This is a genomic window from Pseudoalteromonas translucida KMM 520, from assembly GCF_001465295.1.
Lineage (GTDB): Bacteria > Pseudomonadota > Gammaproteobacteria > Enterobacterales > Alteromonadaceae > Pseudoalteromonas > Pseudoalteromonas translucida.
In genome coordinates this window covers 1,038,086-1,153,428 of sequence record NZ_CP011034.1, presented here as the reverse complement: position 1 = coordinate 1,153,428, position 115,343 = coordinate 1,038,086, and the positions used below count along the sequence as shown (strand labels likewise).

The 115,343-nt window shown below is 40.3% G+C and carries 108 protein-coding genes and 11 tRNA genes (2 of these 119 running past the window's edge); 57 read left to right on the top strand and 62 right to left on the bottom strand.

Features of this window, described 5'->3' with window-relative positions; genetic code table 11:
• Positions 1 to 460: the 5' portion of a dipeptidase gene (locus PTRA_RS05435; RefSeq protein WP_058372968.1), read on the bottom strand. Its footprint begins 533 nt before the window's first position; 460 of the gene's 993 nt are visible here — the first part of the coding sequence; its start codon is at positions 458 to 460; its stop codon lies off the left edge, out of view.
• A gap of 14 nt (positions 461 to 474) precedes the next feature.
• Positions 475 to 1,920, bottom strand: coding sequence for an aldehyde dehydrogenase family protein (locus PTRA_RS05430; protein WP_058374533.1), 1,446 nt, complete (start codon positions 1,918 to 1,920; stop codon positions 475 to 477).
• 93 nt (positions 1,921 to 2,013) lie between these two features.
• Here PTRA_RS05430 and PTRA_RS05425 point away from each other — a divergent pair, with 93 nt between their 5' ends.
• From PTRA_RS05425 to PTRA_RS05415, 3 genes are all read left to right on the top strand, one after another.
• On the top strand, positions 2,014 to 2,913 hold the full coding sequence (locus PTRA_RS05425) for a LysR family transcriptional regulator (protein WP_058372967.1): 900 nt from the start codon (positions 2,014 to 2,016) through the stop codon (positions 2,911 to 2,913).
• A gap of 395 nt (positions 2,914 to 3,308) precedes the next feature.
• On the top strand, positions 3,309 to 5,018 hold the full coding sequence (locus tag PTRA_RS05420) for a hypothetical protein (protein WP_058372966.1): 1,710 nt from the start codon (positions 3,309 to 3,311) through the stop codon (positions 5,016 to 5,018).
• Positions 5,019 to 5,029: 11 nt separating this feature from the next.
• On the top strand, positions 5,030 to 5,767 hold the full coding sequence (locus tag PTRA_RS05415) for a DUF3726 domain-containing protein (RefSeq protein ID WP_058372965.1): 738 nt from the start codon (positions 5,030 to 5,032) through the stop codon (positions 5,765 to 5,767).
• 67 nt (positions 5,768 to 5,834) lie between these two features.
• Here PTRA_RS05415 and PTRA_RS05410 read toward each other — a convergent pair whose 3' ends face one another.
• Together PTRA_RS05410 and PTRA_RS05405 are read right to left on the bottom strand one after the other, a co-directional pair.
• Positions 5,835 to 7,394 (bottom strand): BCCT family transporter, encoded by a 1,560-nt coding sequence (locus PTRA_RS05410; protein WP_058372964.1) that lies wholly within the window; start codon positions 7,392 to 7,394, stop codon positions 5,835 to 5,837.
• Positions 7,395 to 7,965: 571 nt separating this feature from the next.
• Positions 7,966 to 8,319 carry a YkgJ family cysteine cluster protein gene (locus tag PTRA_RS05405; RefSeq protein ID WP_058372963.1) on the bottom strand — a complete coding sequence of 118 codons (354 nt, stop codon included), beginning with the start codon at positions 8,317 to 8,319 and terminating at the stop codon, positions 7,966 to 7,968.
• A gap of 351 nt (positions 8,320 to 8,670) precedes the next feature.
• Here PTRA_RS05405 and cysZ point away from each other — a divergent pair, with 351 nt between their 5' ends.
• Entirely contained in the window at positions 8,671 to 9,384 is a 714-nt protein-coding gene (gene cysZ, locus PTRA_RS05400) for a sulfate transporter CysZ (RefSeq protein ID WP_208855529.1), read from the top strand.
• A 72-nt stretch (positions 9,385 to 9,456) separates the two neighbouring features.
• Here cysZ and rlmM read toward each other — a convergent pair whose 3' ends face one another.
• The 11 genes from rlmM to hemA all read right to left on the bottom strand — a co-directional run bounded on the left by rlmM (position 9,457) and on the right by hemA (position 19,327).
• Positions 9,457 to 10,542 carry a 23S rRNA (cytidine(2498)-2'-O)-methyltransferase RlmM gene (rlmM, locus tag PTRA_RS05395; protein WP_011327753.1) on the bottom strand — a complete coding sequence of 362 codons (1,086 nt, stop codon included), beginning with the start codon at positions 10,540 to 10,542 and terminating at the stop codon, positions 9,457 to 9,459.
• A 9-nt stretch (positions 10,543 to 10,551) separates the two neighbouring features.
• Positions 10,552 to 10,920, bottom strand: a complete 369-nt coding sequence (locus PTRA_RS05390; RefSeq protein WP_041454382.1) for a DUF423 domain-containing protein — start codon at positions 10,918 to 10,920, stop codon at positions 10,552 to 10,554.
• 3 nt (positions 10,921 to 10,923) lie between these two features.
• Positions 10,924 to 11,556 (bottom strand): alpha/beta family hydrolase, encoded by a 633-nt coding sequence (locus PTRA_RS05385; RefSeq protein ID WP_058372961.1) that lies wholly within the window; start codon positions 11,554 to 11,556, stop codon positions 10,924 to 10,926.
• A gap of 1 nt (position 11,557) precedes the next feature.
• On the bottom strand, positions 11,558 to 12,454 hold the full coding sequence (locus PTRA_RS05380; RefSeq protein WP_058372960.1) for a transcriptional regulator GcvA: 897 nt from the start codon (positions 12,452 to 12,454) through the stop codon (positions 11,558 to 11,560).
• A 108-nt stretch (positions 12,455 to 12,562) separates the two neighbouring features.
• Positions 12,563 to 13,417 carry a 3-deoxy-8-phosphooctulonate synthase gene (gene kdsA, locus PTRA_RS05375; RefSeq protein WP_011327749.1) on the bottom strand — a complete coding sequence of 285 codons (855 nt, stop codon included), beginning with the start codon at positions 13,415 to 13,417 and terminating at the stop codon, positions 12,563 to 12,565.
• A gap of 9 nt (positions 13,418 to 13,426) precedes the next feature.
• Entirely contained in the window at positions 13,427 to 14,680 is a 1,254-nt protein-coding gene (locus PTRA_RS05370) for a DUF819 family protein (RefSeq protein ID WP_011327748.1), read from the bottom strand.
• 15 nt (positions 14,681 to 14,695) lie between these two features.
• Positions 14,696 to 15,526: a tetratricopeptide repeat protein gene (locus PTRA_RS05365; protein ID WP_011327747.1), complete on the bottom strand. Its 831-nt coding sequence runs from the start codon at positions 15,524 to 15,526 to the stop codon at positions 14,696 to 14,698.
• Between the two features lie 149 nt (positions 15,527 to 15,675).
• On the bottom strand, positions 15,676 to 16,050 hold the full coding sequence (locus tag PTRA_RS05360) for a SirB2 family protein (protein ID WP_058372959.1): 375 nt from the start codon (positions 16,048 to 16,050) through the stop codon (positions 15,676 to 15,678).
• A gap of 83 nt (positions 16,051 to 16,133) precedes the next feature.
• Positions 16,134 to 16,973 (bottom strand): peptide chain release factor N(5)-glutamine methyltransferase, encoded by an 840-nt coding sequence (prmC, locus tag PTRA_RS05355; RefSeq protein WP_058372958.1) that lies wholly within the window; start codon positions 16,971 to 16,973, stop codon positions 16,134 to 16,136.
• A gap of 5 nt (positions 16,974 to 16,978) precedes the next feature.
• Positions 16,979 to 18,064 (bottom strand): peptide chain release factor 1, encoded by a 1,086-nt coding sequence (prfA, locus tag PTRA_RS05350; protein ID WP_058372957.1) that lies wholly within the window; start codon positions 18,062 to 18,064, stop codon positions 16,979 to 16,981.
• A gap of 6 nt (positions 18,065 to 18,070) precedes the next feature.
• Positions 18,071 to 19,327 (bottom strand): glutamyl-tRNA reductase, encoded by a 1,257-nt coding sequence (gene hemA, locus PTRA_RS05345; protein WP_058372956.1) that lies wholly within the window; start codon positions 19,325 to 19,327, stop codon positions 18,071 to 18,073.
• A gap of 83 nt (positions 19,328 to 19,410) precedes the next feature.
• Between hemA and lolB the strand changes: the two genes are divergently transcribed.
• The 16 genes from lolB to PTRA_RS05265 all read left to right on the top strand — a co-directional run bounded on the left by lolB (position 19,411) and on the right by PTRA_RS05265 (position 26,002).
• Positions 19,411 to 19,998 (top strand): lipoprotein insertase outer membrane protein LolB, encoded by a 588-nt coding sequence (lolB, locus tag PTRA_RS05340; RefSeq protein WP_058374532.1) that lies wholly within the window; start codon positions 19,411 to 19,413, stop codon positions 19,996 to 19,998.
• Positions 19,999 to 20,000: 2 nt separating this feature from the next.
• Positions 20,001 to 20,855 carry a 4-(cytidine 5'-diphospho)-2-C-methyl-D-erythritol kinase gene (gene ispE, locus PTRA_RS05335; RefSeq protein ID WP_058372955.1) on the top strand — a complete coding sequence of 285 codons (855 nt, stop codon included), beginning with the start codon at positions 20,001 to 20,003 and terminating at the stop codon, positions 20,853 to 20,855.
• Between the two features lie 87 nt (positions 20,856 to 20,942).
• Positions 20,943 to 21,890, top strand: coding sequence for a ribose-phosphate pyrophosphokinase (locus PTRA_RS05330; RefSeq protein WP_058372954.1), 948 nt, complete (start codon positions 20,943 to 20,945; stop codon positions 21,888 to 21,890).
• A gap of 170 nt (positions 21,891 to 22,060) precedes the next feature.
• Positions 22,061 to 22,675: a 50S ribosomal protein L25/general stress protein Ctc gene (locus PTRA_RS05325; RefSeq protein WP_058372953.1), complete on the top strand. Its 615-nt coding sequence runs from the start codon at positions 22,061 to 22,063 to the stop codon at positions 22,673 to 22,675.
• A gap of 18 nt (positions 22,676 to 22,693) precedes the next feature.
• The gene (gene pth, locus PTRA_RS05320; RefSeq protein ID WP_058372952.1) at positions 22,694 to 23,278 is read left to right on the top strand and encodes an aminoacyl-tRNA hydrolase; all 585 of its coding nucleotides are present in this window, start codon (positions 22,694 to 22,696) and stop codon (positions 23,276 to 23,278) included.
• 52 nt (positions 23,279 to 23,330) lie between these two features.
• A complete protein-coding gene (gene ychF / locus PTRA_RS05315) occupies positions 23,331 to 24,422 on the top strand; it encodes a redox-regulated ATPase YchF (protein ID WP_058372951.1) in 1,092 nt (363 codons plus the stop codon).
• 319 nt (positions 24,423 to 24,741) lie between these two features.
• A tRNA-Met gene (locus tag PTRA_RS05310) sits at positions 24,742 to 24,818 on the top strand.
• A gap of 65 nt (positions 24,819 to 24,883) precedes the next feature.
• A tRNA-Leu gene (locus PTRA_RS05305) sits at positions 24,884 to 24,968 on the top strand.
• 36 nt (positions 24,969 to 25,004) lie between these two features.
• Positions 25,005 to 25,079 (top strand) — tRNA-Gln (locus PTRA_RS05300).
• A gap of 5 nt (positions 25,080 to 25,084) precedes the next feature.
• Positions 25,085 to 25,161: transfer RNA gene (locus PTRA_RS05295), tRNA-Met, on the top strand.
• A gap of 92 nt (positions 25,162 to 25,253) precedes the next feature.
• Positions 25,254 to 25,338, top strand: a tRNA-Leu gene (locus PTRA_RS05290).
• A gap of 38 nt (positions 25,339 to 25,376) precedes the next feature.
• A tRNA-Gln gene (locus PTRA_RS05285) sits at positions 25,377 to 25,451 on the top strand.
• 84 nt (positions 25,452 to 25,535) lie between these two features.
• Positions 25,536 to 25,620 (top strand) — tRNA-Leu (locus PTRA_RS05280).
• Positions 25,621 to 25,658: 38 nt separating this feature from the next.
• Positions 25,659 to 25,733 (top strand) — tRNA-Gln (locus tag PTRA_RS05275).
• 70 nt (positions 25,734 to 25,803) lie between these two features.
• Positions 25,804 to 25,888 (top strand) — tRNA-Leu (locus tag PTRA_RS05270).
• A gap of 39 nt (positions 25,889 to 25,927) precedes the next feature.
• Positions 25,928 to 26,002, top strand: a tRNA-Gln gene (locus tag PTRA_RS05265).
• 262 nt (positions 26,003 to 26,264) lie between these two features.
• On the opposite strand, the gene PTRA_RS05260 is transcribed toward PTRA_RS05265, so the two are convergent.
• Positions 26,265 to 27,434: an FAD-dependent monooxygenase gene (locus PTRA_RS05260; protein WP_058372950.1), complete on the bottom strand. Its 1,170-nt coding sequence runs from the start codon at positions 27,432 to 27,434 to the stop codon at positions 26,265 to 26,267.
• Positions 27,435 to 27,698: 264 nt separating this feature from the next.
• Between PTRA_RS05260 and miaB the strand changes: the two genes are divergently transcribed.
• The 7 genes from miaB to PTRA_RS05225 are packed head-to-tail and all read left to right on the top strand — an operon-like array spanning position 27,699 to position 35,180.
• Positions 27,699 to 29,147, top strand: a complete 1,449-nt coding sequence (miaB, locus tag PTRA_RS05255) for a tRNA (N6-isopentenyl adenosine(37)-C2)-methylthiotransferase MiaB (RefSeq protein WP_058372949.1) — start codon at positions 27,699 to 27,701, stop codon at positions 29,145 to 29,147.
• Between the two features lie 50 nt (positions 29,148 to 29,197).
• Positions 29,198 to 30,256: a PhoH family protein gene (locus PTRA_RS05250; protein ID WP_011327734.1), complete on the top strand. Its 1,059-nt coding sequence runs from the start codon at positions 29,198 to 29,200 to the stop codon at positions 30,254 to 30,256.
• Positions 30,257 to 30,260: 4 nt separating this feature from the next.
• Entirely contained in the window at positions 30,261 to 30,719 is a 459-nt protein-coding gene (gene ybeY / locus PTRA_RS05245; protein ID WP_011327733.1) for an rRNA maturation RNase YbeY, read from the top strand.
• 22 nt (positions 30,720 to 30,741) lie between these two features.
• Entirely contained in the window at positions 30,742 to 31,626 is an 885-nt protein-coding gene (gene corC / locus PTRA_RS05240) for a CNNM family magnesium/cobalt transport protein CorC (RefSeq protein WP_011327732.1), read from the top strand.
• Positions 31,607 to 33,172: an apolipoprotein N-acyltransferase gene (lnt, locus tag PTRA_RS05235; RefSeq protein WP_208855518.1), complete on the top strand. Its 1,566-nt coding sequence runs from the start codon at positions 31,607 to 31,609 to the stop codon at positions 33,170 to 33,172. The genes corC and lnt overlap by 20 nt, the downstream gene beginning before the upstream one ends.
• A gap of 30 nt (positions 33,173 to 33,202) precedes the next feature.
• Entirely contained in the window at positions 33,203 to 34,609 is a 1,407-nt protein-coding gene (locus tag PTRA_RS05230; protein WP_157756040.1) for an ATP-binding protein, read from the top strand.
• On the top strand, positions 34,602 to 35,180 hold the full coding sequence (locus tag PTRA_RS05225) for an HNH endonuclease (protein WP_058372946.1): 579 nt from the start codon (positions 34,602 to 34,604) through the stop codon (positions 35,178 to 35,180). The genes PTRA_RS05230 and PTRA_RS05225 overlap by 8 nt, the downstream gene beginning before the upstream one ends.
• 296 nt (positions 35,181 to 35,476) lie before the next feature.
• Here PTRA_RS05225 and PTRA_RS05220 read toward each other — a convergent pair whose 3' ends face one another.
• Together PTRA_RS05220 and PTRA_RS05215 are read right to left on the bottom strand one after the other, a co-directional pair.
• Positions 35,477 to 35,788, bottom strand: a complete 312-nt coding sequence (locus PTRA_RS05220; RefSeq protein ID WP_058372945.1) for a monooxygenase — start codon at positions 35,786 to 35,788, stop codon at positions 35,477 to 35,479.
• Between the two features lie 126 nt (positions 35,789 to 35,914).
• On the bottom strand, positions 35,915 to 39,097 hold the full coding sequence (locus PTRA_RS05215; protein ID WP_058374531.1) for a S41 family peptidase: 3,183 nt from the start codon (positions 39,095 to 39,097) through the stop codon (positions 35,915 to 35,917).
• A gap of 398 nt (positions 39,098 to 39,495) precedes the next feature.
• Here PTRA_RS05215 and PTRA_RS05210 point away from each other — a divergent pair, with 398 nt between their 5' ends.
• Complete coding sequence (locus PTRA_RS05210) at positions 39,496 to 40,092, top strand: hypothetical protein (RefSeq protein ID WP_011327726.1); 597 nt, start codon at positions 39,496 to 39,498, stop codon at positions 40,090 to 40,092.
• Between the two features lie 112 nt (positions 40,093 to 40,204).
• Here PTRA_RS05210 and PTRA_RS05205 read toward each other — a convergent pair whose 3' ends face one another.
• The 5 genes from PTRA_RS05205 to PTRA_RS05185 all read right to left on the bottom strand — a co-directional run bounded on the left by PTRA_RS05205 (position 40,205) and on the right by PTRA_RS05185 (position 45,244).
• On the bottom strand, positions 40,205 to 40,993 hold the full coding sequence (locus PTRA_RS05205) for a bestrophin-like domain (protein WP_058372944.1): 789 nt from the start codon (positions 40,991 to 40,993) through the stop codon (positions 40,205 to 40,207).
• 141 nt (positions 40,994 to 41,134) lie between these two features.
• Positions 41,135 to 41,656 carry a hypothetical protein gene (locus PTRA_RS19360; RefSeq protein WP_058372943.1) on the bottom strand — a complete coding sequence of 174 codons (522 nt, stop codon included), beginning with the start codon at positions 41,654 to 41,656 and terminating at the stop codon, positions 41,135 to 41,137.
• A 150-nt stretch (positions 41,657 to 41,806) separates the two neighbouring features.
• The gene (locus tag PTRA_RS05195; protein WP_011327723.1) at positions 41,807 to 42,283 is read right to left on the bottom strand and encodes an FKBP-type peptidyl-prolyl cis-trans isomerase; all 477 of its coding nucleotides are present in this window, start codon (positions 42,281 to 42,283) and stop codon (positions 41,807 to 41,809) included.
• A 2-nt stretch (positions 42,284 to 42,285) separates the two neighbouring features.
• Positions 42,286 to 44,709: a Lon protease family protein gene (locus tag PTRA_RS05190; RefSeq protein WP_058374530.1), complete on the bottom strand. Its 2,424-nt coding sequence runs from the start codon at positions 44,707 to 44,709 to the stop codon at positions 42,286 to 42,288.
• A 76-nt stretch (positions 44,710 to 44,785) separates the two neighbouring features.
• The gene (locus PTRA_RS05185; protein ID WP_011327721.1) at positions 44,786 to 45,244 is read right to left on the bottom strand and encodes a zinc ribbon-containing protein; all 459 of its coding nucleotides are present in this window, start codon (positions 45,242 to 45,244) and stop codon (positions 44,786 to 44,788) included.
• 232 nt (positions 45,245 to 45,476) lie between these two features.
• Here PTRA_RS05185 and leuS point away from each other — a divergent pair, with 232 nt between their 5' ends.
• From leuS to lipA, 13 genes are all read left to right on the top strand, one after another.
• The gene (leuS, locus tag PTRA_RS05180; RefSeq protein ID WP_058372942.1) at positions 45,477 to 48,065 is read left to right on the top strand and encodes a leucine--tRNA ligase; all 2,589 of its coding nucleotides are present in this window, start codon (positions 45,477 to 45,479) and stop codon (positions 48,063 to 48,065) included.
• A 1-nt stretch (position 48,066) separates the two neighbouring features.
• Positions 48,067 to 48,558, top strand: coding sequence for an LPS-assembly lipoprotein LptE (locus tag PTRA_RS05175; protein ID WP_058372941.1), 492 nt, complete (start codon positions 48,067 to 48,069; stop codon positions 48,556 to 48,558).
• A complete protein-coding gene (gene holA / locus PTRA_RS05170) occupies positions 48,558 to 49,595 on the top strand; it encodes a DNA polymerase III subunit delta (RefSeq protein ID WP_058372940.1) in 1,038 nt (345 codons plus the stop codon). The genes PTRA_RS05175 and holA overlap by 1 nt, the downstream gene beginning before the upstream one ends.
• Before the next feature lie 15 nt (positions 49,596 to 49,610).
• The gene (gene nadD / locus PTRA_RS05165) at positions 49,611 to 50,255 is read left to right on the top strand and encodes a nicotinate-nucleotide adenylyltransferase (protein WP_058372939.1); all 645 of its coding nucleotides are present in this window, start codon (positions 49,611 to 49,613) and stop codon (positions 50,253 to 50,255) included.
• Positions 50,256 to 50,347: 92 nt separating this feature from the next.
• Positions 50,348 to 50,665 (top strand): ribosome silencing factor, encoded by a 318-nt coding sequence (rsfS, locus tag PTRA_RS05160; protein ID WP_011327716.1) that lies wholly within the window; start codon positions 50,348 to 50,350, stop codon positions 50,663 to 50,665.
• Positions 50,666 to 50,707: 42 nt separating this feature from the next.
• Positions 50,708 to 51,178 (top strand): 23S rRNA (pseudouridine(1915)-N(3))-methyltransferase RlmH, encoded by a 471-nt coding sequence (rlmH, locus tag PTRA_RS05155; RefSeq protein WP_058372938.1) that lies wholly within the window; start codon positions 50,708 to 50,710, stop codon positions 51,176 to 51,178.
• An 8-nt stretch (positions 51,179 to 51,186) separates the two neighbouring features.
• Positions 51,187 to 53,055 (top strand): penicillin-binding protein 2, encoded by a 1,869-nt coding sequence (gene mrdA / locus PTRA_RS05150; RefSeq protein ID WP_058372937.1) that lies wholly within the window; start codon positions 51,187 to 51,189, stop codon positions 53,053 to 53,055.
• A complete protein-coding gene (gene rodA / locus PTRA_RS05145) occupies positions 53,052 to 54,158 on the top strand; it encodes a rod shape-determining protein RodA (protein WP_058372936.1) in 1,107 nt (368 codons plus the stop codon). Before mrdA ends, rodA begins: the two co-directional genes overlap by 4 nt.
• Positions 54,158 to 54,931: a septal ring lytic transglycosylase RlpA family protein gene (locus tag PTRA_RS05140; protein ID WP_058372935.1), complete on the top strand. Its 774-nt coding sequence runs from the start codon at positions 54,158 to 54,160 to the stop codon at positions 54,929 to 54,931. The genes rodA and PTRA_RS05140 overlap by 1 nt, the downstream gene beginning before the upstream one ends.
• A gap of 53 nt (positions 54,932 to 54,984) precedes the next feature.
• Positions 54,985 to 56,148 (top strand): serine hydrolase, encoded by a 1,164-nt coding sequence (locus PTRA_RS05135; RefSeq protein WP_058374529.1) that lies wholly within the window; start codon positions 54,985 to 54,987, stop codon positions 56,146 to 56,148.
• A gap of 217 nt (positions 56,149 to 56,365) precedes the next feature.
• Positions 56,366 to 56,644: a DUF493 family protein YbeD gene (gene ybeD, locus PTRA_RS05130; protein WP_011327710.1), complete on the top strand. Its 279-nt coding sequence runs from the start codon at positions 56,366 to 56,368 to the stop codon at positions 56,642 to 56,644.
• A 19-nt stretch (positions 56,645 to 56,663) separates the two neighbouring features.
• Positions 56,664 to 57,317 (top strand): lipoyl(octanoyl) transferase LipB, encoded by a 654-nt coding sequence (gene lipB, locus PTRA_RS05125; RefSeq protein WP_058372934.1) that lies wholly within the window; start codon positions 56,664 to 56,666, stop codon positions 57,315 to 57,317.
• Positions 57,314 to 58,279, top strand: a complete 966-nt coding sequence (gene lipA / locus PTRA_RS05120) for a lipoyl synthase (RefSeq protein WP_011327708.1) — start codon at positions 57,314 to 57,316, stop codon at positions 58,277 to 58,279. The genes lipB and lipA overlap by 4 nt, the downstream gene beginning before the upstream one ends.
• A gap of 101 nt (positions 58,280 to 58,380) precedes the next feature.
• Here lipA and PTRA_RS05115 read toward each other — a convergent pair whose 3' ends face one another.
• Together PTRA_RS05115 and PTRA_RS05110 are read right to left on the bottom strand one after the other, a co-directional pair.
• Positions 58,381 to 59,100, bottom strand: coding sequence for a hypothetical protein (locus PTRA_RS05115; RefSeq protein ID WP_058372933.1), 720 nt, complete (start codon positions 59,098 to 59,100; stop codon positions 58,381 to 58,383).
• Between the two features lie 138 nt (positions 59,101 to 59,238).
• On the bottom strand, positions 59,239 to 59,550 hold the full coding sequence (locus tag PTRA_RS05110; protein ID WP_069188183.1) for a YdcF family protein: 312 nt from the start codon (positions 59,548 to 59,550) through the stop codon (positions 59,239 to 59,241).
• 267 nt (positions 59,551 to 59,817) lie between these two features.
• On the opposite strand from PTRA_RS05110, the gene PTRA_RS05105 reads away from it, so the two are divergent.
• Together PTRA_RS05105 and PTRA_RS05100 are read left to right on the top strand one after the other, a co-directional pair.
• Positions 59,818 to 60,057, top strand: coding sequence for an RNA recognition motif domain-containing protein (locus PTRA_RS05105; RefSeq protein ID WP_011327707.1), 240 nt, complete (start codon positions 59,818 to 59,820; stop codon positions 60,055 to 60,057).
• Positions 60,058 to 60,314: 257 nt separating this feature from the next.
• Positions 60,315 to 61,928 carry a M28 family metallopeptidase gene (locus PTRA_RS05100; RefSeq protein ID WP_058372932.1) on the top strand — a complete coding sequence of 538 codons (1,614 nt, stop codon included), beginning with the start codon at positions 60,315 to 60,317 and terminating at the stop codon, positions 61,926 to 61,928.
• A gap of 87 nt (positions 61,929 to 62,015) precedes the next feature.
• Here PTRA_RS05100 and PTRA_RS05095 read toward each other — a convergent pair whose 3' ends face one another.
• The 23 genes from PTRA_RS05095 to PTRA_RS04985 form a co-directional block, all read right to left on the bottom strand.
• Positions 62,016 to 62,231 (bottom strand): EF-hand domain-containing protein, encoded by a 216-nt coding sequence (locus PTRA_RS05095; RefSeq protein WP_011327705.1) that lies wholly within the window; start codon positions 62,229 to 62,231, stop codon positions 62,016 to 62,018.
• Positions 62,232 to 62,325: 94 nt separating this feature from the next.
• Positions 62,326 to 62,538 (bottom strand): EF-hand domain-containing protein, encoded by a 213-nt coding sequence (locus PTRA_RS05090; RefSeq protein WP_011327704.1) that lies wholly within the window; start codon positions 62,536 to 62,538, stop codon positions 62,326 to 62,328.
• Between the two features lie 143 nt (positions 62,539 to 62,681).
• Positions 62,682 to 62,894, bottom strand: coding sequence for an EF-hand domain-containing protein (locus PTRA_RS05085; protein ID WP_011327703.1), 213 nt, complete (start codon positions 62,892 to 62,894; stop codon positions 62,682 to 62,684).
• Positions 62,895 to 63,448: 554 nt separating this feature from the next.
• Positions 63,449 to 63,664, bottom strand: coding sequence for a TIGR02450 family Trp-rich protein (locus PTRA_RS05080; protein WP_011327702.1), 216 nt, complete (start codon positions 63,662 to 63,664; stop codon positions 63,449 to 63,451).
• Positions 63,665 to 63,734: 70 nt separating this feature from the next.
• Positions 63,735 to 64,088 (bottom strand): cupredoxin domain-containing protein, encoded by a 354-nt coding sequence (locus PTRA_RS05075; protein WP_058372931.1) that lies wholly within the window; start codon positions 64,086 to 64,088, stop codon positions 63,735 to 63,737.
• A 30-nt stretch (positions 64,089 to 64,118) separates the two neighbouring features.
• A complete protein-coding gene (locus PTRA_RS05070; RefSeq protein WP_058372930.1) occupies positions 64,119 to 66,365 on the bottom strand; it encodes a heavy metal translocating P-type ATPase in 2,247 nt (748 codons plus the stop codon).
• Positions 66,365 to 66,799: a MerR family transcriptional regulator gene (locus PTRA_RS05065; RefSeq protein ID WP_058374528.1), complete on the bottom strand. Its 435-nt coding sequence runs from the start codon at positions 66,797 to 66,799 to the stop codon at positions 66,365 to 66,367. The genes PTRA_RS05070 and PTRA_RS05065 overlap by 1 nt, the downstream gene beginning before the upstream one ends.
• A gap of 183 nt (positions 66,800 to 66,982) precedes the next feature.
• Positions 66,983 to 67,312, bottom strand: a complete 330-nt coding sequence (locus PTRA_RS05060; protein WP_011327698.1) for a Na+/H+ antiporter subunit G — start codon at positions 67,310 to 67,312, stop codon at positions 66,983 to 66,985.
• Positions 67,313 to 67,321: 9 nt separating this feature from the next.
• Complete coding sequence (locus tag PTRA_RS05055; RefSeq protein WP_011327697.1) at positions 67,322 to 67,591, bottom strand: K+/H+ antiporter subunit F; 270 nt, start codon at positions 67,589 to 67,591, stop codon at positions 67,322 to 67,324.
• Positions 67,585 to 68,121 carry a Na+/H+ antiporter subunit E gene (locus PTRA_RS05050; protein WP_058372929.1) on the bottom strand — a complete coding sequence of 179 codons (537 nt, stop codon included), beginning with the start codon at positions 68,119 to 68,121 and terminating at the stop codon, positions 67,585 to 67,587. The genes PTRA_RS05055 and PTRA_RS05050 overlap by 7 nt, the downstream gene beginning before the upstream one ends.
• Positions 68,121 to 69,638 carry a monovalent cation/H+ antiporter subunit D gene (locus PTRA_RS05045; protein ID WP_058372928.1) on the bottom strand — a complete coding sequence of 506 codons (1,518 nt, stop codon included), beginning with the start codon at positions 69,636 to 69,638 and terminating at the stop codon, positions 68,121 to 68,123. The genes PTRA_RS05050 and PTRA_RS05045 overlap by 1 nt, the downstream gene beginning before the upstream one ends.
• Entirely contained in the window at positions 69,635 to 69,982 is a 348-nt protein-coding gene (locus tag PTRA_RS05040) for a Na+/H+ antiporter subunit C (RefSeq protein WP_058372927.1), read from the bottom strand. The genes PTRA_RS05045 and PTRA_RS05040 overlap by 4 nt, the downstream gene beginning before the upstream one ends.
• On the bottom strand, positions 69,982 to 72,774 hold the full coding sequence (locus tag PTRA_RS05035; RefSeq protein ID WP_058372926.1) for a monovalent cation/H+ antiporter subunit A: 2,793 nt from the start codon (positions 72,772 to 72,774) through the stop codon (positions 69,982 to 69,984). The genes PTRA_RS05040 and PTRA_RS05035 overlap by 1 nt, the downstream gene beginning before the upstream one ends.
• Positions 72,775 to 73,030: 256 nt before the next feature.
• Positions 73,031 to 74,206 (bottom strand): hypothetical protein, encoded by a 1,176-nt coding sequence (locus PTRA_RS05030; RefSeq protein ID WP_099046587.1) that lies wholly within the window; start codon positions 74,204 to 74,206, stop codon positions 73,031 to 73,033.
• Positions 74,190 to 75,068 carry a lipoprotein NlpI gene (nlpI, locus tag PTRA_RS05025; protein ID WP_058372925.1) on the bottom strand — a complete coding sequence of 293 codons (879 nt, stop codon included), beginning with the start codon at positions 75,066 to 75,068 and terminating at the stop codon, positions 74,190 to 74,192. The genes PTRA_RS05030 and nlpI overlap by 17 nt, the downstream gene beginning before the upstream one ends.
• 254 nt (positions 75,069 to 75,322) lie before the next feature.
• Positions 75,323 to 77,449, bottom strand: coding sequence for a polyribonucleotide nucleotidyltransferase (gene pnp, locus PTRA_RS05020; RefSeq protein WP_058372924.1), 2,127 nt, complete (start codon positions 77,447 to 77,449; stop codon positions 75,323 to 75,325).
• A gap of 350 nt (positions 77,450 to 77,799) precedes the next feature.
• Complete coding sequence (gene rpsO, locus PTRA_RS05015; RefSeq protein ID WP_011327689.1) at positions 77,800 to 78,069, bottom strand: 30S ribosomal protein S15; 270 nt, start codon at positions 78,067 to 78,069, stop codon at positions 77,800 to 77,802.
• Between the two features lie 154 nt (positions 78,070 to 78,223).
• On the bottom strand, positions 78,224 to 79,183 hold the full coding sequence (gene truB / locus PTRA_RS05010; protein ID WP_058372923.1) for a tRNA pseudouridine(55) synthase TruB: 960 nt from the start codon (positions 79,181 to 79,183) through the stop codon (positions 78,224 to 78,226).
• Entirely contained in the window at positions 79,167 to 79,661 is a 495-nt protein-coding gene (gene rbfA, locus PTRA_RS05005) for a 30S ribosome-binding factor RbfA (RefSeq protein ID WP_058372922.1), read from the bottom strand. Before rbfA ends, truB begins: the two co-directional genes overlap by 17 nt.
• Before the next feature lie 109 nt (positions 79,662 to 79,770).
• Positions 79,771 to 82,431, bottom strand: coding sequence for a translation initiation factor IF-2 (gene infB / locus PTRA_RS05000; protein ID WP_058372921.1), 2,661 nt, complete (start codon positions 82,429 to 82,431; stop codon positions 79,771 to 79,773).
• A gap of 25 nt (positions 82,432 to 82,456) precedes the next feature.
• Entirely contained in the window at positions 82,457 to 83,956 is a 1,500-nt protein-coding gene (gene nusA, locus PTRA_RS04995; RefSeq protein WP_058372920.1) for a transcription termination factor NusA, read from the bottom strand.
• A 38-nt stretch (positions 83,957 to 83,994) separates the two neighbouring features.
• The gene (rimP, locus tag PTRA_RS04990; protein WP_041454374.1) at positions 83,995 to 84,450 is read right to left on the bottom strand and encodes a ribosome maturation factor RimP; all 456 of its coding nucleotides are present in this window, start codon (positions 84,448 to 84,450) and stop codon (positions 83,995 to 83,997) included.
• Positions 84,451 to 84,729: 279 nt separating this feature from the next.
• Positions 84,730 to 84,806: transfer RNA gene (locus PTRA_RS04985), tRNA-Met, on the bottom strand.
• A gap of 290 nt (positions 84,807 to 85,096) precedes the next feature.
• Here PTRA_RS04985 and PTRA_RS04980 point away from each other — a divergent pair.
• Entirely contained in the window at positions 85,097 to 86,650 is a 1,554-nt protein-coding gene (locus PTRA_RS04980; protein ID WP_058372919.1) for a cryptochrome/photolyase family protein, read from the top strand.
• Between the two features lie 79 nt (positions 86,651 to 86,729).
• On the opposite strand, the gene PTRA_RS04975 is transcribed toward PTRA_RS04980, so the two are convergent.
• Positions 86,730 to 87,176, bottom strand: a complete 447-nt coding sequence (locus PTRA_RS04975) for an Hsp20 family protein (RefSeq protein ID WP_011327682.1) — start codon at positions 87,174 to 87,176, stop codon at positions 86,730 to 86,732.
• 290 nt (positions 87,177 to 87,466) lie between these two features.
• A complete protein-coding gene (locus PTRA_RS04970; protein WP_011327681.1) occupies positions 87,467 to 87,913 on the bottom strand; it encodes an Hsp20 family protein in 447 nt (148 codons plus the stop codon).
• 349 nt (positions 87,914 to 88,262) lie between these two features.
• Here PTRA_RS04970 and PTRA_RS04965 point away from each other — a divergent pair, with 349 nt between their 5' ends.
• Both PTRA_RS04965 and PTRA_RS04960 read left to right on the top strand, forming a co-directional pair.
• The gene (locus PTRA_RS04965; protein ID WP_058372918.1) at positions 88,263 to 88,526 is read left to right on the top strand and encodes a GrxA family glutaredoxin; all 264 of its coding nucleotides are present in this window, start codon (positions 88,263 to 88,265) and stop codon (positions 88,524 to 88,526) included.
• Positions 88,527 to 88,686: 160 nt separating this feature from the next.
• Positions 88,687 to 90,549 (top strand): DEAD/DEAH box helicase, encoded by a 1,863-nt coding sequence (locus PTRA_RS04960; protein WP_058372917.1) that lies wholly within the window; start codon positions 88,687 to 88,689, stop codon positions 90,547 to 90,549.
• Positions 90,550 to 91,006: 457 nt separating this feature from the next.
• Here PTRA_RS04960 and PTRA_RS04955 read toward each other — a convergent pair whose 3' ends face one another.
• The 4 genes from PTRA_RS04955 to PTRA_RS04940 form a co-directional block, all read right to left on the bottom strand.
• A complete protein-coding gene (locus PTRA_RS04955; RefSeq protein ID WP_058372916.1) occupies positions 91,007 to 92,563 on the bottom strand; it encodes an AbgT family transporter in 1,557 nt (518 codons plus the stop codon).
• Between the two features lie 160 nt (positions 92,564 to 92,723).
• The gene (locus PTRA_RS04950) at positions 92,724 to 92,999 is read right to left on the bottom strand and encodes a YfcL family protein (RefSeq protein ID WP_058372915.1); all 276 of its coding nucleotides are present in this window, start codon (positions 92,997 to 92,999) and stop codon (positions 92,724 to 92,726) included.
• A 30-nt stretch (positions 93,000 to 93,029) separates the two neighbouring features.
• Positions 93,030 to 94,145, bottom strand: a complete 1,116-nt coding sequence (locus PTRA_RS04945; RefSeq protein ID WP_058372914.1) for an ATP-NAD kinase family protein — start codon at positions 94,143 to 94,145, stop codon at positions 93,030 to 93,032.
• On the bottom strand, positions 94,135 to 94,689 hold the full coding sequence (locus PTRA_RS04940) for an elongation factor P hydroxylase (protein WP_058372913.1): 555 nt from the start codon (positions 94,687 to 94,689) through the stop codon (positions 94,135 to 94,137). The genes PTRA_RS04945 and PTRA_RS04940 overlap by 11 nt, the downstream gene beginning before the upstream one ends.
• A 315-nt stretch (positions 94,690 to 95,004) precedes the next feature.
• Between PTRA_RS04940 and PTRA_RS04935 the strand changes: the two genes are divergently transcribed.
• On the top strand, positions 95,005 to 95,685 hold the full coding sequence (locus PTRA_RS04935) for a 2'-5' RNA ligase family protein (RefSeq protein WP_237113475.1): 681 nt from the start codon (positions 95,005 to 95,007) through the stop codon (positions 95,683 to 95,685).
• Between the two features lie 9 nt (positions 95,686 to 95,694).
• On the opposite strand, the gene PTRA_RS04930 is transcribed toward PTRA_RS04935, so the two are convergent.
• The 3 genes from PTRA_RS04930 to prmB all read right to left on the bottom strand — a co-directional run bounded on the left by PTRA_RS04930 (position 95,695) and on the right by prmB (position 98,318).
• The gene (locus PTRA_RS04930) at positions 95,695 to 96,054 is read right to left on the bottom strand and encodes a DUF4112 domain-containing protein (RefSeq protein WP_041454373.1); all 360 of its coding nucleotides are present in this window, start codon (positions 96,052 to 96,054) and stop codon (positions 95,695 to 95,697) included.
• Between the two features lie 125 nt (positions 96,055 to 96,179).
• A complete protein-coding gene (gene aroC / locus PTRA_RS04925) occupies positions 96,180 to 97,277 on the bottom strand; it encodes a chorismate synthase (protein ID WP_011327672.1) in 1,098 nt (365 codons plus the stop codon).
• 105 nt (positions 97,278 to 97,382) lie between these two features.
• A complete protein-coding gene (prmB, locus tag PTRA_RS04920; RefSeq protein WP_011327671.1) occupies positions 97,383 to 98,318 on the bottom strand; it encodes a 50S ribosomal protein L3 N(5)-glutamine methyltransferase in 936 nt (311 codons plus the stop codon).
• Positions 98,319 to 98,441: 123 nt separating this feature from the next.
• On the opposite strand from prmB, the gene smrB reads away from it, so the two are divergent.
• Both smrB and PTRA_RS04910 read left to right on the top strand, forming a co-directional pair.
• Positions 98,442 to 98,999, top strand: coding sequence for an endonuclease SmrB (gene smrB / locus PTRA_RS04915; RefSeq protein WP_058372911.1), 558 nt, complete (start codon positions 98,442 to 98,444; stop codon positions 98,997 to 98,999).
• Positions 99,000 to 99,040: 41 nt separating this feature from the next.
• A complete protein-coding gene (locus PTRA_RS04910; protein WP_058372910.1) occupies positions 99,041 to 99,964 on the top strand; it encodes an AEC family transporter in 924 nt (307 codons plus the stop codon).
• A gap of 28 nt (positions 99,965 to 99,992) precedes the next feature.
• Here the strand turns inward: PTRA_RS04910 and sixA are convergent, their stop codons facing one another.
• Positions 99,993 to 100,463, bottom strand: coding sequence for a phosphohistidine phosphatase SixA (gene sixA, locus PTRA_RS04905; RefSeq protein ID WP_058372909.1), 471 nt, complete (start codon positions 100,461 to 100,463; stop codon positions 99,993 to 99,995).
• Positions 100,464 to 100,655: 192 nt separating this feature from the next.
• Here sixA and PTRA_RS04900 point away from each other — a divergent pair, with 192 nt between their 5' ends.
• Positions 100,656 to 103,379, top strand: coding sequence for an insulinase family protein (locus PTRA_RS04900; RefSeq protein WP_058372908.1), 2,724 nt, complete (start codon positions 100,656 to 100,658; stop codon positions 103,377 to 103,379).
• A gap of 64 nt (positions 103,380 to 103,443) precedes the next feature.
• Positions 103,444 to 105,699, top strand: a complete 2,256-nt coding sequence (locus PTRA_RS04895; RefSeq protein WP_058372907.1) for a sensor domain-containing protein — start codon at positions 103,444 to 103,446, stop codon at positions 105,697 to 105,699.
• 42 nt (positions 105,700 to 105,741) lie between these two features.
• Here PTRA_RS04895 and PTRA_RS04890 read toward each other — a convergent pair whose 3' ends face one another.
• Together PTRA_RS04890 and efpL are read right to left on the bottom strand one after the other, a co-directional pair.
• Complete coding sequence (locus PTRA_RS04890) at positions 105,742 to 105,981, bottom strand: hypothetical protein (protein ID WP_058372906.1); 240 nt, start codon at positions 105,979 to 105,981, stop codon at positions 105,742 to 105,744.
• Positions 105,982 to 106,076: 95 nt separating this feature from the next.
• Positions 106,077 to 106,649 (bottom strand): elongation factor P-like protein EfpL, encoded by a 573-nt coding sequence (gene efpL / locus PTRA_RS04885; RefSeq protein WP_058372905.1) that lies wholly within the window; start codon positions 106,647 to 106,649, stop codon positions 106,077 to 106,079.
• 192 nt (positions 106,650 to 106,841) lie between these two features.
• On the opposite strand from efpL, the gene PTRA_RS04880 reads away from it, so the two are divergent.
• On the top strand, positions 106,842 to 107,228 hold the full coding sequence (locus PTRA_RS04880; RefSeq protein WP_011327657.1) for an MmcQ/YjbR family DNA-binding protein: 387 nt from the start codon (positions 106,842 to 106,844) through the stop codon (positions 107,226 to 107,228).
• A 329-nt stretch (positions 107,229 to 107,557) separates the two neighbouring features.
• Here PTRA_RS04880 and fadJ read toward each other — a convergent pair whose 3' ends face one another.
• Complete coding sequence (fadJ, locus tag PTRA_RS04875) at positions 107,558 to 109,747, bottom strand: fatty acid oxidation complex subunit alpha FadJ (RefSeq protein ID WP_058372904.1); 2,190 nt, start codon at positions 109,745 to 109,747, stop codon at positions 107,558 to 107,560.
• Positions 109,747 to 111,057, bottom strand: coding sequence for an acetyl-CoA C-acyltransferase FadI (gene fadI, locus PTRA_RS04870; RefSeq protein WP_058372903.1), 1,311 nt, complete (start codon positions 111,055 to 111,057; stop codon positions 109,747 to 109,749). Before fadI ends, fadJ begins: the two co-directional genes overlap by 1 nt.
• Before the next feature lie 328 nt (positions 111,058 to 111,385).
• Here fadI and PTRA_RS04865 point away from each other — a divergent pair, with 328 nt between their 5' ends.
• The 5 genes in view from PTRA_RS04865 to PTRA_RS04845 are tightly spaced (at most 3 nt apart) and all read left to right on the top strand, a layout consistent with a single transcriptional unit that may run on beyond the window.
• On the top strand, positions 111,386 to 112,342 hold the full coding sequence (locus PTRA_RS04865) for an AAA family ATPase (RefSeq protein WP_058372902.1): 957 nt from the start codon (positions 111,386 to 111,388) through the stop codon (positions 112,340 to 112,342).
• Between the two features lie 3 nt (positions 112,343 to 112,345).
• Positions 112,346 to 113,290 carry a DUF58 domain-containing protein gene (locus tag PTRA_RS04860; RefSeq protein WP_058372901.1) on the top strand — a complete coding sequence of 315 codons (945 nt, stop codon included), beginning with the start codon at positions 112,346 to 112,348 and terminating at the stop codon, positions 113,288 to 113,290.
• 2 nt (positions 113,291 to 113,292) lie between these two features.
• Positions 113,293 to 113,727, top strand: a complete 435-nt coding sequence (locus PTRA_RS04855; RefSeq protein WP_058372900.1) for a DUF4381 domain-containing protein — start codon at positions 113,293 to 113,295, stop codon at positions 113,725 to 113,727.
• Positions 113,720 to 114,706 carry a vWA domain-containing protein gene (locus PTRA_RS04850; RefSeq protein WP_058372899.1) on the top strand — a complete coding sequence of 329 codons (987 nt, stop codon included), beginning with the start codon at positions 113,720 to 113,722 and terminating at the stop codon, positions 114,704 to 114,706. Before PTRA_RS04855 ends, PTRA_RS04850 begins: the two co-directional genes overlap by 8 nt.
• Positions 114,706 to 115,343 carry the 5' end (the start) of a vWA domain-containing protein gene (locus tag PTRA_RS04845; protein WP_058372898.1) on the top strand. It continues 1,240 nt past the right edge of the window, so only the first 638 of its 1,878 coding nucleotides appear in the window; it begins with the start codon at positions 114,706 to 114,708; its stop codon lies off the right edge, out of view. Before PTRA_RS04850 ends, PTRA_RS04845 begins: the two co-directional genes overlap by 1 nt.

Genomic DNA, 115,343 nt, shown 5'->3' with positions numbered 1-115,343 from the left:
TCATATCAACAATCATGCCTACGCGGTTCATTTCTTTAATAACTTGGCGGCCAAAACGGGTAACACCGCTATCTTCAGCCTCATAACAACCACAAGCTAACAAGCTTTGGTTGTTATAAGTGAGCTGCATAATCATTAAATTTAACTCGCGCATGATTTCCACCATACCAATGTCATCTTCAATGGTTGAACAGTTTTGTGCACCAAACATAATCCCCACTTTGCCTAACTTTTTGGCAAGGTGAATATCATCTGTACTTTTTACTGGCATAATCAGATCATTATGCATCTCGAACAGGCGATTCCACTGTGCGATACGTAATAATGTTTCACGAATTTGTTCGTGGTAAACAATGGTCACATGCACCATTGTTACGCCACCACTTTTAAGTTGTTCAAAAATAGTTCTATTCCAATTGGAATACTGCAATCCATCAATGACAATTAGATCGTTATGCATAATGATTCCTTAGATTATGAGCGGATGTAAGTTGTTTTAACTATGGTGTAAAACTCTTTCGCGTAAGTACCTTGCTCACGTGCACCAAAGCTAGACTCTTTACGACCACCAAATGGTACATGGTAGTCAGTACCCGCTGTTGGCAAGTTAACCATGACACAGCCTGTTTGTGCGCGGCGTTTAAAGTCACTCGCATATTTAAGTGATTGCGTACAAATTCCGCCTGTAAGACCATAGTTTGTATCGTTTAATGTGGCTAAGGCTGTTTCATAATCTTTAACTTTGATAACACAAGCAATTGGCGCAAACGCTTCTTCACGGTTAATGGTCATATCGTTAGTAGTATTAATAAACAGAGCAGGCTTTAAGTAATAACCTTCGGTTTCCTCAGTGATCACTTCACCACCGATGGCAAGCGTAGCGCCTTCGTCTTTAGCTATTTGTAGATACTTTAAGTTTTGTGCCATTTGACGTGCATCGGCGACAGCACCAATATGCACACCATCTCTAAGTGGGTGACCCACTACTAGCTGTTCCATTCTTTTAATTACAGCAGCAACAAAACGGTCATGGATACCTTCGGTAACAATTAAGCGCGATGATGCAGTACATTTTTGACCAGTACCAAAAAATGCACCACCCACAGCGCATTCCACTGCATTATCTAAATCGGCATCGTCTAGTACGATTAAGGCATTTTTACTGCCCATTTCAAGCTGACATTTAACTAGGTTTGTTGCTGTAGCTATAGCCACTTTACGGCCTGTTTCCAGTGAACCTGTAAATGTTAACGCATTAATTTTTTTAGAATTAATAAGTAAATCACCTACTTCAGCGCCAGGCCCCATAACTAAGTTAAACGTACCTGCTGGTAAACCTTGACGTGAGATGATTTCGGTTAATGCCCATGCACTTGCTGGTACTTGGTTAGCGGGTTTAAATACAATGGCATTACCAAAGGCCAGTGCCGGAGCAATTTTCCATGCGCCAGTAGCCGTAGGAAAATTCCATGGAGTAATAATACCCACAACACCAACAGGTTCTCTGCGGGTTTCAATTTCAACTCCTGGACGTACTGAATCGGCCGTTTCGCCCATTTGGCGTAACACTTCTGCAGCGTAGTAATGAAAAAATTGACCTGAACGATAAGTTTCGCCCACGCCTTCTGCTAATGTTTTGCCTTCTTCACGTGCTAGTAGTTTGCCAAGCTCATCTTTACGGGCAATTAACTCATCACCAATGGCCATTAAAACGCGATAGCGCTCTTCAAGACCACTTTTTTGCCATTCGAGTTGACCTACAATCGCAGCATCAATTGCTGCTTCTGTTTGTGCTTTATCTGCTTGGGCGTAATGTCCTATCGTATCGCTTAAGTCTGCTGGGCTAATATTCTCAATTGAACTTTTACCTTCAACCCACTGACCTGCGATGTAATTTTGAAACACTGAATTTGATGACATAAATACCTCCATTAAATAATTGGATTCAGTATAAGAACCATGCTCTAATAACTAAAATTAATAATTAATATATTTTGATAAGGAAAACTTATCGTGCTACCTGAATTTAAAATTACCCAGCTACGACATTTCGTCTGGGTTGCTGAATTAAAAGGATTTCATTACGCTGCGCAAAAGGCATGTCGTACACAGCCGGCAATCTCTTTATCGATTCGTGACCTTGAAAATAAATTAGGTGCCGATGTTTTTGAAAAGCGAAGTACGAAAAGTACTATGACTGAGCTTACACCATTTGGTAGAAACTTTTTGCCCAAAGCAAAAGAGCTGATTGCCCATCACGACAGTATTTCTCAAGATATGGTATTAATGCGCCAAAATAAAACGGGCCATTTACGCCTTGCATCTGTGCCCTCCATCGGCTGTAGATTACTGCCTAACTTATTATCTAAATTTGTGGCAGATCTTCCTGAGTTACACATTAGTCTTTATGATGATAATTCTGAAACAGTATTAAAAAAAGTCGAAAAACAACAAGTTGATTTAGGAATTGCCAGTCTTACACCTGGTCATGAACACGATAATGTACTGTTTACCCCTATATGGCAGGATGAAATAGGTGTTGTTTGTCATAAAGATAACCCTCTTACACACGTGCAAGAACTACACTGGCAGGATCTACAACAACAGCGATTTATAAGTAATGGCACTTCGCGCTTACTTAAAAAAACAGCTGCTGAGCCGCTACTCGAAAACTCGCAGTTTTATATTTCAAATATGCTATCGCTTATAGCCATGCTAGAAACTGGAATGGGTATAACCACATTACCGCGTTTTGCTTTTCCGCAACACAACAACACCTTGTGTTTTATTCCATTAAAAACCCCGCATGTGGTGCGCGAAATAGGCATAGTACAACTTAAAAACAAGTCACTTGCCCCAGCGGCACAAGCGTTAACTGACTTTATTTTAAAGCACGGGGCTGAGCAACAATAGTGCCCCAGAGCACGTATAATGAGTTACAAACCTAATATGCTTTGCGATAGTGATTAACTTTTTAACTAGATGATCACTAAATTCAACTTAACAAAACAAACAACAAGAAACACGCTAACTAACGTTATTAAGTTACATTTAAAACAATTTTAATATATAAATACTTCAATAGAATCAAAAAACAGTCCGCAACAATAAGTTTTACTTATCGATAGATAGACTTTTTTGACTTGTGCTAATTCCAGCTATTGGTCAAAAATGGCGCCACCAGTAAAATAGCACCACTTTGAGTACACATTATTTATACCATTTAAATTGGTTAACACTTAATCCCAGTTACGCGCAACGTGTGATCAATCAAACGTACTCAAACGGTATAATATGAGATCATTAACATGACTAAACATGCCGATATTCACGCTTCACTTTGGGGCGACAACGCACTGCCACTGCGCCCTGCCAGTCAAGTTATGAAACTAGAAAGGTTAGGCTCTTTACATCAAAGCCGCCTAAGCTTTATGCGCACTTTGGTACGTCGAATTTTTCGCGAGCGTTGGAAAATTGAACTTGCCACTTTAGATCTAAATGAACAAGGATTTGGTACGGTTGTTTATGAAGTACAAGCACCCGATGGATTCTTTAGTTTTGTACTTTTTTCTGAACAGCTACTGTCAGAAGAGCGTAATGATCGCGTAATTGCTACAAAGTGGGATTTAACTATGGCGTTAGTTGAAGGCCAAGTGACCCCAGAATATGTTGTCCAGTTAAAGCAAAATGTACCAAAACAAGAAGCCGGACGCGTTGACTCGCGGGTTTTTGTGTTATCGCGTGCTAACCGCAGTGCCCGTAACTTTGATTATGTGGTTGAGCAACTAGCCAGCGGTAAGCAACCCGAAGTAGCAAAAATAGCAGAAGTAGGCTATTTGTATCGCACTACTGCTGTTTATGGCAGTGGTAAATTGGGTATGGCTGATTGGGAAAAAGTTCAACAAAAATTTCCTGACTTTGCACGCCCATTTGCCAGTGAGATGTTTGTTTGTTTTATGCTACGTAACTTTAGTTTACTGCAAGTAGAGCATATTGCCCGCCACCGTAATGCTGCCACATTTACCCCTATGCGCCATGATATTAAACGTTATTTTGGCATTGGTAATTCTACCGGGCTAGGCATGGCACCCTATTTAGTAAATCATCCACTACTCATAAACCAGTGGATATCTATGCGAGAACTCGCACTAGCTCGTATCAGAGCACTGGGTGCAATTACTGCTTATACTCAACAATTAACGGTTGAGTTAATAACCCGTGCCGTTCAGTACACACATGAAACCATTACTGAAGATGCATCGCAAACAGCTCTAAACAAAATTGTCGTCCAAGACATGCAAAAACTTAAAGCACTGGTTACTGGCGGCTTTAATAGTTGGGATGAGTTAATTGCTTATAGTGAACAACACTGCTCTTTACAAGGTCAGGAAATGTTAGTTTCTATTATGTTAGAAATTTATCCGGATTTAGTTGATGAGCTTGAAGACTTTCACTGTTCCGATGAGTTTTTAGATTTAGATCCACTTATGCCATTACAGCAGTTAAAAGCAGTTATTGAACAACGTTATGATTGGGCGCTGGCTATAGACTTTGACGCTGAGGGCGCTAAAGAAACTTATTGGTATCGCTCAGAAGAGAAAATGGAACCTCGCCTCGGTAGTATTGCCGACGTAGAAGGTAAAAAGAAAGCGATGGCGCTTGCCGTAGGTTACGCGGTGCGCAAATGCTATAACATGCTGGTTGAATATATAGTAAACAACCCGGAGCACATTACTGCGCGCTTTATGGTAGCTCACCCTAAGTTACGCGGTATTGTAAGGCGTATTCAAAGCATGAACCGCAGTGTATATGGTGATATCCAGGCCAACTTACTCGATCGCGATGTGTTACCTATACATTTACTGCGCTGTAAACTTGCTTTTTTTGGCGTGAGTAAATTTGATCCTCGATCTCGATTATGGGTAAGAAATACCATGTTTCAAGGCGCACCATTACTTGAAGACATTGGTAAACCATTTATTGATGACTGGTTTATGCCATTAACACCAAAACAATAAGGAGATTCTTTGTGAATATTTCTATGAATGAACTTAAAGCCTCGCTACGTAGGTGTTTTGAAGCTAGTGGCTATTTTGTTGGTAACTATGAAGATGCTGCAAACATGGTGTTGTGGTTAGAAAAACATGGTTTAAATGGCTTAAAAGAATTACGCCAGGCGCTGCCATACCTTTGTGATGATGCTGACAAGCCGCTAAGTAATGTAATTTATGAAGATAGCACTTCTGCAATTATTGATGCGCACAATCGTAGTGCACTAAATTGTATTGCTGCAGCAGTAGATCTGGCCCATGCAAAAGCACTCGAAACAGGTATTGCAACCGTAACTGTGCATAACTGTCATAACAGAATGTTTGTACTAAAAGCATTGACCGACCGAGGTCGCAGAGGGATCAGTACTGCGGCTTATTGGAAAAATGGCAGCGATATAATTACCGAACATACTGCAGCTATTCTTTCGGGTAGACGTTATCCTAGCTATAGCAGCGGTGTAACCAACTTAATAACCACTGATGATGACAAGCAAGCGTTAACCATTATTTGTAGTTCAAGGGTCGATTTAACTACTTCACTTCAAAGTGATGACAGTCATATGATTAGCGCTGAAAAAATTGAAAAAAACAAAAATCACTCAGTTAATCATGGGATCGAAATTGACGAAGATATTTGGCTAAAAATAAATTATCTCGGTGCGGGAGTCTTGGTAGAAAACACCGATCGCTCTAGACTCGATGCAGGGGGGCGCTAACCTGTAAATAAGATTGATTGCCTCTCGTTGGGCAATCAATCCTTTATTTAGCTTTAACGTCTATTGCTTATAAACCTTGCTCAGTAGCCATTTTTTTCGCAATTTGTGGGGCCGTCCAAAGTGATGGTAACAACACAAAAGATACAGGTACGGCAGTTACTACAATAAACGACTGCAGTGCAGAAATACCACCTGAACCTATCGAAATTAATATTGCTGCCATAACCCCCATCATAATGCCCCAAAACACTCTAATGGATGTTTGCGGATGATCGTTACCCGTCATTACCATAGACACCGAGTAGGTCATAGAGTCACCTGTGGTTGCTACAAATATTGTGGTTAAAATTAAAAACAATACCGATATAACAAAGCCCATAGGCAGCTGCTCAGTAATGGCCAACAGTGCAGCAGGTAAATTTAAGCCCGCAAAGGGTTCTGAAATAACACCCGGGTTTGCTAACTCAAAAAATATTCCTGAACCACCTACTATCGTAAACCAAAAACAAGTAATAACAGGGGCAATTATTGAAATAAGCGTGATCATTTCACGAATAGTACGGCCGCGCGAAATTCGTGCAACAAACATAGCCATTAAAGGTCCATAACCTAAAAACCAGCCCCAAAAAAATACTGTCCACCAGTCTAACCAAGCGGTATCGGCACGAAAAGTGGCCATAGGAATAAAGTTATTAATATAAAGCCCAAACGAATGAATATAGCTATCAAAAATAAAGGCTGTAGGCCCCATCAGCAAAATAAACAGCATTAACGCCACGGCTAAAATTACATTAAAGCGACTGAGTAATTGAATCCCTTTAGTAACACCACTTACGGCAGATAGAGTATAAATTGCAATTAAACTAAATAAAATGGCCACTTGAGTGGTATAAGTATCTGGAATACCAAATAGTTTTTCTAAACCAAAACTTACTTGCAAGCCTAAAAAGCCAATAGGGCCTACCGTGCCTGCTACTACAGCTATAACACAACACGAATCGACAATAGCACCAAATGTGCCTTTCATTACGCGATCGCCAAATACCGGATACAACAAAGTACGCGGCTTAAGTGGTAAACCTTTTTCGTAATGTAAATGCATATACACTATGCCAGTCAGGCTGCCTAAAATAGCCCAGGCTAAAAATCCCCAATGCATAAAGCTTTGCGCTAAAGCATTAAATGCAGCCTCTTTAGTGCCTGACTCACCACCAAAAATTGGCGGCGGCGAAATAAAATGTGCCATTGGCTCAGCAGCAGCCCAAAACACCCCGCCACCAGCAAGGAGTGTACACATAATAATGCTGATCCACTTAAAGGTAGTAATTTCTGGCTTTTTTAAGCCACCTAATACCACTTTCCCAGTACGTCCAAAGGCTAAAAACAACCCAATTATAAAGGTCGAAAGCAATAATATTTGCCAAAAGGCACCAAACGTTTTAGTAGAAAAAGCAAAAGCGGTATTGATCCAACCCGACATCAAATCAATATCATAAAGTGCTAGCACAGCAAATAGCACAAGAATGCCACCACTGATTAAAAATACCGGTATATCAACCCCTGCCAAATACTTTGTTGTAGATGAATGCTCATCTTCATGTTGTTTTGTTACTCCAGTGGTACTCATTTATCGTCTCCTGATGGATTTTTAGTTACCGACATAGCGACATACCACAACACCCACCCTAAATACGAAATTTCACCATGAAGCGACGCTAATCAAAAGGTTAAATTATCTATTGATCTTGCTTTATTTCGAGTTTAGAAAATGCCATAACAAATATCTTAACTGCCAATTTGTGAATATTTTACCCTTTTCAGCAACCTAATCCAACGGTACTCTAATTATTAATAGTGAATTTACACAATAGCAAAGCCTTGCTTACAGCTATTTTTAATAATAAACAAATATAAAACAACAATTTTGAAGGAACTAGGCAAACAGAAATCGTAATATAAATAGAGAGATGCAAAAGTGTAGCTGTAAAACAAGCTGCATAAGGCTAAGTATATTAATAGTCAAATGCATTATTAATCTCGCAATATATTTAATATGTATTGATAGCATTTTTTGTAAAAATAACTAGGGCAGTGTTTAGAATAAACTTATTGATGGTTTTTAAATTATTAATAACGCGTATAACACACATAAAAAAAGCGCTGAATAAGCGCTTAATTACTTTAATAAATACCAATACTTACACTAATACTTGACGCGTGTTTGCTATAAAGTGATGTACTTCACGCTCAATTTTAGGGTCAACTGGCTCATTTGGTCGACGATCATTTGGGCAAGGCATTCTTGGTGTAGTACCAAATAAACGACAAATTAATGGCCGCTCGTCATATACAGTACAGCCATTGGGGCCAAGATGTACACAATTGAACTCGTTTAATGCCGCTTCATGCTCGGCATCCGTTTTTACAGGTAAACGCGACATTTCCTCTGAAGACGTTGTTACTGGCCCGCAGCAGTCGTGGCATCCTTTTACACATTCAAACGCTGGAATATTAGCGCGCAATCGTAAAATTACTTCCTGATTTTTGTACATCACTATTTATACCCTTTATTTTTGCAACGCACTGACGCGGCAACTTTACTAATTTCTCCACAATGCATCAAAGCGATGCTTAAGCCTAGAGTGGCTAAATCAGCTATAGTACGCTTTGCACTGCCCAAAAATCAAGCTAAGTTAGCATTTAGTTACGCCATAGCGCCAATATATAGGCTTATAAACTAAATATTATTTATTAAGCAGGATGAATAAAGTAGTAAGCTGGCCGTTGTTATTATTTTACTTAAACACTTTGTTACCTAAAAATACTGTTTAAAATTACTCAGCTATTTATACTAGTGCAAATGAAAAATATTTTTTGAGGTAGTTGTGCAGATCATACAAGGTATGGAGTATTTTTTTTCGGGGTTTAAATTAATTACTCAAAAAGGATTAAAGCGTTTTGTGTTTATTCCGCTGTTAATTAATATTTTACTTTTTGGTAGCTCGTTGTTTTTTTTATTTGGCTGGTTAAGCGACAGTTTTAGCTACATAAATAATATGCTGCCCGAGTGGTTAAGCTGGCTTGAGTGGTTAATGTGGCCCATTGCCCTGTTAATAGTGCTGTTTAGCTACAGTATGTTATTTACTGTGATCACAAACTTTATTGCCGCGCCTTTTAATGGGTTACTCAGTGAAAAAGTTGAGTTGCATTTAACAGGTCAAAAAATTAATGATGATGGCTTGGCTGAGTTATTAAAAGATGTACCACGCATGCTTGGCCGAGAGTGGACAAAACTTTGCTATTACCTTCCCCGCGCCATTGGCTTTTTTATATTGTTATGGGTGTTACCGGTTATAGGGCAAATACTGTGGGTGCTTTTTTCGTGTTGGATGTTTGCCGTGCAATACCAAGATTACGCGTTCGATAATCATAAAATCAGCTTTAAGCAAATGAAAGCCGATTTACAAAGCAAGCAAGGTTTATCGTACGGGTTTGGTTTTGCAGTAATGTTGCTAACAGCCATTCCGTTGGTAAATTTAATTGTAATGCCTGTTGCTGTTTGTGGTGGCACCAAATTATGGGTTGATAACTTTCGCAGCCAATACCGAAATCAATAATATGTCATAAAAAATGGGTCGCTTGACCCATTTTTTATTTAACCTAAACTCAGGTTATTTACTAATTCATCATTAGCTATATAAGCTTTGTGGCACTTTGGTCACATTTAAATGCACGGTCACTTCCTCGCGATCATGATATAAATGCTTAGCTTGTAACTCGTAGCTTATACCGTATTTTTCCAGTTCAGCTCTGATCATGCTTAAGCACTCGTAAACACTATCAAAGCGTTTTTTCATTGGCAGCTTTAAGTTAAAAATAAGCTCTTTAGCATATGCATTTACTGCCCAGTCAATCATTAGGCTGGTTACTTTAGTTGGCTTTTCTACCATGTCGCATACTAACCAAGTAATGTTGCGTTTTTCTGGGCGATATTTAAAACCATCGGCTCTAAAATGTTTTACCTGCCCTGTTTGCATTAAATCGTCGTTCATTGGGCCATTATCTATCGCGCTTACAAACATACCGCGGCGTACTAACTGATAAGTCCAGCCACCTGGGCACGCCCCTAAGTCAACACTGCGCATTCCGGCTGCAACGCGTGACTCGCGTTGTTGTTCTGGAATAAACACATTAAATGCTTCATCTAATTTTAAAGTAGAGCGGCTTGGTGCATCGCTTGGCATACGTAAACGCAAAATACCCATAAAAAATGGCGAGTTATTAAAGCTATACGAGTAACCCACATAAGCGGTGTTGTTAGTTAAAAACAGTACATGCATTACTGGGCGGTTTGCTTTTGGCTCGCGCAGTACAATATTACGTTTTTCGAGGGCTTTTTTAAGGGGTGTTGATATTTTTTTACAAAAGGTTAAAAGCTCTTTTCCCTCATTGGTATCGGGGGTTTCTACACGTAGCTCAGAGCACAAGGTAAAATCTTTAGCAGCCTCTACAACGGCCCCTACACGATCTTCTACTGGCATGTTTTCGATCAGCGTACCGGCAAACCATTGACGAGCAAACACCATGTTTTTAAAATCAACTTTTTTAATTATTTCGTCGCCATGCTGCGCGTCAAAACACTCATAAATAACATAACCGGTATTTGGCTTTGCTTTAACATAACCGGCAAAACCTTGCTCGGCAGCGTGGAACGTTATTTCAGCAGCGGCATCGTTTTCAAACCCACTACGACAGTAAATCACAACACTAGACATATTAACCCTTTAAAACTTAAATCGTGCAACTTGCACTAAAATAACAATCCAACCAATAATAAAGCATAAACCACCCAATGGGGTTATTGGGCCTAGCCACTTCATGCCTGTTATGGCAAGTAAGTATAAACTGCCACTAAAAAGCAGTGTGCCCGCAATAAAAAAACCGCCAGCCCAATTGAGGTTTATACCCCACTTAATTAACACCGCCACAGCTATTAGCGCTAATCCATGCACCATTTGGTACTCGGCCGCGGTTTTAAACACACCTAATGAGTACTCCGACAGTCGGCTTTTTAAACCGTGAGCGGCAAACGCCCCTAGCATTACCGACAGCATACAAAAAAAGCTCCCGGTCATTAAAAATAATTTAATCATTTATTACTCTCTCGAATACTTATTTATAAAGCGTACAGCACTTTGCACTGCAGTTGCTCGATTTTGCGCCTCACTAACGCCACTTTTTTTACGCGGTTTTAGTGAGTGGTCGCCATCGGGTAACCAGCAATATTCTGGTTGCTTGGGCATTAACATAGTAGCTAGCTCCTCACGAGTACCAAACGTATCGCGCTCACCTTGTAATACTAAAAATGGGCAGCCTATATCAGCAAAGTGATCGGTGCGTAGTTTTTCAGGCTTGCCTGGCGGATGAAACGGATAACCAAACGCTAATACACCTAAAATAGCATGCTCGCTAGTACAGGCAAGCATTGACGCCATTCGCCCCCCCATAGATTTACCACCAATAAATAACGGCAACCCTGGCTGTGCATGGCTAAGTATTTGCTCATAGTAGCTAAGCAATTTGGGCGCGCGATCGGGTGGGCGGCGTTTATTGGTTTGTTTCGCTATTTGCATATATTCAAAATCAAATAAGCCAACATCAATCCCTTGCTCACTAATGAGTTGTGCCATATTTTGCATAAACTCATGGTCGCTACCTGCCCCTGCACCATGGGCAAAAATAAACTGTGCTATAGCTGGCTGCTGTGTACTTTTAAACCATTTAATCATATTAATACTCTTGTTCTTGCTCTACTAAGCTCAGCATCCATTCTTTAAATGACACTATTTTACCCATTTCTGTTTGCGACTCGCGCAGCACTAAATAATAAGCGTTTTTACTCTCTAAACTATGATTAAACGGGATCACTAATCGTCCGGCGTCAATATCGGGCTTAGCGAGTACACTATTACCTATAGCAACACCTTGGCCATGCACTGCGGCTTGTAACACCATAGATGAGTGACTAAAAATAGGCCCTTGGTTAACTTGCACATTACGTACACCGGCGGTTTTCATCCATGTTTTCCAATTTTTACGTGTGGTGTCGTGCAATAAGGTATGGTGCGCTAAATCACTGGGTTGATTAAGTGGCTTAATGCCATTTAATAATAGCGGGCTACATAGCGGCACTAAATACTCGGTATGTAACTTAAAAGTTTGCACCCCACTCCAATGCCCACGGCCATAATAAATAGCGACGTCGACATCGTCGGTTAAAGAGTTTTCGTCTTGATCTTGCGCTTTTATTCGCACGTCTATTTCTGGGTGTAACTCATTAAATAAACTTAATCTGGGTACTAACCACTGAATCGCAAAACTTGGCGTTAAACTTACCGTTAAAGAGCCTTTTGCACCCCGTGCTAGTAATTTTTCGGTAGCGTCTATTAGTTGGGTAAATATTTCTTTTATATCGAGAAAATAACCCTGCCCTTCTTCGGTTAATAATAGCGAGCGGTTTCTGCGTATAAATAGCTTTAAGCCTAAATGTTCTTCTAATGTTTTTATTTGATGACTTACAGCGGCTTGCGTTACATATAGCTCTTCAGCAGCTTTGGTAAAACTTAAATGACGTGCTGCTGCTTCAAAGGCTTTAAGCGCGTTTAATGGAGGGACCCGTCTTGACATGATAACCACGCTTTGAATTAGTTTTTCTTATGCATGGAATTATATATTTAAGGTGTAAAAAAAGCGACCTTAGTCGCTTTTTAAATATTACCTAATATAGGTTATAAATTATAAATCGCTGGCACTGGTATCAAGCGGTGCAAAGCTTTTAATTAAATCATCTACGGCTTTCATTTGCGTTAAGTAGCCTTCTAATTTACTCAATGCTAGTGCACATGGGCCATCGCATTTTGCTTCATTTGGATTGGGGTGTGCTTCTATAAATAAGCCCGCAATACCAAGTGCCATACCACTGCGGGCAAGCTCTGCTGCTTGAGCGCGACGACCATCAGCCGAATCTGCACGGCCACCTGGGCGTTGTAGTGCATGGGTAGCATCAAAAATAACAGGTGCCATAACTTTCATGTCGTCCATGCCTAGCATATCAACCACTAAGTTATTATATCCAAAGCTTGAACCACGCTCACACAGTGCCACGTTGTTATTACCTGCTTCGTTAAATTTAGTAATAATATGGCGCATTTCGTGTGGGGCTAAAAACTGTGGTTTTTTTACATTTATAATTGCACCGGTTTTTGCCATAGCAACAACCAAATCTGTTTGACGTGCTAAAAATGCCGGTAACTGAATAACATCAACTACTTCAGCAACAGGTGCTGCTTGATGTGGTTCGTGTACGTCGGTAATTAATGGAATATTAAATGTTTTTTTAATTTCTTCAAATATTTTTAAACCCTCGTCTAAACCAGGGCCGCGGTAAGAGTTGATTGATGAGCGATTAGCTTTATCAAACGACGCTTTAAATACATAAGGGATATTTAATTTAGTGGTTACTTCTACGTAATGCTCTGCAACACGCATGGCTAAATCACGAGACTCTAATACATTAATACCGCCAAACAATACAAACGGTTTGTTGTTCGCAAGTTCTATGTCATTAATTTTAATAATTTGGTTGTTCATTTTTATTCCTTATGGTGCAACTGCTTGCATCATTAATCCACAAATATAAGCCATATAAGTACCTACGCCATAGCCAAGTACCGCTAATAATACACCTACAGGAGCAAGCGACGGGTGAAACGCAGCAGCAACAACGGGTGCAGATGCCGCGCCGCCTACGTTGGCTTGTGAGCCTACCGCCATATAAAATAACGGTGCTTTAATTAGTTTAGCTACAATTAACATTAAGCTTGCATGGGTAAGCATCCATATAATGCCAATTACAAAATACATTGGTGTTTCAAAAATCGCCGTTATATTCATGTGTAAGCCGATTGATGCAACCAAAATATACAAAAATGTAGAAGCAACTTTCGACGCGCCAAACGATTCTATATGGCGTACTTTAGTAAACGATAAACTAATACCAATAGTGGTTGAGATCACGATTAACCAAAAAAACTTACTGTTTAAGCTGTACTCTTGTGCCCATGGGAAATTAGCACCAAAGTAAGGGCCTAAAAAGTCAGCACAAAAGTGTGCCAAGCCGGTAATACCAAAGGCAATGGCAATAATCATCATATAATCGTTTAGCGTTGGCATGCGCGCATGCTCAGCATGATACTTTTCAACCCGGTTTTTAAGGTCTTCAATTGCGCTGGTATCGGCACCTGTTCTTGCATCAATGGCTTTATGATTAGCTGCCATTAATAATAAAACGGCCATCCATAAGTTAGCAACAATGACATCTACCGTCACCATGGCCGAAAATATATCGCCGCCAACTTCAAACATTTCTTTCATTGATGCTTGGTTAGCACCGCCACCAATCCAGCTACCCGCTACTGTGGTCATACCGCGCCATACGGCATCGGGGCCATGTCCGCCAATTGCTTCTGGGTACACTGCGCTCATAATCAAAATAGCTAAAGGGCCACCAATAACAATACCAGTAGTACCGGTTAAAAACATAATAAGTGCTTTGGGGCCTAAGTTTATAATGGCTTTTAAATCAATACTTATAGTCAGCAGTATTAAACACGCTGGTAGTAAATAGCGTGAGGCTACGTAATATACGTTTGATTTATTGCCATCAACAATACCAAAGGTATTAAGTAATGAGGGCAAAAAGTAGCACAACAGTAAAGCGGGTACATATTTATAAAATGCTTTAAAACCTGGGTGCTGGCTGTTAGAGGTTTTAAACACAAACCCTAAAATAATAGCCAGTAAACCAAGTACCACAGCATCGTTAGTAATTAATGCAGTTTGGGCTTCAACCATAGTTATTCCTATTTTTTAATGGTGAGTTTTATTATTATTGTCTTCTAGTTCTTCTATTTGGTGTTGAATAATCTCTATTGCAGGATCGTCTGGGCATTCGTCTACAAAAAACTGTAAATCGTCACGTGCCATTTTAGGGCAGCCTAATTGATTGAGCAAATACCCTCTGTCACGTCGCTCATAAGGATCATCACCAATTATATCCATCAGCATTTCGACGCAGTTTAACGCATGACCAAATTTATTTTCGCTAATAAATGACCATTTTTGCTGGGCTAAAAATAATTTATATACTTCGTCGTCAAAAATAAGCTCAAGTGGCTCTTGCTCTTGGGCGTTATCTTCATCAACGTTTTCAGGAATGATATACCAGCTTTGTTGGCCACTGCTTGGCTCAATGGTATAGCCTTCTTCATCACTCATAGCTACATGTATACCAATATCACCTTGGGTAATACTTACGCAAGCGTCTAGTTTGGCATGTTGTAAAAAGTGGCTGAGTAAAATAGCAAGTGTTGTTGGTGAACCACTGCGCATAGTTAATGTATAGCTTATGCAATTTAATTTGTACTCTGGCACTTTTAAGCTAGAAGCACTAAATAGCCATTCACTATAAAAACGATCTAATAGCTTATCTAAACGCACATGTTCGTCAGATGTTTGCAGGCACAAAGCATCTATTTCCTGTTCAAAGGAAGTTAAAATTTCATAGCTAGGCGTTAAGTCAATCTGAGGGTCCCATTTAGATTCGGCTTGAATACAACGATAAATCGCCGGTGGCAAAAAATCATCATAAGCTTCATCAAAATAAGAATCATCGTGTTCATCAAACCCGAGGGTGGTCATTCATACTACAACATTTTAGAAAACGAAGGCGTAGTTTACCTACTTTTTAAGCTAGATACCAATATAGAGGGGCTTGAATGTGAACTTATGTTTAGAAATAGTTGAGCTTTGTACACAATTATACAAAGCTCAATTGGACTATTTATTACTTATAAAAGCAGTGCCGATTTAGCGGTTGCTAAATAACCGATAGCTAAAATAACCAAAGTATTAAAAATGGTATAAGCTACTTTTGGTGCTATTTTTGTTTGTTTTGAGCTAACAATACCAACGGCAATATAAATAACCACAAGCACTATTTTTTCTAGTAACCAATATTGCTCAAACGGATTAATTTTAGCGATCCCCATTAGCATTAATGCTGACACAAGTAACAAAGTGTCTATGCCGTGGCTGCCAATAAACACCAGTTTATTTTTTGCCAACTTACCACTACCCATACGTGAAAATGAGCGTACATAAAATAAAATTACACTCAACATCGCAATCGCCATGTGTGAATGTTTAACTGCTAAATAATCCATAGTTTTAATACTTCTGTTTAGTTAAATGTTTTTATTTTTAAAAACGAATAAGCAGCGCAAATATTACACTGCTGTAATTTAGTTTAAGAGCACTGTGCAAGTGTAACGCGATCGTTATTGCCTAAGTCTTTCACTGTTTTAATATTTATAAATCCCATTTGTGCAAAAAACTGGCTAACCGCACCACTTTGCTCAAAACCATGTTCGATCAAAAGATAACCTTTAGCGTGAAGATAGTCACGTGATTGGGTAATTATTTGTTTTATATCAGCCAGTCCATCATCATCTGCAACAAGTGCTGAGAGCGGTTCAAAGCGCACATCACCTTGCTTAAGATGTATATCGGTTGTTTCTATATACGGCGGATTAGATACAATTAAATGAAACTTTTCGCCATTAAGCGCGCTAAACCAATTACTTTGCTTTACTTGCACATTATTAATGGCTAATCGCTGCTGGTTACGTGTAGCAAGTGCAACAGCATCGCTTACTCTATCTACTGCGGTAATTTGCCAAGCGGGCATTTCGCTCCCCAGTGCTAACGCGATTGCGCCAGTGCCTGTGCCTAAATCGAGTACCTTTGCATTACTTGGCACCGCTATTTCAAGCGCTTGCTCTACTAAGGTTTCGGTATCTGGACGCGGTATTAAAGTGGTGGCATTAACCTCTAGCGATAAACTCCAAAACTCACGTTGCCCTGTAATATGTGCAACTGGCTCGCCATTTAAACGCCTTTGGCAAAATGTATCAAATTGCTGCTGTTGCTCTGTACTAAGCGTGCTTTCTGGCCAAGTAAAAAGGTAACTGTGAGGTTTTTGCAATATATGCAGTAGTAAAACTTGCGCGTCTAATTTAGCGCTTTCGCTGCTAGGTGCTAATAAATTAGCGCCTGCAGCAATTGCTTGTTCGAGGGTTTGGGTCACTATTATTACTCGTCGCCCATAGCCGCTAGTAAGTCGGCCTGATGCTCTTGCATTAATGGCTCTACAATACAGCTTAAATCACCGGCTATCACTTCGTTTAAGCGATATAGGGTTAAGTTAATACGGTGATCGGTAATACGACCTTGCGGATAGTTATAAGTACGAATACGCTCAGAGCGATCGCCACTGCCGACTAAGTTACGACGCTCAGAGGCTTCTGCTGCATCGCGTTTTTCGTCTTCAGCTTGTTGCAAACGCGCTGCAAGTACCGACATAGCTTTAGCACGGTTTTTATGTTGCGAGCGCTGATCCTGACACTCTACAACCACACCGGTAGGTATATGGGTAATACGAATAGCAGAATCAGTTTTATTTACGTGCTGACCACCCGCGCCTGATGCACGAAATGTATCAACTTTAAGATCGGCCGAATTAATTTCAATTGCCTCAGCTTCTGGTACTTCAGCCATTACCGCAACCGTACACGCCGAGGTATGAACTCGACCTTGCGATTCGGTTTCTGGTACACGTTGTACACGATGCACGCCAGATTCAAATTTCAGCTGACCAAAAACACCTTCACCACTAATATTAGCAATTATTTCTTTATAGCCGCCGTGCTCACCTTCGTTGGTGGTCACCACATCTACTTTCCATTTTTTAGTTTCGGCATAACGGCTGTACATTCTAAATAAGTCGCCGGCAAATATAGCCGCTTCGTCGCCACCGGTGCCGGCTCGCACTTCTAAATACACGTTATTATTGTCTTTAGGATCTTTTGGCAGCATTAATACTTGAATTTCATCTTCTATGGTCAGTATTTGTGCTTTAGCTTCTTTGTATTCTTCTTGCGCCATTTCACGTATATCTGGGTCTGAATCTTTCAGCATTTCTTCTGCGCTTATTACATCTTGTTGCGCTTGTTGGTAGCTTAAAAACGTTTTTACTACCTCTTCTAAATCTGAGTATTCCTTTGAAAGCGCACGAAAGCGGTTTTGATCACGAATGACCGATGGGTCGCTTAGTAGCGCTTGTACTTCTTCATAACGCTCAACTAAGATTTCTAACTTATGATAAACGGATTCTTTCATTAACTGCTATTCCTGATCAATACCTAACATTTTTTTCAATTGGTTTAACTGAGCCACTTCACCTTTTTTCGCTGCATCTTGAATAGCACGGGTAGGCGCGTGCATTAAGCGATTGGTTAACTTATTGGCCAGCTCTAAAATAACTTTTTCGGCATCTTTACCTGTATTTAGCTGACTCACAGCTCGCTCTACAAGTTCGGACTTTATTGTTTGTACATCGTTTCGATAGTGGCGAATTAAATCCACCGAATCGAGTGAGCGTATCCACATTAAAAACTCTTTAGTGCGCTCGGTAATAATAACTTCAGCCTGCTCAGCGGCTTCTTCTCTGGCACTCATATTCTCGCTAACAATGGTTTGTAAGTCATCAACAGAATATAAATAAGCATCGTCAAGTTCACCTACTTGGCTTTCAATATCGCGAGGAACCGCAATATCAATAAACAACATAGGCTTATAACGACGCTGTTTAAGTGCTTGCTCCACCACACCCTTACCAATAATAGGCAACGTGCTGGCGGTAGAACTAATAACAATATCGGCTTTATGTAAACGCTCAGGTAGTTGAGCAAGTGCAATTACATCACCCGATACTTGATCCGCTAAACTACGTGCACGCTCAAGGGTTCTGTTCGCAACCGTAATATTTTGCGGCTCATTTTGGTACAAATGTCTGGCTACTAGCTCAATTGTTTCACCGGCACCAATGAGAAGCACATTGGTTTTATCGAGCTTGCCATAAATATGTTTAGCTAAATTAACCGCTGCATAAGCAACCGACACTGCACTAGCACCTATGTTGGTTTCAGTACGTACTTGCTTAGCAACAGAAAACGTTTTTTGAAATAATCTATCAAACGTCACGCCCACAGCATTATGGGTTTTAGCACTGTTATACGCTTGCTTTATTTGCCCCAAAATTTGCGGCTCGCCCAGTACGAGTGAATCTAGGCCACAGGCTACGCGCATTAAGTGATTTATAGCATCACTACCTTCATGGCAGTAAATGTTTTTACTCAGTTCATGTTCATCCAAACCATGGAAACTAGATAACCACTGCAACAGTGTTTGGGAATTTTGCTGTGCAAGGCTACAATACACTTCGGTTCGATTACAGGTGGATACAATCACTGCCTCATTAAAATGGGCGTGGCCACTTAATTGCTGTAGCGCCTCTGAAATTTGCTCAGGGGAAAAAGCCACTTTTTCACGTAATTCTACGGGAGCGGTTTTGTGATTAATACCAAGTGCGATTATGGTCATATTTGCCAAATATTGATGAGCCCTACTTTAAAGGCCGCAATTTTATCAAAAATCTCAGGAATATGGAAAGTAAGGAGCAACATTTGATTCGACAATATTTTATTTTAGCTATGTTTTTCTTGTTTTTAGCTGGTTGTGCACAAAAAAGCAATTTAGAAACAACGGTTTACGAAAACTGGAAAACACATCTTGCCGAGCAAAGTATTTGGCAAGTAGAAGGTAAACTTGCTTTTATTAGCCCCGATGAGCGCCAATCTGCAAACTTAAACTGGCAACAGAGCCAAAATAACAATAATTTAGTGCTCACCACTTTTATTGGTACACGTATATTGTCACTCAAACAAACTGCAAATACGGCAGAGCTAAACTATGATGGCGAGCAGTATTTTGACACCAATGCAACGGCATTACTAAAACGTTTAACCGGCTTTGCTTTACCAGTAAATAACGCCGACAGCTGGTTAAAAGGCACCATTGATGACCAAACTTTAAAGGTTGATCAATTAGGCCGCGCTAAAAGCGTATTGTGGTTTGATAGTACAGGTAAAAAATGGCAAATTGAGTACGCTAGTTTTGTGCAAAAAAGCGGTTACTGGCTACCTAGCAGACTGACCTTAACCCATCAAAAAATTAAAATTAAAATTCAACTCTACGATTGGCAGTTTAATTAACCATGAATAATATCACTTCATTTTCACTTATTGCGCCAGCAAAGCTCAATCTTTTTTTGCACATTAATGGGCACCGAGATGACGGTTACCACGAACTAGAAACCCTGTTTACGTTTTTAAATTATGGCGACGAACTTAGTTTTGAGTTAAGCGATTTACCTGCAATTATTGTTACCGGCGACACAAATGGCATAGCCACAACCGACAACCTTATCTATAAAGCAGCTTTATTATTACAAACACAGTGCAAAATAAAGCAAGGCGTGAAAATAAATTTAATTAAACGTTTGCCAATGGGCGGCGGTGTTGGCGGTGGATCATCAGACGCAGCCAGCACCTTATTAGCCTTAAATAAGTTGTGGAAAACAGCCCTCAGTTTAGATGAATTAGCTCATTTAGGCTTACAACTAGGTGCCGATGTACCCGTATTTATACATGGTCAAAGCGCCATAGCGCAAGGGATTGGTGAGCAATTAGAACAAGTAATGCTTGAGCGAAAGTGGTATTGTGTGGTCTTCCCTAATCAACATGTAAGTACTGCTAAAATATTTACTCATCCTGAACTAAAACGCGACACGCCAAAAATTTCAGGAGACTGGCAACAGCATATTTTAACTAACGATTGCGAATCTTTAGTGAAAAAGCTGTGTCCCGAGGTTGAAAAAACCCTGCAGTGGTTGCTAAAATACGCTCCATCAAAGATGACCGGAACAGGTTCATGTTGTTTTGTAGAATTTGCTACGCAAGTTCAAGCACAAGATGTACTTGCTAATCTCCCCCATACTTGGCAGGGGTTTATCGCATCAAGCGTTAATACTTCTCCCGCTCATACGGAGTTAGCCGCCATATTTGATTGAAGTAACGTACAAGTAGTCATAAGTTAACACGCAGTGGTTTAATTATTGCCTGTTAGTCCAAAAATTCAGTGCCTGAGGAACCCTACCGTGCCTGACATGAAGCTCTTCGCTGGTAACGCAACACCTGAGTTAGCTCAAAAAGTTGCAAAACGTTTATATATTGAATTAGGCGATGCTGTTGTTGGCCGTTTTAGCGACGGTGAGATCAGTGTTCAAATTAATGAGAATGTTCGTGGATCGGATGTTTTCATCTTACAATCAACCTGTGCCCCTACAAACGATAACCTTATGGAACTTATCGTTATGGTTGATGCTCTACGTCGTGCATCTGCCGGTCGTATTACTGCCGTTATTCCTTATTTTGGTTATGCTCGTCAAGATCGTCGTGTACGTTCTGCCCGTGTACCCATTACCGCTAAAGTCGTTGCCGATTTCTTATCTAGTGTAGGTGTTGACCGCGTTCTTACGGTTGATTTACACGCTGAGCAAATCCAAGGCTTCTTTGATGTACCTGTAGATAACGTATTTGGTAGCCCTGTTTTACTTGAAGATATGAAAGCACGTCATTTTGACGACGTTGTTGTTGTATCTCCAGATATTGGTGGCGTTGTACGTGCGCGTGCCATTGCAAAACTACTAAACGATACCGATTTAGCTATTATTGATAAACGTCGCCCACAAGCAAACGTTTCTCAAGTAATGCATATTATTGGTGACGTTGAAGGTCGTGATTGTATTATCGTTGATGATATGATTGATACCGGCGGTACATTATGTAAAGCCGCTGAAGCACTTAAAGAACACGGTGCTAAGCGCGTATTTGCATATGCTACTCACGCTATTCTTTCGGGAAAAGCGGCTGAAAACTTGCGTAATTCAGTGATTGACGAAGTTATTGTAACTGACTCTATTCCACTGTCTGCAGAGCTTAAAGCACTTAATATTGTTAAAGTACTTACACTTGCCGACATGCTTGCAGAAACTATTCGTCGTATTAGTAACGAAGAGTCTATCTCAGCAATGTTTGAGCATTAATTAAAGACCTACTTTAGCGAAGCTAAGTAACTTTAATTTTAAAAAGCGCCTTTTGGCGCTTTTTTCGTAACTGTTATATATTTTGCTGGGGGGCGATGTTATGATAGCGCGCCTTTTGGCTAGGGACCTTGGTCGCAAAGGCCCTATACTTTTAATTATTGGAAACTATTATGTCAAACAAAACTTATTTATATAACGCAGAACTTCGCGAGCAAACTGGTACTGGTGCGAGCCGCCGCCTACGTCGCGAAGACAAAGTGCCTGCTATCGTTTACGGCGCAAACAAAGAAGCTACTTCAATCACTTTAGAACATAAAGATGTGATTAAAGCACAAGAAAGCGAAGGTTTTTACACGCAAATTCTTACACTTAACATTGGCGGTGAGTCTGTTGAAACTATCCTAAAAGATATTCAACGTCACCCTTTCAAGCCTAAAGTTACACACCTTGATTTCCAACGTATCGATGCAAACCAAAAGCTACATACTATTGTTCCAATCCACTTTGTTGGTGAAGACGTAGTAGAAAAACTTGGTACAACTGTTGTTCGTCAGTTAACTGAAATCGAAATTTCTTGTTTCCCTAAAGCAATCCCTGATTTCGTAACAGTAGATGTTTCAAAATTAGTTGCAGGCGACTCTCTACATATTTCTGATGTTGCATTACCAGCTGGCGTTTCATCAATAGATTTAGCGAAAGGTCCTGGTCACGATCAGTCTATCCTAATTGTTAAAGCTAACAAAGCAGCTCCAACTGAAGATGAAGCTGAAGACGCTGCAGAATAATATTTAAGGCTTAACACCTTGAATTCTATTCAAATGCTTGTGGGCCTGGCTAATCCAGGCCCCGAATACGCAAACACACGCCACAATGCAGGTGCTTGGTTCATTGAGCAACTCGCTGCACGCTATAACTGCACTCTAAAACACGATCCTAAATATCACGGCCTTACAGGCAAAGTGATTATTCAAGATCAAGAATTCAAATTATTGATCCCCACTACTTATATGAACTTAAGTGGTAAAGCGGTCGGTAGTTTAGCTAATTTTTTCAAAATTCCTGTGGAAAGCATTTTAGTTGCCCACGATGAATTAGACTTAGAACCTGGCGTTGCCAAATTAAAGAAAGGCGGCGGACACGGCGGTCATAATGGCTTAAAAGACATTATTGCAAAAATGGCAAATCAAAAAGACTTTATGCGCTTGCGCATTGGTGTAGGTCATCCGGGGCATCGTGAAATGGTAACTGGTTGGGTGCTAGGAAAAGCGGCCAAAGTAGACCAAGAAAAAATGGATGCTGCCATTGATGAAGCGGTACGCTGCATGGAAATACTTGCAAAAGATGGTGTGTTAAAAGCACAAAACAGACTACATTCGTTTAAACCCTAGTAACTTGGGTACAAGTTCGCCGTTTAAACGAATCTAAACAAGGTATCTTACTATGGGTTTTAAATGTGGCATTGTTGGCTTGCCTAATGTTGGTAAATCGACACTTTTTAATGCATTAACAAAAGCGGGTATTGAAGCCGCTAACTTTCCTTTTTGTACCATTGAGCCTAATACAGGTGTGGTACCAGTGCCAGATCCTCGCCTAGACGCACTTGCTAAAATTGTAAACCCACAGCGCATTCTTACAACAAGTATGGAGTTTGTAGATATTGCCGGTTTAGTAAAAGGCGCATCTAAAGGTGAAGGCCTTGGTAACCAATTTTTAGCTAATATTCGTGAAACTGACGCCATTGGTCACGTAGTTCGCTGTTTTAAAGATGAAAATATTATTCACGTAGCCGGAACTATTGACCCTGCTGACGATATTGACGTTATAAACACTGAATTAGTGCTTGCCGATATGGACAGTGCTGAAAAAGCATCGTTCCGTAATGCTAAAAAAGCTAAAGGTGGCGATAAAGACGCAAAAGAGCAAAATGCAGTACTTGAAAAAGTAAAAGCACACCTTGATGAAGGCTTAACATTACGTTCTTTAGAGTTAACTAAAGAAGAAAAAGCAGCTATCAGCTCTATTAACTTTTTAACTATCAAACCAACAATGTATATTGCTAACGTTGCTGAAGATGGTTTTGAAAACAACCCATACCTTGATGTTGTACGCGCTATAGCCGCTGCAGAAGATGCGATTGTTGTTCCTGTATGCGCTGCTATTGAATCTGAGCTTTCTGAGCTAGATGAAGAAGACAAGCTTGAGTTTATGGCTGATCTTGGTTTAGAAGAGCCTGGCCTTAACCTTGTTATTCGTGGTGGCTATGAATTACTGCAATTACAAACCTACTTTACAGCAGGCGTAAAAGAAGTACGCGCATGGACTATTCCTGTAGGTGCAACTGCGCCACAAGCAGCAGGTAAAATTCATACCGACTTTGAGCGTGGCTTTATTCGCGCACAAACAATTGCTTTTGACGACTTTATTGCCTTTAAAGGTGAGAGCGGCGCAAAAGAAGCCGGTAAAATGCGCCAAGAAGGTAAAGAGTACATTGTAAAAGACGGCGATGTAATGAACTTCTTGTTCAACGTATAAATATACATTACCCAAATTTAGTGTGGTGATGATTTTAAAGGCTCGTTTTTACGAGCCTTTTTTATTTTTTAAATACCTGCTGTAGTTTTTTAAAAACTGCATTTGTTTAGAAAAATTAAAGAACTGCGAATAAGTTTAAGTTTAGTGTTTTTAATGCAGCTAAAAAAACAGCATTTATGCTAAATTTTAGCCGCTTAGCTTACTTTTCCTGCAAACAAACCAAGTTAAGTGTTTTTTTGCAAAAAAGGTGTTGACGAATTTGGGCCATATCAGCATAATACGCCCCGCACTCAGCGATGAAGTGCTAACGAAAAAATATGGCTAAGTAGCTCAGCTGGTTAGAGCACATCACTCATAATGATGGGGTCACAGGTTCAAATCCCGTCTTAGCCACCATTATTTTTTTGTTACTCAATGAAGAGTTTAAAATAACTACCTAGTGTTTAATTACACAAAGTAATGCGGGAGTGGCGGAATTGGTAGACGCGCTGGATTTAGGTTCCAGTAACTTCGGTTGTGAGAGTTCAAGTCTCTCTTTCCGCACCATTCTTGATAAGAATTAAAACTATCAATTGTTTTTGTTGGGATATCGCCAAGCGGTAAGGCACCAGGTTTTGATCCTGGCATTCCCAGGTTCAAATCCTGGTATCCCAGCCAACAATGGCTAAGTAGCTCAGCTGGTTAGAGCACATCACTCATAATGATGGGGTCACAGGTTCAAATCCCGTCTTAGCCACCATTTCTTTTTTTAGAAATGGCTCTGCAAGAGTTAAATTGCAGCTCAATGAAGAGTTTAAAATAACTACCTAGTGTTTAATTACACAAAGTAATGCGGGAGTGGCGGAATTGGTAGACGCGCTGGATTTAGGTTCCAGTAACTTCGGTTGTGAGAGTTCAAGTCTCTCTTTCCGCACCATTTCTTGATAAGAAATAAAACTATCAATTATTCTTTGTTGGGATATCGCCAAGCGGTAAGGCACCAGGTTTTGATCCTGGCATTCCCAGGTTCAAATCCTGGTATCCCAGCCAACCTCTTCTACCAAGGAAAGTTGTTTAAAGAATAGCTCAGCTAAGAGCTTAAAATTGCAAGCTGTGTTTTATTACACAAACGATGCGGGAGTGGCGGAATTGGTAGACGCGCTGGATTTAGGTTCCAGTAACTTCGGTTGTGAGAGTTCAAGTCTCTCTTTCCGCACCATTTCTTGATAAGAAATAAAACTATCAATTATTCTTTGTTGGGATATCGCCAAGCGGTAAGGCACCAGGTTTTGATCCTGGCATTCCCAGGTTCAAATCCTGGTATCCCAGCCAACTTCTTCTACCAAGGAAAGTTGCTTAAAGAATAGCTCTAGCTTAGAGTTTAAATTAGCAAATTAGTGATGCGGGAGTGGCGGAATTGGTAGACGCGCTGGATTTAGGTTCCAGTATCTTAGGATGTGAGAGTTCAAGTCTCTCCTTCCGCACCATGTTCTTAACTAGAACGAAAACTTGTACAAATTTATAGTTGGGATATCGCCAAGCGGTAAGGCACCAGGTTTTGATCCTGGCATTCCCAGGTTCAAATCCTGGTATCCCAGCCAATTTGTTTATACTTCCTGCTTAAATTACTCTTCCTTTTTGTATTACTCATAACTACTCATTCTAAATCCGTTTATTTTAAACTTATGTATTTTAATCTATCTATAAAATCTTATTTTAATAACTGCACTTAAATAGCCGTATTTTAGTGGCTGTATTTTATTAACACCCCCTCTGCCGCCGCACTTTTACTCAATAAACAAACATAAAAAAAGACCCATAAATGAGTCTTTCAATAGTTCGCAAACGTTATAGCAATTAGTATTAATTTAACTCGCCGCTAATAGCGTATTTTAAAACCCAGTTTTTTACCGGTCCGGCATTGTTCGCTATTTTTAAAAATTGGCTACGCGCCCATTTTAATGGCGTAATTTGGTTAGAAAACCCAAAATAGCAGGCGTCCATCATGCTCATCATTAATAAGTTTGCTTTGCGGCGCGATTTTTCATACTCATTTAGTTTTAATGGGCAACCTATGTCATCAGCACTTAATAGCACCTGTGCAAGCGCTACAACGTCTTGAAAGCCTAAATTTACGCCCTGCCCGGCCAATGGGTTAATAGTATGTGCAGCGTCACCTACAAGCACTAGTCGCCCTTGCGAATATTTGTTTGCGTGCTGGCGAGCCAGTGGAAACACTGCGTGCTTTAACACGGTAAAATCACCGGCAAGCTCAGGAAACTTTTTAACAATATGTGTTTTAAGTTGCAGCGGGTTTAAACCTTTAAAGCTTTGCAGTGTATTGGCATCGTCATACCAAATTAAATTAGCGTAAGGAGCCTGCATAGGTAAAAAGGCCAAAGGGCCGGTGGGAGTAAATTGCTGCCACGTTTTTACTTGTTGCGGCGCATCAAGTTTTATAAGTACGCCCATACAATGCTGCTGATACTGCCAACCGGTTATACCTATGTTTGCTTTAGTCCGTAATTGCGATTGCCCGCCATCGGCTGCAATTACTAAATCGGCTGTATAGGTTTGATCCCCATACACTAGCGTAATTGCATCTGAGGTTTGCTCAATACTCGTAATAGGCGCTGCTTGCTCAATAACTTCAATGTTGTATTGCTCAAATTGCTGCCATAAACTGGCTTGAATTAAGTTATTTTCAATTAAGTGGCCTAAATGCGTGGTGTTTATATCGGCGCAATCAAATAATAAATTATCGCCACCGCGCTCAAACGCTTCTAATTGTTGATACGGCGCCAACCTACTTTGTTTTAAAAGTGCCATTGCGCCCAATTCGTCTAGCAGCTTTTCTGAAAAACGATTTATTGCCGATACGCGAATATCAACCTGATCACTGCTTAAAACTTGCTGCGGATTTATTAGTTTTTTTTCTATTATGCGCACTGCTTTGCCTTGCTGGGCAAGTTTAATTGCCATAGCAGCGCCCACCATGCCAGCACCCACAACAATTACTTTATTTTTTGTCATGTTCTCATCTTTTTAATTTCTTAAAACTATTTTAATTGTATCGTAATTAGCTTGTTATGTGCCAAAGGATACGCTCAACTGTGGATAAAACTAAAGCTGCATTGATTTGAAATCACAAACATGAAAACTATACTTGGATTTACGTGTGTATCCAGCTAAAATACGCGTCCTTTAAGTGGGTATAGCGCAGTAATGCATTTCACTTAATCCTGTTTCTAGCACATTTTTGTGCCACTATCGAATTGAACACGAGGCAATATTTCAATGAGCAAAAAGCTGCATATTAAAACCTGGGGTTGTCAGATGAACGAATACGACTCTCAGAAAATGGCTGAACTTTTAGATGCCACCAACGGCTATCAGCTAACTGATGATGCAACAGATGCCGACGTAATTTTACTTAACACCTGTTCAATTCGTGAAAAAGCACAAGAAAAAGTGTTCCACCAATTAGGTCGTTGGAAGTTGTTAAAAGACGACAAGCCAGACTTAATTATTGGTGTAGGTGGTTGTGTTGCCTCACAAGAAGGTGACTCTATTCGCCAGCGTGCGCCGTTTGTAGACGTTATTTTTGGCCCACAAACGCTGCACCGTTTACCAGAAATGATTAAACAAGTGCAAGGTAACAAAGGCTCATCGGTTGTTGATATTTCATTCCCAGAGATTGAAAAATTTGACCGTTTGCCAGAGCCAAAAGCCGATGGCCCATCTGCATTTGTATCTATTATGGAAGGCTGCTCTAAGTACTGTACTTTTTGTGTTGTGCCTTACACTCGCGGCGAAGAAGTTAGCCGCCCAGTAGATGACGTACTATTAGAAATTGCCCAGCTTGCTGAGCAAAACGTACGTGAAGTAAACCTACTTGGCCAAAACGTAAACGCGTACCGCGGCGACACACACGATGGCGAAATATGTTATTTTTCGGATTTAATTCGTCTTATTGCCGCCATTGATGGTATTGACCGTATTCGTTACACCACATCGCATCCTGTGGAGTTTACCCAAGATATAGTTGACGTATACGCCGATGTACCAGAGCTTGTAGATCATTTACATCTACCAGTACAAAGTGGTTCAGACCGTATTTTAAACCTAATGAAACGCGGCCATACAGCTATTGAATATAAGTCGACAATTCGTAAGTTACGCAAAATTCGCCCTAACTTAAGCATGTCGTCAGATTTTATTATTGGTTTTCCGGGTGAAACCCAAGATGACTTTGAAGCAACCATGAAGCTAATTAGCGACGTTGGTTTTGATATGAGCTTTAGCTTTATTTACAGTGCTCGCCCAGGTACACCAGCGGCCGACTTGCCAGATGACGTAACCGAGCAAGAGAAAAAAGAGCGTTTATACTTACTGCAAAATCGTATTACACAAATGGCGCAACAAATTAGCCGTCAAATGTTCGATACAGAGCAGCGTATACTCGTTGAAGGTCCTTCTAAAAAGAACCCAATGGAATTACGTGGCCGTACCGAAAACAACCGTGTAGTTAACTTTGTTGGCCCACACACAGTGATCGGTCAGTTTGTTGACGTACGTATTACCGAGGCACTACCTAACTCTTTACGTGGTGACTTAATTCGTACAGAATCAGAAATGAACTTACGCCGTGAAATCGCTCCTTCAGCTATTTTAACCAAAGCTGCAAGCCTTGAGCCTAAACCTGACACTATGAACGAAATTGGCGTTGCTACTTTCGTCCCTTAGTGGAAATTTTAGCGCCAGTTAACACTGGCGCCATGCTATAGGAAGTAATTTTGAGTAATCAGTTAAAAACATTAGAGATTTATTTAGAACCTGCCGATAACAAACGCCTTTCTTCTTTATGTGGCCCGTTTGACGAAAACATCAAACAAATTGAACGCCGACTTGGTGTTGAAATTATCCACCGCGATAACTTTTTTAAAGTCACAGGCAAAACTTACAGTAGCGCCAGCGCTGTCGAAATTTTAAAAAACCTTTATATTGATACTCAACCTGTGCGCGGCGAAATTGGCGAAATAGAACCCGACAACGTGCACTTAGCCATTACCGAATCAAACGCCCTAGAACAAGACGCCACAACCAGCACTTACACCAAAGAAATGGTGATTAAAACGCGCCGTGGTGTTATAAAGCCACGTAACGAAAACCAAGGTATATACGTTTCTAATATTTTGCATCACGATATTACCTTTGGCATTGGCCCTGCTGGTACAGGCAAAACGTACTTGGCTGTGGCAACTGCAGTTGATGCCCTAGAGCGCCAAGAAATTCGCCGTATATTGCTTACCCGCCCAGCGGTAGAAGCCGGTGAAAAGCTCGGTTTTTTACCTGGCGATTTAAGCCAAAAGGTCGACCCATACTTGCGCCCGCTTTACGATGCGCTATTTGAAATGCTTGGCTTTGAAAAAGTAGAAAAACTAATCGAAAAAAACGTTATTGAAATTGCCCCACTTGCTTATATGCGTGGGCGTACGCTTAATGATGCCTTTATTATTTTAGATGAAAGCCAAAATACCACCGCAGAGCAAATGAAAATGTTTTTAACCCGTATTGGGTTTAACTCAAAAGCGGTTATTACTGGCGACATAACACAAGTAGATTTACCACGTGGTGTGCGCTCAGGCTTACGCCATGCAATGGAAGTACTCGATGGCGTAGACGAAATAAGCTTTAACCACTTTAAAGCCCAAGACATAGTTCGCCACCCAGTGGTTGCGCGTATTGTTGAAGCCTACGAGCGCAACGATGAAAGCGAGCGACTTATGCGCCTAGAAAAGCAAAAAGCCCGAGAGCAGCTTGCCGCTCAACAACCGCCTGCTACTAAAGAGTAATACCGTGAACACTGAACTTGATTTACAAATAGCCTGTGAGTTTGACAACTTACCAAGCGAGGCACAATTTGCGCTTTGGGCCGACAAAGCCCTTAGCCAATACCGCGACGAATCTGAACTCACTATTGTAATTAGTGACGAAGCGCAGTCGCAACAACTTAACAACGACTACCGTGGTAAAAACAAGCCTACCAATGTACTGTCGTTTGAGTTTGAAGCACCACCGGGAATAGATATTCCTTTAGTAGGTGATTTAGTTATTTGCCCAGCAATTGTATTGGCTGAAGCAATTGAGCAAGAAAAGTCATTTCATGACCACTTTGCTCATATGGTTATTCATGGATGCTTGCATTTGCTTGGATTTGACCATATAAAGAGTGAAGATGCTTTTGAGATGGAAAGTATAGAAAAGCAATTACTTGCTGAGCTAAACATAGCAGACCCATATCGGGACGAAATTTAAATAAACGGAGTAATTAGATATAATGAGCGACGGTAACTCGCATTCTAGCCAGGGTTCTTCTGGAAAAAGCTGGCTGGGCCGAATAGCCCAAAAGTTTCAAGGGGAACCCCAGAACAGAGAAGAGCTGGTTGAAGTAATTGCCGATGCGCAAGAGCGGGATGTAATCGATCCAGAAACCAAAGAGATGATTGAAGGTGTGCTTGGCGTGTCTAAGCTTAAAGTGCGAGACATTATGGTGCCGCGCTCACAAATGATCACCCTTGAGATCGACAGCCCGCTTGAAGAGCTCATACCTATGATGGTTCACTCTACGCACTCACGCTTTCCGGTGGTGTGTGAAGATAAAGACCATGTAGAAGGGATTTTACTCGCTAAAGATTTATTACCCCTAATCTTAAACAAGGACGACTTACTGCCCTCACTGCGCGATTATTTACGCCCAGCAATGGTAGTACCCGAAAGTAAACGTGTCGATACCCTGCTTAACGAATTTCGTCAGCAACGCTACCATATGGCTATTGTTATTGATGAATACGGCGGTGTATCGGGCTTAGTCACTATTGAAGATATTCTTGAAATAATCGTGGGCGAAATAGAAGACGAACACGACGAAGAAGAAGAGCAACAAGATATTCGCCAACTTGCTAAGCATGTTTACGTAGTACAAGCGCTAACCCCTGTTGATGACTTTAACGAGCATTTTAAAACAGGTTACAGCACAGATGACGCCGATACTATTGGTGGCACTGTATTACATGCCTTTGGCCACATGCCAAGCCGTGGCGAAACCATTGATATAGAAGGTTACCAATTTAAAGTAACCAACTCTGACAATCGTCGCATCTTGCAACTGCAAGTCACCGTTCCTAAGGTTGATGATAACTACAGTGAAGATTCTGCTAACTAAGTTCACCTTATTAGCAAAAGATAAAAAAGCATGGCTCGCATTAATTGCGGGCCTTGTTTTAACTTTTGCCTATGCCCCCTTTGAAATTTGGCCCATTGCGTTTTTTAGCCTTGCTGCCATCATTTTTTGTATTAATCCAAAAAACACCGGTAAAAAACACGCAAAAACAGCCGCTAAATATGGCTTTATATTTGGTTTAGGTTGGTTTGGTGCTGGTATTAGCTGGGTACATGTATCTATAGCCACTTTTGGCGGCATGCCATTAATCGCTTCTTTAGCGCTTATGGCCTTATTGTGCTCATACTTAGCGTTATTTCCTGCACTTGCCTTTTGGGCAACAACTCGCTTTGCCAGCGGCCCTAAAAGTTATGGCGCATTATTAATTGTAAGTTTTGCCATAAGCGAATACTTACGCGCACACTTACTAACCGGCTTTCCGTGGTTAAGTTTTGGTTATACGCAAACCGACAGCCCACTTAGACTGCTTGCCCCTTATATTGGCGAATTTGGTTTAACCTTAGTATGTATTGCCATTGGTTTTGCATTATATCGCCTAAGCCAAAAAGATTTTAAAACATTGGCCATAACCAGCAGTGCTTTAGCACTACTTTTTGCCGGTGCATACACCACAGGCACAGCACAGTACTCAGGCAAAAGCATGTCGACATTACTTGTACAAGGTAATATAAAACAAAGTCTGCGCTTTGATCCCAGCCAGTTTTGGACCACTATGAGTAAATACCAAGACCTAACCCGCACGCATTGGGACGCCGACTTAATAGTATGGCCCGAAGCCGCAGTACCCGAAATAGAAGCGCTTGCTGACTCATATCTAGCAGGCTTAGACAGTGCCGCTTCATTTAATAAAACCGCGCTAATTACCGGTGTTGTTGACTACCAACTCGATACTAAAACTATTTTTAATACCCTCATAGTAGTAGGTAATAAAAATAAAGAAGATGAACACGGCCACTACCGCTACCTAGATAAAAACCGCTATCAAAAACACCAATTACTCCCTATTGGCGAATTTGTACCATTTGAAGATTTACTGCGCCCTATCGCACCGTTATTTGATTTACCTATGTCGTCGTTCACTCGTGGCGACAAAGTACAAAATAACCTACGTGCTAACGGCTTTAATATACTGCCCGCGATATGCTACGAAATAGTATTTGCCGACCTAGTGCGTGGTAATTATCAGCACAGCTCAGATTTACTCTTTACCGTAAGTAACGATGCCTGGTTTGGCGACTCAATTGGCCCTCACCAGCATATGCAAATAGCCCGCATGCGCGCTCTAGAGCTACAGCGGCCACTAATACGTGTTACTAACAACGGCGTAAGCGGCGTATACGACCCAATAAGCCACACGCAACAAAGCATGCCACAGTTTGAAGCCACCACCATGAAAGCCGACGTTAAGTTAATACAAGGCGACAGCGTGTACAGCCAATACGGCAATATGTTTGTGTGGGGATTTGTGTTGTTGCTAGGTGTTGGCGGGTTTGCCAGTAGATTTAAAGTAGGCTCAATAAAGAACTAAATAATATATTGAAAAATGAAATGTGTAGAAATGGGATTTCGATCACGTAATATAGGTAATACTAAACTTTTCACAGGAATTGATAATGATAAACATGCTTTTACTGTAGTCGTAGGTGATAACGGTAGTGGTAAAACAGAATTGTTATTGGATATATTCAGAAAGTACTACTCAAAATATGCTGAGCTATACAAACCCAAAACACAAACTGGTAAAGATAGGCTACGCTGGGCTATCAATAACAAAAATGAATACGAAGCTATTACAGGTTTACTTGGGGCTAACTTACCACGAAAGCTAATCTGTGCATCGACGAGTCAATTTGAACGTTTTCAAAATGATTTTAAGGCTGATGAATATCCGTGGTTATCTAAGGTTTATTCATATATTGGCTCTAAGCCATACATACAAGATTTGAGCCCGTCAGTCCGTATCGCATCAAATGCAATAAAGCAGTTACTGATACAACAAACCTTTGATCTTCGCAAAGTTAATGCTTTAAAAGCATTCCTAGATGAATTTGGATTTAATAGTGTATTAAAAATAAAGTTAACTCCAACTATAACAGAACAAGACCTTCTCATAATTGCCTCCGGTGATATAAAGGATCAAAAAATATCTTTAGATGCTCAATTAAAACTTCAAACTGCAGCCTACCACTTTGAAAAAAGTGAGCTGTTAAATCTGCTTTCAAAAATTGAAACTATTTATACTTCACCCGAAGTTTTATTAAGCCTTAGCAATCAATCTTTAAAGTTAATACCGTCCAGTTCAATTTACGATATTGAATTTGATAAAAGAGAGTTATCTGATTTATTACGTTCAGGTTTAGTTGTTGTAGCAGATATTGAAACGCTCAAAGATCAACCTTTAAAAGCAAGTTACTTATCACCAAATGCCAAAGTAAGATCTTTATCAGCTCGAAGCTCTGGTGAGCAATGTCTTTTCTTACTATTTCTAGGAATTGTTGCTTCAATCGAAGATAACTCACTTGTGTTAATTGATGAGCCAGAAATAAGTTTGCACCCATCATGGCAAGAACGCTTTGTAGATATTTTAAATCAATCTCTGAATACTTACTCTGGTTGCCATTTTATTATTGCTACGCACTCACCACTTATAGTTTCAAATATATCGACAACAAACTGTGAAATTTTAAATATTCAAAAAAATATTTTATTAGATGCATCAGAGCATTATTTACGCTCTTCAGATTATCAGCTTGTAAATGTTTTTGAATCACCAGGCCACAGCAATGAATACCTTCTGAAAATTTCTATGCAGATTTATTCAAAAGTAAAAACATACAAATCTTTTGACGAACTAGATATTAAACACCTAGAAATGCTCAATCGTATGAAACAAAAAATAAGTAAAGATGACCCTATATTGGAGCTCATTGACTCTTTGAATGAGGTACTTAAAATTTATGGATAATGAGTTACGAGCAATAGAATTTACCAAGGAGCAAAAAGCCCTAATAAAAGAAGTGGTAGATACTCCTGAATTTAATCATATTGATTGGTCTAGTGATAGCTTAGAAAACTTAAGATCAAGCATAAGAAATGCGGCAAACTGCCAAGTTGAGCACATAGCTCCTAAGTCTAAGTATAAAAATTTTATTTTTACGCCCAAGAATCTTTGTGTTGTTTGCGTTGACTGTAATAATGCCAAACGAGATATTGATGTAGTTAAACCCTTACCATTAAAAAAAGAGAGAACTAAATACCCCCCATCATCTCAATTCTTAATTATTCATCCTCATTTTGATACCTACGATGAACACTTAATAAAATTTGGAGAGAGATTTTATTTCTCACTAACAGAAAAAGGAAGCTGTACTTATTCTGTGTGTAAATTAAATAAAGGATTAGCAGATATGGGATATTTTGATTCAGAAGATATTCTTAGCGACATGGAACTAATGGCTCAGATAATAGACGCAAAATTCAAGAAAGATACTAAAAAGCTAATTGTATTAAAAAAGTTGCTGATTGACTCTATATGATAATACATCGCTACCGGTATTAACTCTTAACCGTTTCTTTCTCTGTTTCAACATCCACTACTTGATTCAGCCACCTTTAATAACTACCGTGGTTGATATTAAAGGTGGCTTATCTGTTTGGATCCCAACAGACCTTTAGAAAGCCCAATAATCCCTAGGTAAAACAACTCCGTAACGGCCAAAACATTCTAATACTCGTTGCTTGCTACAACATGGATATTATACTTTTTAACCCGACTTTTGGCCGCGCTAATGTAACGAAGGTAACGTAAACAGCAGCCCAACAAAAACCTTATCTATTTAACAGTAAGCGGTGCGTTATTAATCGCTGATAATGGCAGATTTACATCGAATAATTGGCCACGAACTTGGGCAACCCCCATAGCCTTTAAGCGTGCTGTGTGCATAGTTAAATACATATTAGCTGATGCTTCATCTTCAAATAGGTAAATACCACCAGCAAGTTGACCTTGTTGGTTTTCGGTCCAAATTTTCCAAATAACACCGGGTTCATGGTTAATTGATTCGGCTAAATCTTTTAATGCTGCAGACATTTGCTCCCCAAACGGGCCTGCAAAATCAAAGTCTACCTGTAATAATTTTTTCACTATAAGCTCTCTTATAACTAAAGCGCGGTATCACGCTTTTAATAATACTCTAATAAACTTGTTAGCTACCAAGCACACGCAAAGTAGCTAACAAGTTGAGTAACCTAGCAGCTTAATTTATTGCTATTAGCGACCAAACTCACTCGGTGCTGCTGGCACTACCAATGGTTTTTTCGGATTTGCTTTAAGCTCTTTTAATAACTCTTTTACAGCGCGTTCAATCGACGGATCTTGTCCGGCTTGAATAAGCTCTGGGCGATCAATCACTTCTATGTCTGGGCTTACGCCTTCATTTTCAATGATCCAGTTGCCTTCGTTATCTAAAATTCTAAAAGTAGCGGCAATAACTGAGCCGCCATCTACAAGCCCAGGGTTGCCCGAAATACCAATTAAACCACCCCAAGTACGCGTACCAATTAATTTGCCTAAACCTGCTTGGCGAAAGTAATACGGTAGTGCGTCGCCGCCTGAACTAGAGTAGCCGTTGATCAGCATAGCTTTAGGGCCATCGTGTGCAAACTGCGGGGTTTTAGTTGGCTCTACACCACGGCGTTTCCAGTAATTTAGCGGTTTACGTGCTAACCAAGTGATCATATGCTCAGGTATAAAACCGCCGCCATTGTAACGATCGTCTATGATCATCGCTTCTTTATTGGTTTGCGGTAAAAAGTTTTTAAATAACGAACGGTTACCTTCGTAATGGGTGTTAGGTAAATGCACGTAGCCAATACGCCCGTCTGAAAGCTTATTAACATACTCAGCGCGCGATTGTGCCCACTGTAAGTAACGCAATCCGGTTTCGCTGGCAATAGGCGTTACCATTACTTTCCAGCTGTTTTTTAGGCTTGGTGATTTACTTAGTAGTAATTCAACCGATTTACCTTGGGTGTTTTCTAGTAGTTCGTAAAAGTTGACTACGCTTTTTACTGAGCGGCCATTTACTGCAATTATGTAATCGCCTACATTGGCGTTAATGCCGGTTTCGTTTAGCGGTGAGCGAAAGTTCTCGTGCCAGTTTTCACCTTTAAAAATAGTCTCTATTTTTACAAAGCCTGATTTATGCGCGCTAATTTCAGCGCCCAATAAGCCATGCTGTAAACGAGGAGATATTGGCATATCGCCCGAGTTAACATAAATATGCCCTGAGTTTATTTCGCCTGCTATTTCACTTAGTACATAATCTAGGTCGGCTCGATGTGCAATAGCGTCGGCCATAGGTTGGTAACGCGCTAAAATAGCATCCCAATCTTGGCCATGATGGTTCTCGTCATAAAACCAGTCACGCAGGGTGCGCCAGCCTTCACGATACATTTGTGCCCACTCGATTTGCGGGTCAATTTTTAATACCATGTCTTGCAAGTTAAGTTGCGTAGCTTTTAAGTCTTGTTTAGCTTCTGGCTTTATTACGCTAATGTTTTTTCCTGCACGAGCAATAATATGCTCAGCATTAGCCGACACTTTATAATTACTCACTCCTGCTGCTATTGTGGCGACTTCACCATCAACGGCATTAGGCACTAACTTAAGCTCACCTGCCGAGAGTGTTAATACGCCGTCTTTTACGCCACTTAGTGCGCCGTAATTTCCTGCCGGTACATTTAGCGCCACAACGCGGTTCATAAAGCCGTTACTTTCTATATAGTTGCTGGGTGTTTTAGCTGACTTTTCATCGTCTTTATCTGCTTTTGAGTCAACAATGCTTATTTCGTCACTCAGCGGTGTATTAAGTGGTTTTATTTTACTGTTTACTGCAACCGAATACAGTCGGGTTGCATTGTTAAACATGTAGTCAAACTCGTAGCTACTAAAAGTTAAATTAAAGTCGCGCTCTGATGTGAAATACAATTGCTGCCCGTCGGGAGAAAACGCTGGGTTTGTTTCACTGCTCATGTCGTCTGTTAAGCGAGTAACGCGTTTGTCTTTTAAATTGTAATGCCATAATGAGGCGTAGCGGTTTTCATTATTTTTAACAAACACTATATCTTCGCTATTAGGCGACCAAATATAGCTAGTTAAACCATCTTCATTATATTTTGCGGTATCTATTTTACGCTGCTTACCGGTGTTAATATCGAGCCACCACAGGGTATGATTTTGATCGCTAAACAATAACTTTTTATTATCTGGTGACCAAACTGGCTCAAAACGCCAAATACTGCCATTACTGGTCAGTTGCTTAACTTGGTTGTTGTTAGCTCTGTCTTTTAGGTAAATTTCGTACTCGCCCGTTTCATCACTCATGTAAGCAATATAGCGCCCATTGGGCGACCATGTAGCCGATATTTCACGCCCTTTTGGCGTATGGCTTAAGTTTCGGGTTGGGCCATTTTTAACCGGTACAGAAAACAGCTCGCCGCGGGCTGTAAATAGTACTCTTTTTCCATCGTGCGATACGTCCATTGAATCAATAAAGTCACTAACATTTTTACTGTAGGCCATTGTATGTTCACGGTTACCTTGAACATTTATACTCAGCTTTTCAGATTGCTGCGTAGCATCATCAAAGCGATACAAATAGCCACCATTTTCGTACACTATGGCGCTGGGCCCAGCCGAGGGCCAAAGCACATCAAAGTCGCTGTGGTTCGTTACTTTTATCGGTTTTTTGCCATCTTGATGTTTGTATAAATTTAGCGTGTATTCTCTGTCCGACACGTAGTAAATATTATTGTTAACCCAAGTAGGTTGTTGGTCGGTTGCTCTGTCGGTTGTTAATTGCTTTGATTTGTTATTTTCTAAATCGTAAACCCACACATCTTGTGCGCGCCCGCCACGGGTGCGTTTCCAAGTACGAAATTCGCGATCAATGGGTGTATACACATACTGTTTGCCATCGGGCGACAACATGCCACCGCCAGTTTCTGGTATGGCTAATGGTTGCTCTAGGCCACCAGCAGCAGGCACTATATAAGGTCGGCCAACACGCTGACTATAAGGGGTGCGGTTAGCTCTAAACACAATATGCTTACCGTCTGGGGTCCAATCAAGTACGCGATAATCAAAGCCACCGCGCGGCGGCATTACACCTACGTCGTTATAATAGGTCAGTTGCTTTAAGTCAGAGCCATCGCGGTTCATTACATACACTTGGCGGCTGCCATTATATTGGGCTGAAAAAGCGATTTGGCTGCCATCTGGCGAAAATTTAGGAAAGGTTTCAAAGCCAATATGATCAGTTAAGCGCGTGCTTTTACCTGTTTTAATGTTTGCTATATAAATATCGCCCGCATATACAAAGGTGACTGATTCTTTATGAATATCGGGAAAGCGTAATAAGCGGGTATCTTGTGTTTGATAAGCCGCAACCATCGGCGATATTGCCGGTGCAACTGCAATTGCTATTGCTGTTAATAAAGTGCGTAGTTTCAAGGTTATCGTCCTTACAATGTTATTTCATTTCATAATAACAATAAAAAGACAGTTTGCAGCTTTGTGCGACAAATTACTGTAACGAGGTGTAAATACAGCCATTGTAAAAGCTTAATAATTGGTAATATATTTCACTCACATTTTAATATCTTAAATACCTACTCTAGCTAAAAGCAGTACTTTAAGCCCATTAAAAAAATAAAAGTTAATACCATCTTGATTTATTCAGCTTTTGTTAATATTATCCTGCCCAATAAAATCTATTACTTTCATGGCATTACCTAATGGTCTGTAATTTGGTTTTATTTAATCATAAATACACATAAAAGGAATATAATGTGAACAAAATAGCTTCAATCTTTATCGCTGTTACCCTACTTTTAACTACCGGCTGTACGGCCATTATGACTGCAGAACAAGCAGCTCCTACATTAAATAAGCCCCAAGTTGATGAAATACAAATTGCAGTGGTAGATCATCGCCCATATGTTGTAAATGGTGACAAACTCTCTGGTTTTGAAGGATTAAGTCGCTCTGGTTTTGGTATACCTTATACACAAAACATCATTACTGGCGAAACTATGCCACAACATTTAGGTAAACGCCTTGCTGCTGGTTTTATTCGCTCTGGTATTAACGCTAAGCTAATAGCTACCACACCACAGGTCGATATTAATGACATTAAAGCAGATAGCGATACTGCGACTATTATAATTGTACTTAACGAATGGAAGTATGATCACCACGCTTTTACCGATAATTCATGGTATAACTTTGATCTAATAATTAAAGATCGCACTGGTGCTACGCTTATAAATAAAAACTTTACTGGCGAGCAAGACATTCCAAGTATGCATACCAACGACTTACAAATGCTTTATAAAGAGCGCTTTGAATTAGCGTTTGCAGATCCTGAGGTTAAAGCGTTACTGTAATTTAAAACTACGCGAACATTTTTATTGGCGAACTAAATAATTATTTAGTTCGCCAAAGCAGCAAACAATATAACTGTTATTTACGCGCTTAGATTAAACCCCTTCTTTAATACTATTTAATACTTTCTGAAACCTCAATCATTACCGTTTGATCTACTTGTATAAGTCCGCGTTTTGGCCGATCTAAATCAATAATAATAAACACAATTAAAGTAATTAATAATGAAACCAATACAATGGGCACAATCATTCGCTTACCACTTAGTCCTGCGGAATAACCCATAATGCCGCCAGACGAAATAAACACAATAAAGAGCAGTATTAATACCACCTCAGGTACATGCATTTGTAATAAAGCATTTCGCTTTCCTTGGCTGTCTATTACATCATTAAGCGATTTTACAAACGCTCCTGTGGTGACTGGCCTTGGATCAACATTTGTGGCTGCGATAGCCAATGACCATAACTGACGCTGTAAGTTGGCTATTTTATTATTGTAGTCGTTACGCTGCGCGTGTTTAGTTAAATCTAATTGCCCTATAGCAACTCGTAAGTCTACATACTCTTTAAATAATTCATTTGCTTGTTTTTTGTATTCTTGTGGCAGTAATTCAACCCGTAATATGGCTGTGCCTATCGTGTTTGCTTCATCTATTAACGCCATGCTGCGGTTATCATACCGTTGCATCGACATGCTAAATGTAAAACCCAGTAGTAATGCTAACAAACCTAATATACTGCCCTGAATAGAACCCGTTAGCGTCTTAACTTCACTGTCGGTTCTGCCTTGAATAAAGCGCCCTGCTCTAAAGCCTATTTCGTTAAAAATAACGATCGCTATAAACAATGTAACTGCAATTAATACACTGCTGTATCCATAAAGTAATTCATCTTCGAACATAATTTAGTAAATTCCACTGGCCATTATTTGGGTGTATTTTTTAAAGCGTACTCAACAAAGCTATACTTTAAAAATACGGTAAATTTAAACAGGAAGTAAGTAATATTAAGTTAAGGGCTAATTCACCAATGTGCCTTAACGCTAAACATTATAGTCGTGATCGCCTCGTCTTTTCATTTCGCTTATAACCAGCTCAATCATTTGTTGTTTTATTGCTGTTTGCTCTGTTTTTAACTCCCCTAATTGCAGCTCTAGTATATCTATTTGCTCTTGTTGTTGTGAGTTTTTATATTTTTTAGACCCTAAATGCTCAACATCAATGGCTAAACTAGCATCACTTATATTTGGCTCATTTGCGGTGCTATTTATGGTTAAGCTGCGTTGTATTGGACTTTGTTTGAGTTTGTTAATTTGCTCTTGCAATGCAATAACCCACCCTGAAAAGTGCTTATACTCTTTTTCTAGATTTTTATATTGATTGCCAAACGTTGCGTTATCTTCACTGTACTTTTGTGCTTTAGTGTCTAAAAACTTTGATAAAACATATTTTGGCTCTTCTTCTTTCTCGCCTTCAGCAAGTTGCTCACCTGGCTGTGTTAAAGGCTGTGTTAAAGGCTGAGTATTAAGGCTGTATGTATGGTGTACAGTGGGTGTTGGTGAAATCTTCCTTATTTTATCCCTAAAATAGCTTTGTCACTATTATAGGTATCGACCTAAGATTAAAATTCTTGAGTAACCTTTACAGGCTGGCTAAAAGCAAAAAGCCCCACTTTATAAAAGTAGGGCTTAAGTAATTTATTATTTTAAATAAAATTACGACTCAATAGCCAATAACTCAACTTCAAATATAAGCAGCGATGCCGGTGGAATGCTACCCACCCGCTTTTCACCGTAGGCCAATTGATGCGGTACATAAAGTAGGTACTTATCGCCGGGGCTCATAAGTTGCAGACCTTCGGTCCACCCTTTAATAACTTGATGTAAACCAAAGCTAATAGGGGCTTTACGCTCTACCGAGCTGTCAAATACTGTGCCGTCTATTAACGTACCGTGGTAGTGCACATTAACCATGCTTTTGGGGTTAGGCTTGTCATCGCTTTGCCCTTGGTGCAATACTTTGTACTGCAAGCCTGAAGCGGTCTCTTGTACGCCATCTACTTTTGCATTAGCCGCCAAAAAATCAGCTTCTATTTGCGCGTTAATACCCACTTGCTGTTTGGCTTTTTTGCTGTTTTTAAATATTAAAAAGCAAAATATGGCGATAATTACCGCTAATATTATATTAAGCATAGTTAATTTTTTTCCTCTTCTGGTTCTGCGTCTTTTTCATCTTCGCTATCGCCGTTTACAATGTCTGCAATATCTTTAAGTCGTGCTAAGGCTAGGCCGTTTACTGAGTTTTCAGGGTAGTGCCCGTTGACTAAATCGCCAGCTTCTAAATCCATCAGTAAGTTAAGTGCCTGATCTACAGTCTCTACTGCGTAAATATTAAATTTACCAAGTTCAACTGCATTAAGTATTTCCTCATCTAACACTAAGTTAACTTGGTTAGATTTAGGAATGATCACGCCCTCTTCGCCAGTTAAACCGCGCATTTTACACAGTTTAAAAAAGCCTTCTATTTTTTCATTTACGCCACCAATAGCTTGTACATCGCCATGTTGGTTAATTGAGCCAGTAAGCGCAATTGATTGACTCAGTGGTAAACTAGTAATAGCCGAAATTAATGCACATAACTCGGCAAGTGACGCGCTATCGCCATCTATGTAGCCATAGCTTTGTTCAATTGCAATATTTGCACTGAGCGTTAAGCTAAAATGTTGCGCGTATTTATTGCCTAAATAGCCGGTAAGTAGCATTACCCCTTTAGAGTGAATTGCTTTACCTAGCTCGGCTTCGCGCTCTACATCTAAAACGCCATCGGCACCGGCATAAACCGTTGCCGTAATACGCGCAGGTGTACCAAATGAGGTATCGCCAATATGCAGTACAGTTAAACCATTTACTTTGCCTATGGCTTGGCCTTGCGTGGCAATAAGGGTGTGCCCTTCTTTAATATCGCTGAGCATGTTTTCGCTAATTTGCCCAGTACGATACTGTTTACCTTCAATGGCTTCGTCAATATGATGAGCGTCTATAACCGTTAGCTTATCTTGCTTGGCATAATAGCTTGCTTCGGCTACTAGCTCTAACACATCGGCAAAACGGGCAGAGAGTTTATTATGATGCTCTGCTTGGCGGTAACTAAATTTGAGCAAGCGCACCATTGCTGCTTCGGTAGTGGTGCATTTTAAAACGTGCTCGCAATAGTCAGTTACTTTGGTAATAAATTGGTACTGTAATTTATCGCTACTTGGTAAGTAGTAGTCAAAGTCGGCTAATATTCTAAACAGCTCAGCAAATTCTTCGTCGTACTCACCTATGGTGTAGTACAGCTCGCGCGAGCCTAATAATATTATTTTTACATCTAGCGGAATTAACTGCGGGCGCAAGGTAAAACTGCTGCCTACTACGCTATCTTGATACGGTAAGTCATTTTTAATTTGATGGGTTTTAAGCGACAGTTTTAAACCATCCCACACTTGTGGATTAGCCATTACTTTTTCGGCGTCCATCATTAAATAGCCACCGTTAGCGCGATGCAATGCGCCGGCCTGAATTGAGCGATAGCTAGTTATAAGCGAGCCTTGTGACGTAGCGTACTCAACCTTGCCAAATATGTTACCAAACGTTGGGTTAGGTTCGTAAACCACAGGAGCGGCGTCGCCTTCTTTAAACTCAACTAAAATATTGGGCGCAAAAAAGTCAGTAAGCATGCCTTTGCGATCAAAGTCTTCTTTGTTTTCTTCGCTTTCGCCTTCATCGTCTAACCACTCAAGCACAGCATCAATAATTTCTACGCGAATGTCTTTTAAATAACGCAGCACACCAATATGACTGGCATATTTATGCTCTAAGTCTTTTAACAAAGGTTTAGTTGCTTGCTCGGCAGTTGACTTTTTAAGGTTACGTAGCTTTTCGGTAGATTCACGTTTCCAGCGCGGCAGTTCAATAAGTGCTTCTATTAATGTGTCTTCAAGTTTTTCAATTCTTTCAAAAAAGGTTTCACGTAGTTCATCTTCAAGGTGCGAAAATTCATTATCGCTTAGCTGCTTGCCATCTATTAATGGGGCAAAACCTACTACGCCTTTTTCTTCAATAAGCGCCACACTTTGTTCAAGCGCCGCAATCTCTACCGCGGTAATAGCACCGTCATAGGCGTCGTTAAATTCACGATCTATGGATTTCTTTTTGCGCTGGTACGCAGGGTTGTCAAAGGCGGCAGGAAAGGTGTCGAGCACTTCGTCAATAAAAGCATCAATGTCATCGGCAAGCTTTTTACTTTGCCCAGCTTGCATAAACAGTGCGATAGGCTCGCGGTGGTCGTCGTAATTATTTACATACAACCACTCATTAGGCGTTACTCTGCCTTTGGCATGCTCTTTTAGTTTGTCTTTTACTAGGGTAAAACGCCCATGTGCAGCTTCGCCCATTACGTATACGTTATAGCCAGGTAAATCCATACCGAGTGAAAAGTCTAATGCACTTTGCGCCCGTTGTTGGCCTATAAAAGTAAAATGCTCTGGGTATGGGTTGCTCATGCAAGTATGCACGTGGCTAGTAGAAATGCTCGGCGCAAGCTTTGATACAGGTAGTGGCAGTAATTTTTTCGTCATTCTAACTTCTTTGTTTACCAGCGTATTCACTGGCTTTTGGCGTATTAAGTGGCCTGCAGCCACTTAATACTTACATTTAGGGTTGCAAAGCCTTACGGCTAAAATAGATTCCATCACACTCTAAACAAGGTGTTATTTGCGTAGCATGATAAACATCGTAACTATGGTTACAATTCTTACATACTAATGTGCCCATGGCTATCCATTCGCCTACGTGATATATGCCATTGTGCTTAAAATCTTGGCTAAGTGAGTGCCACTCTAGCTGTGTTTTGTCTTCTATGTGCGAAAGCTCATACCATAATGATTCTTTAAGCTCTTGCCATGCAAGCGAATTATAGTGAGTTTCGTGCTCTTGCAAGTGTTCTAAATCGCGCATTAAGTAATTACGATAAAGTTGATACTTTTCTTCTCCTAAATTTTTAAGTGCCTGCTCAGATTCAACAAATCGTTTTACCGCCTCTTTTAATTCATGATCTTTTACATCTTTTAACCAAAGCGTTAAATCGTTTAGCCATGTTTTGTAGTCAGCCATTTTCTTACTCCTGCAAATTTAGGGCATATTTAGATTTGTAGGTTGAACCTATTAGGCCTGTTAAATCAACCTTTAACCTATGCTTTTCAGTAACTAGCTTATAAAAGTATAGGTTAACCTGCACTGAAAGTTATAATTTAATAAAAGCGTGTTTATGGCGCTATAAATAGCGGTTTATTTGGGTTATCCTAGAGCTAATTTTTTATTAGTCGTAAGAAGTCTGGAACCGTAGATGCAAGAGCAATATAACCCTCAAAAAATAGAGTCAAAAATCCAACGTTACTGGGAAGAAAACAAAGTATTTAAAGTTACGGAAGATGAGAGCAAAGAAAAGTATTACTGCCTTTCTATGTTCCCCTACCCGAGTGGTCGACTCCATATGGGTCACGTGCGTAACTACACTATTGGTGACGTTGTATCTCGCTTTCAGCGCTTAAAAGGCAAAAACGTAATGCAACCTATGGGTTGGGATGCGTTTGGTTTACCTGCAGAAAACGCGGCTATTAAAAACAAAACAGCCCCTGCAAAATGGACCTACGAAAATATTGACTACATGCGTACCCAACTTAAGCAATTAGGTTTTGGTTACGACTGGGATCGCGAAATTGCCACCTGTCATCCAGAATACTATAAATGGGAACAATGGTTTTTCACTAAGTTGTACGAAAAAGGCTTAGTGTACAAAAAAATGTCGACGGTTAACTGGGATCCGGTAGATCAAACTGTATTAGCTAACGAGCAAGTTATTGACGGTCGCGGTTGGCGTTCGGGCGCTGTGGTTGAGCAAAAAGAAATTCCACAGTGGTTTATTAAAATTACCGACTACGCACAAGAACTACTTGACGATTTAGACAAGTTAGAAGATTGGCCTGAGCAAGTTAAAACCATGCAGCGCAACTGGATTGGTCGCTCTGAAGGGTGTGATATTGAATTTAAACGCACCGATAACAACGAAACATTTAGCGTTTATACCACGCGTCCAGATACCTTTATGGGTGTGACTTATGTAGCGGTTGCTGCAGGCCACCCCATTGCTAAAGAAGCGGCTAAAAACAGCGATTCTGTGGCACTGTTTGTTGAAGAATGTAAAAACAACAAAGTAAGTGAAGCCGACATGGCAACCATGGAGAAAAAAGGCATAGCAACGGGCTTTTTTGCTACTCACCCACTTACTGGTGAACAAGTACCGATTTGGATAGCTAACTTTGTATTAATGCATTACGGCTCAGGCGCGGTAATGGCAGTGCCTGCACACGACCAACGTGACTTTGAATTTGCAACAGCCTACGGCCTTGATATTAAACAAGTGATTGCGCCAGTTACGGGCTCTGATCTTGAAGTAAACCTAAACAAAGAAGCCTTTACCGATAAAGGTGTATTGGTTAATTCGGGTGAATTTGACGGCCTTGATTTTGACGCGGCATTTAATGCCATTGCCGATAAGTTAGAAGCCTTAGGTGTGGGCGAGCGCAAAGTAAACTTCCGCCTACGTGATTGGGGTGTAAGCCGCCAACGTTACTGGGGTTCACCAATTCCAATGCTGAGCAACGAAGACGGTAACGAACTTGCTGCAACCGACGACATGCTGCCGGTACGCTTACCAGAGGATGTAGTAATGAATGGCGTTACATCGCCAATCAAAGCAGATCCTAACTGGGCTAAAACCACTATGAATGGCGCTCCAGCGTTTCATGAAACCGATACCTTTGACACCTTTATGGAATCGTCTTGGTATTACGCTCGTTACTGTAGCCCACGTCATGACGAAGGCATGCTAGACCCAGCAGCGGCTAACTATTGGTTACCAGTAAACCAATACATAGGTGGTATTGAGCACGCTATTTTACATTTATTGTACTCGCGTTTTTTCCATAAATTATTACGCGACTTTGGTTTAGTTGATTCAGACGAGCCGTTTGACCGCTTACTTTGTCAAGGTATGGTATTAGCCGAAACGTTTTATCGTAAAGATGAAAAAGGGGCTGATATTTGGATTTCGCCAAGCGACGTAAATACCGAAACAGACGACAAAGGCCGCGTAACTAAAGCATGGCATAAAGTTGATGGTAACCCGGTGTTTTCATCTGGCATGAGCAAAATGTCAAAGTCGAAAAATAACGGTATTGACCCACAGCATGTTATCGCGCAATACGGCGCCGACACTGTACGTTTATTTATGATGTTTACTGCACCACCAGAGCAAACGCTAGAATGGTCTGACGCGGGTGTTGAAGGGGCACATCGTTTCTTAAAACGTGTATGGAAATATGCGGTTGATGTTAAAACTGTTGGTTTTCAACCACTCAATAAAACAGCATTAAATAACGAGCAAAAAGTACTGCGTCGCGATTTACACAAAGCAATTGCTAAAGTGAGTGATGATGTTGAACGTCGTCAAACCTTTAACACTGCTATTGCGGCAATTATGGAGCTGTCTAATAAATTATTAAAAGCACCGTTAAATAGTAAGCAAGATGTAGCGATAGCTAACGAAGCGCTTGAAGCTATGCTTATTATGCTTGCACCTATTACGCCGCATTTGTCGCACCAATTATGGCAAGAGCTAGGTAAAGAAGGCGATATAGTTAACGCTTCATGGCCAGAGGTTGATCAGTCGGCTTTAGTTGAAGATGAAAAGTTAATTATTATTCAAGTTAACGGAAAACTACGCGCTAAACTAACCGTTGCAGCAGATGCCACAAAAGAGCAAGTAGAAGCACTCGCTTTTGAACAGGCAAGCGTAACTAAATACACTGACGGTGTTACCGTTCGTAAAGTTATTTACGTACCGGGTAAACTGCTTAATGTGGTAGCTAATTAATATGGCCGCTTTTAACGCCATTAAAAACGGACTAGCCTTAGTGCTAGTCTGTTTTTTATTAACTAGCTGTGGCTTTCATTTAAAAAAAGCCTCTAGCTTGCCAGACGATCTAAAACAAATAACCCTCATTGGCGACGATGAAAAGTCAGCGTTATTTAGCGCCTTAAAAAGTGAGCTTATTGCCAGTGACGTTAAACTAGTTGCGGCTAGTAAAAAGTCGGCACAGCTTTATTTATTTAGAGATCAGCTTGAGCGTCAAACCTTGTCGTTGTTTCAAAATGGCCAAGTAGCAGAATACGAACTTACTTACAGTGTTGCGTTTGTGATCAATCGTCCTAATGCTGAGCCTATAGAAAAGCGCTTTGAGTTGTATCGTAATTATCAAGACGATCCTGACAATGCATTAGCCAAAGCAAAAGAGCTTGCACTCCTAATTAGCGAAATACGCCAACAAGCTAGTCGTCGTATTCTTAGAGAGTTGTCGCAACTATAATGCGCTGTTACGCTAATCAATTACCGAGTGAACTAAAAAAAGGCTTAAAACCCTTTTACTTAGTGTTTGGTGAAGAGCCTTTTCAAGAAGCGCAATGTGTACAACAAATTCGCGCAATTGCTAAAGAGCAAGGCTTTGATGAAGTAATTAAATTTACTTTAATGCAAGGTTTTGATTGGCAAGAAATTATAGCTCAATATCAAAGTATGTCGCTGTTTAGCGCCCGCACTATTATTGAGCTTGATTTAAACCAGCAAAAGCCAGGAATTATTGGCAGCAATACATTTAAAAAAATTATTGAGCTAATAAACCCCGATACCATTTTAATTATTAAAGGCGCTAAAGCCAGCCAAGACGTACAACGCAGTGCTTGGTTTAAAGCGCTTGATAAACACGGTTTATTTGTACCTTGCTACCCGCTTACCGGTACGCATGTAAAGCGCTGGTTAGATGAGCAATGCCAGCGCTTATCACTTAATATGCAAAATGAGGCAAAGCTGAGTTTAATTAGCGCCACTGAAGGTAATTTACTAGCGTGCTTTCAAGAGCTTGAAAAACTCTCATTACTACACGCCAATACGCTCATTACACAACAATTAGTAATGCAAGGGCTGTTAAATCAAGCCAAGTTTGATATTTTTGATTTAAGCGACGCACTGTTAAACGGCCAAGCTAAACAAGCAATAAAAGTGCTGAATAAACTGGCCAGCGATAATACCGAAGTGGTGAGTATTTTATGGGCTATAACCAAAGAGCTTAACACCTTAATTGATGTGCAAATTGGTTTACTTAATGGCGAGCCTATTGCTAATTTATTTAAGCAAAAAGCAATATGGAAAAACCAGCAAGCACCAGTACAAAGCGCTATAAACAGGTTAAATATTCACACCCTTGAGCAAATTAGCTCTGAGCTTGCAATATTCGACGCCAGCTACAAACAAGGTAACTTAATTGCGCCCTATCAAGCACTCGCGCATATTTGTATTAAGTTTTGCCAACCGCTGAATATTTCGCTGCCATGTCATCCTGTTAATTAAAATGCAGAATTTAACATGATCGCAATTTTTGGTGGCACTTTCGACCCCGTTCATTTGGGGCACATTAATATGGCAAAGCAATGCGTAAATACTCTTAACTTAAGTACGTTGTATTTTATGCCTTGCGCACTGCCCGCTCATAAAATAGCTCCTGGCATTAGCACCCAGCACCGAGTAGCTATGCTCAATGCTGCAATTGCGCCTTACCCTTTTTTTCAACTCGATTTAAGAGAGTTGCACCGCACTGGGCCCTCTTATTCTTTATTGAGTTTACAAGAATTAAGAGCACAGCATCCAAACACGCCAATTGTGTTTTTAATTGGCATGGACTCGTTTAACAACCTCGACAAATGGTATCAGTGGCAAGCAATCACACAGCTTTGTCATATTGTGGTGTATCAACGCCCTGGGCAGCAATGTGCTGTTAGTGGCGAGCTACAGCATTATATGCAACAAGCGCAAGTTAATAATGCAAAAAACCTTTCACATTCGGTTGCCGGTAAACTTTATTTTTTACCCGGTGAAATGCTCGATGCGGCATCAAGTAATATTCGCCAACAACTTAAAAATACTAATAAAAAGAATGAACTATTACCCGATGCGGTGAGTCTGTATATAGAACGCCATGCGCTTTACCAAAATGATGATAATACTAATTAACCTTGACAAGTGAATACTCTGCAAGAGTCATTGGTATAAAACCCCTAGCATGTTAAAATGCACGCTATTAAATTTAAAATTGAGACAAAACCTTGGATTCGAAACAACTACTCGCTTTTGCAATAGATAAAATTGAAGATATGAAAGCACGCGATGTGATTCATATTGACGTAACAGCAACATCAGACATTACAGACTACATGGTTGTATGCTCTGGCACATCTAAACGTCATGTTCTGTCAATTGCTGATAATTTAGCAAAAGAGGCTCGCCACGCAGGTGAAGAACCTTTAGGTTATGAAGGCCAAAGCGACGGTGAATGGGCATTGGTTGATTTAGGTGATGTGGTTGTACACGTGATGCAAAACGAAGCACGTAGCTATTACGATCTAGAAAAACTGTGGGGCTAGTAATAAGCACCCACTTATTTTAGACAGGCTTGGAAGTAACACGTGAAAATACAAATGATTGCCGTTGGTACAAAAATGCCAGCTTGGGTAGAAACCGGATTTACAGAGTATCAACGTCGTTTTGCTAAAGATATGGCGCTTGAACTGATTGAAATTCCAGCCGGAAAACGTGGTAAAAATGCAGATATAAAACGCATTTTACATATTGAAGGTGAAAAAACCTTAGCAGCTATTCCTAAAGGCAACCGTATTGTTACTCTAGAAGTAACAGGTAAACCACTTGATACACACGAACTTGCTAAAAACATGGAAAAATGGCAACTCGATGGCCGCGATGTAAGTTTACTTATTGGCGGTCCTGAAGGGCTTGCACCAGAGTGTATTGCTGCCTCTGAGCAAAAATGGTCGTTATCTAACTTAACTTTACCGCACCCTTTGGTGCGCATTATTGTTGCTGAAAGCCTATACAGAGGCTGGAGCTTAAATAACAACCATCCTTATCATCGCGAGTAATCCTTGCCATGTTAAAACAAAGACCCACTATTCGCGACCATTCAGCAGAGGCAAACTTATTTGCACGGCGTGCGTTTGTGGGTTTTATTTTTATATTAGCTCTAATTGCTATTTTACTCTCTAATTTATATAAAATTCAGGTAGATGATCATCAAAACTACCAAACTCGCTCCAACGACAACCGTATTAAAGTTATTCCTATTGCGCCTAACCGAGGTTTAATTTACGACCGCAATGGCGTACTACTCGCCGAAAACAAACCCGTTTATAATCTTGAGGTTATTCCTGAAGATGTTGCAGACCTGCCGCTATCGCTTGAACAAGTAAGTAAAATAATAACCATAAGCGAGCAAGAAAAAACCGACTTTTTAGACGATATAAAACATACGCGGCGTTTTAAAAGCCAAGTACTAAAAGCACGTTTAGATGAAACAGAAGTTGCTAAATTTTCAGTAAATCAGCATAAATTTCCGGGCTTTAGCATTGAAGCTCGCCTTGCTCGTTATTATCCGTTTGGCGATACCCTTACCCATGCACTGGGCTATGTGGCTAAATTAAACAGAAAAGAGTTAAATAAATTAACTCAAGAAGATCAAGCTACAAATTATCGCGCCACTCACGACATTGGCAAACTCGGCATCGAAAAATATTACGAAGAACTCTTGCATGGCCAAGTAGGCTCGCAGCATGTTGAAGTTAATAATCGCGGTAGAGTAATTCGTACGTTAAGCATGCTCCCTCCACAACCGGGGAGTGATTTAGTACTCACTCTCGATATTGGTTTACAGCAAATTGCCCAACATGCGCTTAAAGATATGCGTGGTGCTATTGTCGTTATGGATGCTAAAGATGGCGGTGTACTTGCGCTATATTCAAACCCTAGTTACGACCCTAATTTATTTGTGCACGGCATAAGCAGCAAAAACTATAAAGCCTTATTAAACCCAGATCGCCCGTTAATTAATCGTGCAACTCAAGGTCGTTATGCACCTGCCTCTACTGTAAAACCACACATGGCTATTTTAGCCTTAGAAGAGAATATAGTCAGCGAAAGTACTTCTATGTGGGACCCTGGTTTTTTTCAAATTCCAAATGTAGAGCATAAATGGCGCGACTGGAAACGCTGGGGGCATGGTCATGTTGATGTATACAAAGCAATTGAAGAGTCGTGCGATACCTACTTTTACGATGCAGCTTATCGCTTAGGTATTACTAAAATAAGTAACTTTATGTCGCGTTTTGGCTTTGGTGAACTCTCGGGTATTGATATTCATGAAGAAACGACGGCAATACTGCCCTCTAAAGAGTGGAAAGAAAATCGCTTTAAAGAATCATGGTGGCGCGGTGATACTATTTCTGTAGGCATAGGGCAAGGCTATTGGACCGCCACTCCGATTCAGATTGCAAATGCGACAAACATTTTAGTAAACCGTGGTATTAACCATCCGCCGCATTTAGTGCAAGTGGTTAAAAAAGATAACGACATTATACAAATCAATAATGAAGAAAAGCCCCCTGTAATATTAAAAAACCCTCACCATTGGCAAATTGCTTTAGATGCAATGCACAACACAGTAAAAAAAGTATCGGGTACTGCACATAAAGCATTTAAAGGGACTAACTATGACTCTGCTGGTAAAACGGGCACAGCACAAATAGTAAGTATTGCTCAAGGTGAACGCTACGATGCTGATGCGTTAAAAGAGCGACAACGCGATAACACTATTTATATTGGTTTTGCACCGTATAACGATCCCAAAATTGTTGTTTCTGTAATATTAGAAAATAACCATGGTGGCGTGCAAATTGCTCGGCAACTTATGGATTACTACTTTGCAGCCAACCCCGTTAATCTTGCAAGGAATAACACCCCATGACCGCTTTGCACGATAAACGCTCAATTTGGATGCGCCTACATATAGACTTACCCTTATTTATTGCGCTGCTAATAATGATGGTCGGTAGTATCACTATTGTGTATAGCGCCAGTGGCCAAGATAACGCCATGATGATCCGCCACATTACGCGTATGGGCGGTGCAATTGTAGCTATGTTCGTGTTAGCGCAGCTATCTCCTGCTACTTTAAAGCGCTTAGTTATACCGCTTTATTGCTTAGGGTTATTAATGCTAGTTGGAGTGTTATTATTTGGGGTAAGCTCTAAAGGCGCTCAGCGCTGGTTAGATTTAGGTATTACTCGCTTTCAGCCATCTGAATTAATGAAGCTCGCAGTTCCTATGATGGTTGCTTGGTATATAGGACGTAATCACTTACCCCCTCGCCCACTGCATTTAATTATTGGTTTTGTAATTATGATGCTACCTACGCTATTAATTAAAGAGCAGCCCGACCTAGGCACTTCTATATTAATTGCCAGCTCAGGTGTTTTTGTATTGTTTTTATCGGGTTTGAGCTGGCGTTTAATTGGTTTTTTAAGTTCAATAGTCGCACTCGCTGCGTGGCCTTTTTGGCACTATGGTATGCACGATTATCAAAAGCAACGAGTACTTACTTTTTTAGACCCTGAAAGCGACCCGCTTGGCTCAGGCTATCATATTATTCAATCTAAAATTGCGATTGGCTCTGGTGGCATTGAAGGCAAAGGTTGGTTACAGGGCACGCAGTCGCAACTTGAATTTTTACCAGAGCGCCATACTGACTTTATATTTTCGGTATTAAGTGAAGAATTTGGCTTATTTGGAATAAGTGTTTTACTCAGCCTCTATTTATTTATAATTGGCCGCGGTTTATTTATTGCTGTGAATGCACAAGATGCTTTTGGCAAATTATTAGCCGGTTCACTTACACTGACATTTTTTGTTTATGTGTTTGTAAATATAGGCATGGTATCGGGTTTATTACCCGTTGTAGGTGTACCGCTTCCGCTAATAAGTTATGGTGGTACGTCTATGGTGACGCTGATGGCCAGTTTTGGCATTATTATGTCTATTGCAACTGATAAAAGGATGCTTTTAAAATAATGCAATTTTATACTCGATTTTTTACTATCAGCTTTATCCTAATACTTTTAAGTGCTTGTAGTAGTTCAAATAACACCCCAAGCAGCCGCTACAGCATGCGCCATGATGCTGCACCATTACGTGCGCCTACCACATTAGAAATGCAAGACGCTGTAGTAGTTAAAGTTACTAAAAGCGCCAGTGCAAGCCGCCCTTATACCGTATTAGGTAAAAGTTATACGCCTATGCTTGACGAAACAGGCTATACCGAGGAAGGCATTGCATCGTGGTACGGCCGTAAATTTCATGGTTATCACACTTCAAATGGCGAAATATACGATATGTTTGCCATGACCGCTGCTCACAAAACTCTGCCCTTGCCTAGCTTTGTAAAAGTAACAAATACCAGTAATAATAAATCTGTCATTGTGCGCGTAAATGACCGTGGCCCATTTCATGAAGATAGAGTGATTGATTTATCCTACGCAGCCGCTTACAAACTAGGTTATTACACCCATGGTACAGCCAAGGTTAAGCTTGAAGCAGTTACGCTTGACAATTCGACTGCGCATTTAACCTATATTCAGGTAGCAGCAGGTAGTACACTAGCAAATATTGAAGCACTGGCTAGTCGTTTACGCCTCGATTATAAATTACCCACTAATATCGTGCAAAAAGACGATATTTTCAGGTTGCATTTAGGGCCAATTAAAGACGCCCAGCATGCACAGCAAGTATTAACACAATTAAAACAAAACCAATTTAAAAACGCGTTCTTGCTTTACACTCAGTAAGCCCTTTAGAATAAGCTAACGCAAATCTTTAACTTTAACCATTAATGAGTATGATGAAATCTATTAAACATAAAATTCTCAACGGGGTATGTGGCCTAGTTTGTTCTGCCGCCGTATTTTCAGCCACCGCACAAATTATTCCAGCACCTCCTCAAGTTAATGCTAAAGGTTATTTTTTAGTAGACTTTACAACTGGCAAAGTTATCGCCCAAGGTGAAGCAGATACAAGATTAGCACCTGCTAGTTTAACTAAAATGATGACCAGTTATGTTATAGGCACAGAAGTTAAAGCCGGTAATATTGCACCTACAGACATGGTTACGGTTAGCGAAAAAGCGTGGGCTAAAAACTTTCCAGAATCATCTAAAATGTTTATTGAAGTTGGTAAACAAATTAGCGTTGATGACCTAAACCACGGAATAATTATTCAATCAGGTAACGATGCCTGCGTTGCTATGGCAGAGCACATTGCCGGTAGCGAAAGCGCTTTTGCTGATTTAATGAACGCCCATGCTGCAAAATTAGGCATGAGCAACACTCACTTTATTAATAGCCACGGCCTTGATACCGACGCGCATTATACAACACCGCGTGATATGGCAACTCTTGGCGGCGCACTTATTCGCGATGTACCCGATGAGTACGCACTTTATAAGAAAAAGTCATTTACTTATAACGGTATTAAACAATATAACCGTAACTCATTATTATGGGATGAAAGCCTAGACGTAGACGGTATTAAAACCGGTCATACATCAGATGCAGGCTACAGCTTAGTAACCTCTGCAACTAAAAACGATATGCGTTTAATTGCTGTTGTTATGGGTACTTCAAGCGAGCGCGCACGTAAAGAAGAAAGCAAAAAGTTACTTAACTATGGCTTTCGTTTTTATGAAACAATTACACCGTACAAAGCAGGCGATAGCTTTGCAGAGCAACGTATTTGGATGGGTAATAAAGAAAATGTTTCTTTAGGTATTTTAGAAGATACCCCTATTACTATTCCACGTGGTCAGCATAAAAATTTAAAAGCGAACTTTAAATTAGATAACACGCTTGAAGCGCCATTAGCTAAAGGCACTACAGTAGGTACTTTATTTTTACAACTAGAAGGCGAAGATATTGCACAATATCCGCTAGTTACACTTGAAGAAGTGGAAGAAGGTAGCTTCTTTAGTAAAATTTATGACTACTTACGTTTACAGATAATGCAATAGCCGCATAAAACAATATGAACGCCTCTGCTATGAGGCGTTTTTTTTTGCTTGAAAAATGCTAGAATGCGCCCCATATAAGTCAATTATGTTGAGTTGTAACTTTTTGGCACAGCCAAACAAGCTTAACTCAGATTGCCATTAGCCCAATAGTATTAAGCTTAGGGTTTGCCACTTAGCAAAATTAAGCCAACACTTTTTTGTATGAGGAGTCACTGTCGTGGTTCAACCAGTTAAAGATACTAAATTTGATGAGTATTTAGAGTTCCCTTGCCCGTTTACATTTAAAATAATGGGTTTAGCCAATGTAAACTTAACGGATCAAATTTTAGCTAAGTTACAAGTTATTGCACCTGGCGACTATGCCCCAAAAGTAAAACCAAGTAGCAAAGGTAATTACGAATCAGTTTCGCTTGTTGCAACCGTTACTAGTGGCGCTCATATTGAAGAAATTTATAACGTGATCAGTAATCTAGATGACGTACGCCACATGCTTTAAGCCATAATTGAGATTTGTTGTGAAAGAAAACACCTTAATCGTGCGCCAACTTGGCCGCCAGCGTTACTTGCCAATTTGGCAAAAAATGCAAGACTTCACCGATACCCGCGACGACAATAGCGCGGATGAAATTTGGTTAGTAGAGCACGAAAGTGTATTTACTCAAGGCCAAGCAGGTAAAGACGAGCACTTACTCGCACCCGGCGATATAGAAGTAATTAAAGTTGATCGCGGTGGGCAAGTAACCTACCACGGCCCCGGCCAGCAAATGATGTATGTACTATTTAACTTACGTCGTTTAAAAATTGGTGTACGCGAGTTAGTTACTTGGCTAGAAGAGTGTATTATTGAATCCCTCGCCGAGTACGACATTCAAGCATACGCCAAAGCCGATGCGCCCGGTGTTTACGTTAACGACAGTAAAATAGCCTCTTTGGGTTTACGCGTTCGTCGTGGTTGCTCGTTTCATGGCTTAGCATTAAATGTTAACATGGACTTAAGTCCATTTTTACGCATTAACCCATGTGGTTATGCAGGCATGAATATGGTGCAAACTAAAGAATTAAAGGGTCCTCAAAACCTAGAAATAGCAGGTGCAGGACTGGTAAAACACATGATTAAAAAGCTTAATGCAACACAGGTTAAGCATACTGAAGGGTTTGAAAACGAATGAATAAACCAGTCAAGATGGAACCAGGTGTAAAACTACGCGACGCAGCAAAAATGGCGTTGATCCCCGTAAAAGTTTTACCAACAGAAAAAAACGAAATGTTACGCAAGCCAGAGTGGCTAAAAATTCGCTTACCTAAATCAACTGAGCGTATTGAGGGCATTAAACAAGCAATGCGTAAGCATGGACTACACTCGGTATGCGAAGAGGCTTCGTGCCCTAACCTATCTGAATGTTTTAACCACGGTACAGCTACCTTTATGATTTTAGGTGCAATTTGTACTCGTCGTTGCCCATTTTGTGATGTTGCCCATGGTCGTCCATTAACACCTGATGCAACTGAGCCTGAAAAACTAGCGCTTACAATTAAAGACATGAAGCTAAGCTATGTGGTTATTACCTCGGTAGATCGTGATGATTTACGTGATGGTGGCGCGCAGCATTTTGCCGATTGTATTCGCGAAATTCGCAAGCACAGCCCAAATATTACTATTGAGATTTTAGTACCCGATTTCCGTGGCCGTATGGACCGCGCGCTCGAAATACTAATCGAAACCCCACCGGATGTGTTTAACCATAACCTAGAAACTGCGCCGCGTTTATACAAACTTGCGCGTCCAGGGGCTGATTATAAATGGTCACTTGAGCTACTGCGTCGCTTTAAAGAAGCGCACCCAGAGATTAAAACTAAGTCCGGTTTAATGGTTGGTTTAGGTGAAGAAATTAGCGAAATAGAAGAAGTACTTCGCGATTTACGTGCCCATAACGTTGATATGCTTACAGTAGGCCAATACTTACAGCCTTCTAAGCATCACTTACCAGTAAAACGTTACGTGCCACCTGCTGAGTTTGATGCACTAAAAGCCTATGCTGATGAAATTGGCTTTACCCATGCAGCCTCTGGCCCATTTGTACGCTCTAGCTACCATGCTGACCAACAAGCGGCAGGTAAAGAAGTAAAATAAGTCGCTTTTATAAATTAAGCAAGCCGTTAGTGTTCAATAGTCATTAACGGCTTTTTTGTTGCAGTTTATTACCCATAAGCAATAAGGATAATTGAATTGTTTTAATTTTTAATTGCATTTCTTCTAAGTTGAGATGAGATATTATCGTTTAGCTCAAGCCAACTAAAGTCCTTATTCCAAGCCTGTTTAAAGCTTTCTCCGCCTTGTGAATTATCCAGAATTTCTTTTAAATCAAATATTTTTGAGAAATTATCTTCGTTTACGTCGTAACTTGACCACCCCCTAACTCCCAAGTCAATGTGCTCTAGAAAGCTCGATTTAAACTCGTTAGCTGCGGCCACAAAATCCCCGTTGTCATTTAATTTTTCAGATATAAGACTTTTCTCTTTATCATTAATGGAACCTGTAACTTCTAGCTCACCTGATTGACTGATTGATATCCCCCAGTCTTTATTCGCTAATGATGGTTGTTTGGCCGCTATTTCAGCCATAATATTGTCATACTGAGTAAACATTTTTTCAACAGAGTTGGAAACTTCACCACCCGGCATATAAAGATTGACAGTAGCGATTCGAATATTATTTAACGCTTTTTCTTCTACTTCCCTTGTTGATACAACATTATTTGTTGATATATTCATTGGCTTATCATAGGTCGCTTCAGGCTCTTTAGGCTGATCTTTATGATATATATCCTTAGCTAGTCGCTCAATTTCACTATTTAATTGCTCTTTACCATTTGCAGGTTTATTAACTTTTACTTCTGAACCGTTCGATATAAATTGCGATACTAGGTTAGTATCATTTGAATTAACTTTCATATCATTTTCCTTGTTCGTTATTTATTACTAGATATCGGCAGGTTACTATCTTACTTTAGTTGCTTGTATGGCCAGTGTTGGTAACTTAGATAAAATAAACTGCCGAATATTTTCCTCCTCCCTAATCATTACTACATATTAATAGGCATACAACTGCACTAATTTAATATCTGGTAATGGTGCCTTAGCACTGACTAAATTTAGATTTAATATTGGCAGCACATGGTTAAATATATAATGCGCATGCTGCATATGAAACGCCGAGCTGAACAAAATTGCATGGCTGATATTAGCACTCGCTAAAATAGGTTTAGCCAGTAGAGCATTCTCAAAGGTAAAGCGGCTTAATGGAATGTCTAAAAATACAGCTGCAGGTATTCCAAGCTCAATAAAATAATTGTTTAGTGTATCGTTCATGCGCGCAATCAGTGGTATTAAAATGCGCGCCAAAACCTCCTGTACATAATATTTTAGCCTTGGGATTATGCAAATATGTTTGATATGCCTGATCGTATCGACTTTTCGCTATTACTGATAAACGACCGTCACTACTGTTGGGAGCGCCTAAAACTATAATTACCGTATTCATTTAGTCGTCCTTCATCATAAAATTAAGCTATTAAGTTTAAACTATTTTTACTGATCGCAATTTATCGTTAGGTCAATCGGCTTTTACTTGAGACAATCGCGATAGTTATTTTTAAAACATGGTTCATTATGAAACTATTAGTTCGCAACTTATCTCGTGCTACTTCTGAGCACGACCTTCGTACTTTATTTGCAGAGCACGGTAAAGTGACTACCTGTAACTTAGTACTTGATAAAGAAACTGGCCAATCTAAAGGCTTTGCCTTTGTTGAAATGCCAAACGACATAGAAGTTAAAGGTGCAATTAAAGCCCTTAACCAAGCAACTGTTGATAAAAGCAAAATCCGCGTTAAATTAGCAGATGCTTAATTAGTTAGCCGCGACTATTATTGCCCTTAATATTATAAACACTGAGGTGTTTTTATTATTAGGGCAGTATTAATTTGGCCTACATTTATAACACTGCCACAACTCACTTTTGCTCCTTGCTCCCCCTCTTTAGTCCTAAATTCTAAGTTCAATATTGTGTAACTGCTAAAACTTAAGTCTATAAAATTCTATCCTGTATAGACACTTTAAAGCGCGCTGTATATAGTCTAGCTATGTATTATCTACCCTCAGTTATTATGACAATTATAAAAACAACCAGCCTTTTATTATTTCTAACGCTCATAGGTTGCTCAGAGCAAGCTGCTGACACAACTAAACTTGAAAACTCCCAAGCACTTAGTATTAATAATATTAAACAGCACATTAAAACACTCGCCTCAGACGAATTTGAAGGTCGTGGCCCCCTTACAGCCGGTGAAGTAAAAACAATTGGTTATTTAACTAAGCAATACCAAGCGTTTGGTTTAAGCGGTGCTTATAACGATAAGTACTTACAACCGGTAAAAATGGCAAAAGTAACTGCTGATCAAAATATGCAATTAACTATTGGTGAGCTCACTTTTAGTGCAGGTAAAGACTTTACTGCCCGTACCGAGCAGCTACAAAGCGTTATTGATGTGCGTAATTCTGACGTGGTATATGTAGGCTATGGTATTAATGCGCCAGAATATAACTGGAACGATTATAAAAACCTTGATGTAACAGGCAAAACCGTGGTGGTGTTAGTAAACGATCCTGGCTTTGCAACTCAAGACGACAGCCTGTTTACCGGTAATGCTATGACCTACTACGGTCGTTGGACTTACAAGTACGAAGAAGCGGCTCGCCAAGGTGCTGCTGCTGTTCTTATAGTGCACGAAACTGCACCAGCAGCTTACCCATGGAGCGTAGTAGAGAGCTCAAATACGGGTACTAAATATACGCTAATTGATGACACCAACAACACCTCTAAACTTCCTGTTATGGGATGGTTACACCTTGAGGCTACCGAGCGCTTATTTAATGCAGCAAACCTTAACTATCAGCAATTAAAACAGCAGGCTTTAAATGCTGACTTTAAAGCGCTGCCGCTTAACGTAAAAGCAAATCTGGCCTTTAAAAATGAAGTATCGCATGCAAAGTCGCATAACGTAGTAGCACAACTTACCGGTAGCGAGCTGCCAGAGGAATACGTTGTAATTAGCGCGCATTGGGATCACTTTGGCACTAAACAAACAGATAGCGGGCCTAAAATTTATAATGGTGCGGTAGATAACGCATCTGGTACAGCCGCCACGCTCGAAATTGCCAGAGTAATGAGTAAAATACATCAACAAACGCCATTTAAACGTTCGATCATTTTTGCCAATTTTACCGCAGAAGAAACTGGCCTAATTGGCTCAGAAGAATTTGCATCTGGTGCGGTGATCCCAACTAAACAAATGGTTGGCTTATTAAATATTGATGGCATGAACGTACTTGACGCTACTGACTATGTTTTACAGTATGGTAAAGGGCTTTCTGAAATGGAAGATTACTTAGCCAAGGCCGCTAAGCAACAAGGTCGAACGGTAAAAATGGATCCTCGCCCGCAAAATGGTCTGTTTTTTCGCTCTGATCACTTTTCGCTTTCTAAGCAAGGTGTGCCCAGTTTATTATTTATGAGCCTTGGTGATACCGACCCTGATTACATTACTCATAAATACCACAAAGAAGCCGATGATTACTCTGCTGACTGGTCGCTTGGTGGTGTAGAGCAAGATAGCCAATTGATCATTAATATAGCCACACAACTGGCTAACAGCAACGATTGGCCAAAGTGGAAAGCAGAGTCTGACTTTAAAACAAAACGTGAGCAAGATAAGCGTTAGCAATTGCGTTTTAAACACACATAAAAAAGCAGCCAATTGGCTGCTTTTTAGTACGTATTATCATTATTTAGTTAGAAGTGGGTAGCATTATTGAACTGCTGCAAACTCTTCTTTAGAAAGCTCACCATTACCATCTGCATCTAATTCATCAAATATTTGTGCAAGCTGCGGGTTTGCCTGCGCTTCTGTTTGGCTAATAACGCCGTCGCCATCTGTATCAAATGAGTCAAAGTCTACTGCTGCAAATGCCGCTGAAGATGATGCTAGTGCGATTAGTGCTAATGTCTTATGTAATGTTTTCATTGTGTTATCCTTAAGCTTAAAGCCTGTTTAATAAAAATAATAAAGTGAAAGTCCTTTTCAAGAATCCATATTCTGTAAATTAATGTGCTGCAAATTAATACTCAGCAAATTCTTCTTTAGAAAGCTCACCGTTGCCATCAACGTCAAGCTCTGCAAATTGCTCCATTAACTCAGCGGCAACCGACGCTTCGGCTTGGCTAATTGTGCCACTGCTATCTACATCAAGTGTTTCAAAGTCGGTGCCTGCAAATACTGCAGACGAAGACGCTAATGCCATTAAAACCAGTGTTGATTGTAACTTTTTCATAATTTAATCCTTCAAGTATATGTAATATATAAACCTTCCCAAGAACACGTGAATTTCCTTATTATTCTTTATCAAAGGCTCCCTTGCCTATTTAGGTTGTCTTTGGCAACTCAGAATATTAATTGTGCTGTAGGGCTTGAGGCTTATGCCTTAGAAAATTCTTCTTTAGATAACTCACCATTTTGGTCAGTATCAAGCTCAGTAAATTTACTCATAAGCTCTGCATCTACCGACGCTTCTGCTTGGCTAATTGCGCCATTACCGTCTACATCAAGTGTGTCAAAATCTGTTGCTGCAAAAGCCGCTGATGAAGAAGCTAGAGCCATTAGTACCAGTGTTGATTTAAATGTTTTCATAATGTAATTCCTTCATTGGGTTATGATTTAAGCTGTTTAACTTTAATCTTGTTTTGCTCAATACAGCTTAGGTATTACAACTTCGATGCCATGTTTTTAAACCACATTAAAAACAATCACTTATAATTATTTAAGCCGTTTGAGGGTGTTTTATAATGATTTTTTGTTGCTTTTTAGCAACAGCTGTTTGAGGTTAAATAATTAAAGCTTAAAAATCATAAGGTTAACTTTCATAAAAAAGACACAACACAGCGCAAATAAGCCACTACTGGCTGTTTTAAGTTGATTTTGTAATAAACCCACCATTAACAATTTACTTTTTATAAATTATTAAATAAAAAACAAAAAATAAGGCATTGAAAGTAAATAGCTTTTTATAATTAATTTTATTCATTCAGCATTTATGAAGGGTTTTAAAACAAATGATGCTTTTTGTCGCCATTTGGCGAATGCAGTGCACATTAGGATGTGATTAACAGTGAATTGAAACAAAAAACCGCTACATAATCTTAATGCAGCGGCTTTATTATTTTTACGAGAAGTGGAATTAGTTGTTATTTCCAGCCTTGTAACCAATTTTGTGCGTTTTTTAAATCTCGCCAACTAATTGGGTATTGGCTTTTTGAAATTATTGCCTCAGTAACGCACGCAATCACGTTGCTATCCTCATCGTACTCAACCTCTATAATAATAAAGTGTTTTTCTTTATTGATTGCAGGTACTGCAGTCCACTTACTATTAAGTAGCTTTTTAGGGTTTAGTTTATTCATAAAATTGCAAAGTCCAAAAGCTGTAAATATGATAAGCCAATACGCGCTAACAATACGTTTAGCTCAACTGTTACTGCACTATTAGCTTACCTTTATACATTTGCATTTGGCAGTGAAAGTCGTACTCACCTACTTTAAGCTCGGGTATTTTTAAGGTATTAGCATCGCCCATTACAAGGGCTTTACTTATATCAAGTTGTGGAAATATGACGGTTTCGCTACATGGTGCACTGTCTTGGCGATCGAAGTTAAGTGTTAACTCTTTACCTGCAACAACTTTAATTTGCGCCGGTTGGTATACACCGTTATCGACCACTATAGCTACCTTATTGTCGTTACTTTGCACTTGCTTTGGCTTAAAAAGCCAAAACCAGTAAACAATCGCAATTATGAGTAATGCGCCTAATATATTAATCATCAACATAATTATTACTCCTAAATTAAAGGCTTTGGCTTATGATTTTGCTGGTTTAAAAAAGCGTAATCTATTGGCGTTACTAACAACCGTTAGCGATGATAATGCCATAGCAGCGCCTGCTACTACTGGGTTAAGCAATAATCCAAAAAATGGATATAACACCCCGGCAGCAATAGGAATACCCGCCACATTATAAATAAAGGCACCAAATAGATTTTGCTTAATATTTAAAATGGTCGCGCTACTTACTGCAATTGCATCTGCAAGGCCGTGTAACGATCCGCGCATTAGGGTTATGTCGCCACTTTCTATGGCTATATCAGTGCCTGTACCAATCGCAAAGCCAACATCGGCTTGCGCTAGTGCCGGTGCATCGTTAATGCCATCACCCGTCATACCCACTATTTCGCCCTTTGCTTGGCGCTTTATAACTTCATTTACTTTGTCGTCGGGGAGTACTTCTGCAATAAAGTCCTTTATTCCTACTTTTTTAGCAACTGCTTGCGCTGTTGCTTGGTTATCGCCTGTGAGCATGACTAAGTGAATGCCTTTATTTTGCAACCGTTTAATTGCTGCAGCTGAGTCTGCTTTAATAGGATCTGCTACAGCAATAATAGCCTGTAGCTGTTGGTTAACTGCAAAATACATTGGGGTTTTTGCTTCACTTGCCAATGTTTGTGCCTGCTCGTACGCATCGTCAATTGCAACATGGTATTTATCCATTAAGGCCTTATTACCAAACAACAGCGTTTGTCCATCAAGCGTCCCTATTACTCCTTTACCGGTAAGTGCATCAAAGTCAGTTACTTTACTCAGCGTTAAATTTAGCGCTTTAGCATAACTTATTATGGCCTCGGCTAATGGATGCTCTGAACTACTCTCTAGGCTAGCAACGTGCTGCATTACTGTGTTTTCATCGCTGTTATTAAAGGTAATAACATCGGTTACCGTTGGCGCTCCTTCGGTAATGGTGCCGGTTTTATCTAAAATCATGGTGGTAATTTTAGAAGTCACTTGTAGTGCCTCACCATTGCGGATCAGTATTCCCGACTCAGCAGCTTTACCTATGCCCACCATTACCGACATTGGCGTTGCTAAACCAAGCGCACACGGACAAGCAATAATAAGCACAGTAGTAACAGCAACTACGGCATAAGCAATGCTTGGCTCAGGGCCAAAGTTTAACCAAGCAAGGCCTGCCAGTATTGCTATTATCATTACCGTGGGAACAAAAATACCTGAAATAACATCTGCTAAACGACCAATTGAAGGTTTTGAATTTTGTGCCCGCTTTACCATATTTATAATATTAGCGAGTGTTGTTTCGCTGCCTATATGGGTCGCTTTGAATAATAATGTTCCGGTTTTATTAATACTACCAGCGACTACCGTATCGCCTATTTGTTTAGTAACCGGCATAGGCTCACCCGTTAGCATTGATTCATCAACACTACTACTGCCTTCAAGCACTTCGCCATCTACTGATATTTTTTCGCCTGGGCGAACTCGTACCTGATCATTTTTTACTACGTCACTAATATCAATATCGCGCTCTTGCCCGTCGCGAATAACACGTGCTGTTTTTGGTTGCAGCCCTATTAAGCGCTTTATAGCCTCAGAGGTACGCCCGCGGGCTTTTACCTCTAATGCTAGGCCTAAGCTTATTAAACCAATGATCATTGCTGAGGCTTCAAAGTACACATGCCTTGCCACCTCTGGTAGTAAGTTAGGGGTAATAACGACTACCATAGAATATAACCAGGCAGTACCGGTTCCCAGCGCTATAAGCGTATCCATATTGGCGGCATGGTTTTTAAATGCTTGCCATGCGCCATTGTAAAATTGCTTACCGGCTACGGCCATTACTGCTAACGTGGCCAAACCCACAATAAACCAAGCTATGCGTTGGGTAGTGGTTATTACGTTCATATCGAAAATCAGCCCATAAAGCATTAATGGCGCACCTACGCCTAACGCTAATATCATATTGCGCATTAATTTTTTATAATGCGCGTCATCGGCTTTGGCTTTTTCATCAAGCGCATCTTGCTCTGAGTCATTACTCATGGGCTTTGCTTTATAGCCAATGTTTTCTACCGCTGCAATAAGCGCCGCTTCATCCGCTTGCCCTTCTACTTGTACGGTGCGTTGTGCAAAGTTCATTTCTACTCGCTGTGCACCCGATACTGTTTTTAGCGCTTTTTCTATTTTTGCTACGCAGCTGCCACAATTAGCCCCTTCAATAATAAAGTTTTGTGAGCTGCTGTTAATATTTTTACTCATTACGCCTCCGGGTTATTTTCTTCAGTGCTAATGGGGTCAACAAATGACTCTATTAAACTACATATATCAGCGCTAGTTGCGCCATCGGGAGAGCTTTGCCATTGCTTAACTGCTGCTTGCATGCGTGTGCGCAGCTTAAGTGTTTCTTGAAAAAGAGCTTCGGTTTCGGCTAAGCGTTTAGCTATTAGTTTTCGCGTTAATGGGCATGGGCAGTTTCCTTGCTCCGACTCAGTAATAATGTGCTGAATATCTTTAACAGAAAAACCCAACTGACGAGCGTTAATTATAAACTTTAAACGCTGCTGATCAGTGTTTGTATATTCTTGATAACCGTTACTTACACTACGGATTGGTTTGAGCAACTGCATTCGCGTGTAATGGCGAATAGTGTCGGGTGTAACGCCCATTTTATTGGCAAGTTGTTTAACGTACATAGCCCCTCCGTAATAATTCATAGTTTAAAGCTAAACTCATACCTATAGTGTAAACCTATGTGTCACACATAGGTCAACTTAAATACTTTAAAAACAACAAAGCCGAATAAATTAACTTTATCCGGCTTTGTTGTAGTTAAATACATCTAGGTAGTTACACGCTAAATGCATTTATAAATAATGTTAATCTTCAATATTATCGAGCCCTTTAGTGCCATCTTTTGGCTTAAGCTTATGATGAATGGCTGCTTTAATTAACATATATCCACTAATCGGTGCGGTAATTAATAAAAATATAGTAATAAGTACTTCTTTAACACTCACGCCATGTTCGGTATTTGCAAAGTACACCATAGCAGCGGTTAAAATGTTCGCCATACCTAGGGTAGTTGCTTTAGTTGGGCCATGTAAGCGCATAAAAAAATCAGGCAGTTTAACTAATCCTATTGAGCCAATTAAAATAAACACGCCACCTAGTAATAATAATATTGATACTATCCATTCACTGATCATTGCTATACCTTATTCGATTATATCGCCGCGAAGTAAATACTTACATAATGCTACTGTGCTTATAAAGCCTAGCATTGCAATTAATAAAGCCGCTTCAAAGTACAACCCCGTGCTCATACTTATACTGTATAAAATAATCAGCGCAATCACGTTTATATACATAGTATCGAGCGCTAAAATACGATCGGGAACCGATGGACCAATTACCAAACGCCATAAATTTAACAATAGCGCTAATCCAATCATGCTAAATACAATTAATAATACGGTTTCTAACATTGAAATATCTCCTTTAAGGGAGCCTCATAACGCTCTTTTATTTGTTTAATAAGTGCTTGCTCGTCTTTAAGATCAAGTACATGAATAAGCAAATAACGCTGTGTTGGTTGCTCACCTTTATTAAGTGATTCTAAAATAGGATATACCTCAGCGCTCACAGTGCCTGGGGTGAGTGACACGCAGCTTGCCAAAATAGTAATCGGCATTTCATGAGTTAAATCTACGGGTACTTTAACAAATGCTGGGCGCATGTTTTTACTTGGCCCAAGTATTAATACAGCCACTTGTAAATTAGCCACTATAATATCGTACAGTACAATAAAAACCTGTTTAAAGGCTAATCCGGGCCTTAAAATTAGCGGCTGAGGATCGCGAAACGATATAGTAAATAACGGAATAATAATCGCGAATATAGCCGCTAATACTAAGTGCCCTGCAGACACACTGTTATTTAATAACAGCCAAACTATAAACAAAAACACACTACGAAATGGCGTAGGTAATAATCTAAAACGTGCTTTTAGTCGCATTAAACACCTCCTTTAAGCACAGCATTAATACCACCACTTATGTCGTGTAATTGGGTTGCGGCCTTTATGGTGTATTCACTAATAGCACCACCAAAAACAACTAGCATTACAGAGCAAATAAGTAACCCTACAATAGCAATTACTTGCAATGGATGTGCATTTGGAGCGTCATTTGGCTCACTACCTGTGTACTTGCCTTCCCAAAACAAACTGGTTCCGGCGCGTGCTAGTGCAATAATTAACACTAAACTGGTAATTAAGTAAGCAGGCCAAAACACCATTGCATTTTCGCTATTAAGTGTTGTTTTTAAAATCCAAATTTTACCCACAAAGCCTGAAAATGGCGGCATGCCTATTACAGTTAATGCTGCAATAATAAATAACGTGCCTAATAAAAACGGCTGTTTTACCACTCTACCCGCTACCAATCTGTCGCCAACTTTACCGCGTTGAATAGAGATTATATCGGCGAGTAAAAATAATGCCGCACATACCAACGTTGAGTGTACTAAATAATATAACAGCGCAGCCGTAGCGTTTATGTTTTGTAACGACACTAAAGCCACCAAAGTACCCACCGACACCAGTACTAAATTAGCTGTAATTTTACGTAAGTCCTGAGCGGCTAACACCCCAATCGCCCCTACAACTATCGTTGCAATTGCTAAGCCCCACAACCAAGTTTGCGCCATATGTTCAAGTTCGCCAGCTTGCTCACCAAACATAACCGTATAAACGCGTAGCATGGCGTACACACCTACTTTGGTCATAATCGCAAATAGCGCAGCAACAACTGGGGCCGCACTTGAATAGGTATTTGGTAACCATAAGTGCAGTGGCAATAACGCACTTTTTAAAGCAAATACTACTAATAATAATAGTCCACCGGCTTTAGCTAAATAAACATCGTCGCCAGTAAGTAAAGATATTTTTTGCGCCATATCGGCAATATTTAGCGTGCCTAGTACACCGTATAAAATACCTAAACCAATTAAAAACGCACTTGAGCCTACTAAGTTTAAAATAACATAGTGCAATGCAGCTTTGGTTTTTTGCTTGCCACCACCGTGCATAAGCAAGGCATAAGAGGCAATAAGTAGCACTTCAAAAAATACAAATACGTTAAATAAATCGCCAGTTAAAAATGCACCATTTACACCTAAAATTAAAAAGTGAATTAGTGGATGAAAAAAACTGCCGTGTTCATCATCGCCTGCACATCCGTACAGCACAACCATGACGCCTAAAAATGAAGTAAGTGCCACCAATAAACTAGAGAGCATATCGGCAACAAGTACAATACCAAACGGTGCTGACCAGTTACCTATTGCGTATACGTTAATACCTTCGTTGTGTACGGTTATCAGTAATAAAACACTCACTACAAATGTAATAATAGCCATTACGCTTGAAGCCAAACGACGGGCAAATAAGTTTTTACCACACGGTGGTAATAGTAAAATAATAGCTGCTAGCATAGGCAGCAATACAGGAAGCGATGTTAAATGCTGGATCATTTTCTCACCTTGTACTTACTTTTAACAAGGTGACCATCAACATGGTCATTACCTAAATCTGCACGGCCACGTATTGCTAATATAACCACAAAGGCGGTCATTGCAAAACCAATTACAATGGCTGTTAACACTAAAGCTTGCGGCAGTGGATCGGCGTAATCTGCGCCTGTACCTAATACAACAGCTTTATTTGTGGTTAGTCGACCCGATGAAAATAAAAACAAGTTAACTGCGTAAGAAATCATAGTTAGCCCAAGCACAACCGGAAAAGTACGTGCTCTTAGCAGTAAAAACACACCGCAACTAATTAATACACCCACGCACGACGCGTATAATAACTCCATTAAACATCACCTTCTTTTTGCTCTGCACTTGTGGTCATATCACCTAAGCTTGCTAATATCATCAACGTGGCACCCACTACGGTTAAGTACACACCAAGGTCAAACACAATGGCACTTGCTAACTCTGTTTTACCAATAAATGGAATGTCAAAATAGTCAAACCACGTGGTTAAAAATGGCTTATCAAAAAACCAACTGCCCACACCCGTAAACATAGCAATAGCGATACCCGAGGCAATAATTTTTCGATAATTAACATCAAAGCGCTCACTGATCCAAGTGGAGCCATGTGCCATATACTGCAAAATAAAGGCGATAGAAGTAACAAGCCCGGCAATGAAGCCGCCACCCGGTAAATTATGACCACGTAAGAAAATATACGCCGACACTAACAGTGCAAGCGGGAGTAAACTTTGTGAAATACTGGCTAATAAAATAGGGTGGCGCTCGCGTGCCCATGAACGACCATCACTGTCGGTTGCCGGCATAAACAATGGAATTCGCGATAAAAGCTTAAATATTCCTAGTGCTGCAATACCCAATACGGTAATTTCGCCAAGCGTATCAAAGCCCCTAAAATCAACTAAAATAACGTTAACTACATTGGTACCGCCACCACCCGTTTTGGCATTGGCAATAAAAAAGTCAGAAATAGAATCAAGCGGACGAGTAAGTAAAGCGTAACAAATACTGGCTATAACCACGCCCACTGTAGAGGCAATACTTAAATCACGTAATATACGCAATGAGCTTGATTCTCTTGGTGTGCTTTGCGGTAAGAAAAACAATGCCAACATAAGTAGTATTATTGTCGCCACTTCTACCGTTAATTGCGTTAAGGCTAAGTCTGGTGCCGAAAAGCGGGTAAACACCACAGCTACCATTAGTCCCACAATAGATACCATTAACAAAGCGACCATACGCGATCTATGGCTGATCACTGTGGCAATAGCACCTACAATTAACAAGCTAGCACCTATACCGTTGTGTAAATCAACCGGTGTATTTGGCACACTTCCCGCTAGTTTTTGCATTTCAAATAACGGCCAACCAGCAGCTAATAAAATAACGCCCAGCATAATAAATACATAGCGTTGCAGTGAGCCATTTTCTGTTTTGTTTATTTTATCTTGGCTCCAATCAATTACGCATTGTACTAAATTATCAAACATTTTTTTAGCGTTTAGCGGCGGTAAAGACGCTTGAAATTGAAACAGATGTTTACGGTTAACATAAATAAACAAGCCGCCAGCAACTGCCATGGCACTCATTAATAACGGTAAATTAAAGCCATGCCAAATGCTCAGCTGATACTCTGGCATTGCTTTGCCCAGCACTGCTAATGAGGCTGCCGATAAAATACCATCAACTACAAAGTGCGGAAACATGCCAACAAGTAAACACAACACCACTAATATTTCGATGGGTACGCGCATATAACGAGGCGGCTCGTGTGGTGTACGCGGTAAATCTATTGGGTCGCCATTAAAAAACACATCGTGAATAAAGCGCGCCGAATAAGCCACGGCAAATGCACCTGCAATGGTTGCTAAAACGGGGATTAACCACGACATAGAGCCAAGCACTTGCTGATGCAGTGTTTCGGCAAAAAACATTTCTTTTGAAATAAAGCCATTAAGCAAAGGGACACCCGCCATTGCCGCAGCGGCAACCATAGCAAGCGTTGCTGTGTAGGGCATAAAGCGCCACATACCATTGAGTTTACGCATATCGCGCGTACCTGTTTCATGGTCAATAATACCGGTGGCCATAAACAGTGACGCTTTAAAGGTAGCGTGATTAATAATATGAAAAATAGCGGCAACGGTAGCAAGTTCGGTATCTAGGCCAAGCAATAGCGTAATTAAACCTAAATGACTTATTGTTGAATACGCTAATAAGCCTTTTAAATCGTGCTTAAATAAAGCCACGTATGCGCCAAATAACAAAGTAATTAAACCTGTTAAGGCAACTAATATAAACCACATTTCGGTGCCCGCTAAGGCCGGATAAAAGCGCGCTAACAAAAATATACCCGCTTTAACCATGGTCGCCGAATGTAAATAGGCGCTCACTGGTGTTGGCGCGGCCATGGCATGAGGTAGCCAAAAGTGAAACGGAAATTGAGCCGATTTAGTAAATGCACCTAATAACACTAAAACCAGTGCAAGCTCGTATAAATCGTGCGATTGAATAATTGCTCTGCTGGCTAAAATTATATCAAGGTTATAACTGCCAACAATGTCGCCAATTAACAGTAACCCACCAAGTAGCGCTAAACCACCGGCTCCGGTAACTGTAAGCGCCATGCGTGCGCCCTTGCGTGCTTCTGACTTATGCCACCAATAACTAATTAATAAAAACGAACTTATACTGGTTAGTTCCCAAAACACCCATAGCTGAATAACATTATTAGACATAACAATACCAAGCATTGCGGTCATAAATAACATTAAGTAGCTATATAACTTTGCCATTGAGTCGTTATTACTTAAATAATAACGAGAATATAAAATAACCAGTAAGCCTATGCCCAAAATCATAAATATAAACAGTAAACTTAGACCGTCTAAACGCAGGGAGAAATCGAGCCCTAAACTTGGGATCCAAGCAGCACTAAAGCGAATAGTTTCACCGGCAAGTACCGCAGGCGCATGATATAGGGTTATGCAAAGTGCGGTTAAAGGTGCAAGCATAGTTAAGCTTGTCGCTTGGTTTCGCGTTAGTTTGCCTGTAAATGCAGAAATAACACTGCCAATTAAGGATAGCAGGGGTATCCAGAGCAAAGTCATAGTAAAGGACCTTTTAAAATCATAAATTTATCAATACGCTATTTGTTATAGTTAATTACCAAAGTGACTTGGACATTAGCTTTTGTGGTCTGCTTTTTTAACAGCATTAATACGTATAGTTATACTGATAAACGCCGATTTTGTCTATAGAAAGCGCCTCTAGCTGCATAATTATCAAGCAAATTTATATATAAATTAATGCAACAATATCAACTATGTTCGCTTTTCATACGCCTTAGAGTAAAGACTTTAAAATTTAGCGTGGCGTTGTTGAGCGTTCCATGAAGGAGTTAAAACGAGGAAATAATGTAAAATGGGTATCTATGTGTGTTTGCCACAACGCCCTATATTGCGCTGAGAGAGTTAACTGCTGATATTGCATAATAGACCAAGCTTCACTGGGTTTATAAGCTACGCTCCCTTGCTGGCAGCTCTGGCTTTTATACCAACCTACTGGTGGGGTAGCTTCGCTACTTGCTAAAAACAAATTAGGTGCCACAAATCCACTTTGCGCGCACAGCCAAGCTTGCTTCGTTTTTGGTAGCGCGTATTCATCCTCAAAACCATTAAAGTGCATTAGTTCGTGTAAAAACACTTGGTAACCTGCTTTTGAATTTAATTGCATAATGCCACTGCGCACATTTGCACTCCCCTGCTCGGGCATCATTACTATAAAGTCAAAATCAGTAGGAAGCTGTTTTTTTAGCCTAGCGGTTTTCCAATCGCACTGCGCCATTTTATTTGCTGCATTACTACAATTAATAGCACCGCCAACATAAATAGGTTGCGATAAACAAAATACCCCAGCACCGGGCTCAGGGCGCTTATTATATTGCTTTATAAGTTTAGCGAGTTTATACAACCCGCTACGGTGATCGCTCATCATTAACACGTTAAACAAGCATTGCTCATCCGCTTTAATCTCTGAACTCAATGATAAAAAACCAAGGCGCTGCATAAACGCTGCAGGTACGCTGCTATAAGGCTTAGTTGTTTGCAGTTTAAGATGATTTAATACATCTCCCTCAGGCAATAACCCCTGCTTTGCCAATAAATTAAGATCGTCCCATTGAGACTGAGCCAATAACGCCATCGCTAATGCTTGGCGTTTTGATTCACTCATAGTATGGGTGTTTTTTTGCCAAAATAACTTTGCAGTCTCGGTATGGTTATTTTTTAATAATTTAAGTGAATACCTGTATTGCGCGGCAGGTATTTTATTTCGCGCTAATAAAGCGAGCGCAATATCAGGGAGTTGCTGTAAATGCAGAGAAAAATAATCAGGATATTGCCAATAACTTTGTATTATATTGGCCTTGGCATTTAAAACCTGCCAAAAGCCAATACTATTAGCGTGATTACTGGAGCCACTAATAAATAGGCTGCACAGTAATACTACCGCTAGTTTATAACGCTTAGCTTGCGTCAACACCTGTCATCAGCTCAAGTTCTAATCGCGCATATTTATATTCAATAAACTCATGCACGTTGGTAGCCAGTGCCAGCTTAAAATAATCAGCGGCTAAATTAATATTACCTGCAGCTTGATGCGATTTTGCTAAATAAAAGTAAGCCTCGCATAATCGCTGTGCGTATTCTTGCTCTGATTTAACCCCATCACTAATAACAGATAAAAAGTCATGTTCGCTAATATCGCCCAAGTAAAGCGCAATTAACTGATACGCCCATTGCGATTCATCAAGTGCTTTAGCGTTGATTTTAAGCGCACTAAGTGCTTTAACGTTATCATCTTGTGCTTGCGCTAAATAAAGCCATAACACACGGTAAGGATCGTTTGGAGAGCGCGCTAAAAACTCATTAAAATCGTTTTGTGCAAGCTCTGCTCTGTCGCCATAGTACAGTGCAATACCACGATTTAAATACGCATATTCATGTTCTTCGTTAAGCTCAAGGGCTGAATCAAAAAGCTCATAGGCTTTTTCATACTGCTGCATTAAGGTGTGTTGAATACCTAAAAAATTATACACCTCGGCTAAATCTGGTTTTAATTTAACAGCCCGATTAAAGTCAATTCGCGACAAGGTGGTCATGCCTAAACTGTCAAATAATACACCCCGATCATAATAAAGCTTTGCTTGTTGTTCAGGGCTTAGATCTACTCTATTTAGTAGCTCTGAATAACGTGCAATAGCAATTTCACTTCTAAAATCAGAAGCGAGAGGCGCAGTAAAAGGCACATTAACAATCGGCATTGACTCAGCTTTTGAAGTGCTTTGGCACGCGCTTAAAGACAAAATAGTAAAAGATGCCAAGGCTAAATGTTTGAGTGTCATTAAAATCCTTAATACCAAGGTAAATAGCAAATAAATAAGACATGCAATGTCTAGTAAGGTTCATATTAACTGCGTTTAGCAAATAAATTATTTAACGCTTTAAAATAATGATATCCGCTCAACTTAAGCGCTTAAAATAATCAACATTAAATTCAACTGCTATAAGCAGTTAGTTTCATTAAAGCATAAAAAAAGGGGCTAAACAGCCCCTTTTTATATTATCCAGTAAATATAACCGGATTAAGTATTAGCAATTATGCGTCAGTTGTCGCATCAGCTGCAGGTGCTGCAGATTCCATTGCTTCTTTAATACTTAGACGTACACGGCCTTGGCGGTCTACTTCTAGTACTTTAACTTTAACTTCTTGACCTTCAGAAAGGTGATCAGTCACGTTATTAACACGCTCAGTACTAATTTGCGAAATATGTACTAGACCATCTTTGCCAGGAAGAATATTTACAAACGCACCAAAATCAACAATACGTACAACTTTACCTTCGTAGATAGTACCTACTTCAAGCTCAGCAGTTAATTGCTCAATGCGGCTAATTGCATTTGCTGCGCTTTCGCCGTCAGTTGCTGCAATTTTGATTGTGCCATCATCACCGATTTCAATCGTTGTGCCCGTTTCTTCAGTAAGTTGACGAATTGTTGCGCCACCTTTACCAATAACTTCAGCGATTTTCTTCTGTGGGATCTTCATAGTGTAAATACGTGGAGCAAACGGAGAAAGCTCTTCAGACGGTGCAGAAATTGCTTTGTCCATCACTTCTAAGATATGTAAACGTGCAGCTTTTGCTTGTTTAAGCGCAATTTGCATGATTTCTTGAGTGATACCTTCAATCTTAATGTCCATTTGTAGTGCTGTAATACCGCCAGCAGTACCCGCAACTTTAAAGTCCATGTCGCCTAAGTGATCTTCATCACCTAAGATGTCAGAAAGAACAACGAATTTTTCGTCTTCTTTAACTAGACCCATCGCAATACCCGCAACAGACGCTTTAATTGGTACACCAGCATTCATAAGTGCAAGTGAAGTACCACACACAGAAGCCATTGAAGATGAACCGTTTGATTCAGTGATTTCAGATACTACACGGATTGAATATGGGAATTCAGTCAATGTTGGCATTACCGCTGCAATACCACGCTTAGCAAGGTTACCATGGCCGATTTCACGACGCTTAGGAGAACCAACAAAACCCGTTTCGCCTACACAAAATGGAGGGAAGTTGTAGTTAAGCATAAAGTGGTTTTTGTGCGTGCCAGTTAAATCGTCGATTAACTGTGAATCACGTTCTGTACCAAGTGTAGCTGTTACAAGTGCTTGAGTTTCGCCACGAGTAAAGATAGCAGAACCGTGAGTACGCGGTAATACGCCAGTCATTACGTCAAGTGCACGAATCATATCTGGTTCACGACCATCGATACGTTTTTCGCCAGCAGCGATACGGCCACGAACGATTTTCTTCTCAAGTGAACCGAAGATTTTACCAACTTCTTGCTTATCTAACGACTCGCCTTCAGCAAGTTCGCTTGTTAATACAGCAACAACTTCATCTTTAGCTACGCCAAGTGCTTCTTTACGCGCTACTTTATCAGTAATGCGGTAAGCTTCGCCCACTTTATCAGCAGCAATAGAGGCTACTTTTTCTTCAAGTGATACGTTTTTAGCTGGTGCAGTCCAATCCCAAGTAGGCTTGCCTGCTTCTGCTTTAAATTCTTTAATTGCTGTGATGATCGATTGAGCTTGCTCATGACCATAAACAACCGCACCTAGCATAATGTCTTCTGCAAGTACGTCTGCTTCTGACTCAACCATTAATACTGCGTTATCAGTACCAGCAACAACTAAGTCTAGCTTGCTTTCTTCTAGCTCTTTTAGTGTTGGGTTAAGTACGTATTCGCCGTCGATGTAACCAACGCGAGTAGCACCAATTGGGCCACTGAACGGAATACCAGAGATAGCAAGTGCAGCTGAAGTACCAATTAACGCAACCATATCTGGTTGAATTTCAGGGTTAACAGAAACAACAGTAGCAATAACTTGTACTTCGTTTACAAAACCACTTGGGAAAAGTGGACGAATTGGACGGTCAATAAGACGTGCAATAAGTGTTTCGCCATCGTTAGGACGACCTTCGCGCTTTAAGAAACCACCAGGAATACGACCAGCAGCGTACATACGCTCTTGGTAGTTAACTGTTAGTGGGAAAAAGTCTTGGCCAGGTTGCGCTTCACGTTTACCAACAACAGTAACAAGTACTGAAGTGTCGCCAATGCTTGCAAGTACAGCGCCGTCTGCTTGACGAGCGATTGCACCAGTTTCTAATGTCACTGTGTGTTGACCTAGTTGAAATTCTTTAATAATTGCTTGCACTTAAAATATTCCTTAAATGTTTTAAAATGTTTTTAAGTTGTCATCTAAGTACCAATTACAGTACATAATTGTATTTATTTTAAAATCAATTAAGTACTACAATTGGCGATGACGTAAATAAACGTAACTAAACCTTTTTAGCTACGCGCATAGTATATACCAAAGCGCCGTTAGAATGCGAGCCTAGCTATTAGATAAAAGCTAGGCCTTATGAGGACTAAAAATGACGACCTTTGCTTACCTATTAAATGGAGGTTTTATTTTATAATTCAAGATGTTTATAAAACGTTGTGCTGAATTTCAGGCACAAAAAAAGGAGCTAAAAAGCTCCTTTTTTGATAATCAAGTGCTTAGCGACGTAGGCCAAGTTCTTTGATTAACGCAGTATAACGCGTGATGTCTTTACCTTTAAGGTAATCAAGCAATTTACGACGTTGGCTAACTTTGCGAAGCAGACCACGACGTGAATGGAAGTCATGCTTGTGATCAGCAAAGTGACCTTGAAGCTTGTTGATATCAAAAGTAAGTAATGCTACTTGTACTTCAGGTGAACCAGTGTCGCCTTCAGCACGTGCGAATTTAGCAATGATATCGATTTTTTCTTGATTGCTTAGTGACATAATAACTCCAAAAATTAAATTTAAAAGGTGCTTTAGCCGATCACTAATTCAGCCAAAACGATTAAGCGGGCGTATTCTACCAATTGTACAAATAACTACAAGTTAATTATCCCATCAATATAAATAAGCTGCTGAAAATATTTAAAGCAACTATTTACTCGGGTTTTACATAATCATCTTGTTGGCTGGCCAAGCCACGTTTAACTTTTAAATGACCGCTGGCATTACGCTCGCCTGTGCCAATAAAAATACCGTCAGCTACAACCTTAATTGCGCCTTCTGGCAAATCTATATCAAGGTCTATTGCTTGGCCGTGACTAAAAATACTGCCCTGATCTTTACTTATTTCAACAACCGGTAAATCAACTAAAGCGGTATCGAGTGGCAATAACAGCGCGTCTAAATAAGTAGAAGGTGCAACTTCTTCGTCTTTAGCTTTTGCTAATAACGCTTCAATTTCATCTAGCGACACCATTTTTTCTGCAGGGTATTGACCAACCGCAGTACGGTGTAGCATAACAACGTGCGCGCCACAGCCTAGCTTTTCACCTAAGTCGTCAACAATAGTACGAATGTAGGTGCCTTTAGATACATGCGCCGTCATTTGTATTACGTTATTCACTTCATCAAATTCGTCAAACGTTAAGCTAAACACGTTTATTTTTCTGCATTTACGTGGTACTTCAATACCCTCGCGTGCATACTTATATAAGGGTCTACCTTGATACTTAAGCGCCGAGTACATTGACGGATACTGATCTGACTCACCAACAAAAGCGGCAATTTCTTTAATCAGCTGCTCACGCGTTACATTTACATCTTTGGTACTAACAATTTCACCATCAGAATCTGATGTCGTCGTTCTCTCGCCTAATTTAGCGCGTACAACATAGGTTTTGTCTGTATCGAGTAAAAACTGCGTAAATTTGGTTGCCTCACCAAAACAAATAGGCAGCATACCGGTTGCCAATGGATCTAGAGCACCTGTGTGCCCCGCCTTTTGTGCAAAGTACACACCTTTTGTTTGCTGTAGTGCTTTATTTGATGAAATACCAATTGGTTTGTTTAACAACAAAATACCGTCAACTGGACGGCCTTTACTGCGCTTTGCCATCTGTATTAGTGCCTTCTTCGCTATCTGTATCTACGTGATTAGTCTCATCTTCGCTGTTAGTTACGTCATCTTCATGATCAGTGCTATCTTCAACATCTGTTTCATCTGCAACATGTTTAGCGTTGTCTTCGCGAATAATTGAATCAACTAAGTTAGATATACGCATACCTTCCATTAGTGAGTTATCAACTAAAAACTTTAACTCAGGCATAATACGTGCACGAATACGCTTACCTAGTAACGAGCGAATATAACCAGTCGCTTCGTTAAGTACGTTTGCACTTTGCTTTGCTGCATTATCATCTTGCGTATTAAATACCGTAATAAATATTTTCGCATAAGATAAATCGCGCGATACTTCTACCGCTGACACTGTCACCATACCTAAGCGTGGATCTTTTATTTCGCGTTGTAAAATTACCGCAATTTCTTTTTGAATTTGCTGAGCAACACGATCAGTACGAGAAAATTCTCTCATTGCATTTGTCCTAAAATCATAACCTATTGGAATATAATAATAAGTTAATTAAATAATGGATACACAAATGGGGGCTAAGCCCCCATTTATTAGTCTAGCTAGCTAACAATTAAAGAGTACGTTGTATTTCAACTGTTTCAAATACTTCAATTTGGTCGCCAACACGAACGTCATTGTAGTTCTTAACGCCGATACCACATTCCATGCCGTTACGAACATCAGCAACATCGTCTTTAAAGCGACGAAGTGACTCAAGTTCACCTTCGTAGATAACCACGTTATCACGAAGTACACGAATTGGAGCGCTACGTTTAATAACACCTTCAGTAACCATACAACCAGCAATTGCGCCAATTTTTGGAGACTTAAACACGTCACGAACCTGAGCAAGACCAATAATCTCTTGCTTAAATTCTGGTGCCAACATACCCGACATTGCTTGTTTAACTTCGTCAATCAAGCTGTAGATTACGCTGTAGTAACGTAAGTCTAAGTTTTCAGACTCAATTACTTTACGAGCAGAAGCATCAGCACGAACGTTAAAGCCAACCACAATTGCGTTAGACGCTGCAGCAAGTGTTGCATCAGTTTCGGTAATTCCACCAACACCTGAACCTACTATCTTCACTTTCACTTCATCAGTAGAGAGTTTAGTTAGTGAATCAGAAATTGCTTCGATTGAACCTTGAACGTCAGCTTTAAGTACCACGTTAACTTCAGACACGTCGCCTTCAGTCATATGACTAAACATGTTTTCAAGCTTAGCTTTTTGTTGACGCGCTAGTTTAACATCACGGAATTTACCTTGACGGTATAAAGCAACTTCACGCGCTTTACGCTCATCTTTAACTACAGTCGCTTCGTCGCCTGCAGCTGGAATACCAGAAAGACCTAAAATCTCTACAGGAATAGAAGGACCCGCAGACTTAATGTCTTTACCGTTTTCATCGCGCATTGCACGAATACGACCATACTCAAGACCACATAATACAATGTCACCTTGGTTAAGCGTACCTGATTGAACAAGTATAGATGCAACTGGACCACGACCTTTATCTAAGCGTGATTCAATAACAACACCTGCAGCCATACCAACAGTAGGAGCAGTAAGCTCTAAAAGCTCAGATTGGTTTAATACCGCTTCTAAAAGCTCATCAATACCTAAACCTGTTTTTGCAGAGATATGAACGTACTGCGTATCGCCGCCCCATTCTTCTGGAATAACGTCAAGCTGAGCTAGCTCGTTCTTAACGCGATCTGGGTCTACGCCTTCTTTATCCATTTTGTTTACAGCAATGATTAAAGGAACGCCAGCAGCGCGTGCATGCTGTACCGCTTCTTTAGTTTGTGGCATAACACCATCATCTGCTGCAACCACTAGGATTACGATATCAGTCGCTTGAGCACCACGAGCACGCATTGAAGTAAATGCGGCGTGACCCGGAGTATCTAAGAAAGTGATCATGTTGCCATTAACATCAACATGGTATGCACCAATGTGCTGTGTAATACCACCGGCTTCGCCTGAGGCAACTTTAGCTGAACGAATGTAATCAAGTGTAGATGTTTTACCATGGTCAACATGACCCATAACAGTTACAACTGGTGCACGTGGCTCAGACTTACCATCTTCATGGCGATCGTTTAGTACTTTTTGCTCTAATTCGTTTTCTTTAACAATGATAACTTTGTGGCCCATTTCTTCTGCAACAAGTTGTGCAGCTTCTTGGTCAATTACTTGGTTAATAGTAACCATGTCGCCCATTTTCATCATTGTTTTTACAACTTCAGCGCCTTTAACAGCCATGCGTGACGCAAGCTCAGCAACTGTAATTGTTTCGCTAATACGCACTTCATTTTTAACATCAACAGTTGGCTTTGTAAAACCATGCTGTAGCGATGTAGGTGCTTTTAACTTGCCTTTATTACGGCCTTTAGACGCTGCAAATTTATCTTTTGCTGGCGCTTTTTTCTTTTTCTTCGCACGGCGTGTGCCTTGCTCATCACGAGCATCAGCAACATCTTCTGCTTCACGTGCGTAAGTCGAAGTTGTAAGGTGGTGATCAGATGTTTCTTCACGCTTCTTACGCTCTTCTTCTTCTTTCTTCCAGCGTGCTGAGTTCTCTTCAGCTAGCTTTCTTGCTTCTTCTGCTTGACGTTTCGCTTCTTCTTCAGCTTTCTTCAATGCGGCCTCTTCTGCTTCTTTTTGCAGACGCTCAGCTTCGATGCGATCTTTCTCAGACTTAGCACTTTGCTCTGGGGTCATCTGCTTTTGTTTCGCTTTACGCTCTGCATCAGCTTTGCGTTTAGCTTCTTCTTTAGCTTTACGATCAGCGTCTTCTTTCGCTTTACGTTCAGCCTCTTGTTTCGCTTTCAATTCTGCGGCTTCTTGTGCAGCTTTTTGCTGCTCTTCAAGGCGCAGTTTTTCTTCAGCGGCTAGGCGTAGCTCTTCTTGCTCTTGCTCCATTGCGCTTTTCTTCACGTAGGTACGTGTTTTGCGAACTTCAACTTGAACAGACTTTGCTTTGCCCGTTGAGCCAGTCACACTTAATGTGCTTTTGCTCTTACGTTGCAATGTCATACGCGCTGGGCCATCTGAACCTGTGCCGCCATGCTGCTTGCTTAAGTGATCAAGTAACGTCGCTTTTTCAGCTTCGGTTACGCTTTCGCCTGCTTGCTTGGTAATACCGGCTTGTGAAAACTGCTGTAGCAATTTATCAACAGTTGTACCTATATCACCGGCTAGTTTTTCAACATTTACTTCTGCCATAGTCTCTAATACCTCCGTTAATAAATTACTCGTCTGCAAACCAACAAATGTTACGTGCAGCCATAATCAGTTCACCTGCTTTTTCAGGTGATAGTTCTGTAATATCCACTAATTCATCAATACCTTGCTCAGCTAAGTCTTCAAGTGTAATTACACCCTTGCTTGCCATAACAAATGCTAAATGACGTTCTAAGCCTTCAAGCGCAAGTAAGTCTTCAGCAGGCTCTGCGCCATCTAAGCTTTCTTCCGTTTTAAGTGCTTTAGTGGTTAATGCATCTTTTGCACGTGAGCGCAATAGATCAACCGTTTCTTCATCTAAGCCATCAATTTCTAAAAATTCAGATGCTGGTACATACGCAACTTCTTCAAGTGACGAGAAACCTTCGTTAATTAATAATGAAGCAAATTCATCATCAATTTCTAAATTTTCAGTAAATAAGTTAAGTAACTTATCTGACTCAGCTTCGTTTTTGCTACGCATGTCTTCAACAGTCATTACGTTTAGTTCCCAGCCAGTTAATTGGCTAGCTAAACGTACGTTTTGACCATTACGACCAATAGCTTGTGCTAGGTTATCGGCTTCTACAGCGATATCCATTGAGTGCGTATCTTCATCCATTACGATTGAAGCTACTTCTGCAGGTGCCATTGCGTTAATAACAAATTGTGCTGGGTTATCATCGTAAAGTACGATATCAACACGCTCACCGCCAAGTTCTGACGATACAGCTTGAACACGTGCGCCACGCATACCTACACAGGCACCAATAGGGTCAATACGTTTGTCGTTAGACTTAACCGCAATTTTAGCGCGCGAACCTGGATCACGTGCAGCAGCACGTAATTCAATCATTTCTTCGCCGATTTCTGGCACCTCAATGCGGAACAATTCCATTAGCATTTCTGGTTTAGAACGCGTTACAAATAATTGTGCACCACGTGCTTCTGGCTTAACTTCGTATAGAAGACCACGAATACGATCGCCTGGGCGGAAGTTTTCACGCGGTAGCATGTCGTCACGGTAAATTACCGCTTCAGCATTATTACCTAAATCAAGAACGATCGCGTCACGAGTGGCTTTTTTAACCACACCCGTTACTAGCTCACCTTCTTTACTTTTGTATTCTTCTACAACTAAAGCACGCTCAGCTTCACGTACTTTTTGTACGATAACTTGCTTAGCCATTTGGGTTGTAATACGGTCAAATTTAATTGAGTCAATTTGCTCTTCAACGTAGTCACCCATTTGCAAGTCAGGTTCTTCAACTTGCGCTGCTTCTAGGGTAATTTCGCTGTATGGGTTCTCTAAAGACCCATCTTCTAATACTGCAGCAATCTGCCAGCGACGGTAAGTGTCGTAGTCACCTGTTTTACGGTCAATTGCTACACGTACGTCGATGTCACCACCGTGCTTTTTCTTTGTTGCTGTTGCTAGAGCGAACTCTAAAGCTTCAAAAATCTTTTCTTTTGGAACCGCTTTCTCATTGGAGACGGCTTCAGCAACCAATAATATCTCTTTTGCCATGGGTTATGCCTCGCTTGCCCTATTCCTTTGCGCTCGAATTAAAACTTTGCAATTATGTTCGCACGCTCAATGTTGCTAAGCATAATTAAATGCTCTGTACCATCACTAGATAGTGTAATCATATCGCTAGTAACTGCTATTAAATCGCCTTTAAAATTACGACGACCGTCTTGTGGAAGTTTAGTACGTAATTGTACTTCCTCTCCTTGCGCCTGCTCGTAGTGATCTTGTTTGAATAATAGACGATCAACACCAGGAGACGATACTTCCAAATCATATTCATTTGTAATTGGGTCTTCGACGTCTAAAATCGCACTTATTTGGCGACTCGCATCAGCACAATTATCAACTGAGATCCCAGCCTCATGAGTAATATAAACTCTTAAGGTAGAATGGCGACCCGCTTGTACAAACTCAAGACCATGTAATTCAAAACCTAACATTTCTACCGCTGGCGTTAACATAGCTACTAAATCTTGTTCAAGTTTTGTCACGAAAATCCTCCATACAAACAAAAAAAGGGCTTATAGCCCTAAAATATTGAGTTTAAATTTTGATTTGATCACTATGTCACAAATCAAACAGTGCAGATACAACAACGCCCCGAACCAAGCGGGGCGTCACACCAATAAGCACAAAACTGTGTGGCCTAGGGCCAAGCTTGGTTGCGAGTCAAAAGTCTGACTAAATTAAACTACAGTAGCTTAAACGCAAAACGCGCATTACTTAGAATGCGCGATATAAATTAGTAAGATTAAACCCACTATTATGATTGGTTGCGGGAGCCGGATTTGAACCGACGACCTTCGGGTTATGAGCCCGACGAGCTACCAGACTGCTCCATCCCGCGCCAATAGATACTAAACTTAATAATTTAATATCGCTGTTAGTAATATCTTTCAACATACTAAACAATGGCGGGTATTATAAGTATGTACGCCGTAATTAGCAACCATAATAAGCAATAAGTTTATAAAAAAAGTGACGCCAAATAGCGTATTTATAATTTAACGCGCAATTATTTAATATTGTTAATTTTTGCACTTATTATCTTAATTTAGGAATTTTTAAATCTATGTTTTTATAAAGTAAGCGATCTTGATGTAATAATTTTGCGTATTAAATTTATTTGGCTTAGGCATGACACACTTTAATACTCTTAGACTCATTTTGGGCGATCAGCTCAACCCTGCTCACTCATGGTATAAAAATAAACAAACCAATACCTTATATGTTATTGCAGAGCTAAAACAAGAAACCAGCTATGTTAAGCACAATATTCAAAAAATCTGTGCATTTTTTTGCGCTATGGAAAACTTTGCAACAGCATTAAACCAAGCCGGATTAAATGTACTGCATTTAACATTAAACGAAACTTGTAATGATGAAGATTTACCCGCATTGCTTACCCGTATAGCAGCGCAACATCAATGCAATACTATTGAGTACCAATACCCAGACGAATATAGATTAAAAACCCAGTTAGCCAACTTTGCAAACACTAGCCCATTAACGGTTAGCGGTGTTGACAGCGAGCATTTTTTACTGCCTTTTGAGGAAATAAAGCACCGTTTTGTAAAAGATAAACACATAACGATGGAGCATTTTTATCGCGCAATGCGCAAACAATTTAATATATTAATGGATAGTAACAAACCACACGGTGGAAAGTGGAACTTTGATAGTAATAACAGAAATAAATTTTCAGCCGCCGACTTAGCGCAAATCCCGCCGCCTAAATTATTTAATAACGATGTAAGCGCTATAATTGCGCGTTTAAATAAACATAATGTTAGCTACTTTGGTAAAGCCGCAGAGCAACTTCCTTGGCCCACAACCCGAAAGCAAGCTATTAGCTGCTTAGATTATTTTTGTTTGTATTTACTGCCTTATTTTGGCCAGTTTCAAGATGCAATGACAGAGCAAAGTAAACATAACAGTAGCCTGTACCATAGCCGCTTATCGTTTGCTTTAAATGCAAAGTTAATACACCCTCTGTATGTAATAAAGCGCGTAATAGCCCAATACGAACAACGTCCTAGTGAGATATCTATTGCTCAAGTAGAGGGGTTTGTTAGGCAAATTTTGGGCTGGAGAGAGTACGTACGCGCAATTTACTGGATTAACATGCCAGATTACGCAACTAAAAATCAGCTTAAAGCCAAAAATACATTACCGCCGTATTTTTGGCATGCTAAAACTAAAATGAACTGCATGCACCATGCGCTCTGTGAAAGCTTAACGACTGCATACGCCCATCATATTCAGCGCCTTATGGTTATTGGTAATTTTTGTTTATTAACGGCTATAAACCCAGATGAGGTTGATGCTTGGTATTTGGGCGTTTATATAGATGCTATTGAATGGGTAGAAATGCCCAATACTCGGGGTATGAGCCAATTTGCCGATGACGGAATTATTGCCACCAAACCCTATGCAGCAAGCGGTAACTATATTAATAAAATGAGCGACTACTGCAAAAACTGCCACTATAAATTAAAACAAAAAGTGGGCGATGACGCCTGCCCGTTTAATAGCCTTTACTGGCATTTTATGCACACGCACAGAGCAAAATTAGAAAAAAACCCACGCATTGGCATGGTGTATAAAAATTGGGATAAACAAGAGGGTACGTTACAGCAAAGTACATTACAGCAAGCCACTTACTATTTGAACAATCTAGCAAGCCTGTAACTTTTAACTTTTAATCTGAACAGCAAAAAGCCGCTAAAAAGCGGCTTTACGGGGATAATCAAAACTAAGCTTATTTAAATTACTTGCCTTCTATAAGGCTACCACTGCCTATTTCAATTTTGCGTGGCTTAAGTGCTTCTGGTATTTCGCGTTCAAGGTTAATGCTCAATAAGCCATTTGCTAAATCGGCACCAAGTACTTTTACGTGATCCCCCAGCTGAAATTTACGCTCAAAGTTGCGCTCTGCAATACCTTGATGAATAAATTTACGCTCACTGGCTTGCTCTTTACCCGTTTTAATACCTGCAACAACTAGTGTGTTGTTTTCTGACTCTATGCTCAGCTCGCTTTCGCTAAAACCAGCAACCGCCATAGTAATTCGGTATTTGTCTTTATCGAGCGCTTCGATATTGTAAGGAGGAAAGCTTGGCTGCTTATCTGAACTTGCTGCCGCATCCATTAAAGACGCTAAATGATCGAAACCGATGAATGAACGATAAAGGGGTGATAAATCTACTGTACGCATAATAATATCCTCATATTTAAGCGATATTTCAGTTGTGCTTTTCTAATGAACAAACACAAATGAAGTTTAATTAATAATATAAATTTCAATTACTTCTGTTTAACAAGGACCCATCAGGCGTCCTCTACTTATCTATATATGGACGTTAAAATTGTTTTCAAGCAAATAACAAATAATTTTTTAAATTTACTCTTTTAAAATACACAACAAGGTCGTTAAACATAAATTACAATGGTAAAAATACCGCCTCAAGCGAGGCGGCTAAAACAGTGGAAAATATTTAAAGTGACTTACTTATCTTCGAGCAAATCATTGCCACCGATTGCTATTTTGCGCGGTTTTAACGCTTCAGGTATTTCACGTTGTAAATCTATGCTGAGTAAACCATGGGCTAAATCAGCAGCGATAACTCTTACATGATCTCCTAACTGAAACTTACGCTCAAAGTTGCGATCTGCAATGCCTTGGTGAATAAATTTACGCTCTTTACTATCGTCTTTACTTTGTTTAACCCCGCTAACTTTTAGGGTGTTATTTTCTGACTCGATTGTCAGTTCGCTATTACTAAAACCAGCAACCGCCATAGTGATTCTATATTTGTCTTTATCGAGCGCTTCGATATTGTAAGGAGGAAAGCTTGGCTGCTTATCTGAACTTGCTGCCGCATCCATTAAAGACGCTAAATGATCGAAACCGATGAATGAACGATAAAGGGGTGATAAATCTACTGTACGCATAATAATATCCTCATATTTAAGCGATATTTCAGTTGTGCTTTTCTAGTGAACAAACACAAATGAAGTTTAATTAATAATATAAATTTCAATTACTTCTGTTTAACAAGGACCCATCAGGCGTCCTCTACTTATCTATATATGGACTGCAAAATTGTTTTCAAGATACTTTTTCAAAAAATTATTTATTTTACTTTTAACACCACATTAAGCGCCCAATAACAGTAGCGATTATTTAAAAACGCTGCTCCCTAAAGCATATCAATAAAAGCGAACAGCTTAATCGCTTGTTTGCTCTTTAATATTTAACTGAATTGGTTACACTAGTAGCAATTTAATTAAGGAGTTCACTATGTTAACTGTAATTTTTGGTCGTGAAGGCTGCCCATTTTGTGTTCGTGCTAAAGACGTAGCAGAGCAACTATCAAATGAACGTGATGATTTTAAATTTCGCTACATCGACATTATTAAAGAAGGCATAAGTAAAGACGATCTTGAGAAGTCTGCCGGCAAACCTTGCCCAACAGTGCCACAAATCTTTGTAGACCAAAAACACATTGGTGGTTTTACTGAGTTTGAAGCCTACGCCAAAGAGAATCTTGGACTTTATCAATAAGTTCTGTATCAAATATGTTAACCAGTTAAATAATTAAGTTACTTAGCTGGTTAAATTTCGACCAACATCAACCACCTATAAATTAGTTGTAATTTCTACAAGCATTTACCGCATTTATCCTTTATAATGCGCGCCTCTTTAAATTCGTTGAGGCGTATTAATGTCAGAACCAGTCACGTTTGAATCTCTAAATCTTTCTCCTGCAATTTTGAAGGCAGTTGAAGAGTTGGGTTACAAGACACCATCTGAAATCCAAGCTCAATGTATACCGTTATTGCTAGAAAGAAAGGACGTACTGGGACTAGCTCAAACGGGTACAGGTAAAACCGCAGCATTTGCACTACCACTATTAAATAATATTGACCCGTCTGTGAAACAGCCACAGATCCTTGTACTCACACCAACCCGTGAGCTTGCGATCCAAGTTGCTGAGGCATTTGAACAATATGCTAAACATGTTCGTGGTATTGAAGTATTGGCACTTTATGGTGGCCAAAGCTACAGTATCCAACTAAGTGCACTTCGTCGTGGCGCGCAAGTTATCGTAGCTACTCCAGGTCGCTTAATCGATCATATTAACCGTGGCACTATCAAGTTTGATGCTTTACAAGCACTTGTACTTGATGAAGCCGATGAAATGTTACGTATGGGCTTTATCGATGATGTAGAAAGCATCATGGAAAAAACACCGCGCGAAAAGCAAACATGTCTTTTCTCTGCGACCATGCCTAAGCAAATTCAAAACATCAGCAGCAAGTATATGAACAATCCTGAACAGGTTCATATCTCTGCGCGTAACTCAACTGTTTCATCAGTAGAGCAAGTGTTTTGGAATGCAAGCATTCATAAAAATAAAGCCATTGTTCGCTTTTTAGAAGCTGAGCAATATGAAGGCGCTATTGTTTTCGTACGTACGCGTAACGATACAGTACAACTTGCTGAATTATTAGAGCGCGAAGGTTTCTCTGCCGCTCCACTTAACGGTGACATGAACCAGCAAGCACGTGAACGCACTGTAGAGCGCTTAAAAAGCGGCATGCTAAATGTTGTTATTGCAACAGACGTAGCGGCACGTGGTCTAGATGTTGACCGTTTAAGTTTAGTTATCAACTACGATATTCCACAAGATTCGGAAGCCTACGTTCACCGTATCGGTCGTACAGGTCGTGCTGGTCGTACTGGTAAAGCAATTTTATTCGTAAAACATAACGAACGTTATTTACTTAAAAATATCATTCGTCATACGAATTCAGATATTGCACAAGTTGAATTACCAACAGCTAAAATTGTTGAAGAAAAACGTATCGAAGCGTTACAAGCCAAGTTAACACTTGCTCTTGAAAACAAAGATATTACTTTCTTTAATGAAGTAGCAGCAAACATGGCTCAAAAGCTTGAACTTTCTGCTGAAGACCTTGCTGGTGCGTTACTGTGTTTAGCACAGCAACAATCACCAATTAAGGTTGAAGAAGTTAAGATTCAACCTCGCGAACGTAACGAGCGCAATGATCGTAACCCACGTAGCAATGACCGTGGTGATCGTGGTCGTCGTAACGAACGTGGTGGTGAGCGCGGCGGTGAACGTGGTGGCGAGCGCGCTGAACGTAAACCTCGTGAGCGTAACAGCCGTGATGCAGGTCCTATGGATACATACCGTATCGAAGTAGGTCGTGAACATGGTGTTCAGGTTAAGAACATTGTTGGCGCTATTGCTAACGAAGCAGACATTTCAAGCAAGTTTATTGGTGATATTCGTCTACACGATAATCACAGTACGGTTCAATTACCGAAAAACATGCCTAAAGATGTACTTGATCATTTCCAAAAAGTGTTTATTTGTAAACGTCCTATGGGCTTAACAATCACTGCTGATCAAGGTCCTGCTGAGCCACGCAGCGAACGCTCTGAGCGTCCAGCTGGCGGCGAAAAACGCAGCTTTAATAAAGATGACAGCGCACGCGGTGATAAGCGCAGCGGTCCTCGTAAAGAACGTCGCCCAGTAAGCTTTACAACGCCGAAATAAGCAACGACTCTTTAATAAAAACCTTGCCACGTAAGTGAGCAAGGTTTTTTTGTGCCTAAAATAAAGCTCTAGGCTCTAGGCTCTAGGCTCTAGGCTCTAGGCTCTAGGCAGACAATAATAATCCCTAATAAAGTAGGCTTGGCGTTTTTTTCTACCTCACAGCTAAATTATCACCTGCATACCCCTTTCTTACCTTCACTGTTCTATTACTTCTCTAAAGCGCAGCGTCTCCTATCCTCTTGGTGAATAACTCACTTAAAAGCATTTACACAAAGAGCAGACAATGAGCAGTAAATGAGGAAGGCAATGCCATAGTTACTTTTATTGGCATTACTTTTATTGGGGGTACTTTATTCGGGTTACAGTGTTTGCCCTACGGTTAAATCTAATCTCTTAACACAAAAAAGCCCCACCAATTTCATGATGAGGCTTTTACTATATTACCTATTTTTTTACGTTAAGGCGCTAGCGCTGGGTAAACGTAGCTGGCATCAAGCCCTAGTGGGATACCAAGTGCCCAGTAACCTAATAAAAATATACTCCAGCCAATCATAAAGGCGATTGAGTACGGCAGCATAATAGCAATTAAGGTACCTATACCCGTGCCTTTCACATACTTTTGACAGTACACCACCACTAATGGGAAATAGGGCATTAACGGTGTAATAATATTAGAGCTTGAGTCACCAACACGATAAGCCGCTTGAGTTAAGTCTGGCGAAATACCAAGTTGCATTAGCATAGGTACAAATATGGGGCCAAGTAATGCCCATTTTGCTGAACTTGAACCTACAAATAAGTTAACAAAACCGGTTAAAAAGATAATTCCCACAACCGTTACTGCACTTGGCAATTCCATTGCTTTTAATAACTGCGCGCCTTCGATTGCTAGTAATGCACCTAAGTTTGATTTACTAAATGCGGCAATAAATAACGAACAGAAAAATGCCATTACAATATAATATGCCATGCCGCTCATCGCTTTACTCATGGCATCTATCATGTCTTTAGAGGTTTTGAAGGTGCCTACGGTAAAGCCGTAAACCGCGCCGGGTATCCAAAATAATAAAAAGATTAACGGTACGATGGATTGCATTAATGGCGAGCTAAAATTAGTTAACGAGCCATCGCTGCTGCGCATTGCCGAGTTACTATCTGCCGATACATAAGCAAGTAGCGCAAGGCCTGCAACCATAACTGAACTGGCAATTATAAATGCACGTTTTTCATCACTGCGAGCATCTTCAAATACGGGTAAATCTTCTTTAGCACCATCTACCGCGGTTTTTTGTAAACGTGGTTCTATAATTTTATCGGTAATGTACCAGCCTAATGCCACTATAAATAAGCTAGACGCTGAAGCAAATGCCCAGTTATTTAACGGGTTAATTGTCATTGCAGGATTAATTATTTGCGCCGCACTTTGGGTAAAACTTTGTAGTAATGGGTCGATACCCGATGGAATAAAGTTAGCCCCAAAACCACCACTCACACCCGCAAATGCAGCAGCTATACCCGCAAGCGGATGGCGCCCTGCAGCATAAAATATAACCCCAGCTAGTGGAATAACTAACACATAACCTGCATCAGTTGCGGTATGGCTTACAATGGCCACTAAAATAATTGAAGGCGTTAATAACTTTTTAGGAGTCACTTTAAGCATTAGCTTAAGTCCGGTATTAATAAAGCCCGAATGCTCTGCAACACCCACACCTAACATAGCCACTAACACTACGCCTAAGGGGGCAAAGCCGGTAAAGGTTTTTACCATAGAGGATAAAAAGGTGGCGAGCGAATCACTTGCTAACATATTATTGATAATAATGGCTTCGCCGGTACGTGGATCTATTGCATCAAAGCTTACGCCTGAAAACCACCACGACAAAAACCAAATTAGTAACATGGCAAACAAAAATATAATGGCCGGATCAGGAAGCTTATTACCTACCCGTTCAACAAAATTTAAAAATCGTGCAATTAAACCAGTTGGCACTGCACTTTGGTTATTATTCATTCTTTAAAGCTCTCTAAATCATATTTTCAATAACCATATCCTATCTTTACACAACAGTAAATTAACCTGAGGCTAACTCCCTCATATCAATACTTTTAAGCAAAAAAACGCGATAAGCCAGTAGCGTATCGCGTTTTAATTAGTTTTAGCCTAGGTTTACTCAGGCCAATGCTTTTACTTCTTCCCACAAACGAGCAACAAGGGTTTTGTCATCTTCATTAAGTTCACCATTATGATAAGCCTTCACTAAGCTTTGCTCTACGGTTTCGTTAAGTTCATCTGTGCTAATAGTTAGCTTTTCTACTTGCGCATACCCTACTGCTAAGTCAAAGTGACCTCGCAAATAGCCTCCTGCAAATAATTCATCATCGGTGGCTTTAGTCACTAAATCATCAAAATAGTGTTGGGCTGCATCAATATAGTTTACTAAACTCATTTATTCTGTCTCCTGGTTTTGCAATGGGTATTAATACCCGACTGCATACATAATGTGGTCGTTAAATCCGCATGTAACTTTAATATAACCGGTTAGTTCATCATCTAAACTACTATCGCCGGTGTCACAAATAAGTGGGCGGCCATCTAAAGCCTGTAATTTTGTTTTTGTAGCTACTACTATAATGTTATTAGTGCCAATAGCGCGAATAAGCGCGGGGCTAAGCTGTTGATTACCACGACCAAAAATATGTCCTTGGCCGCCAATTAAGGTGATCACTAATTTAGTTTTTTGCCCTTGCGTATGTTCAAGTAATTGCGCTGCAGTTAGGTCTTGCGCTATGAGTGTTTGATCTTTAACTAAATCGACACCTAAAAGTGTATTTTCTAGCCCCATTTCTTCCATCACTGCAGCAACGGTTGAGCCACTGCCCATAATGTAAAAAGTGTCCTCATCCATTTCACTCACCACATAGGCGGCAATATCTACAAGCACTAACTCGTCGGTTTCTTTACCGCCATTTTTAACTGCTTGCATGTAACGTACTTCGCTTGGTACTTGCATTTCGCCATAACGTTTTGCTTTAACTGTGCCTTGTCTAAATGCCTCTTCGTCAATGTCCATTACATCGGCGTCACCTAAGGTAACTAAATCGCCTTTTACCAGCATTTCGACTACACGCCCTGCTGCTTTTGGCGTGATTGCATATACCCCTGAATGTATTTTACAGCCAGCAGGAATACCCAGTACGGGTATTGTATCCTCAACAGCATGACAAACATTACGCGCTGTGCCGTCGCCTCCAGCAAATAAAACTAAATCTACACCAAGCTCTTTAAGTGCTTTCACAGCCTGCTCTGTGTCGGTGGCTGTGGTTATAGCATCGCTGTTATATATTACTTGTACCTTAAAGCCGAGTGCTTTAGCGCAGTGCTCGCCCATATCGCCATTTACTGTATAAATAGTTAATTGGTTTTTATAAGGCAGCAATACTTCAAGCGCGGCTTTTGTACGACTATTTGCTTTAGGCTGAGCGCCAAGTGCTAGTGCTTTGGCTGCAGTTGCTGCGCCATCGCTACCTTTTAACGCTACAGTGCCACCTAAACCCGCTAGCGGGTTTATAATTAAACCTAACTTAAACTGCATCCGTGAGCTCCTTGGGATGTTGCCAATTAAATTGCTGTGCACTCATTGGCCATGGCGTATTATAAAAATCAGAGAGTGCTTTCAAAAGTGATTCTGTACGAGAGTTAAAGCCATTTTCGATAAGCGATAATACACGTGCATGTACTCGCTGCTGAAAATCAAATCGACATGTTTGCTCGCCGTTTAAGTTATCAACCGACACATTAAAATTAAACCCTGCTGCGGTGCTTAATAACCACTCTATAGCTTGAGGCTTTACTTCTACGTTTTCAAACTCAGCTTGTTTTTGTTTGTCGCGGCCATCGGGGCAATACCAATAGCCGTAATCTTCAAGTAAACGGCGCTTATCGCCCGCCACCAGCCAATGTGCTAATTCATGTAATGCACTGGCGTAAAAACCATGAGCAAACACAATTTGGTGATACGGCGTTTTATCACAGCTAGGAATATAAATAGGTTCATGCTTGCCTTTAACCAGTCGCGTATTATAGCTTTGGTAAAAAGTGGCTGCAAAAATAGAAATTAAATCAGCAATTTTATGCATAAAAGTTTAATTACTTACTCTGAATATAGGGCTTACTGCCCATTATATTAAAAATGTGCGCGCTAAAAACGAGGTGAATTGTACGGGCTTTCGCTGCGAATGTAAAAAATTGGATAGCGAGTTAACACTTCGGTGTAGCGGCGTTTTATAAAGCCCGTGGGGTTAGCTAATAATAGCTATACAAGGTGCTGCCAAATAGCTGGTATTTATACTGTTTGGCGTATTTACTGCTTGAGCAATAACCCTTACCATCACTATAACGACAGAGTTGCTTACTGAAATACTAAAATTATGTTTAAACTAATGAGTATAAAAATGGTTAAATTTTTATTTATTGCCCTGCTTGGGCTTTTGGGTGTATCACAGCCTGCTGTTGCAAAAAACATCAGTATTAATGTGTTTGCTATTCCTTCGCAACCAATCATTACTTTAATGGCGCAAACCAGTGATGCATTAAAACAAGCGGGCATGGTTAGCTTTTACGATAAAGGCATGCCGGTACACGCTACTTTATATTTAACTGACTTTGCACCCGGTACAGAGGAGGCAATTAAACTTGCGGTAAAAAACATCGTAGCGCAACAGCAGCCTTTTCCCATAACCGCTGAAGGCTTTAGCGTAACACAAAGTAATTGGGCCTTTATTAATTTACAGCCGTCGCGCCAGTTACAAAGACTATCTGACGAGGTAACACTTGCCATTGAACCGCTGCGCGAGCGAAATACTGTAGTGCCTACTTGGGTTAAAAACTACCCCAACAAGTTAACTGCATTTAAGCGCTACGGCAGCCCTAATGTTTTTCAAAACTTTCAGCCACATTTAACATTGTTAGCTAACGAGAAAAGCCCTCAACTGGCTGTTATAAATAAACAAATACAGGCTAACCCACCTAAAGCGCAGGGGCAAATAATAGGTGTAGGTATAGGAATTTCAGATCAGTTTGGTCAACAAAAGCAGGTTATTGCAGAGTACTTTTTTAACAAGGGTAAAAGCTAAATTGCTTTATTACTTTTGCTGCGCTAAGTATTTTTTTAGCAGCTGGGTATTTCGGGTGTTTGCTTTAAAGTAAGCATCAAAAATATCGCCTACTATGGGTAGTAAACCGCCCACAAAGTCGATAAGCATATTAACTAATATACGTAGCTTTATAGTCCAGCTAACACCTAAGCGCTGCGCTTCAATTAATACATAAGCAGATAAAATAAAACCGGCCATATCACCGGCAACGGGCAATAAACCAATAATCGCATCGGCACCAACTTTAAAATTAGTAAAAGGAATTTTTAAACTGCTGTCGGTAATGAAGCTAAATCGCTCCAGCCTTTTCAGTGCAGCTTGTTGCTGAGCCTTTACATTATTTGTCATTGTCACATTTAGCTCCCTCAAACCTGTTTAATTAATTTTAGTAAAAAAGTTGAACTTGCACTGATAAAAAAATACAAAAAACGCGGATCGTCCGCGTTTTTATTATCTACTTAATGTAACTCTAATTATACCGAACCGGGTATCGGCCCATGCTCGTGGTGTACATGTGGGTTTTGACCACGTTGACGTAGCAAATGATCCATTAAAGTAATGGCCATCATCGCCTCAGCAATTGGCACAGCACGAATACCTACACACGGATCGTGACGACCTTTGGTGATCATCTCAACCGCTTCGTTTTCAGTATTGATACTGTTACCCGGTATAGTAATGCTTGAGGTAGGTTTTAGCGCAATAGAAGCAATAATATCTTGCCCCGTAGAAATACCGGCTAATACACCGCCCGCATGATTTGAAGTGAAACCATTAGGTGTTAGTTCATCGCGATGCTCTGAGCCTTTTTGCTCAATGACATCAAAGCCGTCGCCAATTTCAACACCTTTAACCGCGTTAATGCTCATTAATGAATGCGCAAGTTCAGCGTCTAATCTGTCAAATACTGGCTCGCCTAGCCCTACAGGTACATTACTTGCCACTACTTTTACTTTTGCGCCTACTGAGTCACCTTGCTTTTTAAGGCCGCGCATATATTCATCAAGTGCTTCTAACTTGCTCACATCAGGAAAAAAGAATAAGTTGTTTTCAACTTCGTTCCAATCAAAAACGTCTGCTTTAATTGGCCCTAACTGACTTAAGCAGGCTTTTATTTCGATACCATGAAATTGTTTTAAGTATTTTTTAGCAATAGAGCCCGCAGCAACACGAATTGCCGTTTCGCGCGCTGATGAGCGACCACCACCGCGATAATCGCGCAGGCCGTATTTATGCCAATAGGTGTAATCGCCATGACCTGGGCGAAACACGTCTTTAATTTTGCCGTAGTCTTTTGAGCGTTGATCGGTGTTTTCAATCAGTAAACCTATGCTAGTACCTGTGGTTTTACCTTCAAAAACGCCTGAAAGAATTTTTATCTGATCGTCTTCACGGCGCTGCGTGGTATAACGACTTTGCCCCGGTTTACGACGGTCTAAATCTATTTGTAGGTCGGCCTCGGTGATTTCAAGACCTGCTGGTGTGCCATCAACAACGCCGCCTAATGCAACGCCGTGGCTCTCACCAAAAGTAGACACTTTAAATAACTGTCCAATGCTATTACCTGCCATTACTTTTCCTCATTCCTAATGACTACCAATAGCCGAGCTGTACACTCGGCTATTTACTTATATCAATTTATATTCAAATACATTTTCTATAAATGATATTGATTTTTATTGTGCAAAATACTCATCAAGTTGCTGTTTGCTAATAACAAACACACCTAAACCACCTTGTTCAAACTCCACCCATTCAAATGGCGCACCCGGATACAATGCATCCATATGTACCATAGAGTTACCGACCTCTACAAACAACAAACCATTTGCAGTAAGGTGCTTACTTGCTTCACTTAATATAGTACGGGTTACGTCTAGGCCGTCGTGGCCTGAAGCCAAACCAAGTTCTGGTTCATGATGAAACTCACGCGGTAAGTCGGCCATGTCCTCAGCATCAACGTACGGCGGGTTAGCTATGATCAGGTCATATGTTTGCCCTGGTACACCACTAAACACATCTGACTGAATTGGCAATACTCGTTCACTTAACTGGTAGTCTGTAATATTTATGTCGGCTACTTCTAAGGCTTCATAAGAAATATCAACCGCATCTACCTGCGCATTTTCAAACGCTTGTGCAAGTGCAATCGCGATACAACCAGAACCAGTACATAAATCTAAAATACGCTTAACCGACTCAGGCTCTTCAAGCCAGGGAGTAAAACGGTTATTAATTAACTCTGCAAATGGCGAACGTGGAATAAGCACGCGCTCGTCTACATAAAATGGCATATTAGCAAACCAAGCAATGTTGGTTAAATATGGCACTGGGGTAAAATCGTTAATACGCTCAGCAATTAAGCCCGCTAAGCTGTTTTTTTCTGTACTCGTTAAACGCGCATGCATTAATTCTTTCGGCGCATCTATTGGTAAGCTTAATGCGGGTAATAATAAATTTACCGCTTCGTCCCACGCATTATCAGTACCGTGACCAAAAAAAATACCACTGCTAGCAAATTGGCTTGTAGTCCAACGTAACCAGTCGTGTAAGGTTGAAAGTTCTGCTACAGCTTCTTCTAGCGTTGCTTCTTCTATTTGTAATTCACTCATGTGTATTGCCTGCCTGCTACTTTCAAAATTATTAATTCAATCGAGGCCACAATCGCCTCCCGATTGCCCTATTGTAACGCCTTTTATCTCGATTTTTACCCTTTTTTTGTTTAGACTGCCGCTATGAAAAAAGATCCTTATTCAAACAGCCCTATTAGCAATGATGACATTGACATGTTTCGTCAAAGCATCAGTGGTGCGCGCGTTTTTAAACAAGACACTCACCGCTTTACTAATAAGCCTAAAGTGTCACAAGCAAAGCAGTTTGCCCAGCAAAAAAAGCAACAACAGTCAGAATTCTTCTTTTCGGATGAATATATACCTGATATTGATACCAATGGTACGGTTAATTATGTACAAGATGGCCAAGACCGCTTTTTAGCTAAGCAACTTCGCCGTGGTGACTTTGTTCCAGATTTAACCCTAGATTTGCATGGCTTAAATAAAGAGTCTGCAAAGGATGAACTAGCTGGTTTGATCCACGAATGCAAAAAGAAACATTACTACTGTGCATGCATAATTCATGGTATTGGTGGGCATATACTCAGGCACAAAGTACCGCAGTATTTAGTACAACACCCCGATGTAATTGCAATGCACCAAGCACCGCTTGAATATGGTGGTAAAGGCGCTGTACTTATTTTAGTTAACTTACCGCAAAGCGATGAATTTAGGCGCTAAGTAACCACAGCTCTGGTTAAATACTATTAAAGGCGATATTAGTGTCTATTTTTTCAATTATATTTCCGCTGGTATTTATTGTTACTGCTGGTTTTATTAGCACTAAGTCACAGTTTTTAGAGCAACAACATATAACTGGCATTAGTAAATTTACCTTTTATATTAGTATTCCCGCTTTTTTATTTTTAAATATGGCGCAAGCTAACTTACACAATAGTGTGAGCATAAATGGCTTTTTGAGTTTTTATATTGCGGTTGTGGGTGTTTTTATAATTGGCGCTTTAATAGACCGGCTTTTAATTACTAAGCACAGTGATTATCAACGCCATAGCGTATTTGCTCTTGGCAGTAGCTATTCAAATACCGTACTGGTTGGCTTACCAATAATTATTGCAGCAATTGGCCGCGAAATGATTGGTATAGTGTTTATGATTATCACTTTTCATAGTGCGTTATTATTTACTCTCACCTTTTTACTGAGTGCAAAAAGCGAAAAAAGTGCGTTTTCGTGGCAACAGTTTGCCAAAAATATGCTGTTAAACCCTGTGGTACTTAGTATTAGCTTAGGATTATTGGCTAATGTTTTAGGCCTTACATTGCCACTGGATATTATTAATGGCTTAGATTTACTCTCACAACCCGCTATTGGCTGCGCGCTATTTGTGTTGGGTGCTAATTTAGCCTTTTATAAAATAAGCCAAAACTGGCAACCCGCACTAATCGCCACATTATTAAAGTTAGTATTGCTACCCTGCTTAGTATTATTGTTAGGCCGATTTGTGTTTATGCTAGAGCCGCAACTACTCAACGTACTTATATTATTAAGCGCATCGCCTTTAGGTGTTAATGCCTACCTTATTGCTAATCAAATAAAACAACACCAAGCAACGCTTGCCAGCACTGTGGTTATGTCGACCGTTTTAAGTGGTATAAGCTTTACGCTTTGGCTGGCATTTTTATTATAAAACCTAGCTATAAGCTAACTCACTGCAATTACACGTTACCCGGAGCATGAATGCTAAGGTATTCGCTGCGCTGGGTTTGCTCATTATAATTAATTACGGCAACTGCACCGGTATTAAAAATAGGCATATGGCCCACACATAACTGATCAACCAAATAACTTACTATGGGCATGTGCGCCACTACTAGCCAAGTATTACACGCAGGATGCGCCGCTATTAGCGTTTCGATGTAATCGGCTGCAATTTGCGGTTTACCTTCAGGTATAATGTCTTTGCAGGTTTCGCTAAATTTAAACGCGTTATTTTTAGCAACCCCTTTTGCTGTTTGTTGAGCTCTAATGTAAGGGCTAACTAACAGCGCATCGGGGGCATAGTTTTTTGCCAGCCACAGACCCATTTTTTCAGCTTCAATATGACCCTTTTGGGTTAACTGTCTTGCTGCATCATCGGCCTGCATTGGCGTTGCTTCGCCGTGGCGCATTATTAAGATTGTTTTCATAATAAATCAACCAATTAAAGAATATAAAACAGTAGCCAATTTGCCCGTTCTTCCGCTATATTAACAAGGTAACACTATTTATTTCTTAAATAGTTCTTTCATGATATTCAGGTAAATCTTATCGCTGTATTTCTCTGTCCTGAAGTTATCATCTGTTGTTAACAAGTAAACATTTAGTTTCAGGAGCATCATTTGAATATCAGTCGCAATGATAACAGAGCCTACCGCGCTCTAACACAGGACAATGGTCTAAAAGTACTCTTAGTGCAAGATAAAGATGCAACAAAAGCCGCTGCATCTATGGCTGTTAATGCAGGGCATTTTGACGACCCTGTTGATAGACAAGGCTTAGCACACTTTTTAGAGCACATGCTATTTTTAGGCACAGATCAATTTCCTGACTCAGGTAGCTTTAATAATTTTGTATCGCAAGCGGGCGGCAATACCAATGCCTGGACCGGAACTGAGCACACTTGTTACTTTTTTGACATTAATAATCAAGAATTTGAACATGCGCTAAAGCAATTTAGCCGGTTTTTTATTGCGCCATTATTAAATGCAGCAGAAACAGAAAAAGAACGTAACGCGATAGAAGCAGAGTTTAAATTAAAAATTAAAGACGACGGCCGTCGTATATACCAAGTACATAAAGAAACAGTTAATCCGGCTCACCCTTTCGCTAAGTTTTCGGTGGGTAACTTACAAACATTAGCCGACAGAGAGCGTTGTATTAGCGACGAGCTAAGAGACTTTTTTAAGCAGTTTTACCAAGCTCAATACATGACCTTGGTAATATGCGCTAATGAAGAGCTCGACACTCTTCAAGCATGGGTAAAACAATACTTTACTGCGATTTGTGGTAATGCCAAGCAACCAAAACCCGTAATTAGTGCACCGCTATACCGAGCGAAAGACCTAGGCAAACTGCTGCATATTGAACCCCACAAGCACATGCAAAAGCTTATAGTGAGCTTTGCAATGCCTAATATTGATGACTTTTATCGTCACAAAACAGTTAGCTTTATAGCCCATTTACTCGGTTATGAAGGTGCGGGCTCGTTATACTCTATTTTAAAACAGCAAGGCTGGATAAATGCACTTTCTGCCGGGGGTGGTATTAATGGCAGTAATTTTAAAGACTTTAATATTAGTATGGCGCTAACGGATGAAGGTATTGAATACTTTGAAGATATTATTGAAATGATCTTTGAATATATTTGCCTCATTAATAACAATATTGAACAACTGCCGCGCTTATACCAAGATAAAAAGAAGCTATTACAAATTGCCTTCGATAACCAAGAACAATCGCGCTTAATAGACTGGGTAAGTAACTTAAGCATTAATATGCAACATTACGATGAGCCAAACTACTTACAAGGCGACTATTTAATGGAAGGCTTTAAACACGCCACCCATAAAATGGCCATGCAATGGTTAAAGCCACACAATATGCGCTTGGTACTTATTCATCCTGGGGTTGAGCCTCAACATAAAGCCGCTTGGTATAATACACCTTACAAGGTTGAAAAAATTTCGACTAGTTGGCTCGATGCACTAAGTAATATTAATAAACCACTCAATGAAATGCGCTTACCCGTTGTTAATCCTTATTTAACCAAAGACGTTGAGCTGTTTGATATAATTGAGCCACAAACAAAACCTGAGCTAATAGTTTCAGAGCCTGGTTTTGATTTTTGGTTTAAACAAGACAACACCTTTCGCGTTGCCAAAGGTCACTTTTACTTGGCAATGGACTCAGACTTTGCAGTAAAAGATGTAAAGCACATGGCACTTACCCGCCTCTTTTCTGATTTATTTATGGATAGCGTTAGCGAGCAATTTTACCCTGCCGAACTTGCAGGGCTTAGTTATCACTTAACGTCTCATCAAGGTGGGTTAACACTGCATACAGCAGGGCTTTCATCAAGCCAGTTAGAGTTGGTTGATGAACTCATTGATGCTTTATTTAACGTAGAAATTTGCTCTAAACGTTTTGCCGAGTATAAAAAGCAATTAGTAAGGCATTGGCGTAACAGTAATCAAAATAAGCCCGTAGGTGAGCTGTTTAGTATGTTAGGCGCAAAAATAATGCCGTGGAATCCACAGCCAGACGAATTGGCTGACGCATTAAAAAACACGTGTTTTCAGCAGTTTAATGAATTTAGACAAGACTTTTTTAAAGCCCTGCATGTAGAGTCATTTTTACATGGTAACTGGCAACAAGCTGATGCTATTAGCTTTCAGAAAAAAGTAGCCGCGCACTTAAAAAGCGCCGCTGTAATAGCCGATTTAACACGACCATTATTTGAAATTAAAAAAGTAACCCGCTTTGAGTTAACGCTGCCTTGTAGTGATCATGCTATGCTTATTTATTATCAAGCGCAAACCGACTGTGTAAGTGAAAAAGTAAAAATGATGGCGTTAAATCACTTAATCAATCAAGACTACTTTAACGAACTGCGCACCACGCAACAGTTAGGCTATTTGGTTGGTGCCGGTTACGCGCCTTTTAATACCCGCGCAGGCATTGTTTTTTATGTGCAATCACCCAAGTTTGAAGCCAAAACAATACTACAGCGCCATAATAACTTTATTCATGACTATTTAACCAATATCGATAATTTAACCCCGCAAGATTGGTTACAACAAAAGCACGGCCTAACCACGCATATAGCCGAAGCAGATAAAAACCTGCGACTGCGCTCGCAACGATTATGGTTAGCTATTGGTAATCGCGACCACGAGTTTCATATGCAACAACGCCTGCTTGATGCATTAAATGCATTAACCCTTGCAGATATAAAAGCATACGCGCTAAGCCTTTTTAATAAAAATAGACCTAGGTATGAGTTTTTAAGCTCTACAAAGCCTAATAAAGCGCATAATCAAGCCCTTTACTCGCATTCTCTTTGACACTGAGTAACGCTTGATTTAGATTGTCATTTGAAAATTAAATGTTATAAAAACAATAAAAATAATGATCACAATAATAATAAAAATAAGCTTACTATTAGCCCTATTAGTTGCCTCGCATAGCCTATATGCCTTAGAGGCAACTTTTAACTTAAATTTAAATACCGTTGCAATTACGGCAAGCGCAATTATTGTGCTTGTTTTATGCTACATGCTAACGGTTATATATAAACTTAGGCGCTCTCGCTATCAGCTTATGCTTTCTGAACAACGCTTAAAAAGCACTGTTGAAGGCAGTGGCGATACTCTTTGGGATTGGAATATAAAAACCGGTAAAGTACTTCGAATTAACGATAAGTACTTAATGGATTCAATATTATCAACAGAGTTCCCGCCTAATAAAAGCCTTATTCACCCAAGCGACATTTCCCAAGTAGAGTATTTACTTAAAAAACACTTTGCTCAGCAAACTCCTTTTTTTGAAGCGACTTATCGGATTAAAGATCATTTTGGTGGATGGCTCTGGGTGCTCGATCGCGGCAAAATAATAGAAAAAGACACCAACCTTAGTCCCCTACGTATGACAGGCACAGTGCGCGATATTTCACAATTAAAGCTAACCGAAGAGCGCTTAAACCTTTTTGCAAAATGCGTTGAGTCGTTAACCGATGCCCTAGCCATTTACGATAAAAACTTTAAGTTAGTCGATATTAACCCCAGCTTTTTAACCTTATTTGGTGGCGTGCGCGAGCAGTACCTTAAAAAAGACTTTAACTTGCCCGGCTACGACAAAAGTTACATTAACACCATTAAAAAAACCGTATACCAGCGAGATAGCCTGCAACAAGAAGTTAAATTACGCAATAGTGCACATGTTTTATTACCCATTGAAATCTCGATTGATGATATTAGAAATGATCAAAACCAAATAACTAACTATGTCGTTGTATACTCTGATTTAACCGAGCGTAAAAAAGCCGAATCGCAACTGCATAACCTCTCCAATAGAGACCGCACCACCAACCTGCCTAACCGTAATTTGTTTTTTACCGACTTACAAAAATTAGGACAACTAAACTCGCACCATGCTTTGTTAGTATTCGATTTAGATAACTTTAAAAAAATAAACGACTCTTTAGGGCACCAACTAGGTGACAGCTTATTAGCTAAACTCGCTATGCGGCTAAATAAGCTCACTCGCGAGAATGACGTGTTTTATCGTTTAGGCGGCGATGAGTTTGCACTGGTAATGTCTGATACTAACGACATATATACGATTACCCGCACCGCTAAACAGTTTTTAGCTGCTATTGCTACACCTTTTAAAATGGCCGGACATGAGCTCGCCATTACCTCAAGCGTTGGCATTGTGTTGTTCCCTGAAGATGGCAATACCCCAGAACTACTATTAAAAAATGCTGACACCGCTATGTACCACGCTAAAAAGAAAGGTAATAGTTATCTGTTTTTTAATGACACCATGAACCGTGAAGCCGTAAAACGCCTGCAAATAGAAAACCTAATGCGCTTTGGTTTAAAAGAAAATCATTTTGCCGTGTATTACCAACCAAAAATGAATATTCATACTGGTAAACTTGTAGGAATGGAGGCATTAGTACGCTTTATCACGCCTAAAAAAGGCATTATTAGCCCGGGTGTTTTTATCCCAATAGCAGAAGAAACAGGGCAAATAATAGAAATTGGCGAAGTGGTTTTAAATAAAGCCTGTCGCGATGTAAAAGAGTGGCTTGATGCGGGCTTATTTAATGGCAGAGTTGCCGTGAACTTATCGGCTAAGCAGTTTAGTTTACCCGACCTAACAACACGTATTGATGTGATTTTACAAAAAAATGCATTGCCCTCTTACTTTTTAGAGCTAGAAATTACCGAAGGCACGGTAATGGACGATCCTAAAGATGCTATCGCAATAATGCGCTCACTCAGCGCCCGAGGTATTCATTTAGCAATGGACGACTTTGGTACCGGTTACTCTTCGCTGGCCTATTTAAAGCAGTTTCCGCTTAATACGCTCAAAGTTGATAAAGCCTTTATTGATGACATGAAAAACGAGCGAGGCCGCAATATGGTCGACTCAATTGTTACTATTGCCCATAACCTTGGCCTGCATGTGGTTGCAGAGGGCGTAGAGCAAGCATCGCAAATAGAAATACTCAAACAATTAAACTGTGAAACAGTACAAGGCTACTATTACTCTAAGCCGCTATCAAAAGATGAGTTTACCGAGTTTTTAAAACTCCAGCACAGTAAGTCTGTACCTAGTTTAATTAGCCCGATTAAAAAAGTGGCTGTTACTAATTAAAGTTAAAGTTAAAGTTAAAGTTAAAAACAGTAATAAAAATAGTTACGGACGCCATATACAAGGGTTAATACCTACACTTCGTAGTAATGCACGGCGGTAATGTAAATTAAACAAACACCATGCAACTGGGCCAAGTAAACCCGCTAACAACAGCCAACGCTTAACCGGCATGCCCTTTTTAATCGCCTCTAAATACATAATCGCTATAAACACCGCGCTTAATAAAACAAAAATCAAAGCAATACCTAAATTCTGTAAAAATAAGCCGCGTATTTTAACCATAAAATGACTATTTTTAAAGCTATGCACTTACTATTTGAATCCCAGCAATAAAAAAAGCCGAACAAGTCGGCTTTTTAATATACACAATTGGGCGCTTACTTTTCAGCACGGCCCATAAATTTATGCTCTGCAGTATTGATACGAATGCGATCGCCTGTAGAAATATGCTCAGGAACTGAAATATTTAATCCTGTAGACATACGCGCCGGCTTTGAGCGTGCACTCGCCGAAGCACCCTTAATAGATGGGTCGGTTTCTTCCACAACCAGTTCAACACTTGATGGCAAATCTAGGCCAACCGGTGCGCCATCTATTACAATAACGTGCACGCCTTGAGTTTCTTCATTTACGAACAAAATCTCTTCGCTAATCGCCTCTTTACTTAGGTTATATGGCGTGTAATCTTCGTTATCCATAAACACATACTCGTCACCATCAATGTACGAAAGCATAGCTTCACGACGCGTTAAATCAGCAAGTGTTAACATATCACTGTCTTTAAATGTTTCATCCACTTTGCTGCCCGTTACTACGTCGTATAAACGCATACGGTACAAACTACCACCAGCACGACCTTGTGGAACTGAGCGTACTATATCTTTTACAACTAAAACGCGACCATTAAAATCAATGGCTGTCCCTTTTTTAACTTCACTCGCCTTTGGCATGAATATATTCCTATTATTTTTGACTCTGAGAAACATACCACGAACTAGATTTTGTTCAACTAAAACTGCTTCAAAACCCCGCTATACCTTGGATTAACTCGTAAAATTATGATTTTTACAAAAATACATATAATCAAACATTAAAAAAACTGTTATGGTAGTTTCATCGAGTATGACTTCAAGGAATGGATCATGGACCAACAAACTGTACATGAGTATTTAGTTAACAAACCACTAGTTAAAGTAACCCAACCTTTTTCTAAAGAAGTTGATGTTTACAAGGTAAACCATAAAATGTTTGCCACCCTTGCACTGGGTAATGATGATAATAACGACGCCAATGGCGAGCCTATTTGGTGGTTAAATTTAAAATGTGACCCCGACGAAGCACTAGCATTAAGAGATATGTTTACTGCAGTGATCCCTGGCTATCATATGAATAAACGCCTTTGGAATACCATAATACTAGATGGCACAATCCCGCAAAACGAGATTAAGCGAATGATTGATAATTCATTTGATTTAGTGGTAGATAACATGCCAGAAAAAGATAAAAAAATTATCGCCGCCCATCTTTAAATATCCCATTTTATTTTAAATACGCTTGAAACACTTCAAGCGTATTTATTACTAGCATTTAGCCCCCCTAAAGCTAAACACAAACGCCCTGTTATATACCTACATGCTAAAACGACTTTCAAAAAATCTGTGCTTATAAAGCAATATCAACAACTTATAAAAACCACCTCTAAGCAATAGACAATACCCTCTAAAGCTATGGTTTATTACTTGGTGAGTTTAATAATTTGAGAGGTTAGTAAACTTCTTAACTATGCTTTCGCTTAAATAATTTAGCCATAAAAAAACCGCATATAAAATGCGGTTTTTATTAGTAAGTGCTAATTTGCTTATTCTTTAGCACTTGGCGCTGCAGCATCGTCAGTGGCTTGCTCTGCAGGCTCTGACTCACCTGTTGGCTCTGTGCTTGGCTGAGCGGCATAAAACTTAGCGCCTGACTCTGCCATTGCTACAAGGGTGTCGCAAGGAGTAAAAATTGCATTGCTACTGCCTAATGTAGACATATCTGAGCTTATTTTACTTGCGCCTAGTTTATCCATATAGCTAAATGGTCCGCCGAAGAACGGTGGAAAACCAATACCAAAAATAGCACCAATATCACCATCACGCGGGCTGGCAATAATGCCTTCGTCTAAACAACGAACCGCTTCATTAAGCATTTGTGCAATACAACGTTTGGCAATTTCGCTTTTATTTAAACGCGGAGCTGGGGTAACGTTAAGTAGTTCGTAAATTGACTCGTCAACCTTTTTGCCTTTTTTATCGTACTCATAAAAGCCATGACCAGTTTTACGACCAAGGCGTTTTGACTCTATCATACGAGTAAATGCATCGGGTGCTTTAAAACGCTCGCCTAGCTCTTTTTCTAAAATTGGCGCAATTTTAGAACCAATATCAATACCTACTTCATCAAGTAATGCCAGTGGGCCTACCGGAAAACCAAACTCAACTAAAGCTGCATCAATTTTTTCAATTGGCTCGCCTGCTAGCATTAAGTTAGCTGCTTCGTTTAAGTAAGGCGCTAAAATACGGTTTACATAAAAGCCAGCGGTATCTTTTACTACAATAGGTGTTTTACCTTGCTTGCGCGCAAAGTTTACCACACGAGTAATGGTCTCTTTTGAGGTGCCGGCGTGTGGAATAATTTCTACCAGTGGCATTTTTTCTACTGGTGAAAAGTAATGTAAACCAATCACGTTTTCAGGGCGCTGAGCTTGAGCTGCAATTTGCGAAATAGGTAATGACGAGGTATTACTCGCAAAAATAGTATTTTCTTGGCATTCACGCTCTATATCAGCAACCATGCCTTGTTTAAGCTCAAGATCTTCAAATACCGCTTCAATTACTAAATCTATATTTTTAAAACCGCTGTAATCGGTAGCGCCTGTAATACGGCTCATTGTTAGCTGCATATCGGCTTTAGACATAATACGGCGCTTTAAGCGCTTATCTAAAATTTTATAGGTGTAGCTCATTGCATTACTAATGCCCTGCTCTGCTACATCTTTAATACGTACCGGTACTTTAGCTTTAACGGCACTTACGTGCGCAATACCTGCGCCCATTAGTCCGCCACCTAACACTGCGGTTTTGTTAATTGCTGGTGCGTCACCGTTGCGCCAGTCTTTCTTCATTTCTGTGGTTGCAAAAAACACACTGCGCAGCGCTTTTGATTCGTCGCTCATTACCAGCGTTGCAAAGCTTTCAGCTTCGGTTTTATACGCTTTTAGCTTATCGAGCTCTACGCTTGCACGTACTGCTTTAATAATTAAAAGTGGCGCAGGGTAATGTCCGCCCGTTTGTTTAATGACGTTTTCTTTTGCTTTTTTAAAGATAAAGTTACGACCAAACGGGTTTGACTCTAGCAGCTTGCTCACGGTGTCGAGTTTTGGCTCTTTAGTTGGTGCTTTGCCTTTAGCAGCAAATTCTTTCGCTACTTTTAATAGCACGCTATGTGGTACGCAATCATCTAATACACCGGCTTTTTTAGCTTGCTGTGCACGAATTTGCTTACCGGTTAGCATCCATTCTAAGCCTTTTTGAATACCAATTATTTTAGTTAAACGCTGAGTACCGCCGCCACCAGGTAATAAACCTAATTGCACTTCTGGCAAACCAATTATAGTAATGCCACTGTCGGTGCCTACGCGGTAATCACAGGCTAATGCAAACTCTAATCCGCCACCTAAAGCTGCACCATGAATAGCACTAACCGTAGTAAAAGGCAGGTTTTCCATGTCAAAAAATGCATGATGACATAACTCGCTAATAGCTAAAGCATCTTCACGCTTTTGCACACTATCAAGCATTTTAACGTCAGCGCCAGCAATAAAGTTATCACTTTTACCACTAATAAATACCATGCCTTTTACAGACTGCTGCTTAGCTTCGGCTAGTAAGGCTTTTAAATCATCGGCAAAACTACTGCGCAGGGTATTCATTTTTTCGCCCTGCACATCTATAGTTACTACGGCGATTTTATTTTCATCAACCGTTAAATTAAATACTGAATCTGACATTACGCACTCTCCAATACAAAAGCTGCACCTAAACCACCTGCAGCACAGGCTGTTGTTAATGCTAAACCGCCACCACGACGCTTAAGCTCGTATAAGCTTTGCGTAATTAAGCGAGCACCGGTTGCTGCAAATGGATGTCCATAAGCAAGCGATCCACCTAATACGTTAAACTTATCCATGTTAATTTCGCCAATCGCTTTGCTGCGACCTAAGTGCTCTTGCGCAAACTTATCTGAGGCAAACATTTTCATGTTAGCGAGTGTTTGCGATGCAAACGCTTCGTGCATTTCTATTAAGTCTAGGTCGGCAAGGGTAATACCCGCTCTATCTAGCGCGATAGGCGTGGCATGAGCTGGACCCATAAGCATATCTTTTTCAACACCAATGGCTGAAAACGCAAAACTGCGTACATAACCAAGAATTTCGTAACCCAGTGCTTTTGCTTTGCTTTCGCTCATCATTAATACCGCGGCTGCACCGTCGGTTAATGGAGTGGCGTTTGCTGCAGTTACTGTACCGTGTTGGCGGTCAAATACTGGCTTAAGCTTAGCGTAGCCTTCAACCGTTGAGTTTTTACGAATGTTGTTATCTTCATCAATAAAGCTTTTATATGGCGGTAAGTGCGCCGTCATTACTTCATCTTTTAATTTGCCATCAGCCCATGCTTGGGTTGCTAATGAATGCGAGCGATGCGCTAATGCATCTTGATCTTCACGGCTAATGTTATGTGTTTTAGCCATTTGCTCAGCAGTTTGCCCCATTGAAAGGCCTGTTGAGTACTCTGCAACCGCAGGAGGCACTGGCAATAAGTCTTTTAAACGCAGTTTTGAAAATATTTTTAAGCGCTGACCAAGCGTACGCGCTTTATTTAAGTCAACTAAGCTGCCTGCTAGCTTTTTACTAACACCGATTGGCAATACTGAAGACGAATCTGCGCCGCCCGCAATACCTACAGTAACAGAGCCCGCCATAATCGACTCAGCAACGTTGGCAATAGCCTGAAAACTAGTCGCACAGGCGCGTGATACTGAATAGGCATCAACCGATACTGGCATGCCAGTACCTAATACAATTTCGCGTGCTATATTTGGTGCTTCTGGCATTTGTACTACTTGACCAAATACAAGTTGATCAATTTCTGACTTGTTGAAATTTAATCGCTCAAGCATTTCGTTAACCACAAGTTTACCCATATCAAGTGCAGGTACATGGTGGAACGCTGTTGCTTGCTTGGCAAAAGGTGTACGTAGGCCGCTAACTATGGCTATACGATCGCCCTTTGATGTTTTAAGTATGTTTTGCTCAGACATTAATTATGCTCCCGCTGACAGGTCTGACCTGTTTGTTTTACTCGATTCTAAACAACCCGTGTACTAAAGCCAATAGATAAACTGAAATTTATCGATTAGTAGGCAAATAAAATTCTCTAAAACCCACTATATAAGTACTACAATAGGCTTTTTTAGACGCATTTACAAAGTTTTGTGATAGGCTAAAAGTCGTTAATAAATAACGAACTATTTTTAAAAATACAGTCTAACTCTTGAGTTATCCAATTTTAAACCTTATAACTAGGTCAGTATTTCGTACCCAAATAACTTTGGTATTATTCCAGCTGACGAGGACAGTCTATTTATTATGGCAGCTAACGCATTTTCACAATTAAAAACGTACTTAGATACACAAATTATTGGCCAGCCAGAGCTTACTCAAGCGCTACTTATTACCATTTTAGCTGACGGCCACTTATTAGTAGAAGGCCCTCCTGGCCTTGCAAAAACGCGCGCTGTAAACGCCTTAGCTAAAGGCATTGAAGGCTCGTTTCAGCGGGTGCAATTTACGCCCGACTTGCTCCCTGCCGATATTACCGGTACTGATATTTATCGTCAGCAAACCAGTGAGTTTGTATTTGAAAAAGGCCCGCTATTTCATAACCTTATTTTAGCTGATGAAATAAACCGTGCCCCTGCTAAAGTACAATCAGCTTTATTAGAAGCCATGGCAGAGCGCCAAGTAACGGTAGGTAAAAACACTTATCCGCTAAGTGACCTATTTTTAGTAATGGCCACGCAAAACCCGCTAGAGCAAGAAGGCACTTACCCGCTTCCTGAAGCGCAGCTTGACCGCTTTTTACTGCATTTGAGTATAGGTTACCCTGGTGCAGAGCACGAATTAGACATACTGCGTTTAACCCGAGGCGAAGCATTAAACGAGCAACCAGCAGTAATGCAAAAAATTAGTCAAAGCGATTTATTTGCCGGTCGTAAAGCTATTTTAGGCCTATATTTAGCACCACCACTTGAGCAGTATTTAGTGCAGCTTATTATAGCTACTCGTGAAGGCGCTAAATTAGACGCACAACTAGGTAGCTGGATTGAGTTCGGTGCTAGTCCACGTGCCACTATTGCCCTTGATAAATGTGCCCGTGCGCATGCTTGGTTGCAAGGCCGCGATTTTGTAGCGCCCGACGATATTCAGGCAGTAGTACATAATGTATTGCGCCATCGTATTATTTTAAGTTACGAAGCCCAAGCCGATGGCATTACTAAAGATCAGGTAATTAGCCGTATTGTTGAACTTGTAGCCGTACCGTAACTTATGCAAACACCATTAGATCCCCAAGCATGGCTTGCACAAAGCCATAGCCACGGTGTTAATTTAGCGCTTAAAGAGCTGATGTATTACAAAGTCAAAGCGCAATTGCTGGAACTGGCTCCTAAAGTAAAAATTAAAAACACCTTAACCGGGCAATACCTTGCGCCGCATAAAGGCCGTGGTATGGAGTTTGCCGAAGTACGCCACTATCAACAAGGCGACGATATTCGCTCTATTGATTGGCGTGTAACTGCGCGCACTGGCGAAACACACACTAAGCTTTTTCAAGAAGAGAAAGAGCGCCCGGTGTTTATTTTTACTGATTTTTCAAACTCGATGCTATTTGGATCGCAGTTGTTATTAAAATCGGTGCAAGCCGCGCACATTAGCGCATTAGTTGCTTGGTCGGCCTGCCAACGTGGTGACCGTATTGGTGGTATTGTATTTAATCAGCACTCTCATTTAGAGCTCAAGCCCAGCGCCCGTGAAAAAGCGGTATTAAAGCTGTGTCATAATTTATGCGATAGCCACCAGCAAGCCCTAAACGCAATTGACGAGCAAGCTACTAACAACTTTAGCGATAATTTAAAGCGCCTTAACCATTTGGCTAAACCCGGTAGTTTAGTGTATTTAATTTCTGACTTTAATGCCCTAGACGACGCCAGCTTTAAACAGCTCGAAATACTGAGCCGCCACTGCGAGCTAATTGGTTGCCACATAAGCGATCCATTTGAGCATCAGTTACCGGCATTTAAACAAGCCGTTACAGTAAGCGCCAATGGCCAAGACTTTGCCCTACCACTTATGGATAGCAGCTTTAGAGCGCGCTTTGCTAAAAATGCAGAACAGGCATTTAGCACACGCTTTAATCGCTTAACTAAATCGGGTCTTAATTTAATATCATTCAATGCAGCCACACCGCTTGAGCTGCAATTAGTGAGAAAATAACCATGCAAACGTCTCCACTTGATGGCCTACACGACATAATAGCGCCAAGCCAAGTAAATTGGTGGCCACTTGCCCCTGCTTGGTGGGTTATTATTGCCGTTTTGTTATTGCTGCTAAGCGCCGCAATTTATATGGCTTATAAACATTATAAATTTAAACAACCAAAACGCTTCGCGGTTAATTTAAGCCAACAGCACACTGATCCTCAGCAATTACATATTATTTTAAAACGCTTAGTCATTGCCTATTACGATAAACGCCTTGCTACGCAATCTACCAAGCAGTGGTGTAATACGCTTAACACACTAACCGGATTAAATTTTAACGAACAAGAAATTATCAGTGTTTATAATCTTGAGCAAAAAAATAGCGCGCTAGAAAGTAAGTTTCGCCAAGCAATTAAGCAATTTAAGTTAAAGGAAGCGGTTAATGTTTGAATTTAGCTGGCCATGGCTGTTTATATTACTCCCCCTGCCTTTCTTACTATTATTACTAAAACCGGCTGTAAACAACGCGCACACTCGACTGCGGATCCCAAGCTTTGCCAAACACAACTTAACCAGCCAAAGCATTGAAGCTCACGCACGGCGCTTAACTTCGTTCGAGTGGGTTATATGGCTTTTACTGGTAATAGCCGCGGCAAACCCCACTTGGTTAGATGATCCTATTTCAATGCCAAACGAAGGCCGCGATATAATGCTGGCGGTTGATTTATCTGGCTCTATGACCGAGCAAGACATGGCTTACAATGGCCAATATGTTGACCGCTTAACTATGGTTAAAGCGGTATTAACTGATTTTATAGAGCAGCGCCAAGGCGACAGGCTCGGCCTTATTTTATTTGGCGACACCGCCTTTTTACAAACCCCCCTTACGCGTGATGTAAAAACCGTGAGTAAAATGCTTTCTGAGGCCCAAATTGGTTTAGTTGGCCGCGCCACCGCCATTGGCGATGCTTTAGGGTTGTCGGTAAAACGTTTTGCAAACAAAGATAAAAGCAATCGTATTGTGGTACTGCTAACCGACGGGCAAAACACTGCGGGTAATTTAAAGCCCGAAGAAGCCCTACTGCTTGCCCGCGATGCCGGTATAAAAGTGTATACCATTGGCGTTGGCTCAGATAATCCTCGTGGGTTTAGTTTATTTAATATGGGCGGTATGAGCGGCGACACAATAGATGAGGGGTTATTAAAACGCATAGCTGAGCAAACTGGCGGTTTGTACTTTAGAGCTAAAGATGTAGCCGGTTTACAGCAAATTTATGCCGAACTAGACAAATTAGAGCCCATTAGTGTAGATGAGCAAACCTTTCGCCCGCAAAGCTCATTATTTTACTTGCCGTTATTAATCGCTATTTTGCTAATTAGCTTAAAAGTAATGTTAACAACCCTGCGCGCAATAAAGGAGCCTAACTAATGGATTTTGAATTTATTCGCCCTGCTATTTTATGGTTACTCATACCCGCAGTTGGATTATTTTTTGTTGCCTTAATTAAGCGCAAAAAAGCCAGCAATGAGCAGCTAATTGCACCGCATTTAGCACAGTTTATTATCAGCGACGCAAGCACTAAAACTAACCAGCCACTTTGTTTACTAGCGCTATTTTGTAGCTTAGGGATTATATTTAGTGCCGGCCCCAGCTTTGAAGAAAAACAAGTACCTGTGTTTCAAAGCAAAAACGCTCGCGTTATTGTTATGGACATGTCGTACTCTATGTACAGCACAGATATTTTACCAAATAGATTAATGCAGGCGCGTTTTAAAGCCCTCGATATGATTGATTTATTTAAAGAAGGCGACACAGCGCTCGTTGCCTATGCTGGCAGTGCTTATACCATTTCACCGCTAACCAACGACGCCACCACACTTGAAAACCTAATACCTAGCTTAAGCCCAGAAATAATGCCCGACAAAGGCTCTAATGTTTTAGCGGGTCTTGATATAGCAAAAGAGTTATTAGGGCAAGCCGGTTACCTAGACGGCGATATTATTTTAATAACCGACGGCATTGATCAGCAAGAGCAAAGTGAGGTGAGCACCTTTGCTAAAAACAC

Excerpts from the sequence above, each read along its gene's own strand:
- PTRA_RS05430 (WP_058374533.1), bottom strand. The coding sequence starts at position 1,920 with ATGTCATCAAATTCAGTGTTTCAAAATTACATCGCAGGTCAGTGGGTT.
- PTRA_RS05420 (WP_058372966.1), top strand. The coding sequence starts at position 3,309 with ATGACTAAACATGCCGATATTCACGCTTCACTTTGGGGCGACAACGCA.
- PTRA_RS05410 (WP_058372964.1), bottom strand. The coding sequence starts at position 7,394 with ATGAGTACCACTGGAGTAACAAAACAACATGAAGATGAGCATTCATCT.
- PTRA_RS05405 (WP_058372963.1), bottom strand. The coding sequence starts at position 8,319 with ATGTACAAAAATCAGGAAGTAATTTTACGATTGCGCGCTAATATTCCA.
- cysZ (WP_208855529.1), top strand. The coding sequence starts at position 8,671 with ATGGAGTATTTTTTTTCGGGGTTTAAATTAATTACTCAAAAAGGATTA.
- rlmM (WP_011327753.1), bottom strand. The coding sequence starts at position 10,542 with ATGTCTAGTGTTGTGATTTACTGTCGTAGTGGGTTTGAAAACGATGCC.
- PTRA_RS05390 (WP_041454382.1), bottom strand. The coding sequence starts at position 10,920 with ATGATTAAATTATTTTTAATGACCGGGAGCTTTTTTTGTATGCTGTCG.
- PTRA_RS05385 (WP_058372961.1), bottom strand. The coding sequence starts at position 11,556 with ATGATTAAATGGTTTAAAAGTACACAGCAGCCAGCTATAGCACAGTTT.
- PTRA_RS05380 (WP_058372960.1), bottom strand. The coding sequence starts at position 12,454 with ATGTCAAGACGGGTCCCTCCATTAAACGCGCTTAAAGCCTTTGAAGCA.
- kdsA (WP_011327749.1), bottom strand. The coding sequence starts at position 13,417 with ATGAACAACCAAATTATTAAAATTAATGACATAGAACTTGCGAACAAC.
- PTRA_RS05370 (WP_011327748.1), bottom strand. The coding sequence starts at position 14,680 with ATGGTTGAAGCCCAAACTGCATTAATTACTAACGATGCTGTGGTACTT.
- PTRA_RS05365 (WP_011327747.1), bottom strand. The coding sequence starts at position 15,526 with ATGACCACCCTCGGGTTTGATGAACACGATGATTCTTATTTTGATGAA.
- PTRA_RS05360 (WP_058372959.1), bottom strand. The coding sequence starts at position 16,050 with ATGGATTATTTAGCAGTTAAACATTCACACATGGCGATTGCGATGTTG.
- prfA (WP_058372957.1), bottom strand. The coding sequence starts at position 18,064 with ATGAAAGAATCCGTTTATCATAAGTTAGAAATCTTAGTTGAGCGTTAT.
- hemA (WP_058372956.1), bottom strand. The coding sequence starts at position 19,327 with ATGACCATAATCGCACTTGGTATTAATCACAAAACCGCTCCCGTAGAA.
- ispE (WP_058372955.1), top strand. The coding sequence starts at position 20,001 with ATGAATAATATCACTTCATTTTCACTTATTGCGCCAGCAAAGCTCAAT.
- PTRA_RS05325 (WP_058372953.1), top strand. The coding sequence starts at position 22,061 with ATGTCAAACAAAACTTATTTATATAACGCAGAACTTCGCGAGCAAACT.
- ychF (WP_058372951.1), top strand. The coding sequence starts at position 23,331 with ATGGGTTTTAAATGTGGCATTGTTGGCTTGCCTAATGTTGGTAAATCG.
- PTRA_RS05260 (WP_058372950.1), bottom strand. The coding sequence starts at position 27,434 with ATGACAAAAAATAAAGTAATTGTTGTGGGTGCTGGCATGGTGGGCGCT.
- miaB (WP_058372949.1), top strand. The coding sequence starts at position 27,699 with ATGAGCAAAAAGCTGCATATTAAAACCTGGGGTTGTCAGATGAACGAA.
- corC (WP_011327732.1), top strand. The coding sequence starts at position 30,742 with ATGAGCGACGGTAACTCGCATTCTAGCCAGGGTTCTTCTGGAAAAAGC.
- PTRA_RS05230 (WP_157756040.1), top strand. The coding sequence starts at position 33,203 with ATGGGATTTCGATCACGTAATATAGGTAATACTAAACTTTTCACAGGA.
- PTRA_RS05225 (WP_058372946.1), top strand. The coding sequence starts at position 34,602 with ATGGATAATGAGTTACGAGCAATAGAATTTACCAAGGAGCAAAAAGCC.
- PTRA_RS05215 (WP_058374531.1), bottom strand. The coding sequence starts at position 39,097 with ATGGTTGCGGCTTATCAAACACAAGATACCCGCTTATTACGCTTTCCC.
- PTRA_RS05205 (WP_058372944.1), bottom strand. The coding sequence starts at position 40,993 with ATGTTCGAAGATGAATTACTTTATGGATACAGCAGTGTATTAATTGCA.
- PTRA_RS05195 (WP_011327723.1), bottom strand. The coding sequence starts at position 42,283 with ATGCTTAATATAATATTAGCGGTAATTATCGCCATATTTTGCTTTTTA.
- PTRA_RS05190 (WP_058374530.1), bottom strand. The coding sequence starts at position 44,709 with ATGACGAAAAAATTACTGCCACTACCTGTATCAAAGCTTGCGCCGAGC.
- PTRA_RS05185 (WP_011327721.1), bottom strand. The coding sequence starts at position 45,244 with ATGGCTGACTACAAAACATGGCTAAACGATTTAACGCTTTGGTTAAAA.
- leuS (WP_058372942.1), top strand. The coding sequence starts at position 45,477 with ATGCAAGAGCAATATAACCCTCAAAAAATAGAGTCAAAAATCCAACGT.
- PTRA_RS05175 (WP_058372941.1), top strand. The coding sequence starts at position 48,067 with ATGGCCGCTTTTAACGCCATTAAAAACGGACTAGCCTTAGTGCTAGTC.
- holA (WP_058372940.1), top strand. The coding sequence starts at position 48,558 with ATGCGCTGTTACGCTAATCAATTACCGAGTGAACTAAAAAAAGGCTTA.
- nadD (WP_058372939.1), top strand. The coding sequence starts at position 49,611 with ATGATCGCAATTTTTGGTGGCACTTTCGACCCCGTTCATTTGGGGCAC.
- mrdA (WP_058372937.1), top strand. The coding sequence starts at position 51,187 with ATGTTAAAACAAAGACCCACTATTCGCGACCATTCAGCAGAGGCAAAC.
- rodA (WP_058372936.1), top strand. The coding sequence starts at position 53,052 with ATGACCGCTTTGCACGATAAACGCTCAATTTGGATGCGCCTACATATA.
- PTRA_RS05140 (WP_058372935.1), top strand. The coding sequence starts at position 54,158 with ATGCAATTTTATACTCGATTTTTTACTATCAGCTTTATCCTAATACTT.
- PTRA_RS05135 (WP_058374529.1), top strand. The coding sequence starts at position 54,985 with ATGAAATCTATTAAACATAAAATTCTCAACGGGGTATGTGGCCTAGTT.
- lipA (WP_011327708.1), top strand. The coding sequence starts at position 57,314 with ATGAATAAACCAGTCAAGATGGAACCAGGTGTAAAACTACGCGACGCA.
- PTRA_RS05115 (WP_058372933.1), bottom strand. The coding sequence starts at position 59,100 with ATGAAAGTTAATTCAAATGATACTAACCTAGTATCGCAATTTATATCG.
- PTRA_RS05105 (WP_011327707.1), top strand. The coding sequence starts at position 59,818 with ATGAAACTATTAGTTCGCAACTTATCTCGTGCTACTTCTGAGCACGAC.
- PTRA_RS05100 (WP_058372932.1), top strand. The coding sequence starts at position 60,315 with ATGACAATTATAAAAACAACCAGCCTTTTATTATTTCTAACGCTCATA.
- PTRA_RS05095 (WP_011327705.1), bottom strand. The coding sequence starts at position 62,231 with ATGAAAACATTACATAAGACATTAGCACTAATCGCACTAGCATCATCT.
- PTRA_RS05090 (WP_011327704.1), bottom strand. The coding sequence starts at position 62,538 with ATGAAAAAGTTACAATCAACACTGGTTTTAATGGCATTAGCGTCTTCG.
- PTRA_RS05085 (WP_011327703.1), bottom strand. The coding sequence starts at position 62,894 with ATGAAAACATTTAAATCAACACTGGTACTAATGGCTCTAGCTTCTTCA.
- PTRA_RS05080 (WP_011327702.1), bottom strand. The coding sequence starts at position 63,664 with ATGAATAAACTAAACCCTAAAAAGCTACTTAATAGTAAGTGGACTGCA.
- PTRA_RS05075 (WP_058372931.1), bottom strand. The coding sequence starts at position 64,088 with ATGTTGATGATTAATATATTAGGCGCATTACTCATAATTGCGATTGTT.
- PTRA_RS05070 (WP_058372930.1), bottom strand. The coding sequence starts at position 66,365 with ATGAGTAAAAATATTAACAGCAGCTCACAAAACTTTATTATTGAAGGG.
- PTRA_RS05065 (WP_058374528.1), bottom strand. The coding sequence starts at position 66,799 with ATGTACGTTAAACAACTTGCCAATAAAATGGGCGTTACACCCGACACT.
- PTRA_RS05060 (WP_011327698.1), bottom strand. The coding sequence starts at position 67,312 with ATGATCAGTGAATGGATAGTATCAATATTATTATTACTAGGTGGCGTG.
- PTRA_RS05055 (WP_011327697.1), bottom strand. The coding sequence starts at position 67,591 with ATGTTAGAAACCGTATTATTAATTGTATTTAGCATGATTGGATTAGCG.
- PTRA_RS05050 (WP_058372929.1), bottom strand. The coding sequence starts at position 68,121 with ATGCGACTAAAAGCACGTTTTAGATTATTACCTACGCCATTTCGTAGT.
- PTRA_RS05045 (WP_058372928.1), bottom strand. The coding sequence starts at position 69,638 with ATGATCCAGCATTTAACATCGCTTCCTGTATTGCTGCCTATGCTAGCA.
- PTRA_RS05040 (WP_058372927.1), bottom strand. The coding sequence starts at position 69,982 with ATGGAGTTATTATACGCGTCGTGCGTGGGTGTATTAATTAGTTGCGGT.
- PTRA_RS05035 (WP_058372926.1), bottom strand. The coding sequence starts at position 72,774 with ATGACTTTGCTCTGGATACCCCTGCTATCCTTAATTGGCAGTGTTATT.
- nlpI (WP_058372925.1), bottom strand. The coding sequence starts at position 75,068 with ATGACACTCAAACATTTAGCCTTGGCATCTTTTACTATTTTGTCTTTA.
- rpsO (WP_011327689.1), bottom strand. The coding sequence starts at position 78,069 with ATGTCACTAAGCAATCAAGAAAAAATCGATATCATTGCTAAATTCGCA.
- truB (WP_058372923.1), bottom strand. The coding sequence starts at position 79,183 with ATGGCAAAGCGCAGTAAAGGCCGTCCAGTTGACGGTATTTTGTTGTTA.
- rbfA (WP_058372922.1), bottom strand. The coding sequence starts at position 79,661 with ATGAGAGAATTTTCTCGTACTGATCGTGTTGCTCAGCAAATTCAAAAA.
- infB (WP_058372921.1), bottom strand. The coding sequence starts at position 82,431 with ATGGCAGAAGTAAATGTTGAAAAACTAGCCGGTGATATAGGTACAACT.
- nusA (WP_058372920.1), bottom strand. The coding sequence starts at position 83,956 with ATGGCAAAAGAGATATTATTGGTTGCTGAAGCCGTCTCCAATGAGAAA.
- PTRA_RS04980 (WP_058372919.1), top strand. The coding sequence starts at position 85,097 with ATGACACACTTTAATACTCTTAGACTCATTTTGGGCGATCAGCTCAAC.
- PTRA_RS04975 (WP_011327682.1), bottom strand. The coding sequence starts at position 87,176 with ATGCGTACAGTAGATTTATCACCCCTTTATCGTTCATTCATCGGTTTC.
- PTRA_RS04970 (WP_011327681.1), bottom strand. The coding sequence starts at position 87,913 with ATGCGTACAGTAGATTTATCACCCCTTTATCGTTCATTCATCGGTTTC.
- PTRA_RS04965 (WP_058372918.1), top strand. The coding sequence starts at position 88,263 with ATGTTAACTGTAATTTTTGGTCGTGAAGGCTGCCCATTTTGTGTTCGT.
- PTRA_RS04960 (WP_058372917.1), top strand. The coding sequence starts at position 88,687 with ATGTCAGAACCAGTCACGTTTGAATCTCTAAATCTTTCTCCTGCAATT.
- PTRA_RS04955 (WP_058372916.1), bottom strand. The coding sequence starts at position 92,563 with ATGAATAATAACCAAAGTGCAGTGCCAACTGGTTTAATTGCACGATTT.
- PTRA_RS04950 (WP_058372915.1), bottom strand. The coding sequence starts at position 92,999 with ATGAGTTTAGTAAACTATATTGATGCAGCCCAACACTATTTTGATGAT.
- PTRA_RS04945 (WP_058372914.1), bottom strand. The coding sequence starts at position 94,145 with ATGCAGTTTAAGTTAGGTTTAATTATAAACCCGCTAGCGGGTTTAGGT.
- PTRA_RS04940 (WP_058372913.1), bottom strand. The coding sequence starts at position 94,689 with ATGCATAAAATTGCTGATTTAATTTCTATTTTTGCAGCCACTTTTTAC.
- PTRA_RS04935 (WP_237113475.1), top strand. The coding sequence starts at position 95,005 with ATGGTTAAATTTTTATTTATTGCCCTGCTTGGGCTTTTGGGTGTATCA.
- PTRA_RS04930 (WP_041454373.1), bottom strand. The coding sequence starts at position 96,054 with ATGACAAATAATGTAAAGGCTCAGCAACAAGCTGCACTGAAAAGGCTG.
- aroC (WP_011327672.1), bottom strand. The coding sequence starts at position 97,277 with ATGGCAGGTAATAGCATTGGACAGTTATTTAAAGTGTCTACTTTTGGT.
- prmB (WP_011327671.1), bottom strand. The coding sequence starts at position 98,318 with ATGAGTGAATTACAAATAGAAGAAGCAACGCTAGAAGAAGCTGTAGCA.
- smrB (WP_058372911.1), top strand. The coding sequence starts at position 98,442 with ATGAAAAAAGATCCTTATTCAAACAGCCCTATTAGCAATGATGACATT.
- sixA (WP_058372909.1), bottom strand. The coding sequence starts at position 100,463 with ATGAAAACAATCTTAATAATGCGCCACGGCGAAGCAACGCCAATGCAG.
- PTRA_RS04895 (WP_058372907.1), top strand. The coding sequence starts at position 103,444 with ATGATCACAATAATAATAAAAATAAGCTTACTATTAGCCCTATTAGTT.
- PTRA_RS04890 (WP_058372906.1), bottom strand. The coding sequence starts at position 105,981 with ATGGTTAAAATACGCGGCTTATTTTTACAGAATTTAGGTATTGCTTTG.
- efpL (WP_058372905.1), bottom strand. The coding sequence starts at position 106,649 with ATGCCAAAGGCGAGTGAAGTTAAAAAAGGGACAGCCATTGATTTTAAT.
- PTRA_RS04880 (WP_011327657.1), top strand. The coding sequence starts at position 106,842 with ATGGACCAACAAACTGTACATGAGTATTTAGTTAACAAACCACTAGTT.
- fadJ (WP_058372904.1), bottom strand. The coding sequence starts at position 109,747 with ATGTCAGATTCAGTATTTAATTTAACGGTTGATGAAAATAAAATCGCC.
- fadI (WP_058372903.1), bottom strand. The coding sequence starts at position 111,057 with ATGTCTGAGCAAAACATACTTAAAACATCAAAGGGCGATCGTATAGCC.
- PTRA_RS04865 (WP_058372902.1), top strand. The coding sequence starts at position 111,386 with ATGGCAGCTAACGCATTTTCACAATTAAAAACGTACTTAGATACACAA.
- PTRA_RS04860 (WP_058372901.1), top strand. The coding sequence starts at position 112,346 with ATGCAAACACCATTAGATCCCCAAGCATGGCTTGCACAAAGCCATAGC.
- PTRA_RS04855 (WP_058372900.1), top strand. The coding sequence starts at position 113,293 with ATGCAAACGTCTCCACTTGATGGCCTACACGACATAATAGCGCCAAGC.
- PTRA_RS04850 (WP_058372899.1), top strand. The coding sequence starts at position 113,720 with ATGTTTGAATTTAGCTGGCCATGGCTGTTTATATTACTCCCCCTGCCT.